This is a genomic window from Myroides odoratimimus (assembly GCF_038039805.1).
In the GTDB taxonomy this organism is placed as follows: domain Bacteria; phylum Bacteroidota; class Bacteroidia; order Flavobacteriales; family Flavobacteriaceae; genus Flavobacterium; species Flavobacterium odoratimimum_B.
In genome coordinates this window covers 1-115,343 of record NZ_JBBPHK010000013.1, presented here as the reverse complement: position 1 = coordinate 115,343, position 115,343 = coordinate 1, and the positions used below count along the sequence as shown (strand labels likewise).

The 115,343-nt window shown below is 33.7% G+C and carries 95 protein-coding genes; 51 read left to right on the top strand and 44 right to left on the bottom strand.

What is annotated here, in order from left to right:
- Positions 1-389: 389 nt before the first annotated feature.
- Genes AABL85_RS11160 through purH form a run of 7 tightly spaced genes read right to left on the bottom strand, consistent with a single transcriptional unit; the run spans position 390 to position 8,095 of the window.
- Positions 390-932, bottom strand: a complete 543-nt coding sequence (locus AABL85_RS11160) for a hypothetical protein (protein WP_341310128.1) — start codon at positions 930-932, stop codon at positions 390-392.
- 48 nt (positions 933-980) lie between these two features.
- Positions 981-2,234, bottom strand: coding sequence for a rod shape-determining protein RodA (gene rodA / locus AABL85_RS11155; protein WP_286415512.1), 1,254 nt, complete (start codon positions 2,232-2,234; stop codon positions 981-983).
- 18 nt (positions 2,235-2,252) lie between these two features.
- Positions 2,253-4,133 carry a penicillin-binding protein 2 gene (mrdA, locus tag AABL85_RS11150; protein WP_286436707.1) on the bottom strand — a complete coding sequence of 627 codons (1,881 nt, stop codon included), beginning with the start codon at positions 4,131-4,133 and terminating at the stop codon, positions 2,253-2,255.
- Complete coding sequence (locus AABL85_RS11145; RefSeq protein ID WP_286415514.1) at positions 4,130-4,654, bottom strand: rod shape-determining protein MreD; 525 nt, start codon at positions 4,652-4,654, stop codon at positions 4,130-4,132. Before AABL85_RS11145 ends, mrdA begins: the two co-directional genes overlap by 4 nt.
- A complete protein-coding gene (gene mreC / locus AABL85_RS11140; RefSeq protein WP_286415515.1) occupies positions 4,647-5,477 on the bottom strand; it encodes a rod shape-determining protein MreC in 831 nt (276 codons plus the stop codon). Before mreC ends, AABL85_RS11145 begins: the two co-directional genes overlap by 8 nt.
- 9 nt (positions 5,478-5,486) lie before the next feature.
- Positions 5,487-6,515: a rod shape-determining protein gene (locus AABL85_RS11135; protein ID WP_006257267.1), complete on the bottom strand. Its 1,029-nt coding sequence runs from the start codon at positions 6,513-6,515 to the stop codon at positions 5,487-5,489.
- Positions 6,516-6,568: 53 nt separating this feature from the next.
- On the bottom strand, positions 6,569-8,095 hold the full coding sequence (gene purH / locus AABL85_RS11130) for a bifunctional phosphoribosylaminoimidazolecarboxamide formyltransferase/IMP cyclohydrolase (RefSeq protein WP_341310127.1): 1,527 nt from the start codon (positions 8,093-8,095) through the stop codon (positions 6,569-6,571).
- A gap of 192 nt (positions 8,096-8,287) precedes the next feature.
- Between purH and AABL85_RS11125 the strand changes: the two genes are divergently transcribed.
- Complete coding sequence (locus AABL85_RS11125; RefSeq protein WP_286436705.1) at positions 8,288-9,535, top strand: ABC transporter permease; 1,248 nt, start codon at positions 8,288-8,290, stop codon at positions 9,533-9,535.
- 77 nt (positions 9,536-9,612) lie between these two features.
- On the opposite strand, the gene accD is transcribed toward AABL85_RS11125, so the two are convergent.
- The 3 genes from accD to AABL85_RS11110 are packed head-to-tail and all read right to left on the bottom strand — an operon-like array spanning position 9,613 to position 14,154.
- On the bottom strand, positions 9,613-10,467 hold the full coding sequence (gene accD / locus AABL85_RS11120) for an acetyl-CoA carboxylase, carboxyltransferase subunit beta (protein ID WP_286415518.1): 855 nt from the start codon (positions 10,465-10,467) through the stop codon (positions 9,613-9,615).
- Between the two features lie 44 nt (positions 10,468-10,511).
- A complete protein-coding gene (fbaA, locus tag AABL85_RS11115; RefSeq protein WP_286415519.1) occupies positions 10,512-11,579 on the bottom strand; it encodes a class II fructose-bisphosphate aldolase in 1,068 nt (355 codons plus the stop codon).
- Positions 11,580-11,625: 46 nt separating this feature from the next.
- A complete protein-coding gene (locus tag AABL85_RS11110; protein ID WP_341310126.1) occupies positions 11,626-14,154 on the bottom strand; it encodes a BamA/TamA family outer membrane protein in 2,529 nt (842 codons plus the stop codon).
- A 78-nt stretch (positions 14,155-14,232) separates the two neighbouring features.
- Between AABL85_RS11110 and AABL85_RS11105 the strand changes: the two genes are divergently transcribed.
- The gene (locus AABL85_RS11105; RefSeq protein WP_341310125.1) at positions 14,233-14,967 is read left to right on the top strand and encodes an RNA methyltransferase; all 735 of its coding nucleotides are present in this window, start codon (positions 14,233-14,235) and stop codon (positions 14,965-14,967) included.
- Positions 14,968-15,017: 50 nt separating this feature from the next.
- On the opposite strand, the gene AABL85_RS11100 is transcribed toward AABL85_RS11105, so the two are convergent.
- From AABL85_RS11100 to AABL85_RS11085, 4 genes are all read right to left on the bottom strand, one after another.
- Complete coding sequence (locus AABL85_RS11100; protein WP_341310124.1) at positions 15,018-15,815, bottom strand: porin family protein; 798 nt, start codon at positions 15,813-15,815, stop codon at positions 15,018-15,020.
- Position 15,816: 1 nt separating this feature from the next.
- Positions 15,817-16,545 (bottom strand): bifunctional demethylmenaquinone methyltransferase/2-methoxy-6-polyprenyl-1,4-benzoquinol methylase UbiE, encoded by a 729-nt coding sequence (gene ubiE, locus AABL85_RS11095; protein WP_286415523.1) that lies wholly within the window; start codon positions 16,543-16,545, stop codon positions 15,817-15,819.
- A gap of 165 nt (positions 16,546-16,710) precedes the next feature.
- Positions 16,711-17,271 (bottom strand): GNAT family N-acetyltransferase, encoded by a 561-nt coding sequence (locus AABL85_RS11090; RefSeq protein ID WP_286415524.1) that lies wholly within the window; start codon positions 17,269-17,271, stop codon positions 16,711-16,713.
- A gap of 55 nt (positions 17,272-17,326) precedes the next feature.
- Positions 17,327-18,775, bottom strand: coding sequence for an alanine/glycine:cation symporter family protein (locus tag AABL85_RS11085; protein WP_286415525.1), 1,449 nt, complete (start codon positions 18,773-18,775; stop codon positions 17,327-17,329).
- Between the two features lie 287 nt (positions 18,776-19,062).
- Here AABL85_RS11085 and AABL85_RS11080 point away from each other — a divergent pair, with 287 nt between their 5' ends.
- Positions 19,063-19,554 (top strand): DinB family protein, encoded by a 492-nt coding sequence (locus AABL85_RS11080; RefSeq protein WP_341310123.1) that lies wholly within the window; start codon positions 19,063-19,065, stop codon positions 19,552-19,554.
- A gap of 64 nt (positions 19,555-19,618) precedes the next feature.
- Here AABL85_RS11080 and AABL85_RS11075 read toward each other — a convergent pair whose 3' ends face one another.
- The 4 genes from AABL85_RS11075 to AABL85_RS11060 form a co-directional block, all read right to left on the bottom strand.
- On the bottom strand, positions 19,619-20,146 hold the full coding sequence (locus AABL85_RS11075) for an inorganic diphosphatase (protein ID WP_006257253.1): 528 nt from the start codon (positions 20,144-20,146) through the stop codon (positions 19,619-19,621).
- A gap of 83 nt (positions 20,147-20,229) precedes the next feature.
- Positions 20,230-22,719 carry a DUF5686 and carboxypeptidase-like regulatory domain-containing protein gene (locus AABL85_RS11070; protein WP_286415527.1) on the bottom strand — a complete coding sequence of 830 codons (2,490 nt, stop codon included), beginning with the start codon at positions 22,717-22,719 and terminating at the stop codon, positions 20,230-20,232.
- 72 nt (positions 22,720-22,791) lie between these two features.
- The gene (locus AABL85_RS11065; RefSeq protein WP_006257250.1) at positions 22,792-23,769 is read right to left on the bottom strand and encodes a pyruvate dehydrogenase complex E1 component subunit beta; all 978 of its coding nucleotides are present in this window, start codon (positions 23,767-23,769) and stop codon (positions 22,792-22,794) included.
- Positions 23,770-24,060: 291 nt separating this feature from the next.
- Positions 24,061-24,606, bottom strand: a complete 546-nt coding sequence (locus AABL85_RS11060) for a GNAT family N-acetyltransferase (protein WP_341310122.1) — start codon at positions 24,604-24,606, stop codon at positions 24,061-24,063.
- Between the two features lie 173 nt (positions 24,607-24,779).
- Between AABL85_RS11060 and AABL85_RS11055 the strand changes: the two genes are divergently transcribed.
- The 9 genes from AABL85_RS11055 to AABL85_RS11015 all read left to right on the top strand — a co-directional run bounded on the left by AABL85_RS11055 (position 24,780) and on the right by AABL85_RS11015 (position 32,337).
- Entirely contained in the window at positions 24,780-25,616 is an 837-nt protein-coding gene (locus AABL85_RS11055) for a helix-turn-helix domain-containing protein (protein ID WP_341310121.1), read from the top strand.
- A 979-nt stretch (positions 25,617-26,595) separates the two neighbouring features.
- Positions 26,596-27,342 (top strand): electron transfer flavoprotein subunit beta/FixA family protein, encoded by a 747-nt coding sequence (locus AABL85_RS11050; protein WP_041889054.1) that lies wholly within the window; start codon positions 26,596-26,598, stop codon positions 27,340-27,342.
- Positions 27,343-27,378: 36 nt separating this feature from the next.
- Complete coding sequence (locus AABL85_RS11045) at positions 27,379-28,347, top strand: electron transfer flavoprotein subunit alpha/FixB family protein (protein ID WP_341310120.1); 969 nt, start codon at positions 27,379-27,381, stop codon at positions 28,345-28,347.
- A 90-nt stretch (positions 28,348-28,437) separates the two neighbouring features.
- The gene (locus tag AABL85_RS11040) at positions 28,438-29,070 is read left to right on the top strand and encodes a bifunctional nuclease family protein (RefSeq protein ID WP_286415532.1); all 633 of its coding nucleotides are present in this window, start codon (positions 28,438-28,440) and stop codon (positions 29,068-29,070) included.
- 26 nt (positions 29,071-29,096) lie between these two features.
- Complete coding sequence (locus AABL85_RS11035; protein WP_341310119.1) at positions 29,097-29,921, top strand: thymidylate synthase; 825 nt, start codon at positions 29,097-29,099, stop codon at positions 29,919-29,921.
- Between the two features lie 23 nt (positions 29,922-29,944).
- Positions 29,945-30,355 (top strand): 2TM domain-containing protein, encoded by a 411-nt coding sequence (locus AABL85_RS11030; protein ID WP_041889059.1) that lies wholly within the window; start codon positions 29,945-29,947, stop codon positions 30,353-30,355.
- Between the two features lie 4 nt (positions 30,356-30,359).
- Positions 30,360-30,845, top strand: coding sequence for a dihydrofolate reductase (locus AABL85_RS11025; RefSeq protein ID WP_341310118.1), 486 nt, complete (start codon positions 30,360-30,362; stop codon positions 30,843-30,845).
- Positions 30,846-30,856: 11 nt separating this feature from the next.
- Positions 30,857-31,723, top strand: coding sequence for a hypothetical protein (locus tag AABL85_RS11020; RefSeq protein ID WP_341310117.1), 867 nt, complete (start codon positions 30,857-30,859; stop codon positions 31,721-31,723).
- Positions 31,723-32,337, top strand: coding sequence for a deoxynucleoside kinase (locus AABL85_RS11015; RefSeq protein ID WP_041889066.1), 615 nt, complete (start codon positions 31,723-31,725; stop codon positions 32,335-32,337). Before AABL85_RS11020 ends, AABL85_RS11015 begins: the two co-directional genes overlap by 1 nt.
- Before the next feature lie 52 nt (positions 32,338-32,389).
- On the opposite strand, the gene AABL85_RS11010 is transcribed toward AABL85_RS11015, so the two are convergent.
- Complete coding sequence (locus AABL85_RS11010) at positions 32,390-32,851, bottom strand: Lrp/AsnC family transcriptional regulator (protein ID WP_006260563.1); 462 nt, start codon at positions 32,849-32,851, stop codon at positions 32,390-32,392.
- Positions 32,852-33,265: 414 nt separating this feature from the next.
- Here AABL85_RS11010 and AABL85_RS11005 point away from each other — a divergent pair, with 414 nt between their 5' ends.
- Positions 33,266-36,382: a TonB-dependent receptor gene (locus AABL85_RS11005; protein WP_341310116.1), complete on the top strand. Its 3,117-nt coding sequence runs from the start codon at positions 33,266-33,268 to the stop codon at positions 36,380-36,382.
- Positions 36,383-36,394: 12 nt separating this feature from the next.
- Positions 36,395-37,786, top strand: a complete 1,392-nt coding sequence (locus tag AABL85_RS11000; RefSeq protein WP_341310115.1) for a RagB/SusD family nutrient uptake outer membrane protein — start codon at positions 36,395-36,397, stop codon at positions 37,784-37,786.
- Between the two features lie 151 nt (positions 37,787-37,937).
- Here the strand turns inward: AABL85_RS11000 and gldA are convergent, their stop codons facing one another.
- Genes gldA through AABL85_RS10985 form a run of 3 tightly spaced genes read right to left on the bottom strand, consistent with a single transcriptional unit; the run spans position 37,938 to position 40,107 of the window.
- Positions 37,938-38,834, bottom strand: a complete 897-nt coding sequence (gene gldA / locus AABL85_RS10995; protein ID WP_341310114.1) for a gliding motility-associated ABC transporter ATP-binding subunit GldA — start codon at positions 38,832-38,834, stop codon at positions 37,938-37,940.
- A 36-nt stretch (positions 38,835-38,870) separates the two neighbouring features.
- Entirely contained in the window at positions 38,871-39,260 is a 390-nt protein-coding gene (locus AABL85_RS10990) for a DUF1634 domain-containing protein (protein WP_041889082.1), read from the bottom strand.
- Between the two features lie 4 nt (positions 39,261-39,264).
- The gene (locus AABL85_RS10985; protein WP_286415540.1) at positions 39,265-40,107 is read right to left on the bottom strand and encodes a sulfite exporter TauE/SafE family protein; all 843 of its coding nucleotides are present in this window, start codon (positions 40,105-40,107) and stop codon (positions 39,265-39,267) included.
- Positions 40,108-40,288: 181 nt separating this feature from the next.
- Between AABL85_RS10985 and AABL85_RS10980 the strand changes: the two genes are divergently transcribed.
- The 3 genes from AABL85_RS10980 to AABL85_RS10970 all read left to right on the top strand — a co-directional run bounded on the left by AABL85_RS10980 (position 40,289) and on the right by AABL85_RS10970 (position 44,578).
- Positions 40,289-41,368 carry a chorismate mutase gene (locus tag AABL85_RS10980; protein ID WP_286415541.1) on the top strand — a complete coding sequence of 360 codons (1,080 nt, stop codon included), beginning with the start codon at positions 40,289-40,291 and terminating at the stop codon, positions 41,366-41,368.
- A gap of 146 nt (positions 41,369-41,514) precedes the next feature.
- A complete protein-coding gene (rsgA, locus tag AABL85_RS10975; protein ID WP_341310113.1) occupies positions 41,515-42,480 on the top strand; it encodes a ribosome small subunit-dependent GTPase A in 966 nt (321 codons plus the stop codon).
- 130 nt (positions 42,481-42,610) lie between these two features.
- Positions 42,611-44,578 (top strand): DUF3857 domain-containing protein, encoded by a 1,968-nt coding sequence (locus AABL85_RS10970; RefSeq protein ID WP_341310112.1) that lies wholly within the window; start codon positions 42,611-42,613, stop codon positions 44,576-44,578.
- Between the two features lie 84 nt (positions 44,579-44,662).
- On the opposite strand, the gene AABL85_RS10965 is transcribed toward AABL85_RS10970, so the two are convergent.
- From AABL85_RS10965 to AABL85_RS10950, 4 genes are read right to left on the bottom strand one after another with little or no spacing between them, the layout of a single operon-like run.
- Positions 44,663-47,473, bottom strand: a complete 2,811-nt coding sequence (locus AABL85_RS10965) for a M16 family metallopeptidase (RefSeq protein ID WP_341310111.1) — start codon at positions 47,471-47,473, stop codon at positions 44,663-44,665.
- On the bottom strand, positions 47,473-48,660 hold the full coding sequence (locus tag AABL85_RS10960) for a DUF4929 family protein (protein ID WP_286415545.1): 1,188 nt from the start codon (positions 48,658-48,660) through the stop codon (positions 47,473-47,475). Before AABL85_RS10960 ends, AABL85_RS10965 begins: the two co-directional genes overlap by 1 nt.
- A gap of 10 nt (positions 48,661-48,670) precedes the next feature.
- Positions 48,671-50,050, bottom strand: coding sequence for a RagB/SusD family nutrient uptake outer membrane protein (locus AABL85_RS10955; protein WP_341310110.1), 1,380 nt, complete (start codon positions 50,048-50,050; stop codon positions 48,671-48,673).
- Entirely contained in the window at positions 50,050-53,070 is a 3,021-nt protein-coding gene (locus tag AABL85_RS10950) for a SusC/RagA family TonB-linked outer membrane protein (protein WP_341310109.1), read from the bottom strand. Before AABL85_RS10950 ends, AABL85_RS10955 begins: the two co-directional genes overlap by 1 nt.
- A gap of 733 nt (positions 53,071-53,803) precedes the next feature.
- On the opposite strand from AABL85_RS10950, the gene AABL85_RS10945 reads away from it, so the two are divergent.
- Positions 53,804-54,106 carry a hypothetical protein gene (locus tag AABL85_RS10945; protein WP_341310108.1) on the top strand — a complete coding sequence of 101 codons (303 nt, stop codon included), beginning with the start codon at positions 53,804-53,806 and terminating at the stop codon, positions 54,104-54,106.
- A 250-nt stretch (positions 54,107-54,356) separates the two neighbouring features.
- Here the strand turns inward: AABL85_RS10945 and AABL85_RS10940 are convergent, their stop codons facing one another.
- Together AABL85_RS10940 and AABL85_RS10935 are read right to left on the bottom strand one after the other, a co-directional pair.
- Positions 54,357-54,857, bottom strand: coding sequence for a hypothetical protein (locus AABL85_RS10940; protein ID WP_286436686.1), 501 nt, complete (start codon positions 54,855-54,857; stop codon positions 54,357-54,359).
- A 383-nt stretch (positions 54,858-55,240) separates the two neighbouring features.
- Positions 55,241-56,572, bottom strand: a complete 1,332-nt coding sequence (locus tag AABL85_RS10935) for an amidohydrolase family protein (RefSeq protein ID WP_341310107.1) — start codon at positions 56,570-56,572, stop codon at positions 55,241-55,243.
- A 197-nt stretch (positions 56,573-56,769) separates the two neighbouring features.
- Between AABL85_RS10935 and dtd the strand changes: the two genes are divergently transcribed.
- From dtd to AABL85_RS10895, 8 genes are all read left to right on the top strand, one after another.
- On the top strand, positions 56,770-57,222 hold the full coding sequence (gene dtd / locus AABL85_RS10930; protein ID WP_286436684.1) for a D-aminoacyl-tRNA deacylase: 453 nt from the start codon (positions 56,770-56,772) through the stop codon (positions 57,220-57,222).
- On the top strand, positions 57,222-57,425 hold the full coding sequence (locus AABL85_RS10925) for a hypothetical protein (RefSeq protein WP_006257220.1): 204 nt from the start codon (positions 57,222-57,224) through the stop codon (positions 57,423-57,425). The genes dtd and AABL85_RS10925 overlap by 1 nt, the downstream gene beginning before the upstream one ends.
- A 2-nt stretch (positions 57,426-57,427) precedes the next feature.
- A complete protein-coding gene (locus tag AABL85_RS10920) occupies positions 57,428-57,754 on the top strand; it encodes a nucleotide pyrophosphohydrolase (protein WP_006257219.1) in 327 nt (108 codons plus the stop codon).
- A gap of 7 nt (positions 57,755-57,761) precedes the next feature.
- Positions 57,762-58,988: a 3-phosphoshikimate 1-carboxyvinyltransferase gene (locus AABL85_RS10915; protein ID WP_341310106.1), complete on the top strand. Its 1,227-nt coding sequence runs from the start codon at positions 57,762-57,764 to the stop codon at positions 58,986-58,988.
- Positions 58,989-59,122: 134 nt separating this feature from the next.
- A complete protein-coding gene (gene queA, locus AABL85_RS10910) occupies positions 59,123-60,172 on the top strand; it encodes a tRNA preQ1(34) S-adenosylmethionine ribosyltransferase-isomerase QueA (RefSeq protein WP_006257217.1) in 1,050 nt (349 codons plus the stop codon).
- A 154-nt stretch (positions 60,173-60,326) separates the two neighbouring features.
- Positions 60,327-61,604, top strand: a complete 1,278-nt coding sequence (kynU, locus tag AABL85_RS10905; protein ID WP_341310105.1) for a kynureninase — start codon at positions 60,327-60,329, stop codon at positions 61,602-61,604.
- Positions 61,605-61,733: 129 nt separating this feature from the next.
- On the top strand, positions 61,734-62,819 hold the full coding sequence (locus AABL85_RS10900) for an agmatinase family protein (protein WP_341310104.1): 1,086 nt from the start codon (positions 61,734-61,736) through the stop codon (positions 62,817-62,819).
- Positions 62,820-63,124: 305 nt separating this feature from the next.
- Positions 63,125-64,459 (top strand): NAD(P)/FAD-dependent oxidoreductase, encoded by a 1,335-nt coding sequence (locus AABL85_RS10895; RefSeq protein WP_341310103.1) that lies wholly within the window; start codon positions 63,125-63,127, stop codon positions 64,457-64,459.
- Between the two features lie 44 nt (positions 64,460-64,503).
- On the opposite strand, the gene AABL85_RS10890 is transcribed toward AABL85_RS10895, so the two are convergent.
- Positions 64,504-66,042, bottom strand: coding sequence for a helicase HerA-like domain-containing protein (locus tag AABL85_RS10890; RefSeq protein ID WP_341310102.1), 1,539 nt, complete (start codon positions 66,040-66,042; stop codon positions 64,504-64,506).
- A gap of 339 nt (positions 66,043-66,381) precedes the next feature.
- On the opposite strand from AABL85_RS10890, the gene AABL85_RS10885 reads away from it, so the two are divergent.
- From AABL85_RS10885 to AABL85_RS10850, 8 genes are all read left to right on the top strand, one after another.
- The gene (locus tag AABL85_RS10885; RefSeq protein WP_006257212.1) at positions 66,382-67,221 is read left to right on the top strand and encodes a MotA/TolQ/ExbB proton channel family protein; all 840 of its coding nucleotides are present in this window, start codon (positions 66,382-66,384) and stop codon (positions 67,219-67,221) included.
- Positions 67,222-67,303: 82 nt separating this feature from the next.
- Positions 67,304-67,933 (top strand): ExbD/TolR family protein, encoded by a 630-nt coding sequence (locus AABL85_RS10880; RefSeq protein ID WP_286415558.1) that lies wholly within the window; start codon positions 67,304-67,306, stop codon positions 67,931-67,933.
- Between the two features lie 18 nt (positions 67,934-67,951).
- The gene (locus AABL85_RS10875) at positions 67,952-68,491 is read left to right on the top strand and encodes an ExbD/TolR family protein (protein WP_006257210.1); all 540 of its coding nucleotides are present in this window, start codon (positions 67,952-67,954) and stop codon (positions 68,489-68,491) included.
- 24 nt (positions 68,492-68,515) lie between these two features.
- Positions 68,516-69,370, top strand: coding sequence for an energy transducer TonB (locus AABL85_RS10870; protein WP_286415559.1), 855 nt, complete (start codon positions 68,516-68,518; stop codon positions 69,368-69,370).
- Positions 69,371-69,704: 334 nt separating this feature from the next.
- Entirely contained in the window at positions 69,705-70,661 is a 957-nt protein-coding gene (locus AABL85_RS10865) for a substrate-binding domain-containing protein (protein WP_341310101.1), read from the top strand.
- A gap of 32 nt (positions 70,662-70,693) precedes the next feature.
- Positions 70,694-72,349: a tetratricopeptide repeat protein gene (locus AABL85_RS10860; RefSeq protein WP_341310100.1), complete on the top strand. Its 1,656-nt coding sequence runs from the start codon at positions 70,694-70,696 to the stop codon at positions 72,347-72,349.
- A gap of 116 nt (positions 72,350-72,465) precedes the next feature.
- The gene (locus AABL85_RS10855) at positions 72,466-73,098 is read left to right on the top strand and encodes a 7-carboxy-7-deazaguanine synthase QueE (protein ID WP_341310099.1); all 633 of its coding nucleotides are present in this window, start codon (positions 72,466-72,468) and stop codon (positions 73,096-73,098) included.
- A 39-nt stretch (positions 73,099-73,137) separates the two neighbouring features.
- Positions 73,138-73,542: a DUF2059 domain-containing protein gene (locus tag AABL85_RS10850; protein ID WP_006257205.1), complete on the top strand. Its 405-nt coding sequence runs from the start codon at positions 73,138-73,140 to the stop codon at positions 73,540-73,542.
- Between the two features lie 50 nt (positions 73,543-73,592).
- Here AABL85_RS10850 and AABL85_RS10845 read toward each other — a convergent pair whose 3' ends face one another.
- Positions 73,593-74,303, bottom strand: a complete 711-nt coding sequence (locus AABL85_RS10845; RefSeq protein ID WP_341310098.1) for a class I SAM-dependent methyltransferase — start codon at positions 74,301-74,303, stop codon at positions 73,593-73,595.
- Positions 74,304-74,366: 63 nt separating this feature from the next.
- On the opposite strand from AABL85_RS10845, the gene AABL85_RS10840 reads away from it, so the two are divergent.
- The gene (locus AABL85_RS10840) at positions 74,367-74,864 is read left to right on the top strand and encodes a YkgJ family cysteine cluster protein (RefSeq protein ID WP_341310097.1); all 498 of its coding nucleotides are present in this window, start codon (positions 74,367-74,369) and stop codon (positions 74,862-74,864) included.
- A gap of 3 nt (positions 74,865-74,867) precedes the next feature.
- Here the strand turns inward: AABL85_RS10840 and AABL85_RS10835 are convergent, their stop codons facing one another.
- The 7 genes from AABL85_RS10835 to AABL85_RS10805 form a co-directional block, all read right to left on the bottom strand.
- The gene (locus AABL85_RS10835; protein WP_041889138.1) at positions 74,868-75,074 is read right to left on the bottom strand and encodes a hypothetical protein; all 207 of its coding nucleotides are present in this window, start codon (positions 75,072-75,074) and stop codon (positions 74,868-74,870) included.
- Between the two features lie 110 nt (positions 75,075-75,184).
- Positions 75,185-75,946, bottom strand: a complete 762-nt coding sequence (locus tag AABL85_RS10830; protein ID WP_341310096.1) for a LytTR family DNA-binding domain-containing protein — start codon at positions 75,944-75,946, stop codon at positions 75,185-75,187.
- Between the two features lie 137 nt (positions 75,947-76,083).
- The gene (locus tag AABL85_RS10825; protein ID WP_341310095.1) at positions 76,084-77,412 is read right to left on the bottom strand and encodes a RagB/SusD family nutrient uptake outer membrane protein; all 1,329 of its coding nucleotides are present in this window, start codon (positions 77,410-77,412) and stop codon (positions 76,084-76,086) included.
- Positions 77,413-77,424: 12 nt separating this feature from the next.
- The gene (locus tag AABL85_RS10820) at positions 77,425-80,787 is read right to left on the bottom strand and encodes a SusC/RagA family TonB-linked outer membrane protein (protein WP_041889145.1); all 3,363 of its coding nucleotides are present in this window, start codon (positions 80,785-80,787) and stop codon (positions 77,425-77,427) included.
- A 33-nt stretch (positions 80,788-80,820) separates the two neighbouring features.
- Positions 80,821-83,412 (bottom strand): zinc-dependent metalloprotease, encoded by a 2,592-nt coding sequence (locus AABL85_RS10815; protein ID WP_341310094.1) that lies wholly within the window; start codon positions 83,410-83,412, stop codon positions 80,821-80,823.
- 105 nt (positions 83,413-83,517) lie between these two features.
- Entirely contained in the window at positions 83,518-85,029 is a 1,512-nt protein-coding gene (locus AABL85_RS10810; RefSeq protein WP_341310093.1) for a histidine kinase, read from the bottom strand.
- 58 nt (positions 85,030-85,087) lie between these two features.
- Positions 85,088-86,305 (bottom strand): DUF1343 domain-containing protein, encoded by a 1,218-nt coding sequence (locus tag AABL85_RS10805; protein ID WP_341310092.1) that lies wholly within the window; start codon positions 86,303-86,305, stop codon positions 85,088-85,090.
- 7 nt (positions 86,306-86,312) lie between these two features.
- Here AABL85_RS10805 and AABL85_RS10800 point away from each other — a divergent pair, with 7 nt between their 5' ends.
- Positions 86,313-87,548 carry an ABC transporter permease gene (locus AABL85_RS10800; protein ID WP_341310091.1) on the top strand — a complete coding sequence of 412 codons (1,236 nt, stop codon included), beginning with the start codon at positions 86,313-86,315 and terminating at the stop codon, positions 87,546-87,548.
- A 236-nt stretch (positions 87,549-87,784) separates the two neighbouring features.
- Here AABL85_RS10800 and AABL85_RS10795 read toward each other — a convergent pair whose 3' ends face one another.
- Positions 87,785-88,144 carry a winged helix-turn-helix transcriptional regulator gene (locus tag AABL85_RS10795; protein ID WP_286415573.1) on the bottom strand — a complete coding sequence of 120 codons (360 nt, stop codon included), beginning with the start codon at positions 88,142-88,144 and terminating at the stop codon, positions 87,785-87,787.
- An 86-nt stretch (positions 88,145-88,230) separates the two neighbouring features.
- On the opposite strand from AABL85_RS10795, the gene AABL85_RS10790 reads away from it, so the two are divergent.
- Complete coding sequence (locus tag AABL85_RS10790) at positions 88,231-89,610, top strand: MFS transporter (RefSeq protein ID WP_341310090.1); 1,380 nt, start codon at positions 88,231-88,233, stop codon at positions 89,608-89,610.
- A 14-nt stretch (positions 89,611-89,624) separates the two neighbouring features.
- Here the strand turns inward: AABL85_RS10790 and AABL85_RS10785 are convergent, their stop codons facing one another.
- Positions 89,625-90,236: a DJ-1/PfpI family protein gene (locus AABL85_RS10785; protein WP_341310089.1), complete on the bottom strand. Its 612-nt coding sequence runs from the start codon at positions 90,234-90,236 to the stop codon at positions 89,625-89,627.
- Positions 90,237-90,337: 101 nt separating this feature from the next.
- The gene (locus AABL85_RS10780; protein WP_341310088.1) at positions 90,338-91,342 is read right to left on the bottom strand and encodes a GlxA family transcriptional regulator; all 1,005 of its coding nucleotides are present in this window, start codon (positions 91,340-91,342) and stop codon (positions 90,338-90,340) included.
- 270 nt (positions 91,343-91,612) lie between these two features.
- On the opposite strand from AABL85_RS10780, the gene AABL85_RS10775 reads away from it, so the two are divergent.
- The 10 genes from AABL85_RS10775 to AABL85_RS10730 all read left to right on the top strand — a co-directional run bounded on the left by AABL85_RS10775 (position 91,613) and on the right by AABL85_RS10730 (position 107,977).
- Positions 91,613-94,441, top strand: coding sequence for a TonB-dependent receptor (locus AABL85_RS10775; RefSeq protein WP_341310087.1), 2,829 nt, complete (start codon positions 91,613-91,615; stop codon positions 94,439-94,441).
- Positions 94,442-94,453: 12 nt separating this feature from the next.
- Positions 94,454-95,677 carry a DUF4876 domain-containing protein gene (locus tag AABL85_RS10770; protein ID WP_341310086.1) on the top strand — a complete coding sequence of 408 codons (1,224 nt, stop codon included), beginning with the start codon at positions 94,454-94,456 and terminating at the stop codon, positions 95,675-95,677.
- A 10-nt stretch (positions 95,678-95,687) separates the two neighbouring features.
- Positions 95,688-97,205, top strand: a complete 1,518-nt coding sequence (locus AABL85_RS10765; protein ID WP_341310085.1) for a DUF6850 family outer membrane beta-barrel protein — start codon at positions 95,688-95,690, stop codon at positions 97,203-97,205.
- 16 nt (positions 97,206-97,221) lie between these two features.
- On the top strand, positions 97,222-98,352 hold the full coding sequence (locus AABL85_RS10760; RefSeq protein WP_341310084.1) for a cytochrome-c peroxidase: 1,131 nt from the start codon (positions 97,222-97,224) through the stop codon (positions 98,350-98,352).
- Between the two features lie 305 nt (positions 98,353-98,657).
- Positions 98,658-101,399: a TonB-dependent receptor plug domain-containing protein gene (locus AABL85_RS10755; RefSeq protein WP_341310083.1), complete on the top strand. Its 2,742-nt coding sequence runs from the start codon at positions 98,658-98,660 to the stop codon at positions 101,397-101,399.
- Positions 101,400-101,403: 4 nt separating this feature from the next.
- Complete coding sequence (locus tag AABL85_RS10750) at positions 101,404-102,636, top strand: DUF4876 domain-containing protein (RefSeq protein ID WP_341310082.1); 1,233 nt, start codon at positions 101,404-101,406, stop codon at positions 102,634-102,636.
- Between the two features lie 12 nt (positions 102,637-102,648).
- Entirely contained in the window at positions 102,649-104,178 is a 1,530-nt protein-coding gene (locus tag AABL85_RS10745) for a DUF6850 family outer membrane beta-barrel protein (protein WP_341310081.1), read from the top strand.
- 28 nt (positions 104,179-104,206) lie between these two features.
- Positions 104,207-105,352, top strand: coding sequence for a cytochrome-c peroxidase (locus AABL85_RS10740; RefSeq protein WP_341310080.1), 1,146 nt, complete (start codon positions 104,207-104,209; stop codon positions 105,350-105,352).
- Between the two features lie 243 nt (positions 105,353-105,595).
- Positions 105,596-107,341 (top strand): nuclease-related domain-containing DEAD/DEAH box helicase, encoded by a 1,746-nt coding sequence (locus AABL85_RS10735; protein WP_341310079.1) that lies wholly within the window; start codon positions 105,596-105,598, stop codon positions 107,339-107,341.
- Positions 107,342-107,542: 201 nt separating this feature from the next.
- A complete protein-coding gene (locus AABL85_RS10730) occupies positions 107,543-107,977 on the top strand; it encodes an FKBP-type peptidyl-prolyl cis-trans isomerase (protein ID WP_341310078.1) in 435 nt (144 codons plus the stop codon).
- Positions 107,978-108,201: 224 nt separating this feature from the next.
- On the opposite strand, the gene AABL85_RS10725 is transcribed toward AABL85_RS10730, so the two are convergent.
- Positions 108,202-109,077 (bottom strand): helix-turn-helix domain-containing protein, encoded by an 876-nt coding sequence (locus AABL85_RS10725; protein ID WP_341310077.1) that lies wholly within the window; start codon positions 109,075-109,077, stop codon positions 108,202-108,204.
- Between the two features lie 525 nt (positions 109,078-109,602).
- Between AABL85_RS10725 and AABL85_RS10720 the strand changes: the two genes are divergently transcribed.
- Complete coding sequence (locus tag AABL85_RS10720) at positions 109,603-109,917, top strand: winged helix-turn-helix transcriptional regulator (RefSeq protein WP_286436654.1); 315 nt, start codon at positions 109,603-109,605, stop codon at positions 109,915-109,917.
- On the opposite strand, the gene AABL85_RS10715 is transcribed toward AABL85_RS10720, so the two are convergent.
- Positions 109,903-110,430 carry a GNAT family N-acetyltransferase gene (locus tag AABL85_RS10715; protein ID WP_341310076.1) on the bottom strand — a complete coding sequence of 176 codons (528 nt, stop codon included), beginning with the start codon at positions 110,428-110,430 and terminating at the stop codon, positions 109,903-109,905. The two genes, AABL85_RS10720 and AABL85_RS10715, sit on opposite strands and share 15 nt — an antisense overlap.
- A gap of 263 nt (positions 110,431-110,693) precedes the next feature.
- Between AABL85_RS10715 and brnQ the strand changes: the two genes are divergently transcribed.
- A complete protein-coding gene (gene brnQ, locus AABL85_RS10710; RefSeq protein ID WP_286415591.1) occupies positions 110,694-112,019 on the top strand; it encodes a branched-chain amino acid transport system II carrier protein in 1,326 nt (441 codons plus the stop codon).
- 55 nt (positions 112,020-112,074) lie between these two features.
- Here the strand turns inward: brnQ and AABL85_RS10705 are convergent, their stop codons facing one another.
- Positions 112,075-113,016: a 3',5'-cyclic-nucleotide phosphodiesterase gene (locus tag AABL85_RS10705; protein WP_341310075.1), complete on the bottom strand. Its 942-nt coding sequence runs from the start codon at positions 113,014-113,016 to the stop codon at positions 112,075-112,077.
- Positions 113,017-113,127: 111 nt separating this feature from the next.
- Complete coding sequence (locus AABL85_RS10700) at positions 113,128-113,469, bottom strand: cupin domain-containing protein (RefSeq protein WP_286415595.1); 342 nt, start codon at positions 113,467-113,469, stop codon at positions 113,128-113,130.
- 177 nt (positions 113,470-113,646) lie between these two features.
- On the opposite strand from AABL85_RS10700, the gene AABL85_RS10695 reads away from it, so the two are divergent.
- Both AABL85_RS10695 and AABL85_RS10690 read left to right on the top strand, forming a co-directional pair.
- Positions 113,647-114,642 (top strand): LLM class flavin-dependent oxidoreductase, encoded by a 996-nt coding sequence (locus tag AABL85_RS10695; RefSeq protein ID WP_341310074.1) that lies wholly within the window; start codon positions 113,647-113,649, stop codon positions 114,640-114,642.
- Between the two features lie 49 nt (positions 114,643-114,691).
- Positions 114,692-115,234 carry a hypothetical protein gene (locus tag AABL85_RS10690; protein WP_341310073.1) on the top strand — a complete coding sequence of 181 codons (543 nt, stop codon included), beginning with the start codon at positions 114,692-114,694 and terminating at the stop codon, positions 115,232-115,234.
- The last annotated feature ends 109 nt before the right edge of the window (positions 115,235-115,343 follow it).

Below are 115,343 nucleotides of genomic sequence, written 5' to 3'. Positions count from 1 at the left end.
TCGAGAAATACATCTTCTGGGCAAGAAAAGCCCTAGAAATCTACTAATAATCACCTAAGAAGTGGAAGTCGAATATTCTTGTCTTATTTACTAAGAGTTATCGAAATCAAAATGTATATAGTTTCTTAATATTTTAATCTATTTAAACAACATATTGATACAACATTTCAGTAATATGTGATTTTTTGAATAGAGTAGAAGTCTTCAAATAAAAAAACTGAACAACTATTATGGAAATTAAGTGTTTAATGAGCTTTAAGAAAGGATTTATTGGTAAGGGTTGTTAGGGGATGGTTATGAGAAGAAGTTTCGTCAGAATGTTTGTATAGGAGTATATAGGTTAGGTGTGAGAAAAGAAAAGCCCACTTCGTAGAAGTGAGCTTTATTAATTATTTGTTGATTGCTTCAAACTCCATTGTTAGTTTTTTTAGTTCTAATTCATGGGTTTTGATATTTGTTTGTAAGTCAAGTAATTCTTTTTTGAACTTTAGATCTTCAATAGGAGTAAGTTTACCAGAAGCTTTTTTTTGTACATATTTGCTATTTTTTGCATTGTATTTATCTTCAGCTTTTTGAAGTTTTAAGGTTTGTTTGCTAACTCTTTTTTGGCTTTTTATTATTTCTTTTTGTTTTTTTAATTCAGCTTTATGTTCCTTTTCTAGTTGTTTCTGTGCTCTTAATTCTTCTTTTTGTTGCTCTTTAGCTATTTTTCTTTCTTGTTCTAATCTTTTAGAAGCATCTTTCTCGTTTTGAAGTTTAATTTCTTCAAGTCTTAAGTTTTCTTCTACTACTTTTTGTTGGTCAATTAGAGACTCTAGTGTAGCTTGTTCTGTAGTGATTTCTTTTACATCAGTTGTTTTAATTTCTTGAGCATTTACCACAGATGTTGTTGCTACAAATAATGCAGCAGCACATAGCATTTTGTTTTTCATTGTTTTGTTTGTGTGAATTGTATTAAAAATTTGTTTCGTGAGTATCTTTTACCATTCATTAATTCTGTTAGCATCAAGCTTAAGAAAGATAAATAATAGAACGGTAAATGCCATTAAACTAGAACCTCCATACGAAAAGAATGGCAGGGGTACACCTATGGTAGGAAATAGTCCAATAAGCATTGTAATATTAAAGGCAAAGTGGATGAATAGAAAGCAGATAACGCAATAACCATAAACACGGTTAAATATTTTCTTCTGTCTTTCTGCTAAATGAATTAATCTGAAAAATAGGCAGACAAATAGAATGATTACAAAAGAGGCACCAGCAAACCCCCATTCTTCTCCTACTGTAGTGAAGATGTAGTCTGTATGTTGTTCTGGTACGAAACCTCCTTTAGTTTGTGTCCCTTCTAAGAACCCAGTTCCTGTCCAACCTCCCGATCCAATGGCTATTTTGGATTGATTTAAGTTATATCCTTCAGCTTGTAGGTTAACGTCTTCTCCTATTAATACATTGATCCTATCTTTTTGGTGCGGTTCTAATACTTCGTCATAAACATAATCTACAGAGAATACAAAGGTAGACATGATCACAACTAATATTATGTATATTAAAGGATTACGAGTTATCTTCTTATTTAAATAGAAGTGTAATGCTGTTATAGCAACAATAGTGGCTATGATAATACCTGGCTTTACTACTAAGGCAGATACGAATAGAACAATAGTAATAAACCCAGTCCATAAGTACCAACTAGGTAATCCTTCTCTATATAGAACGAATACAAGAGAAACGAATAGCATGGCACTACCCGTATCATGCTTCAAAATAAACAAAGTAGGTACGCCAATAATAACTAAAGCAATAATTTGTTCTTTAAATGAACTAAGGTGTGATTGACTATCTGATAAGAATTTAGCAAGTAGCAATGCTGTTGTTGTTTTTACAAATTCAGAAGGCTGTATACCAAAACCGGCTATTTGGTACCAGTTTGTTTGTCCTTTTACAGATTTACCAAATACAAATAAACCCAGTATGGATAGTAGTCCGATGATATAAAATACCATAGCGTACTTCTCATAAAATTTAGTATCTATAGATACAATCAATATAATAAGTGGAATACAAAAAATAATAAACATTAGTTGTCTACCATAGATTTGGCTTAAATCAAAAATAGATGTGGTTTCTGCAGGTAGAGAAGCCGAATAGATATTAATCCATCCTGCTATGACTAGAAGCATGTACAGAAGTATCGATATCCAATCTATATTTTTTTGAACACTAACGTTTTTCATTTTTGTTGTAGTCTAAAGCTATATATTAATTCTGTGTGTTTTTTTAGGTTTATCTGACTTGTCATAAAGATGAAGTACCTTGTCGTATTCACTTTTTAGGCTTCCTTCAAGCATTCTTTTTTCTAAGTCTGTTCTTACTATTTCAGGCAGAAGATACTTCTGTATCATTAAGCTGGTAATAGGAGCAGCCCATCTAGTCCCCCAATATCCATTTTCTATAAATACAGCAATAGCTATTTTGGGATCATCTTTTGGAGCGAAAGCAACAAAGACAGAGTGATCTGTTAGTTGGTAACGCTTACCATTTATTCTTGTGAAATTTTCTACTGTTCCTGTTTTTCCTGCCATCTCTAAGCCTTCCACGCGAACAGAACGTCCTGTACCAATATTGAAAACATCATTCATTCCTTTTATCACTTGATCAAAGTGATGTGAATCTATCGTGGTAACGTGTTTAGTTGTAAACTTTTTATCGATATCGTGGTGTTCTATATTTTTAATGATATGAGGAGTATAGTAGTATCCTTTATTTGCTACAGCTGCCATTACGTTAGCTAGTTGCATAGGAGTCATAATAACTTCTCCTTGACCAATAGAGTTAGAAATAGTTGTTGTGCTTTTCCAGCCTCCGTTTGGATACCATCTGTTGTAATAATCTGCATCAGGAATATGCCCTTTTCTTCCTTCAGGTAGATCGTATCCTAAGAATTGACCTAATCCAAAAGAATGTAGGTGCTCACTCCATTTATTGATTCCTTCAGCAGGAGTCTTATATTTCTCAATTACTCTTTTATAGGTATTAGCAAAGTAAGTATTACACGATTTTGCAATAGCAATGTTTAAGTTCCAATGACCAGAATCGTGACATCCCATCCATGCACCCTTACCATAATAGAATCCTCTGTTACAAGCAAAAGTAGTATGTTCATTAATTACTCCTTCTTGTAAACCTATTAATCCAGTAAGTATTTTGAATGGTGATCCTGGAGAGTATTCTCCAGATAGTACACGATTATATAATGGTTTGGCAAGTGAATCATTGTATAGTGAAGTGTAGTTCTTAGATCGCTCTCTTCCAACTAATAAAGCAGGATCATAACTAGGTGCATTAACTAATGCTAATATTTCACCTGTTTTAGGTTCGATCGCAACGATGCCCCCTCTTTTATTCTGCATTAATAGCTCTCCATAGGCTTGTAACTCACTGTCTATTGTAAGTATGATATCATCACCTTTTACAGCTAAAGTGTCGTATATACCATTTTTAAATGAACCAATTTCTCTATTAAAACGGTCTCTTTGGATATATTTAACCCCTTTAGTCCCTCTAAGTGTTTCTTCATATTCTTGTTCAATACCTTGTATACCGATTAAATCTCCAGATTTATAATAAGAATTAGCCTTTATATTTTGCTCATTTACTTGACGTATATATCCAAAAATGTTTGCTCCTGCCGAAACTTGATAATCTCTTAGGGATCTTTTTTGAATATAAAATCCATTGAAATGTCTAATTTTTTCTTGAAAAGCAGCATATTCTGCTTTGCTTAATTGAGGTAAGAAAATAGAAGGTAGTCTAGGGCTATATACTTTTGCTTTTTCTAATTTAGAAACGAATTGGTCATAGGTAACATCCAATAAACTACATAGAGCTAATGTGTCAATATTTTTGACTTCTCTAGGAACAACCATAATATCATAAGAAGGTTGATTCGCTATAAGTAATTTATTATTTCTGTCAAAGACATATCCTCTCTCAGGATACTCATAGACAATTTTTAACGCATTATTCTCTGACTTCTTAATATAAGTGTCATCTACTATTTGTAAAAAAAATAATCTAGCTAGTACTACAATAGTAACTACTATAATAATTAAAGGTAATAAAAGCTTTCTCATTTTTTCGACGGTTTAATCAGAAATAATATCAAAATACACGCTAGTAGCGTTGTTATAGTTGTCAGTACAGTCCTTAGAAGTATCTCCCAAATAAAATTAAATCTAAAGAATTCTAATCCAAAGAGAATAATGTGATGTATAACAACAGATATAGAAATATAACCAAAAACTTCTAGAGATTTAAAAATATCTTTAGTGATTTTTTTGATGATATTTAAATTGTGATATTGATAGCTGATCCCGAAGGAGAACTTTAGTACGGATGGTCTAGCAAAAGCTAGAATTAGACTAGCAGCTGCGTGCATTCCACCAGAGTTTTCAAACATATCTACGATAAGACCAAGAAAAAAGCTTGTTAAGTAAAAAACAGCTTTATTGTTGTCTGTAGGGTATAGAATGATAAAAAGGATATATGGAAATGGGTTTATAAAACCAAAAAGATCTATATTATTGAAAATAAGAATCTGTGCGATTAATAACGCAATAAAACGAGCAATATTTGAAAATGCAACACTATTCATTTTTTGTTTCAGCTTCTAGTTGGTTAATTTCTTCAATATCTTTATTCTTAATTACATATATATATCCTAGGTTTGTCATGTCATTAAACAAACGAACAGAAATAGTAAAATAATTTGAAGTTTCATTAGTATATGCTTTCTCGATTACACCAATAGGAATATTCTCAGGGAAGATCGTAGATATACCTCCTGTGACAATAGTATCTCCTTTGTAAATCTCAGCTAGCCTTGGTATATCAGATAAGTTAACATATCCAGTGTTTTTACCATCCCATTCTAGAGGGCCGAAGTGATTAGTACCCTTAATCTTAGCATTGATCTTAGACTTAACGTTTAAGATGCTTTGTACAGTAGAGTAGTTTTTAGATGTTTTTTCTATTACTCCAATCACTCCATTACTATTAATCACTCCCATATCTTTTTCGATACCTTGTTTAGAACCGCCTTTTATGGTAAGGTAGTTTTCTTTAGTATTGAAGGTGTTACGGATTACTTTAGCGACTATAATAGAATACTCTTGTCTTTCTTCAGGCATTAAATTTCTAATTTCTATAGAATCTTGTGCCGTAGTATTGTTAAAAGCGATGGACTTTAGGTGTGCATTTTCTAAAACTAGAGCGTCATTCTCTGTTTTTAGATGCATATACTCCTTAAAATTGTTTACATTTTCATAGACATAACCAGTCACACCATTCGCAGAGCTAATAAACGAACTTTGGTGAAAAGTATGCGTTTGTATTATTAGCCCGAATGATATGACTAAAAGCAGCAAAAACAGTAGCTTAGTACTGTTTTTTATAAAGAAATTGATTATCTGCTGCATAAGTTATTTTTATTTGATCAATACACTTTTGTATTTGTCAATGTTCTTGATTGCTAGGCCAGTACCTCTTACAACTGCTCTTAAAGGATCTTCTGCAATATAAACAGGAAGGTCAGTTTTTTGAGAAATACGCTTGTCTAAACCTCTAAGCATAGAACCTCCACCTGCTAAATAAATACCAGTGTTATAGATATCAGCAGCAAGTTCTGGTGGAGTTTGAGATAATGTTTCCATTACAGCATCCTCTACGCGTTGGATAGATTTGTCTAGTGCTTTAGCAATCTCTCTGTAAGATACAGTTACTTGTTTTGGTTTTCCAGTTAATAGGTCACGTCCTTGAACTAGCATATCTTCTGGAGGAGTCTCTAAATCTTCTGTAGCTGCTCCAATTTGAATTTTAATTTTTTCTGCAGTACTTTCTCCAACGAATAAGTTGTGTTGAGTACGCATGTAATAGATAATATCATTAGTGAATACATCACCTGCAATTTTTACAGATTTATCACATACAATACCACCTAATGCTATTACAGCAATCTCAGTAGTACCACCTCCGATATCTACAATCATATTACCTTTAGGTTGCATAATATCTACTCCAATACCGATTGCAGCAGACATAGGCTCATGTATAAGGTAAACCTCTTTACCATTCACACGCTCACAAGATTCTTTTACAGCACGCATTTCTACTTCTGTGATTCCAGAAGGGATACATACAATCATGCGTAATGCAGGTGTAAACATTTTTTTTCTTAAAGCAGGAATGCTCTTGATAAAGAGGCTTATCATTTTTTCTGAAGCATCGAAATCAGCAATAACTCCGTCTTTTAATGGGCGAATTGTTTTGATATTACCATGCGTTTTTCCCTGCATCAAGCTTGCTTCTTTTCCAACAGCAATAATTTTACCCGTGGTCCTATCTCGGGCAACAATAGAAGGGTTGTCTACCACAACTTTTCCTCCATGGATGATTAGGGTATTCGCTGTTCCAAGGTCGATAGCGATATCCTCAGTCATAAAATCAAAAAATCCCATATAATTAAAAGGCTTTTATAGTTAATATTTTAATGCTTTACAAAAGTAGTAAATTAATGTTTAAAATGACGAATTCCTGTACAAACCATCGCGATATTATTTTCATCACAATAATTGATACTCAAATCGTCTTTTATAGACCCTCCTGGTTGGATTACAGCTGTAATTCCAGCGTTGTGAGCTATTTCTACACAGTCTGGGAATGGGAAGAATGCATCGCTTGCCATAACAGCACCTTTTAGCTCTATATTAAATGAATTAGCTTTTTCGATTGCTTGACGTAAAGCATCTACACGAGAGGTTTGTCCTGTACCAGAAGAGCACAGCTGACCATCTTTTACTAATACAATTGTATTTGACTTGGTGTGTTTACAGATTTTAGAAGCAAATAACAAATCTTCTATTTCCTTGTCAGAAGGAGATAATTTTGTAACGTTAGTTAATAGTTCTTTATTGTCTGTAATATTGTCTTTATCTTGAACTAAAATTCCGTTTAAACATGTACGTACTTGTTTTTTAGGTAATTCAGTTTCTTTTATTACTAAAATAATTCTGTTTTTCTTTTCTTTTAAAATCTCAATAGCAGCTTCGTCGTATGCAGGTGCGATTACAACCTCACAGAATAATTTGTTGATTTCTTCAGCAGTCGCTACATCAATAGTGTTATTTGCAATAAGAACCCCACCAAATGCAGAAGTAGGATCGCCAGCTAGCGCATCTAAGTAAGCAGCTTTCATTGTGCTTCTTTGTGCTACACCACATGCATTATTGTGTTTTAAAATTGCAAATGTAGGAGCTTCATTTTTAAACTCATTGATCAAGTTTACAGCAGCATCTACATCCAGTAAGTTGTTGTAAGATAATTCTTTACCATTTAATTTGTCAAAAAGGGCATCAAAGTTTCCAAAGAAGTGACCTTTTTGATGAGGGTTTTCACCATATCTAAGTTCGTTGCCATCAGCTTGGCTAATTTTAAGAACTGTTTCGTCTGTATTGAAATAGTTAAAAATAGCTCCATCATAATGAGAAGAAACATGGAATGCTTTAGTAGCTAATAGTCTTCTGTTTTCTAAAGTAGTTGATCCATTATTTTCTTGAATCATCTTTAAGAATAACTCATATTCATTTACAGAAGGAACGATTACTGTGTCTTTAAAGTTTTTTGCAGCAGCTCTGATCAATGAAATACCACCGATGTCTATCTTTTCAATAATATCAGCTTCAGGAGCTCCAGAAGCTACTGTGTTTTCAAAAGGGTATAAATCCACAATCACTAGGTCGATTTGTGGGATTTCGTATTCTTTCATTTGAGCAATATCTCCTTCGTGATCTTGTCTATTAAGAATTCCTCCGAAAATCTTAGGGTGTAATGTTTTTACTCTTCCACCTAGAATAGATGGGTAAGAAGTAACGTCTTCTACCGGTACTACAGGTATATTTAACTCTTTGATGAAAGTTTCTGTACCACCAGTTGAATAGATAGTTACATTGTGCTTGTGTAACTCTTTTACGATTGGCTCTAATCCATTTTTATCAAAAACAGAAATCAGTGCTGATTGAATTTTTTTAGTTGTGCTCATGTTGTGTTTTTTGTCAATGCGCAAAAGTAACTATTGTCAATGTATTAATAAAGTTTAATGTAGAAGTTTTTTAGCTTTCTTTTTATTTTATTTCTAATAATGATTAATTTAGAAAAATATATCTCTGTTTTTTGTGTTGTTGACAAGATTCGGTGAAGGATGTTTTATCTATAAAGAAAAGTGATTAGCCTTATGAGAGTGTATTTAAGACTTTTATCCACGAGTTTTGGTTTTGCGATTAATGCGTTGCGTATTAATAAGCTTCGTACTGCGCTTTCTTTTTTAGGTGTTACTATTGGTATTTTTTCTATTATAGCTGTTTTAGCAGCGGTAGATTCGATGGATAGAAATATTAAAAGTGAGTTGAGTGGTTTTGATCGAAATATGATTTATGTTTTTGATCGTTCTTTCGGACCAACAGATGTTCCTAAATGGAAGTATGAGCAATTTCCAAAGATGAAGTATGATGAATATGACTACCTTAAACGAAATCTAACTAATGTAGAGTATGCATCTTTTAACTATTTTACTAAATCTGAGCAAATGAAGTTCGGTGCGAATTATGCAGAAGTCATTATGAGACCTAGTTCATCTGATATGCAGTTTCTTGATAATGTTAAAGTGGTTAATGGACGTTTTTTTAATGAATCAGAAGCGACCAATGGTGTGCCGGTGGTGGTGATAGGGCATGAAGTAGCTAATACATTATTCCAAGACTTTGATCCTATAGGGCAAGAAGTACGTTTGTATGGAAAGCGTTTTGTAGTTATTGGAGTTATTGAAAAACAAGGATCTATTAGCGTAGGAGGAAGTCAAGATGAGAGCGTATATATGCCAGTGAATATAATGAGGCAGATGTTTGGTGATAATAGTCTAGCTTCTACAACCGTAATTATTCTCAAACCAAGTAAAGATATTAGCATTAATCAATTTGAAGATGAAATAGTGGCTAAGTTAAGACTATATAGGGGGCTAAAAGAAAGTGATGATAATAATTTCTTTGTTAATGTGTTTGGAGGGATGCTAGACATGATAGAAAAAATTATAGGGCAAATGAATGTTGTTGGGTGGATAATTAGTGGATTTTCTTTATTGGTAGGGGGTTTTGGTATAGCTAATATTATGTTTGTGTCTGTTAAAGAACGTACGCATCTTATTGGTATTCAAAAAGCTATTGGTGCGAAGAAAAATTTCATCTTATTTCAATTTTTATTTGAAGCAGTTATATTATCACTTATTGGAGGGCTAGTAGGTATTGTTATGGTGTGGGGTATTGGTTTATTAGTCACTGTCTTATTAGATTTTACTTTTGTATTGAGTTTATCTAATATCTTTATCGGGTTAGTTCTATCTGGTTTTATTGGAGTATTGTCAGGATATTTACCTGCAAGGTCAGCTGCTAAGTTAGACCCTGTAGAAGCCATTAGGATGGGAGGGTAGCAGTTAATAAAAGTAAAAAAAGGATACTAGTTATAATAAACACTAGTATCCTTTTTTATATAAGACCTGAGGTATTACTATCTCATAGGTCTATTTAAGATTAAATCTAAGTATTGATTTACATTCTTTTTCAGATCTTTTCTGTGTGTAATGAAATCAAGGAATCCATGTTCTAGTAAGAACTCAGAAGTTTGGAAACCTTCAGGTAAGTCTTTACCTGTTGTATCTTTTACAATACGTGGACCTGCGAAACCAATTAATGCACCTGGTTCAGCTATATTGATATCACCTAACATAGCGAAAGAAGCTGATATACCACCTGTTGTAGGATCTGTACATAGTGAAATGTATGGAATTTTAGCATCACTTAATTGAGCTAATTTAGCAGATGTTTTTGCCATTTGCATTAATGAAAAACCTGCCTCCATCATACGAGCTCCACCTGATTTTGAAATCATTAAGAACGGTATGTTGTTTTTTAATGAATAGTCTATTCCACGAGCGATTTTTTCTCCTACTACCGATCCCATAGAACCTCCAATAAAAGCAAAATCCATCGCAGCAACTACTAATTTTTCTCCTTTTGATTGACCAACAGCGACTTTAACAGCATCTTTTAATTGTGTTTTAGTCATTGCTTCTTTTAAACGATCTACATACTTTTTAGTATCTTCAAATTTCAAAATATCTTTTGAAGAAAGGCTTTTGGCTATTTCTTTGTAGTCGTTGTTGTCAAAAAGAATTTCAAAATATTCTTTACTACCAATACGAACGTGATATCCATCTTCTGGACTCACCCATAAATTTTGTTCTAACTGATCTTGATCAATTATCTTTCCAGTTGGGGATTTATACCACAATCCTTTTGGAATATCTTTTTTGTCTTCTGTTGGCGTCTGAATACCTTTTTCTTTCCTTTTAAACCAAGCCATAAAATGTTTCTTTTGTTTATACTAATTTGAAAGCAAGGGGGGAATTATAACGTATTTACGTTATTTAAATCTTCAAAAGCTTGTTCTAGTCTAGCGATTAAAGTTAATTCTCCTTGTCTAACCCATGCTCTTGGATCATAATACTTCTTATTAGGAATATCTGAACCTTCTGGGTTACCTATTTGAGTTTTTAAATAGTCTATTTTTGAAGACATATAGTCTCTAATTCCTTCTGTGTAGGCAAACTGAGTATCTGTATCGATATTCATTTTGATTACACCGTAGCTAATAGCTTCTCTGATTTCTTCTACAGAAGAACCTGATCCACCATGGAAAACGAAGTCTACAGGATTGTGTCCTAAGTTATGTTTCTTAGCCACATATTCTTGAGAATTTTTAAGAATGATAGGAGTAAGCTTTACGTTACCTGGTTTGTAAACACCGTGTACGTTTCCAAAAGAAGCAGCGATAGTAAATCTAGGACTTACTTTAGATAATTCTTCATAAGCGTAATCTACTTCATCAGGTTGAGTGTATAATCTAGACGAATCTACATCTGTATTATCTACCCCATCTTCTTCTCCACCAGTTATTCCTAATTCTATTTCTAATGTCATACCTAGTTTGTCCATGCGTTCTAAGTATTTTTTAGAAATCTCGATATTTTCTTTAATTGGTTCCTCTGATAAGTCAATCATATGTGAACTAAATAGAGGTTTACCATATTGTTTCATATGTTCTTCACCAGCTTCTAATAAACCATCTATCCAAGGTAATAGTTTTTTTGCACAGTGGTCTGTATGTAGAATAACAGCTACTCCATAAGCTTCTGCTAATGCATGTACGTGTTTTGCTCCTGCAACAGCTCCTATGATAGCTGATTTTTGATTATCATTTGACAACCCTTTACCTGCCATAAAAGATGCTCCTCCATTTGAAAACTGAATAATCACTGGAGAGTTTAATTTAGCAGCCGTCTCTAATACAGCATTGATAGTACTTGAACTAGTTACATTTACTGCTGGTAGTGCAAAACCTTTCTCTTTTGCATATCTAAAAATCTCTTGAACTTGGTCGCCAAAAGCAACTCCTGGTTTAATATTATGAGCCATAGTTGTGTGTTTAAATTTTGTACAAAAATACTAATTATTATTTGAATTAGAATGGATAATTAATTCCAACGTTTAAGACTGATTCTTTTAAGCTAAACTCCTTGAACCATTTTCGACCTTTATCTTGTGCAGGATTATATGTTTTGAATCCCATATCTAATCTGAATACAAAGAAACTAAAATCATACCTTAATCCTAGTCCCGATGCTACTGCCATATCTTTTAATGAAGAAATGCCGTTAAAGGTATAGGTATTATCTTTAATATCATCAAATACATTCCAAATATTTGAAGCATCTACGAAAAGGGCTCCATACCATTTTCCTCCAATATTAAAACGATATTCAGTACTGAAGAACAATTTCATATTTGCTTCGTTAAAATCATTGATTCCACCACTTCGTCCAGGACCTAAACGATATGACTGCCATCCTCTATTGTCATTTGATCCTCCTGAATAGTAACTTCTTGTGAATGGAATAGAGTTAGAGTTGCCATAAGGGATTGCTAGACCAGCAAAAGCTCGCATTGCGACAACACGTTTTTTACCTAAATCAAAGTACTTAACGAAGTCTACCTCGGTTTTTACATATTGAGAGAACTCCACATCCATTATTGTCTTTTTTCCTGTCGGACCAACTTTAGAACTAGTGTTCTGCATTAAAAGATTCATAAGGCCACCTGCAGACTCTACTTTTGCTTTTAGTGTATAAAAACTATTGTCTAACAGGTTAGTTCTAGTTGTATTTGTAAAGGTAATATTGCTCGCTATAATTAAGTTGTTTTCAGATAAGCGTACTCGTCTTTCTTCTATACTTCTAATCTCTTGATGATCTTGAGCAGAGATACCTAGAGGATTATTTGTATCTAAAGCATCTTTTATAAATAGGTTACTTCCTCCCTCAGCTATTGTTAGATTACCATTTTGATCATAATAGTCTGGGTTAATGTTACTATAGTTTTTAGATAAATCATTTAATCTGGTATAAGATGATTTATAGACACTAAAGTAGTTACTAGGGTTTGTGTTTCTAATGTATTGAATGTTAGCTAAGTCTACACTGAAGCTATTTCTTCTAGACGGTAACCACGTATAGTTTATAATGGCGGTTAAACTGTTTTTATCTAGTCCAATATTTTTTTGTTTAGTATGGCCAAAACTCATAGAAGTAGTCGGTAGCATACTTTTAGGAATAAACCTTTCTGTTTTTATAGGAAATAATAATCGAGGAAAAGTTAATTTAATATCCCCTCCATATTCTGTTACATTGAAGAACACATCATTTGGATTACTCATTTGGCGAGAAGACCCTAATGATCCTTTTAAATTTATTTCTAATATTTCAGCTCCTTTAAAAACATTTCTAAATAATAAACCCATACTACCACCGATTCCGAAATCTTGAATATTAGAGTGAGTAACATCAAAGGAAGGGTTAAAAGTCATTTTTTTACGAGATGTCAAGTAGATATTACTGATCAATGATTGACCAGTAGTATCTCTTTTATCTTCTACATACTCAATAACTGGGTAGTTAAAAGTACGCAGATTACTAATAGAGCGAGATGTCAATACCCTTCTGAAATCACTAAAAGTACTACCTTTCGTAATAAAAATAGCATCTGTAAGTGCCTTCGGCTTATACTGAAGTTTTGTAGAGCTATAAATATTAAAATTGTTATAGTGGATACTATCTAAGACGTATTCTTTGTTTTTAGAACTATTATCTGTGAAGATATTTACATCACTAATAGTATATATTTTAAAAGGAACTTCTTTTAATGTATCACCAGATTTTATTGTTCTTGGGTCAATGATTAGTTCTATATTAGCTCTGTTTTTTTTATTGATGATAGTATCTACTTCATAGCGAATATTTAATTCTTGAAAGTAATATGCTCCATTATCTCTAAACTCTGTCGCTAATCTTTTTCGTTCTTCTTCGAAATTTTTAACGTCAAATACTGTATTGTTCTTGATTTTAGATTTTGAAAGAGACTTCAGATATAAATCTTCTAAGGCTTTCGTACTAATATTAGAGTTAATACTATCTATAATATAAGGTTCACCTGTAGTAATACTATAGGTGTTTTTTACTTTTTTTACTCCAGTAGTATCTAACTGAGTTGTGATTTTTGTGTCAAAAAAACCTTTGTTGAAGTAATAGTTTTTTAAACGAACTTTAGATTTATTTGTTCTCAGACTATCATATAAAGCAGGCGCTTCTCCTGTTTTTAATAGGAAGTTATTGATTCCAGATATAACAAAAGATTCTCCTAAACGGTCAACTTGTTTTTTAGAAAGAATCCCCTCCATTAGCTTTTCTTTACCAGGATGTTCTTTTAGCCATACTTGGTATAATGAATCAGCATTTGGTTTTGCAAGATTGTATAAGTACAGTCTTAACCTCATATTAGTCATAGGAAAAGTACTGTTCGGATGTTGGTATAGCTGAGCTATAACCTCTTCTTTAGATATTTTTTTACCATTTTCAAGAATGGTGTTCTCCATTAATAGAGCTCGATCATTTGGAACCTGCTCAGTGATAGAGCATGCAAAAAAACTTATGCTCATTAATAGAAATAGTAGTATTTTTGGTAAAAATCTGCTCAAAGTAGTATAGTCAATTTTTAGTCAAAAATACAGTTTTTTATGGTTACGAAAAACCAAATCAAATTAATTAAGAGTTTACATCAGAAAAAATATAGAAAAGAACACCAACTTTTTATTGCAGAAGGTGTTAAGGTGATTGGAGAATTAGTTAAATCTTCTCTGGTTTTAGAACATATATATTGCACAGAGGAGCTTCACTTTAATGTTCCACAGTCTAAGGTTTCTATTATTAGCAAAGAGGATTTAAAAAAAATGTCTGCTCTGAGTACTACTTCTAATTGTTTGGCTGTATTTCATTGTACGGAACAAGAACCTGTAGATTATAGTGATCTCATCGTTGCTTTAGATGATATTAGAGATCCCGGAAACTTAGGTACTATTATACGATTATGTGATTGGTTTGGTATTAAACATATTGTTTGTACTAACGAAACAGTAGATGTATATAACCCTAAGGTTGTACAAGCTACTATGGGGTCTATTGCACGTGTTAATCTTGTTTATGGAGATTTAGCTGAATTAATTAGAGAGGGAGGAGAGCTCCCGATTTATGGAACGTTTATGGATGGTGATAATATCTATCAGAAAACAGTAGAGAATAAAGGAATTATCATTATGGGAAATGAAGCTAATGGCATTAGCGCTACTATAGAAGGTTTAGTGACAGAGAGAATAGCTATTCCGCGTTATGGAAATTTACAACAGACAGAAAGTTTAAATGTTGCCATGGCAGCCTCTATTGTATTAAGTGAATTTAGAAGACATAATTTTTAATAGCATAAAAAAAGGGAACTTAAACAAGTTCCCTTTTTTTATATCTGTTTTTAATGAAAGGTAAAGTTGACAAATATTCCTCTAGATTTCATCGATTCGATATTTCCAGTCCACGGACTTTGTGCATTTTTATCTCTGATTAATTCATCATTAATTCCGAATACCCCTCTAATAGAAGGTGAGAATTTAAAGTATTCAAAATAAAGATCCACTCCAACTCCGATTTCATAGTTAGCTGTAAGTTTCTCTACTCTCCAGACTCCTTCATAGTTATCACTATCTACTTTATTATTACTTCCTAAGTTTAAGTCTAAAGAAAAACCTCCTAAGACATAAGGACGTATATTTCCAGTTCTCAAAGCAGAAAATTTTAATAATAAAGGGAAGTGCAGGTATGTAGCACTAGTTGATTTTACAGAGGAGTTGTTTAGTTCATATTCTGAAGGCTCTAGATTATTGTGCTGTGTGGCATAATAATCATAGATAAGTGCTCTAGGAAATGATAGTTCTCTTTTAGCATACGTTAACCCTGGTTCAAAACGCAAGTCTAAATGTTCCATGATACGCAAATTCCCTACAAGACCTACATTGAAGCCCATAGATGACTTAACTTGAATTTCAGTATAGTCATTAGGATACTTTTCTTTTAGTGCTTGTAGTTTGTGATAATAGTCTGCGTTATAATCAAACTTGTAATTGTATGAATTAACTCCTAAGTAATAACCCCAATGTACACGTTGTTTGTCCCACTCTCTTTTGTTAAGCATGGGGTTTCTACCGAATATCCATTGCCCATAAGATTGTGAGCTAACGAATAGGATTAAAAAAAATACAATTAGTCTTTTCATATTATTTAGAAGATGAATATATCGTAGCAATTCCCATCGTTTGTGGAAGATGCTTTACATCTTTAAACCCAACTTTTCTTAAAATATTGTTTAAAGCTTCTCCAAAAGGGAAATTTTTTGCAGAGTCCGATAAATACTTATAGGCTTTTTGGTCCTTAGAGAACAATTTACCCATGAATGGCATCACATTCTGTGTATAGAAGAAATATCCTTGCTTAAATGGAAATTTAGTAGGAACAGAAGTTTCTAGAATAACGAAGATTCCTCCTGGTTTTAATACGCGAAGTATTTCTGATAATCCCTTTTCTAAGTCTTCGAAGTTTCGAATACCAAAACCTACTGTGATAGCATCAAAAGTGTTATCTTCAAATGGTAAATTTTCAGAGTCTCCCTGTACCATTTCTATTCTGTTATCTAGGTTTAGTGCTTTGATCTTTTGTTTACCTACTTCTAGCATTCCAGCTGATAAATCTAATCCAGTGATTTTAGCTGCCTCTGTTTTTGAAAGTAAAATAGCTAAATCTCCCGTACCAGTAGCAATGTCTAATATTGTATTTGGTTTTTGTTCAGATACTAATTTTAATACTTTGCGTCTCCATCCTTGATCAGTACCAAGAGAAATCATTCTATTTAAGTTATCATAATTGCCAGAAATAGTGTCAAACATTTGTTCGACTTGTTGTTTCTTGCCTAATTCAGATCCTTCGTATGGAGTAATATTTTTTGACATTGTATTTTATTTTTGACAAATATAATTATTAAAAGCTAAATGAGAAGTTTCGTTTTGTGTCAAAATGAAGAATAAATATTTTTTAAATAAGGAAGTAGATAAAGTCACGTTCAATTGTTTAAAAAAAGAAAACCTGAGCGTATGCTCAGGTTTGTCTGTATGAGATTAAATATACATGTGGTAGTATTCTCCACCTGCAAACTCTAATTGGTTTCCTTGTTTAAATCCTAATCGAGAATAAAGTTTCATCGCATTAGGGTTTTCTAAATCTACAATTAGTCCTACCTGTTTATGACCTTGTGACTTAGCATAGTCTACTGCATGTTTAAGTAAGTGACTTCCTACTCCTTTACCTTGTACTTTTGGAGATACAGCTACAGTATCTAAGTAGTATTCTCCACCAGCAGTTTCTGGTTCAGGTATCATGTCATTATTATATTGTTGCTTCATTAGCTCTAGTACAGGCTCTCTTAACGTGATGAAATCATCTCCGTTATATCCAGTAATAGAACCTACGATATCTCCCTCTTCATCTATCGCTACGAAAGTGTTTTCATAACTATATAAGTTACCTGGTTTACGGAACATAATAGTTAGAAAGTTAATAGCTTCTTCTATGTCTTCTTTTTGAATAAATGTGAAGACAATATCTTCCATTGCTTGTAGCATTAATTCTGGAACTACGTCGTAATCTTCTCTTTTTGCAGGTCTAATTGTATAATGCATTTTTCTTAATTTGAATTAGTACAAAGGTAAGAAAGTTTAAGAGAACTCTAGATTATTACTGATGTGCTCTTCGTTCATTTATTTTATCCCATTCTTCAGATGCATTCTCTATACCTATTTTATTAGGTTCGAATATAGGATCTTTTCCCTCTTTGCGTTGTGTTACATAATCTTTTAATGCTTTTAGAGCAGGCTTTCTTAAAATAAATATAGCAATGATATTAATCCACGCCATAGCTCCCACACCGATGTCACCGATTCCCCATGCTATGCTTGGTTCACTAGTAGAGGCAAAGAATACAATGCTTAATATGATGATACGCATTCCCCATCTAAGAACTATGTTTTTCTTTTTACTTAAGTACTCAAAGTTGGATTCAGCGATGAATACGTAAGACATAGCAGTGGTAATAGCAAAGAATGTTAGTGCTATAGCGATGAATTGAGAAGCGAATACAGGAAAATGTGTAGCTACAGCTTTTACCGTATACGCAGCTCCTGCTTCTACACCTGGCATATTTTCTACTATATAAGTTCCTGACTCATCTATCACATTATACGAATTCGTAAATAAGATCATTAAAGCTGTAGCTGTACATACGAATAGCGTATCTACATAAACAGAGAAAGCTTGTACTAATCCTTGTTTTACAGGGTGAGATGTCTCTGAGGCAGCAGCAGCATGTGGTGCTGTACCTTGCCCTGCTTCATTAGAGTATATCCCTCTTTTTACTCCCCATGCGATAGCAGCACCGAAGACTCCACTAAATGCTGATTCTAGATTGAAGGCTGATTTGAATATTAGAGCAAAGATGTGTGGCACTTCTTGTATATTTAATCCTATAATAAATATAGCCATTATGATATATGCACTTGCCATAAAGGGTACAATAACCTGAGCGATTAATCCCATTTTTTTGGCTCCACCAAATACTGCAAATCCTAAGAATAAACAAATACCAATCCCACTAACCCAAGTAGGGATAGAGAATGCAGAATGCATACTTACAGCGATACTATTACTTTGGATACTCGGTAAGAATAGACCACAGCTGATTAAGGTTACGATAGAAAAGAAGAGAGCAAATGCTTTGCTTTTCATTCCTTTTTCTATGTAGAAAGCCGGGCCTCCTACATATTGACCATTTTTATCTACTTTGTAAATCTGTGCTAATGTAGATTCTATAAAAGCAGATGCACTTCCTAAAAAAGCAATAGCCCACATCCAGAAGATAGCTCCAGGACCTCCTGCCGCGATAGCTGTAGCTACTCCTACAATATTTCCTACTCCTACACGCCCCGCGATAGCCATACTAAATGCTTGGAAGGGACTCACGCCTTTGTCAGAGGAACTTTCTGTAAAAAGTAATTTCACCATATGGCGAAAATATCTAATTTGTACAAAGCCTGTTGTGATTGTAAAATAAAGTCCTGCTAACAGACAGAGCGCGATAAAAATGTTAGACCAAATTAAGTCATTTAGTAATTTAATAGTTTCTTCCATTGTGTTGTGTGTGCTTATTGTTGTGTGTGTTTGTAGTACATCTTTTATTGTTAAGTAGAAATGTACTTGTTTTATATTTGTGGAAATTAAGAAAATTTTAAGTATTGAGTAGTGTTAAAATTGTCTTTTTTTAAATTTAAAATCATTCTTTGTAAAACTTACTATATTTATCAGCTTGTTTTGATGAAGTATTACTTTTTTGTATGTGAAAAATAGCGATAATTAAAGAAGGCATTTTTTAACTTTGAACAGACAAATAATTAGACGTAACATTAACTACAAATTGTATGGCACACACAGATTATATTCGTCGTTCAGATGGATTACCTTTAGAAGAGATTTTGTTGGCTCGTATCTCTATTGTCTTAGAGGTAATGGATAAAGTAACCTTACAGCATAAATGGGATTATGCTTATGCAGAAGGGAAGTGGACAGTAAAAGAATTGGTACAACACTTAATAGATTGTGAGCGTATATTTAGTTATCGTGCTTTACATATTGCTCGTCAAGATACTACTACTTTAAGTGGATTTGATGAGAACCTCTATGTAGATAATGCAAAAGGAGAGAATAAAAAGCCTCAAGACTTAATAGAAGAATATGTAACACTGATGAAAAGTGTGTACTACCAGTTCAAAGGTTTTACAACAGATGCGTTAGCTTTTAAAAATCAGATGGCTAATTATGTACTCTCTGTAGAAGAGATAGGAAGGCTTAACTATGGACATACCTTACATCATCTAGAGATTTTATCAGATAGATATTTAGATAAAGAGTAGTTAAGGAGAGAGTAGATATAAAATAAAATAGCCACTCTTATGAGTGGCTATTTTATATATGTTATTAGTAACGGATGCTGAATAAACCTTCAGCTTTGTTTTCTAATTTTTCAAAACGCTCAGTACATTCTTTGATTAATTGAACAGCAGCTGCTTTATCTCCAAAACCATCAGTAGTAACTGTTTTGTTTTCTAAGTCTTTGTATACTTTGAAGAAGTGTTCTACTTCTTTTTTGAAGTGTTCGTTTACATCTTGAATATCGTTTAATTTATTCATGATTGGGTCAGATACAGGTACACATAAGATTTTTTCATCTTGTCCTTTATCATCAGCCATATAGAAAACACCTACAGGTTTTACCTCTACTACCATTCCTGGAAGAGATGGCTCAGTGAACATTACAAGTACGTCTAGAGGGTCTCCATCTAAAGCTAATGTTTCAGGAATAAATCCGTAATCAGCTGGATATCTCATGTTAGAATATAAAAGACGGTCAAAACGCAATCTTTTTAAATCAAAATCATACTCATATTTGTTTCTGCTGCCTGCTGGAATCTCAACAAATGCATCAAAAGTTTCGAATGTATTCATATTTTTTTATTTAAATCTTATTTCTAAAAATCGTGTGCAAAAGTACTCTAATTACTTGTTTATAACAAGTTTTAGATTAATTATTAGAAATAAATTCCGAAAGATCCTCTAATGGCAAACTTTCTAGCATCTGGCATATCTAGGTAATTCCCTCTCCAACTTAGATCCAGTCTAAAGATTTTAAATATATTACCTACACCGATATAATATTCATAATACACATCACTAGGAGCCTTGTATTGAAGTCCTGATGCATTTAAGTCTATATTCTCTTGTGACACCTTTCCGTATATTCCTCTAACTCCTACGATTTCACGTAAATTGAAATCTCTTAACCATGGAATACGTGAGAATAGACGACCACCAAAATTGTGCTCTAAATGCAATGATGCATATTGATCTGTAACAAATTCATAATAGTTTAAGTTAGCAAACGTATTTTCTATATTAAACCACGATTGGTTACCTGGTACAACACTTAATAGTCCTAAAGGTACTTCTCCGAATGTCTTTCCTGCTTCGAATGTAGGTGTCAGTGTACCAAAGCCTCCTAATAATAAAGGTTTTCTAGCATAGAATTGAACTTTTTTATACTCGAAGTCACTATCTATTACACCTTTGAACCCTTGTGTATATTTTAAGAACATACGTAGATATTTTTTATCTACATCCGTTCTATCTACACCGTATCCTATTGTTTTTCGTTTAGGTGTATACTCAGCAGTTAGGTTAAATTCAGACTGTTTTGTTTCGTTGGCGATGATATTATTCTCTTTATCCTCATAGTAGTCTAGGTTAAATAAGTCTGATGCTGCTCTTAGTGTTCTATAATTAAATGAAGTACTAAACTTTAAGTTCTTGACAGGTTCTATCTCTAGACCTACTGTAGAAAGATTAATTTTAGTCAACTTAGTATTATCTCCACTCGCAAATAAGGAGTTTGAAGCAAAGCTTCTTCCTAACACATCATTGGTCTCTGTAAGACTTACACCTATCTGTTCTATATCTCTACGGTTTCCTCCGAATAAGATTAATCTACTATCGTTGTGCAATAGTACTTTAGCACTGATACCGTATTTAAACTGGTTGTCTTTAAATCCGTATGCTCCATATCCTTCTAATCTCCATTTGTCATTTGGACCAAAGTAAGTTCTCCCTCCAGCGCGCAAACGAAGCCCTTCTATGTCGTTATAACCAAATGTAGAGAAGATAGGCCCGTAGTCAAATTTGTACTTATCGATATTGTAATAGTTACTCGCTATAGTAGACGATAGGTCAAATAGGAATTTAAACTTAGGTACTGTTTTTAACGTATCTAGCATCTTATAGATTCCTAGTTCGTCTTTACTTAATGATTCAAAGCGATAGCTTTTCCAGAAGTCTTCATCTCTTTTATAGATTCCTTCATCATATACATTCACATTCTTTTGATAGAATTCATCAGGATGCTCTATGTCAAATTTGTGATGTTTATAGATAGAAGTACGTTTACCATATACTCCTTTTGACTTTTCTCTTTTAGAAAGGGCAAAGTCAGACATAAAGTGATCTTTGGTCAATAAGAATACAGAGTCGTTTAGTACATCGAACTCTTGCTCTATATAGATTTCTTTTACCCAGTTAATATTCGCATCTCTACTCGCTTCCATATTGATCTTCTTGATCGCGAATGTAGAGTCGTTTACCCAGAAGTCTCCTTTGAATGTTAGTTCTCCTTTACGTCTAGGGTAGTACACGATATTAAAGCACCACTTATCATCTATATAAGCACTATCGGCTAGTACATAGTTATATACATTAATACCTGTACGAGATAATGGACTGACAAAGTCTTTATCGAATATCTTGATATAGTTGTTATAGATATTATACTCAGCGTATAGATCTTTAACGAACTCGATGATATGTTGATTCGTATCAAAACCTGAGTTTTTGTTCCCTAAGGTTTTTTCTATTTTCTTACCATTTCTATTATCACCATATACCTGACCTATATTTTCATTGATAAAAATAGGTAGGTAAGTCTTACCAGTAATGCGGTTAGTATCTATCTGTTCGAAGATAAACTCCATACCTCTGAATAATTTTTTCTTTTGGTATGCGCTATCTATACTGTTCAAATCAAATTCTACTTTTTCGTATTTATCATACTCATACTGAGAGAACATGTATAAACCATTTTTGCGTTTACGCTCCCATATTTTACGTAGAATATCTAAGGCAGGGTTATTCTTCTTAGAAGTTTTACCAGCATAGATTTTAACTTCATCTAAGGTGTTGTCATCTTGTAGAATGACTTTTAGATCTAGATTCGTTTTTCCCTCTAGCGGAATTTCAAGTGTTTTATAACCAACGAAAGATACGACTAGGGTAGTATAGGTCTTAGCAGACTCTAAATAGAACTTACCAGATTCATTAGCAATAACCCCGTCAGTAGAGTTTTTAAAGTAAACGCTAGCAAATGGTACCTCTAAGTTGTTTTCGTCAATTATTTTCCCACTTACTTTGGTTTGTCCCCAACTAAATACCGAAACGAGTAGAAATAGTAATAAAAACTTAACTTTATTTTTCATAGCAGAGTAGTATTCATAAAAAAAGACTCCATCTTAGCATAAGATGGAGCCTTTCAAATATACGTTAATTTTTTATTTATAAAGTACTTTTTTTACAGCTTTCACTACATCGTTAGCGTTAGGTAGCCACTCTTGTAGTAATACTGGAGAATATGGAGCTGGTGTATCAGCAGTCGTGATTCTTTGGATAGGAGCATCTAAATGATCAAATGCTTGCTCTTGTACCATATAAGTAATTTCTGAAGAAATACTTCCGAATGGCCAAGCCTCCTCTAGAATTACTAGACGGTTTGTTTTCTTAACAGACTTAAGAATAGCCTCTTGATCTAATGGACGTACAGTACGTAAGTCAATAATCTCACAAGAGATACCTTCTTGAGCTAATTCGTCAGCAGCTTTATAAGCTTCTTTGATGATTTTACCAAAAGAAACGATAGTTACATCAGTACCTTCTCTCTTAATATCAGCTACTCCTAATGGGATAGTGTATTCTCCTTCTGGCACTTCACCTTTATCACCATACATTTGCTCAGACTCCATGAAGATAACAGGGTCATTATCACGGATAGCCGCTTTTAATAATCCTTTACAGTCATATACGTTAGATGGTACTACTACTTTTAATCCAGGTACGTTAGCATACCAGTTTTCAAAAGCTTGTGAGTGAGTTGCACCTAATTGTCCTGCAGATGCAGTAGGTCCACGGAATACGATAGGAATATTAAATTGACCACCAGACATCTGACGCATCTTAGCAGCGTTATTTATAATTTGGTCGATTCCTACTAAAGAGAAGTTGAAAGTCATAAACTCAACGATAGGACGGTTACCATTCATTGCAGATCCAACTGCAATACCAGCAAATCCTAACTCAGCAATCGGAGCATCGATAACACGTTTTGGACCGAATTCGTCCAACATACCTTTAGAAGCTTTATAAGCACCGTTATATTCAGCTACTTCTTCACCTATTAAATATATTGATTCGTCGCGACGCATTTCTTCGCTCATCGCTTCACACACGGCCTCTCTAAATTGAATCGTTCTCATAATTTTCTATTTTGTGTAATTAATTTACGAAAGCAAAAATAGGAAAAAATATCTTTATCTTGAGTATCTGTTTTATTGTTTTATAGGTTTTAATCTTATGTAACCTCTTTTATTATATTTTTTATACCCTACTTTATTTCTGATTTACAATTCTTTAATATTATAGACCTTTAGCTGAAGGTGTTGTAGTATTTTAGCTTTTATAGTCTATAGCCGTATCGTAGAGATATTCTAATAATGATACTAATCGGTTTAATAACAATTAGCTCTCTTATATAAGAGAGCTAATTGTTATTTTTGAGTCTGTAACCAGTCTTCGTATTTTAACCTAGTGATTATCTCGATGCGATCGTCTTTAAAGTATTTGTCATATCTGTTTTCTGATTTATAAGCAAAGGTAAATCCACACTTAGATTGTGCACGTAGTGATTTTGTGTTTTCTTCATAGAATCCGCACCACAGGTCTATCATTTTGAGATCTACGAATGCGTGTTTGATTAATCTATTAAGCGCTTCTGGGATATAGCCTTTGCCCCAATGTGGTACACCTACCCAATAGGCTACTTCTGCTTCGTTTTCTGAAATATCGAAGTTGCTATTCTCACCGATTAATAAACCGATACACCCTATCGCTTCATTGGTGTCTTTTAGAGCTACGGCGTATATCTCAGGGTGTGCAAATTCGTTTTGGATAACCGCTTTACTTTCTTCTATACTTTTGTGCGCAGGCCAACCTGCTGGTGGACCGACCTGTTCGTCTTTTGCATATAAATATAAACTCTCTGCATCTGACTCTTCCCAAGGGCGCAAAATCAATCTTTCTGTTTCTAGTCTCATCTTCTTTTCATTTTGTGTACTCCTGTTTTTTGTTTGTAAGAGTACTTATTATTATTCTGATGCAAAAGTAGGTGGATGACTAGAATCTGAGTGTATGATTATTTTAGAAGAAAATGTATTTTTAGAAACTAAATTTGTTTATTTGTATTGTATTATAGTTTTAATGTGTGTTTATGAAAAGTGTTTTGATGGATCTAAAAGACCGTATTACTTTTAGCTTTGGGGTTGATTATGGTGTTAGTGATCAGGATACGTTGAATCCTTATCCTGTGACTATACCTTATTTGACTTTCTTTTTTGTAGAAATAGGTAATGCAGTGATAAGTGTAGATTTTAAAGATTATGTACTGAGTCGAGGGAGCCTTATCATCGTAGGGGAAGATAATATAATTACTTTCAGAGAGGTGTCAGTAGATTTTAGAATGCACTGTTTTTTGATTCAACGTGATTTTGCTAGTGAGATTGCTTATGTACTACCAAACGAATTGTTTAGTTATTTACATTATTTTCCAGTACAGTACTTTACAGAAGAGAACGTAGTGATCTATAATCACTGGCATTCATCATCTCTTTATATTATGGAGTGTACCTCTCTTCATACCAGAAGAATGTTGTGTAATCAATTCCAAACTTTGTTTTTGAGCTTATCAGAGCAGGTTAACTATGATGAATTAATTATTGAGAAACACTACAGTAGACAAGAAGAACTGTGTTGGAAGTTTTGGGATCTTATCACTCATCATGCTAAGGTACATAGAGATGTGGCGTTCTATGCAAATGAGTTGTTTATCACTCCTTATTACTTATCACAAATTACGCAGCAGTTTTTGAACTATAGTCCTAAAGAGCTTATTAATAGACAAGTAGTCTTAGAGATTAAACATTACCTCCGCAATACGGATTTGAACATTAGCCAAATAGCCGAGCAATTAAACTTTCAAGACCCTTCTTATATGGGGCGTTTCTTTAAGCGTGAGACAGGGATGAATCCTTTAGAGTTTAGGAGATAGACTTACTGTTTTTTAGTTTATATCTATATTATAGGATTGTAGTTAGATTATATAGTGCTGTCTTAGCCAAATACTGTAATTAGAAATGTCTATGTTCTCTCTGATTATTATTAGATTTTTCAAGAGGGATAGTTGCTAGTCTTTATATTATTAATTTTTTTTGTCTACATTTTTTTCTCTTAATCTTATCCTTTTAGAGCTTGTAGTGAAGCTGTTTTGTACTGTAGTAGTTGATTTTTTTATTTATGATAGCCTTATACCCTCTTTAAAATCAATTTATAGTAAAAAAGAGAGGACATTTTTTTTCTTTATTTTTACTATATTTAATACCTAATTTGTTGATATTTAATTGTTTTTGATTGTAAAGATTTTTAATGAGGTAGATATACATTAGTTTTAAAGCCAGTATATATAAGGCTTTGTGCCTTCTTCTTCAACAGTTCGTCAAGACTTCTCCATGATTGCTCTAGTTTGAAGGTTGTTTGTTGAAGAAATCTTGAAGAAGTGTTGTAGCGGTGTTGAAGAAGCGGATTGAGCTATTAAATTGTTTAAAAGGGAGAATGTTCTTCTTAGATAACTATTATAAGGAAAACGATAATAGTATTATAAGCGTAGAATTAAATTTGAATATGCCTGTATTAATGGTAGAATTCTGTTTGAGGGTCAAGAGAGGACGCCAAGAGATAAAAATATTATTTAACCAAATTCGTGTTAATTCTTTTGCTAAAAGAGTTGTTGTTTAAAGAGAAATAATAGGATAAGTACAGGGGTATATCTACCATAAATAAGAAAGAAAAAGTTTGTAATTCAATAGAATTAGAGGTTCTGAGGTATTAAAAAAGGGTTGGTGTAGAAGTTTGTTAATTAGAATCTATTTAAATAAGGTTAATAATTTTATATGCATGCATAGTAAAATATCAAAAATAAATTCTTATTTTCGTTCGGTAAGTAAATGTGAAACACAAAAAACGATATAAAAATGAAAATATTAGTTTGCATCAGTCATGTGCCTGATACTACTTCAAAAATCAACTTCACGAATGGAGATACAACATTTGATACAAACGGAGTACAGTTTGTAATCAATCCTAATGACGAGTATTCTTTAACTAGAGCTATCTGGTTCAAAGAGAAGCAAGGAGCTACAGTTACTGTAGTGAATGTAGGTGGACCTGATACTGAAGCTACATTGCGTAAAGCATTAGCTATCGGAGCAGATGAGGCTATTCGTGTGAATGCTAATCCTACTGACGGAATGTTCGTAGCAAAACAATTAGCAGAAGTAGTAAAAAATGGAGGTTTTGACTTAGTATTAGCAGGTAAAGAATCTTTAGATTATAATGGTGGAATGGTACCAGGAATGCTAGCAGCATTCTTAGGATATGATTTCGTAAACTCATGTGAAGGGTTAGAGGTAGAAGGTACTTCAGTGAAAGCGATTCGTCAGATAGATGGTGGTAAAGAAACTATCTCTGGAAAATTACCACTTGTAATCGGTGGACAAAAAGGAATAGTAGATGAAAAAGACTTGCGCATACCTAATATGCGTGGTATTATGTCAGCTAGAACAAAAGCATTAGCTGTAGTAGAACCAGTAGGAGCAGAAGCAACTACTAAAGATGTGAAATTCGAAAAACCAGCTCCAAAATCAGCTTGTAAAATGATTTCACCTGATAACATTGATGAGTTAATCAACTTGTTACACAACGAGGCAAAAGTTATCTAATTTCATTTATTTGTAAACCTTTAAAAAAGAAGAATTATGTCAGTTTTAATATATGCTGAATCAGCAGAAGGAAAATTTAAAAAAGTAGCATTAGAGTTAGCTTCTTATGCTAAGAAAGTAGCAGAGTCATTAGGAACAACTGTGACGGCTGTAACGATCAATGCTTCAGACGTAAGCGAATTAGGAAAATACGGTGTAGATAAAGTATTAAAAGTATCTAACGATAAGTTAGCTAACTTTAATGCTAAAGCTTATGCAGATGTAATCAAACAAGCAGCTGCTAAAGAAGGAGCTAAAGTAGTAGTATTATCTTCTACAACAGATAGTTTATACGCTGCTCCATATGTAGCAGTAGCTCTAAACGCTGGATATGCTTCTAACGTGGTAGCTTTGCCAGAGAGTACTTCTCCTTTTGTAGTAAAAAGAAACTCTTTCTCTACTAAAGCATTTACGCATACAGAATTAACTACAGATGTAAAAGTATTAGCATTAGCTAAGAATTCTTACGGATTAGTAGAGGCTTCTGGAGCTGCAGCAGCTGAGGATTTTGCACCATCGTTAAACGATGCTGACTTCAGCCTAAAAGTAGAAGGAGTAGAAAAAGTATCAGGAAAAGTAACTATCGCTGATGCTGATGTAGTAGTATCAGGAGGTCGTGGATTAAAAGGACCAGAGAACTGGAAGATGATCGAAGACTTAGCAGACGTATTAGGTGGAGCATTAGCTTGTTCTAAGCCTGTATCTGACTTAGGATGGAGAAGTCATGAAGAGCACGTAGGACAAACAGGTAAGCCTGTAGCTGCGAACTTATATATCGCTGTAGGTATCTCTGGAGCTATCCAACATATCGCAGGGGTGAACTCTTCTAAAGTAAAAGTAGCTATTAATACAGATGCAGAAGCGCCTTTCTTTAAAGTAGCTGACTATGGTATCATAGGGGATGCATTCCAAGTAGTACCTCAATTAGTAGAGAAATTAAAAGAATTTAAAGCAAAGAATGCATAAGCATTTTATAAGCTTTTAAATATATAAGGCAACTAAGACGAAGAATATTTATATCTTTGTTTTAGTTGCTTTTTTTGTATAAAAATAATTATGAGTTTAATAAAATTAACGGTAAGCGGAATCTCTTATAGTCATACACAGAATGGTGCGTATGCACTTATATTAGAAGAAGAGGTAGGAAGTAGAAAATTGCCTATCGTAATAGGAGCTTTTGAGGCTCAGTCTATTGCGATAGCGATAGAGGATGATATTAAACCACCTAGACCTCTGACTCATGATCTGTTTAAGACTCTAGCAGATCGATACAGTATCATAGTCAAAGAAGTTATTATTAACAGACTATTAGATGGAGTTTTTTACTCAAGCTTAGTTTGTGTAAGAGATGGTGTAGAGGAGACGATAGATGCGCGTACTTCAGATGCGATAGCATTAGCGATACGCTTTTATGCACCTATTTATACTTATAAAGATATCTTAGATAGAGCAGGTATTATTCTTAATGCTGAGGAGATAGAAGAGGAAGAGGAGACAGAAGACCAGAAAGTTCCTTATTCTGGAGAAGATATTGCTTCTCAGGTAGAACAGTTTTTAGAAGAGGAAGCGAAGGCTAATGATTACTCTAGCTATACTAAATCTGATTTAGAGAAAATGCTAGATGATGCTCTATCAAGTGAGGACTATGAAAGAGCTGCCTTGCTAAGAGATGAATTAAATAAAAGATAATAAACCTATATATAGACAACACAACAATGAAACAATACTTAGACTTAGTACAGCAAGTACTAGATAACGGAACACAAAAAGGAGATCGTACGGGGACAGGAACGAAGAGTATATTCGGTCATCAGATGCGATTTGATTTATCAGAAGGATTTCCTTTGGTTACAACTAAGAAAGTACATTTAAAGTCTATTGTATATGAGTTGTTATGGTTTTTAAACGGAGATACGAATATTAAGTATCTCAGCGAGAATGGCGTGCGTATATGGGATGAGTGGGCTGATGATAACGGTGATCTAGGTCCTGTGTATGGATATCAATGGAGAAACTGGAATGGAGAAGGGATAGACCAGATAAAAGAGGTGATAGATACACTGAAGAATAATCCTAATAGTAGACGTATAATGGTGTCTGCATGGAATCCTAGTGTGATGCCTGATACTTCTGTTTCTTTTGCAGAGAACGTTGCTAATGGTAAGGCGGCATTACCTCCATGTCATTCATTCTTTCAGTTCTATGTAGCAGATGGTAAACTGTCTTGTCAGTTATATCAGCGCAGTGCAGATGTATTCTTAGGGGTGCCTTTTAATATTGCTTCTTATGCATTATTAACGATGATGGTGGCTCAGGTATGTGATCTAGAAGTGGGTGATTTTATCCATACATTCGGGGATGTACATATCTATAACAACCATATAGAGCAGGTAACACTACAGTTAAGTAGAGAGCCAAAACCATTGCCTCGCATGATAATAAATAAAGAAGTAAAAGATATATTTAATTTTAAATACGAAGATTTTACACTTGAAGGATATGATCCTCATCCTGCTATAAAAGGACAAGTGTCTGTATAAACAGAATAATAAAAATATTGCTTATGAAAAGAGATGAATCTTACGAAATGTATGAATATGCACGCAAGCGATTAAAACAAAGAAAGATGTTATTCTTTCACTTTGTAGTATTTGTTTTAGGAAGTATTGCCATGTTTTGTTTTAACGGCTTAGTTCAAGACCAGACTACAGTTACGATTTGGTGGCCGTATGCTATCGGGATATGGGCATTGTTAGTATTCTTACACGCTGTGAATGTGTTAATCGTAGATCGCTTTATGGGGAAGCGATGGGAGGATAAGCAAGTAAGACGTTTAGTAGAACTACAAGAACAACGTATCAAAGAATTAAGAGCAAAAGTAGAGAAGGATTTTCCATTAGTGGATACACAGAGAGATTTAGCACAAATCCAACAACCTACTCCTACTAGCTCACCAGAATTAGATAAAAAATAAATATATGCTGACACTGATCGCTGCAGCTGCAGAGAATAATGCTTTAGGTAAAGACAATGATTTGTTATGGCATTTGCCAGATGACTTTAAACACTTTAAGGATTTAACGTCTCACCATTTTATTATTATGGGAAGAAAGACGTTTGAATCTTTTCCAAAACCTTTGCCTAACCGTACGCATATTATCATTACCCGTCAAGAAGATTATGATGCGCCTGCGGCATGTATCGTAGTGAATAGTTTAGAAAAGGCTTTAGATTTAGTTACAGAGCAAGAGGAGACTTTTGTTATAGGAGGAGGAGAAATTTATAATTTAGCACTTCCTTTTGCGGATAAGATAGAGTTAACTCGTGTACATACAGTATTAGAGGCAGATGCTTTTTTTCCTGTTCTAGATCCTAAAGAGTGGAAATTAGTCAGAGAGGAATTTCATGATAAAGATGCGAGACATCAGTATCCTTTTACCTTTTTGACATATATCAAAAGTTAAAAAAGTAAGTTATGAAAAAGATGTTTTCTTGTTTAATTATCGCTTTAGTAGGAGTTTTGGGCTATGCTCAGGAATCTTCTAAAACAATATCTCAAAAAAAAGAGAGTGTTGTGAATGATGAGCCAATCGCCATTAAGGATACTTTACGTCTAAAGTTTCAGAATAATGAAAATGTAGGTAAGGATATGCAGTTTTTAGGTAAAGATATCTATGACAGTACTTATCTAAAAGATGGAGATGTTTTTCGAAAAAACACTAAATATAGCGGTACTTCTTATAAGAGTAAGAACTTCGATTCTCTTACGCTAATCGATATTACTAACCCACTAGAGTTGATGCTTTTTTATAAAGAAAAGAAAGCCTTTGTATTAGTCAATAGAGAATTAGCAGAACGCAATGTTATCGATTTAGGGGTTAAGTTTCCGACTATGGAGACAAGCTTTGCAGGGGTGAGTACTAAGCGTAATTATTGGTTAGTGAATGAGCGCAACAGATCAGTGAATTTGTACAACAGTGTTACTTATGAGCTACACCGCGTGTTTACTTTTCCAGAAGAAGCTAAGATTAAACAATATTTGACTCTGCCTCATCTGTTCTTTTGGGTAGATGAAGAGAACGTATTACATGGGAATGACCTAGTCGGTAAAGAGGTTGTTACGTATAATCTAGAGGATGGATATGATTTAATACAAATATTAGAGATAGATAAATTACTTTATTCTTATAAAGATAAATTATACTTTGTTGATTTAAAAGCAAATAAGACTTCTGTTCTAGATACAAAAGAAAAAAGCATTTCAGGCTTCTTTTATGGCAATCAAAAATTGAGTATTTTTGACGGACAGAAATTAAATAATTACTTTATAAAATTACCGTAATGCATATAGCTATTGCTGGAAATATAGGCGCAGGAAAGACTACGCTTACGAATTTATTAGCCAAACACTATGGGTGGGAACCTCACTATGAGGATGTAGTAGATAATCCTTATCTAGATGACTTCTACCACCAGATGGACAGATGGTCTTTTAACTTACAAGTGTATTTTTTAAATAGCCGTTTTCGTCAAGTTTTACAAATTAGACAAAGTGGTAAGACGATTATCCAGGATCGTACAATCTATGAAGACGCACATATCTTCGCGCCAAACTTACACGCAATGGGCTTAATGTCTAATCGTGATTTTCAGAACTACTCTTCTTTATTCGAATTGATGCAAGAGTTGGTAGGGGCTCCAGATTTGTTAATCTATTTGAGAAGCTCTGTACCTAACCTTGTAGGACAAATCCAAAAGAGAGGAAGAGATTATGAAAACTCTATTTCTATTGAGTATTTAAATAAATTAAATGAACGATATGAAGAGTGGATTAGAGGGTATGACAAAGGGAAGTTATTGATTATCGATGTAGATAATTTGGATTTCGTGGAAAACCCAGAAGATTTAGGAAACGTAATTAATAAAATAGATGCTGAGATAAACGGTCTGTTTTAGAGTTAATATAGAATAAAGGAAAGCCCTGATATCATTTGATATCAGGGCTTTTTTATAAAGGAATATTAGAAGTCTTTTTGATCGTCTGAATTACAAAAGAGCTTTTGATATTAGAGATAATCTCCAGTTTAGAGATCTTGTGTACTACGAATTGTTGATAGGCTTGTACGTCGTCAACTAATAACTTTAAAAAGAAGTCATAGTCCCCTGCTATATAAGAAGCTTCTAATACTTCGTCTAAACCCTTTACATACTTTTCAAATTCTTCGAATAGACTTTCTTGATGTCTGATCAGTATGACTTGACAGTATACGATTAGTTTTTTTCCTAATAGATCTGGGTTAAGTTGAGCAGTGTACCCTTGAATAATACCTGTTGCTTCAAGCTTTTTTATTCGTTCGTGTACTGGTGTGAGTGATAAGTTTACTTTCTCTGCTAGCTGTTTTGTCGATTGTTTTCCGTCTAATTGAAGTTCGATTAGTAATCTTTTATCAATTTCGTCTATATGTTGCATAGTTAATTTTTCTGTTTAATGAAGTTTAGGTTATATAAAAGTAATGCTTTTTTCTTTTAAGTGTGTCTATTGTAGATGTTTTTTCCTTAATTATAGATCTATTGTAGAAAAAATATTTATGTGTATATCTTTGCACTGTTATATCAGATAAAAAATAAGTAAATGAAGATTATACAAAAGATAGTAAAACCTATTTCTAAATTATGTAGTACGCCTGTTCTTGCTAAAAACTTCTCTATGTGTATGGGGGAGATGTGTGTGCTCTTATGTGAAGAAAAGCTTTATTAATTTTTTGTTTTAATAACAGAAAAGGAGGCTTTGGTAGAGCCTCCTTTTTTTGTATCGTTTTTTTAAGCAGCAAAAAAACGATAGGTAATGTGTGTGCTGCTAAAAATAATAAAATTTTTAGTATAAATGAAAAGTATTAAACTTCGGCTACTAATAAGTAGCTTGCTACTGCTGTGTAATCTGGCTTTAGCACAACAAGTAACTGTGACAGGTGTGGTAAGTGAGCAGGGGGGATTCTCTCTACCTGGAGTCTCAGTTATCGTTAAAAATTCTACTAAAGGAGTACAAACAGATTTAGATGGTAAGTATGCTATCGATGTAAATGAAGGTGATGTGCTTCAGTTCGAATATGTAGGATTTAAACCTCAGTCTATCACTGTGACGAAGCAGCGTGTAGTGAATATTAGCTTAGCAGAGGACGTGATAGGTTTAGACGATATCGTAATCGTGGCTTATGGTGCTCAAAAACAAAAAGCTGTAGTAGGTGCGATTAGTCAGATCAAGAGTGATGCTCTAGATAAGCAAGTGTCTACTTCTGTAGTATCTGCACTACAAGGTACAGTAGCAGGAGTGAATATCATAAACTCTAACTCTCAACCTGGAGAGAGCCCTACAATACGCATTCGTGGTATCGGTTCTATCAATGCATCAGCAGATCCATTAATTATATTAGATGGGGCTCCGTATTCAGGATACATCAGCTCAATAAGTGCAGACCAGATAGAAAGTATCAACGTGCTGAAAGATGCGTCTTCTACAGCCTTATATGGTTCTCGTGGAGCTAATGGAGTAATCTTGATTAAAACAAAAATGGGGAAGCTAAATAGCCAACCTGACGTGAATATCAAGTTGAGTTCAGGAGTAGCATTCGACGCTGTGAAAACACATAAGGTATTAGATACTCGTGGGTATACACAGTATCTGTGGGAAGCTAGAAAGAATAACTATCAGTATGTGTTAGGGCAAGATGAAGATACAGCGCGTAGAACGGCTTCAGATGGGTTAGTGAGTTACTTTGGTTATAACCCATTTGGAACAGATCAACCTGTGGATTATAATGGTAATTGGACAGTTAAAAACCCGTTGTTATGGGAGACAGACTGGAAAAAAGAGTTACAGAGAAACCAAGCGTTTAGAAATGAATACAATTTTAATGTAGCAGGTGGAGGTGATCGTACGACATATTTCCTTTCTGGTAATTATTTAAATCAAGATGGAATGATCAAGACTTCTAACTTTGAACGTACGACAGTTCGTCTTAATATAGAAAGTCAAGTGACGGATTGGTTACAATTAGGAGCTAATACAGCATACTCAGCTTCTAATCAAAACTTCCCTACACAAAGCGGAACTAATCTTTATAGTCCAATGAATTGGATATATGCTATGCCTAGTGTCTATCCTGTTTACAAAAGAGATTTAAATGGGCAAAGAGTATATGATGCTGAAGGAAGTCTAATCTATGACTATGGTAATGCATCTAGTAAAGATATTAATAGTGTTCGTCCTATCATGAGTGGTGAGAATGCAGTAGGGATATTACAAAATAATAGTACTGTAAATAGACGATCTACAACGAGCTGGAATGGTTTTGCTAAGTTAGATTTGGCAGAGGGATTATATTTTAGAACCAATCTGTCTTATGAAAAATATGACTATGATAATAAAGAGTACAACAACTCACAATACGGTCAGGCTTCTAGTGTGAATGGGCGTGTACTTAGATACAAGGATACGTCAGAAACATTGAATTTTATTAATGCATTACACTACGATAAGACATTAGGAGAGCACCATATAGCAGTAGATGGTATCTATGAGGCTTATAAGTTTAAGAAAGACTTTTTTAATGCTTCTACTACAGGATTCTTACCTGGTAATACAGAGATAGGGAGTGGTACATCATTAGAGGGGATTAATGGATATGATGTAGAGGATAGATTGACTAGTTATTTAGGACGATTAAGTTATGACTATGCAAACAAGTACTTTATAGAAGGATCGTTTAGACGTGATGCAAGTACTCGTTTTGATAAATCTGTTCGAAAAGGGAACTTCTATTCGGTAGGAGGGTCTTGGATAGTGTCATCTGAGGATTTTTTAATAGACAATAATACTATTGATTTATTAAAACTACGAGTTTCTTATGGTGAGCTAGGGAATAATAATATCACAGGTAAGTACTTTCCTTACTTAAGATTATTTGATACAGGCTATAATCAGTTAGATAATCCGGGAGTTATATTAGGTGATTTAGCAGATCCATATTTGACATGGGAAAAAACAGCTTCGTTCAATGCGGGTATTGATTTTAGTTTGTTTAATAATAGAATAGAAGGATCTGTAGATTATTATAAAAAGCGTTCTATTGATTTATTGTTTGCTATTCCACAAGCTCCTTCTACAGGTAATTTAGAGATATTATCTAATGCTGGAACAATAGAAAACTATGGATTAGAGGTAAGTTTGACTTCTCATAATATACGTTCTGGAGATTGGAAATGGGATACTTCACTTAACTTCTCTATTGATAGAAATAAGATTAAATCATTGACACAAGACAGTTTTATTAGTGGATTAAATAGATGGGCAGAAGGTCGTTCTCTCTATGATTTCTATTTAAGAGATTGGGCAGGTGTAGATCCTAATGATGGATATGGAATGTGGTATAAGGATGTAGTAGATACAGATGGTCAAGTGACAGGAAGAGAAACTACAAAGGACTATAATGAGGCAACGCGTTACTATAATAAATCTGCTCTACCAAAACTAGTAGGGGGATTTAATACAGCTTTATCTTATAAAAACTTTGATTTTAGTGCATTCTTTAATTTTAGTTTAGGAGGTTATATTTATGACAATGATTATTCAGGGTTAATGAATGGTATGTCTACAGGATATCAAAGTTCACCTGATATAGGTAATCGTTGGCAAAAACCTGGTGATATTACGGACACCCCTATACTTATTAATTCTACAAATAATTTTGCAGCCACATCTACTAGATTCTTATATAAGAATGATTATTTAAGATTAAAGGCTGTGACACTAGGATATACATTACCTATCGAGAGTTTGGGTAAGTTTAAATTAAAACAAGCAAGAGTGTATGTACAAGGAGAGAACTTATTGACTTTCCAGTCACATAAAGGTATCGATCCGGAACAAGCAATAAACGGTGTGACTAACTATCGTGTGCCTTTATCAGCTACCTTATCAGTAGGTTTAAATATTAATTTTTAAAAGAGTAAATACGTGATAAAATCAATAATAAAGAGTATTGTAGTAATGTTATTCATTAGTGCAGTTACAGGTTGTTCATCAGATTTTTTAGATGATCCACAGCCAAAAGATAGTATATCTCCAGAAGTAGTATTTGGGAGTAAGGAGGGAGCTACTTCATTTTTGTCAGGAATATTGAGGTTACAAAGAATGTCATTAATTAATGATGAAGCATCAGGTCTACATAGTATTTTATTTGCTCGTAGTGTAAAAGGGGCAGATCTAATACAAAAACAGATTTGGTTTGGAGCTGATTATGACTATCAAGTGTATTTAAGTACAGGGACTAGATCTAAGTTCTCATGGCGATTGCCTTATAAGATCATAGACCAAGTAAATAATTTTATTCAAGGCGTAGAGGAGAGTACAAAGATTAGTAAAGAAGACAAAGATGAGTTATTAGGTCAGGCTCTAGCTCTTAGAGGTTATTATTATTTTCAATTAGCAATAGAGTTTGGAGAAGCTTATTTGGCAAATCAGCAAGGTGAGTTTCCTCCTATTTATGTAAAATCGAGTACTACACCTAGTCCTTTTTCTACTAAGGAAGAGTTTTTTGGAAGAATAGTAAAAGACTTGGAAGAAGCTTCATCTAGACTAGGAGACACTAGATTAAATAAATCATATATCAATAAATCAGTAGCTCAAGCTTTTTTGGCACAAGTATATCAATACATGGGTAAATGGGATTTAGCGAAAAAAAATGCAAATGAAGCATATGGAGGAAATATACATAAAGTATTAAATGCAGAAGAATATAGTAAAGGCTTTGATAGCATGAGTGCAGCTGAATGGTTGTGGGCATTGCCTCAGAGTGCTGATCAAACAGTGTATTACCGCTCTCATCCTCATGCGATGATGGATCACGTAGCGGTAGCTTATCACGGGACATTCATAAACGATCAGTTCGTAAAAAATTTTAGTTCTACAGATGTGCGAAACTTGTTTAGTAATTTTTATGAGAAGCCTAAAGGAGATTGGCAAGAGTATGTGACTTCTAAGTTTAAATTCACATTCGAAGCAGATTTACCCGTTATTAGATATCCTGAATTGGTATTAATAGAAGCTGAAGCAGAATATCATTTAGGAAACGAAGGAAAGTCAAAAGAGATCTTAGATGTAATTCGTTTAAATAGGGATACACAAGCTAAAGTTACAAGTGCTACAGGAACAGCGTTACTTGATGTAATTTTATTAGAAAGAAGAAAAGAATTATATGGAGAGTGCGGAGTAGAGTGGTTCGATGCTAAGCGATTATTAAGAGGGATCACTCGTACAGGTAATCACAGAACTGTAATATCTCTTCCTGCACAGGATAAACGCTTTCAGTTAGTCATTCCTCAAGAAGAGTTAGATGCTCGTAATTAATTGAACATTTATTTTTAAAAAAAGTATCCATTTTAGAATGGTATTTGGTTGTTGTTTTTAGTTAGCGTAAGAGGTTGTCATTCGTGACAACCTCTTTTTTTGTGTGGGTTGAGGTATAAAAAAAAACACCTCTACTAAGAGGTGTTTTTGCTTATTGTGTAATCTCTCTAAAGAGACTTTCTAGATTTTTGTTTTTTACTTGCATGGATAGTGTTTTAAGTCCATTCTCTTGAGCGAAGTCATATACAGTAGGTCTATAATCATTATCTATAGGGAATACTAATTCCCACTGTGTGTCATGAATGTGATTAGCACGGATAAGGTTAGGGATTCTATCTATAAACTGAACCTCTATTTTAAAGTCAAACTCAACAGCTATTATCTGTTCATTTTGATTTTCTAACATAGCAGAAAGCATTTGATCTGATACTATTTGTCCTTTTTTGATAATAATCACACGGTCACAAATAGCTTCTACTTCTTGCATAATATGTGTCGAAAGAAATACTGTCTTATCCTTACCTATGTTTTTAATTAGCTCTCTAATTTCTACTAATTGATTAGGATCTAATCCTGTGGTAGGTTCATCTAAGATAAGTACCTCTGGATCGTGAAGAAGAGCAGTGGCTAATCCTACACGCTGTCTATATCCTTTCGATAATTCACCTATTCGCTTATGCGCTTCAGGTGTTAGACCTGTTAAGTTAATTACTTCGTCAATTCTACTTTTAGCTACTTTATAAATATCAGCATTGAACTGTAAATACTCTCGCACATACATCTCTAAATACAGTGGATTGTGTTCTGGTAAATAACCTATAGAGCGCTGTACATTTCGCTGTTCTGTCTCTACGTTAAAGTCATTGACATAAGCTTGACCTTCATCACTGTGAATGTATGTCGTTAGAATCTTCATTAGTGTAGACTTACCTGCCCCATTAGGGCCTAAAAAGCCAGCTATTTGACCTTTTGGGATAGAGAAACTAATACTGTCTAAGGCTTTTTGTTCGCCATAAAACTTGCTTATATTTTTAACCTGTAGTGACATTATCTTGATTTATATGATAGTAACAAAAGTATATATTTAATGTGAAAATCCGAAAGAAACACTGAATACAATAATACCTATTACAATCAATGTGATAAATACATATAACCAATCTTTCTCTAAGAAAAACGATAAAAGTGATAGAAATATTCTAAGCACAGGTGTTAAAAATAAAAGTAATATCCCCAAGAAGATAATAGACTCCCCATCTACCTGGGCTACACCTGATAAAATATTGTTTATAACGTTGATTATATTATCGTCTTTCTCTATAAAATTAGTGAAGTTTACTTGTTCACTTCCTTTACTAGAAAAAAGAATAATGCCTCCTATACCAGCAACAGATAGTGCAGTCCATACTCCATATCGCAGTACATTACCAATTATAGATTGTAAGTCTGTATCTGAAAATTTAGTTGTTCCCATAATCTTATATATTACCCATTACACCATTGTAAATCATATTAATCGCTAAAGCTAAAATTAGAAAAGCAAAGAATACTTTTAGTTTTTTAGGGTTAGCTTTTAGAAGTACTTTGGCTCCTACCATTGCCCCAACTAATACACCTATTATTACAGGCATACATATAGAGGGTTCTATATATCCTTTTTGGATATAGATAACAGAACTAGCAATAGCTGTTACTCCCATCATAAAATTGCTTGTTGTAGTAGATACTTTAAAAGGAATCTTCATAATAGAGTCCATAGCAATTACTTTAAAAGCACCTGAGCCAATACCTAAAAGCCCAGACATCATTCCTGCAATCCCCATCATACTAAAACCTCCAATGATATTCTTCATACCATATTTTACAGTGGTACCACTAGGGGTGGGATATGTACTTACTAGTTTTAAGTTATGAGCAAGTTTACTTGAGTTCTCAGGAGTAACCAAGTGATCTTCTTTTTTTCGAAGAGAATTGATAGAAGAAAAAGTAAGGGTTAATCCAAAAATAACTGCTAGGACAGAAGTATTCGCATTGGTAGAGATGATAGCTCCTATAACTGCTCCTGCAGTAGTAGCTATTTCTAGAAACATTCCTAATCTCATATTGGTAATTCCTTCTTTGACATAGGCTGAAGCTGATCCTGAAGAAGTTGCTATTACAGCAACTAAGGCAGTTCCAATAGCATAATGCATATCAACACCTAAGAATACAGATAACAAAGGAATGATTATTATACCGCCTCCTAGTCCTGATAAAGAGCCTATGAAGCCTGCTGCAAATGCTCCTAAGAACATGATCAGCGTGAAAGTTAATAAGGTCATTTTTTATATTATTTTGTTCTTAAGTGGTTAAAAGTAATTATTTATCAAATAAATATCGAATAAAAGGTCAACTTTATAAATTAAAATAATATATTAGAGTCTTTTTTTGACAGTTTTGGTGAGTACAAAACCGGAGCTGTAAAAACGTCATTATATGTAAATACAAATTAATAATTAACCAATGGAAAAACTAAACATTAACAAGGATTGGTTGTCTTTATTCCAAGGACAAAATCCTGCAATAATTGCAGGTCCTTGTAGTGCGGAAACGCCAGAGCAAGTCATGAGAATCGCTAAGTCACTGCCAAAAGAGGTTAAAGTCTATCGCGCTGGGATTTGGAAACCTCGTACTCGTCCAGGTGGATTTGAAGGAGTAGGTGCCATTGGATTGAAATGGTTACAACAAGTGAAAGCTGAGACAGGAATGTTATTAGCTACTGAGGTTGCAACCGCAGAACACGTACAATTGTGCTTAGAGCACGATATTGACATCTTATGGATTGGGGCACGTACTGCTGTTAATCCTTTTGCTGTTCAAGAAATTGCAGATGTACTTAGAGGTACAGACAAAGTTGTTTTGTTAAAGAATCCAGTGAATCCGGACTTGTCTTTATGGATGGGGGGAGTAGAGAGACTTGCAGAAGCAGGTATTACTAAATTAGGAGTTATTCACAGAGGCTTTAGTACTTATGAAAAAACAAAGTATCGCAATATCCCTGAGTGGCAAATTCCAATTGATCTAAAGTTACATTTACCTAATATTCCTATTTTCTGTGATCCATCACATATCACAGGAAACAGAGACAAAATATTAGGTGTATCTCAACAAGCATTAGACCTTAACTATGAAGGGTTAATGATAGAGACACATTGTGATCCTGATAATGCATGGAGTGATGCTGCTCAGCAGGTAACACCTGATCAATTAAGTGATATCATCTCTAAATTACAAGTGAGAAACGTAACGGATGAGACAGAAGAATTTTTACAGCAGATACAAGCTCACCGTATCCAAATCGATGACATGGATAGTAAGCTTCTTGATTTATTGAGAAAGCGTATGGCTATCTCTGATGCAATTGGAACATTGAAGAAGGAGAAAAATGTAGCTGTATTCCAACAAGATCGCTGGTTAAAAATTCTTGAGAAAATGCAGGAAGAAGGGAAACACATCGGATTTACTGAAGAGTTTATCACTGCTATCTATACTGCTATTCACCAAGAGAGTATTCATAGACAAGATAAAATTATCAACAAATAGTAGTTGGTAATGTGAATTATAGAAGGGTTTTTACAGATGTAAAGGCCCTTTCTTTGTTTAAAACATGTTATAGTAGTGAATCAGGTTAACTAAGAATTGTCTTTAAACCTGTTTAAGGAACATTTTTTTTGAAGTATATTTGCCATATGAATGGTATAGTTTACAAATCAACAGGTAGTTGGTACTCAGTGAAAGGTGAAGACGGTGTGTTTTATGACTGTCGTATTAAAGGTAAGTTTAGGATTAAAGGCATTAAAAGTACTAATCCAATTGCTGTAGGTGACCTTGTTCGCTTTGAACTAGAAACTACAAACGATGTTACTACGGGGGTTATTAATGATATAAAACCTCGTAAGAATTATATTGTTCGTAAGTCTGTAAACTTATCTAAGCAAGTACATATTCTTGCATCTAACATTGATACTCTATTCTTAATTGTAACCATAAATAATCCTGTTACAACTACAAGTTTTATTGACAGATTCTTAGTTACTGCAGAAGCTTATGGAATTAGGACAGTATTAGTGTTTAATAAAATAGATACTTATTCTGAGGATGCTTTAGACGAGCAGTTGTATATGCAGTATATTTATTCTCAGATTGGCTATGAGTGCTTAAGAGTATCTGCTGTCACAGGTAAGGGAATAGAAGCTATTAAAGAAAGAATGATAGGTAAAGTATCTACATTTACAGGGCATTCAGGAGTAGGAAAGTCTACTTTAATTAATGCTATAGAACCAGGACTACACTTAAAGACTGCTCAAATCTCAGAACAACATCAACAAGGACAGCATACTACTACATTTGCAGAGATGTTTGACTTATCATTCGATGCTAAGATTATTGATACTCCTGGTATCAGAGGATTTGGTGTGGTAGATATGGAACCTCAAGAGGTAGGTGACTATTTTCCTGAGTTTTTTGCTTTAAAGGAACAGTGTAAGTTTAATAATTGTTTGCATAGAGAAGAACCTTACTGTGCTGTAAAGGACGCATTGGATAGAGATGAATTAGCCTGGTCTAGATATAAGACATATATTCAGATTCTAGACGGAGAAGAAGAACATTATCGAACAGATATATATAAAGATGGAAAGAACCAAGACGAATAGTCTTGGTTTTTTTATGTATTTAAAGTAGCAGTTAGATTAATTAAGAATCTTTTTGGTGTAAGTCCTCTTGCTATGTTGTATAATTGTGGTAAATTTTGACTTTATAATTACTACCACAAAAAATAAGATAATGAATAAAATAGCCTGTTTTTTATTTGTATTAATATGTTGTCTACAGTCACCTTCTTATGGACAAGATTTCTTAGGAAAAGTAAAGCCAGCTGAGTTAGCAGAGCTTAGTAATACTTCTTTTGCTAAGGATAAAGCAGTCATACTACAAGAAGAAGTTAGAGTAGACTTTGAATATTCTGATGAATATGGTTTTAGAGTGAATGAGACTGTATCACGTAAAATAAAATTATATGATGAGGTGGTTAAGGAAAAGTTGAAATTCCTTGTTCCTTATGCACCTAAAGGGTATGCAAGAGAAGATGTGACTATAACAGTGTCTAATATTTATCGAATAACTGATGGGAAGATAGTAAAACAGAAGTCTCCAAAACAAAACCTAATTGATGAAGATAAAGGTAATTGGAGAGAGAAAGGTGTATCTTATAATGAAGCTAAAAGTGGAGATATTATAGAGTATTCTTATATTAAATCTACGAACTATATAGATGAATTACCTGAGTGGTATATACAGAGTGATATGCCTAAAGAAAGTACAAGTTATACAGTAGTAGTACCAGAGTACTTTTTATATAGCATCGTAAAAAAGGGAGATATAAAGCTAACAGAACAAGAGTATAATAGAAGAGTCTCTTTTCGTGGGGTGAATGGCTTTATGATTAAGTCTGAAATCAATGCTATAGAAAAAACATATAAAGCACAATTAGTACCTTCTTTTATTGTAGAGCCTTATCTTGATAATCCTGCAAACTATATTTCAACAGTGCGCTTTGATTTACAGCAAGTACAGTTCCCTGGTAATTCTGCGGAAAAAGTAATGCAAACAGAGAAAGAGTTTTATGCTGACCTACTTAAAAATAGAGGGTTTGGTAAAGAATTAAAACAAGATAAGTTTCTTAAAAAAGAAATTAACCTAGAGGATTATAAGGGGCTAAGTACAGAAGCTCAGATTTCAAAACTATTAAATATAGTACAGAGTCGAGTAACGTGGAATCAAGAATATGGACTTTACGCACAGAACGGTATTAAAACTACTTTCTATAAAGGGACTGGAAATAGTGCTGATGTGAACTTACTATTGACAGCCATGCTAAGATATGTTGGTATAAAAGCTAATCCAGTATTATTGAGTACTAGAAGTAATGGTGTGAAGACCGTTTGGCAACGCAACTATTATAACCATATTATTACTGCTATAGAATCTGATAATAGTATTTATTTAGTAGATGCTACGAATAAGTATACGACTCTTAATATCTTATCATTAGAAGACTTAAATGGTTCAGGTACTATACTATACGATACAGGAGCTATTCTTAAAGTGAATCTAATGCCTCAGTTTATTTCTAGTAAAGAAGTGAAGTATCAGATCACTCCTAACTCGAATGGAAGTATTTCAGGTCAGATTATAGAGAACTATAAAAACTATCGTGCTCTAGAGTTTAGAAATATGTATGATGGTAGTGAATGGAGATTTGGGAAGTGGTACGAGAGCCAATATGTAGGGATGAATGTAAGTAGTACACGTGTGTATAATGGTGATAATAATGAGAAGGATGTAAGAGCAGTATTCTCGTTCAGTAAGCAGAATGGTGTATTATTTTTTAATGATAAGTATATTATTAATCCATTTCAGTTCTATCCATTGTATTCTAATCCATTTAAAAGTGAATATAGAAATAACCCTATTTACATAGGGTATCCAGAGTTAGACAATTATCTAATGGGGATAGTCATTCCAGAAGGGTATAAAGTAGGTACTCTACCTCAAAACTTTACTTTAAAAAGTGAACAGACAGGATTAGAAGTACAAACTAAGTTTGAGGTAAAAGACAATCAAGTACTGTGTAGTTTGATTTTTATTAAAGCTAAAGGAGTGATTGCTTCAAAAGACTATGACAGCGTGAGAGATGTGTATATTCAATTATTAGAACAGTTAAAAACACAAGTTACATTAGAGAAGAAATAAAAATAAGGCTACCTAAATCAGGTAGCCTTATTCAATTATGATTAGTAAAGAGAAAATAAAGTGGAGCAATAACCACTTGTTATTTTATTGAGGTGTGAGTATAAATACTCCGTAGTTAGAGGTATTAAATATAGATTTAGAAATCTCTTTAATGTCCTCAGGAGTGATACTATTTAGTATTGCATCATAATTATTAAAGTCCTCAAGAGAACCAAAGTTTAATAGAGTTTCTCTAAGCTTTTCTACCCATTGGAATGTACTTGTATCTGTTAGATGTAAGCGTTTATTATTCAGAATCGTTAATTTCATCTGTTCTAATTCTGTCTTTGAGATACTTTTTGTCTGTAGAGAGTGAATCACTTCTTTAGCTAAGTTCTCTAGTTTGTCTATATCAGTTAGAGAAGTAGAGAAGAATAAACTAACAGATGTTCTAGGCTCAGGGTAAACTTCTACGTCTAGAGCAGAATAAGGAGAATATACTAATCCTTCTTTTTCTCTCGATATTGTTAAGAACTGGTTGTTGAACATCTCTCTTACGATATGAGCCATCATGCTCTCTTTTAGAGTAGGTTTAATTGTTCCATTGAATACTATTGTCACATCAGGTCTTTCGATATCACTACTCGTTAGTGTAGCTCGTGTGATTTCTTCTTTAGCGAATGCCTTAGATGAATTAGCCCTGTTTTTATCTACTTGCTTTGGAGCATTATTTAAAGCACCGAAGTAAGCGATCGCCTTCTTCTTGATATCATCTGTATCAAAATTCCCTGCGATAAGTACATACACTTCTTCTAAATTAGCAAATGATTGATTGTATAAAGTAAAGAAACTATTTAGATTAACTTTCTTCCAGTCTTCTATCGTTGTGAGCTCTTCAGAGAATAAACTACCTCCTTTTTTATATTCTTCTATTTGATGTCCTATTTTTATAGCAGGATTATCTAGTAAAGCAGAAGGCTTAGAAGTAGTATCTATAGAAGAGATACTTTCCTCTATATATTCTTTAAAATCCTGTTGAGGTGTGATATAGTCATATAACTTTCTATAGGTCCATTCAAAAAGGTCTTTGCTATTTCCTTTTCGCGAAGAAGTATTGATAATGCTAGCATCCTTATTTATACTCACGAGTGTAGATATTTCTCTATCTGATCCCGCTTGCATATACCCGTCATTAGTAAAGCCATGTATCCAAGAAGAGTCTATAAAATATCCAGCATCTTGATAATATTTTTGTTCAGATGTAGGTATTTGATTTAGCCCATTTCTTGTGAACAAAGTCATGATATAATTATCATCTGTTGCCTTTGTTGGTTTAATACCTATGCGTAGTCCATTCGCTAATGTTAGTTCTGTAAGGTTGATGTCCGCATATAGCTGTTCTTTTACTGCTATATCAGTTGTTGCCTTTTGTATTGGAGGCATTGTTTTCCAATGGAAAGTACCACGTGGTCTTTCGTGAGTTTTCTTCTGTTTAGCAGATTTGAATACTAATGTTTTTGTACTTCCTTCATTCCAATACTTGTTTAGTTCGTCAACAGAGTCTAAAGAGAACAAACTATCATTATAGGTAAGTAGATATAGGTTCTCTTGATCAGTAGACCATGTATTACTGTGTTTACTTTCTATATCCTTTGTGGTGATAGTAGGGAGTAATTCAGTTAGTAAAGCATGTCTATCTATAGAAGATAAGTAGTGGCTATTCACTACGACCTGATCAACATAAGCATTGGTGATATAAGCAATGTCTTCGTCTTCAGAAGGAACAGAGTGGTTCAGTAGATGTTGCTTATAATGTTCAAGCTCTTTTTTGTGAATACCTTTTACAGACATAGTGTTTACTGTACTCGCTACTAAACTTATGCGGTTCTGTAATTCTTCTACTGTCCTAGCCTGTATTTCTATGGCATTTTCATTTTTATTAGGTAGATACCATAGACTGTGAGCAGTAGCAGTGCTTTTGCTCATAGCCAGTTTCTTATTGATCCACTGTTTATAGATTTGTTCTATCAGCTGTTGTCTGTAATCTTCTTTAGAAGCTAAGAAAGGTGCTTCTGTAAAGCGTACTATTTCTAATTTATTAGAATTTATAGTCGTATTGCTCTGCTTTTCTAATAAGTCAGTATAGACAGGGCTAAAAGTGTTTTCGCTCTGTTTTCTATCTAGATTCGACTGCCCTTTAAAAGATCCAAAGTATTTGTTTATTTGCTCTACAGCATCTTTAGTATTCACATTACCGACAATGATTACAGTAGCTAGAGAAGGATTATACCATCGTTTATAGAATGCTCTAAGCTTTATAGGATCTAGATTTAGAATCTCTTTTTCAGTAGCGATAGGCAATCTATCTAAATGAGGAGTACCTTCTAGTTTTTTGCGGTTAAATAAAGGCTCTGTACCAAAGTCTTTAATCTCCTGAATGACAATTCTTTTTTCTTTTTCAATATCCTCATCATTGAGATGTGACTTTCCTAAGAAGTTAGCAAGTATATTTATAGCTAAATCCTGTTGTTTGATATCTAAGAGAGACAGATCATATACGGTGCGCTCATAAGTAGTATAAGCATTGATATCTCTCCCAAACTGATAGCCTAAACGCTGTAATGTATCAATGGCTTGTCTACTTGGAAAGTCATCACTACCGTTAAAGATCATGTGTTCTAAGAAGTGTGCATATCCTCGTTCATCATTGCGTTCTTGTAGTGATCCTACATTTAAGACCAGACGATATTCCGTCTTCTGTTGAGGTATAGGGTGGACGATATAGTTTAACCCATTGTCTAATGTACCATAAATTGCTTTTTCTGCTTTAGGCAATGGAGATAAAGTACCTTGCCCTACTACAAGCAGAGGGCAAAGTACTAAAGCAAAGAAATATAGTGTTTGAGTACGTTTCATTATTTTAGTTTGTATTCAACAGTGAATAAGATGTAGTCATTTGCATGTTCATGCCCTATGATGAACTGAAAGTTAAGATGCGTATCTGTTAATGTAGCCGATGTCGTTCTGTAGTTACCTCCTTCTCCCATATCGTAATAATCTTCTTGTATATCCTGATTATTGAGATAGTATGACGGGTTTACAGTACCTCCCATTTCTGTGTTTTCTATAGCAAGGGGATTTCCTTCGTCTAAGAGTTTCTTAAGTCTATCCCATGCACTGTATTTAAACTGAAATGGTACAATCGTATAATCATCTCCCCATATATCTTGGAAGGTTTTAGTATATGATAGCTTTCTAGTCTTTAAATCTATGTATATATCGTCTAATTCTACTTCAAAAGTTTCCTTGCTGGTAGCACTTAGGTTGATCAAATTCATGATGTGTTGAGAGGCAGGTACTTGAGTCCAAAACTCGTTGTCATCTATCGTAAGCAACCGCTGTAGTTTATATAAATACCCTTCTATCCCCATAGGATTAGACACCATTTTTAATACTGGTTGTTCAGGTGTAGATTTATCGCTTAATGTGATAGTGGTAATTCCATTTATTTGGGAAGTTTCTGCTTGATACATAGTTTCGAGATTAGCACCTCCAGGAAAGTTGATTGTAGTATTTACTTTAATCTCTCCCATTAATGGATAAAGATCTAATCCCTTTCGTTTATAACCATCGAGTAATTCAATTTGTTTATCTGTTAGTGCTTCTACCTTTTTGATAGGGGTGACTAATAGTTGTACCTCTTTATCTAAGGGGAGTTTGCTTGTATTGTTGATTAGTTTTATAGTGATTGTGGTTTCATCACTTAAAAGTTGTCTTGATGAACTCTTTATTTTTAGTTGTGCTTTTTTCTCTTTTGGAGCAAACTGTATAATAGGATTTTCAATGGTAAGAATATCTTTACCATCTATCGTATTGTTTTCTAATGCGAATTCCAGTGTAACGGCTTCTGTGATTGAATTAACCAAGAAGACATTGACAGTTACTTCATCTGTACTGTTATCTTGTAAGATGTGAGTCCCGTTTGGCTGTAAGACAATTCTGTTCTCTCCCGTATAGCCTTGTAGCTGATTGTCGTCTTGTGTACAGCTCAAGGTAAATAAACTCAAGAGTAGTCCCGTAAATATCGTTAAGTAGTGTTTCATTTTAGTAATCTTAAAGTTCTATTGACTGCCATCCATCATTTTGTACCAGGTTGTTATTAAGGCGAATTTCAGCAGTTGGTATAGGCCATGTCCAGCGAAAATCTGTAGCTTCTATGGTATTGGATTTTTTATTAGAATCAGATTCATATCTCGCGATACTGGTATTCCACCTTTTTAGGTCAAAGTAATTAGTTTTTTCACCTATGAATTCCTTTTGTTTTTCTGCTCTAAAGAGTAGTCTTAGTACTTGTTGAGAAGGAGAGTCTGTGATTGTTTCACTGTGTACAGAGGTTTTAAAATCATTGTAGAGTGTTATTGCTTGTGCTATTTTATTTTGCTCGATTAAGCTTTCTAACAATAGAAAGTAAGTTTCTGTATTTCTCGATAAGATGATGCGTTGTTCTTCTTTGTCATTATAGTCAGATTTGTATTTGCCCAATAGAGCTCTTGTACTTGAGGCTGTACCTTGTGCTTTCATGTCATAAAAGAACTGAGATATTGTATATCTCATGTCACTTTCTTCAAACTTATTTAAGAAATGTATTTGCATAATATCACCATCGGTTGTTGTAGTTAGGTAATGATTGGGATTTTCTCTGAAATCGTAAGCCCAATACACTTGCCTTGTAGGCGAGTTATCTTTGTATTTCCAAAGCGAAGCATATGTCTCAGCAGTATTCGGAAGTGGAGCGGATTCGCTTAATAGCGCAGTGGCTAAAGCTTCTGCCTTGTCGTATTGTCCTTGGTATAACGCAATTTTGATCTCTAATTGTTTAGCGGCTTGAGTAGTGATAAAGTATATTTTTTGCGCTGCATAACTATCCATTAAAGAGATACCTTCTTGTAACATCCTCTCTATATATTGAATAGATTCACTTTGTGTTAACCTTTTGTTGGATTCTATTTTTAGCTCATCCTTTCTCAACACTCCTGGAGCTTCTGGATTATATCGCGTGCTGTATAGCTGTAGTAGATCAAAGTAGATATACGCTTTAAGTACTAAGGCATTTCCTTTGATGTAATCCCAGTCAGCACCTTTGTCTCTAATGTGTGCTTCTGTATTTAAAAGTGCATTTAAGTGAACCATTGCGCTATAATAACTATCCCATTGACTATTGGCTAAGGTCTTTAGGGCTATCTCATTCCAAGTATAGTGTTGCTTAGCATTGCTATTATACTCTATGAGGTAAGTTGGCTGTAGGTCTTCGCTTAATAGTGTAAATGTACTTCCATTTACAGGTAGTTCCTTGTAAGCTTGAGCCAATACAGAGGTTGCTTTTTGGGTTGTATTGATGATGTCATCACCTGATATTTCTTGTTCATTTTTTACATCTAAGGAACAAGAGCTGATTGACAGAACCGTCAAGGCTGATAGTATATATTTTATCATTAGAATGTGGCGTTAAGTGAAAAGGTTAAAATGGGTTGAACGACGTCTTTTAAGTTTCCTCTATCTTTTTCAAAGCGATAAGTGTATATGTTATCTGCCTGAATATTTATTTGTAGTGTTTTAAAATATTTATTGACAAAACTGTTGTTTCGAATACTATACCCTAATTGGATATAATTAAGTTTGATATAATCTGTCTTGTATATTTTTCTTGAACTTGGTTGTTTGTATAAGTTAAAGACACTGCTGGGCATATCTTTCATTGGATAAGTTTTGTTTTCATCTCCTATTTCAAACCACATATTGTCTAATTGACCAGCTAAAGCATTTTGATTTGAACTAGATAGATCGCGTACATATTGTTGGCTTTGTACTGCTTTTCCTCCTAATCCATAGTTAATATTTACAGCAAGAGACCAGTTTTTATATGACCAATAGTTATTAAAGAATCCTTGGTAAGGAGCAATGCTATTTCCATAGTCTCTATAATAAGCCTTTTGTAAAGGGGCATTGTAAATGATGATATTGTTATTGCTGTCTACATATTCTGGCAGCCCTGTGATAGGGTGTATTCCATTGTCGTGAATACCGTAGATTATACCTAAAGGTTTGCCTACTTCGTACTCAGGCATTACTGCGGTAGGTGAATTATAGATTTTATCTGTTCCATATAGTCTTTTGACAGTATTCTTGTTGTAAGATATGGAAGCAGCTGTGTTCCATTTGAAGTCTGACAGGCTTACAATATCTCCACTTAGCAAGAACTCAACTCCCGCATTTTCTATTTCTCCTATATTTTTGGTATACGTCTGAAATCCATTACTTGAAGCTATAGGCGTAGCGAATATGGCCTCTTTAGTTAGGTTGCTATAAAAGGATGTTAATAAATTAAATCTTCCTACAAAACCTAAATCCATACTTATATTGGTACTGTATGTCTGTTGAGGTTTTAGACTCCTATTGGGTAACCCCATTAGTTGTAGAACGCGGTATTCTCCATAAAAGCTATTGGTATTTGAATACGTTGTGTTTATCGCACTTGGGACGATTCCTGTCATACTTGCTGTATAACCTAATGAGGCCTTAAATTTAAGAGAAGTTAATAGACCTTGTTTTTTAAAAAAGTCATATTCACTTGGTGTCCAACCTATACCTGTAGACCAGGCATCATTCCATCGCTTATTACTTGGGAGAATAGAAGATCCATCTCTTTTAATACTGGCATAAAAATCATATGTATTCTGGTAGTTATATCCTAAGGCTAACCCGAAACCGAGTTGAGTATTTTTAATTTTATTACCGCTGGCTTTTGGTGCATAAGTACCAGTCAAGCCATTGTTAATACCAGAGAGACTATTGACGTCGTCTGATATTCCATATCCACTTGCTTGTAGATCTTTAATTTGTGTTGTGTAATAATCCATGTTTACTCCAACAAATAAGTTGTGATCTCCAAATTGCTTTTGATAGTTGGCGCGGATATTAGAAGAGAAGTCAAATATCTTGTTATCACTTTCACTGATATACCCTTGTGCGTTTAGAGGTATTTGTTTTTGACTATAGGCCGTAGATAGAATGCGTTGGTTTTTTTCTGCGATGCTGTAATCACCACCTAATACACCCGATATATTCAGCTCTGGCAAGATATCCCAGTGCATGACCACAGAGGAACTAAAGCGTTTAGTCGTTGTCTTCTGTTTGTATTGGTTGATCAAATCTTGATAGCTGAGATTAGAATTTTGACTAAATAATTTTTTTGAATCTTTAGATTCGTATGGGTTGAGTGTAAATGCTAATGAGGTGGGGTCATTACTCATACCGTTTTCTGTATTCGCCGTAGACAGACCAAAACTATTGTTTAAAGACAACCTAAAGTTATGTGCTAACATATAATCTAAATTGGCACGTGCAGTTAGTTGATTGATATCATTACCTGGAATTCGACCTCCTTGTTTACTGTAGTTCAGGGAGTAGAAATACGTACTTTTTTCTGTTCCTCCGCGTACTCCTAAGTTATAAGCTTGAAAGATATTGGGTTTGATTAACTCTTTAAACCAGTCTGTGTTGATTTGTTTTAAGGAATCCAATGTTTTAGCTCCACGTGCTAATTCTTGTTGCAGATTTGGGCTATTAGCATATAGACTGTTGATGTATTTAGCAGAATTGATATAACCAGGAGAACCAGCTTTTTGGATGCGTTCTTCGAAAGCGAGTTTTTCTTCTGTTCCCATCATACGCGCAGGGCGTTCACCTCTAAAAGTAATTCCTTGTTTCATCGAGAAGCTCACTACTGGTTTGCCTTCGAAGCCTCTCTTCGAAGTTAATTCTATGACTCCATTAGCCGCTTTGATTCCATATAGAGCAGTAGCAGGTGCGTCTTTTAGTACCTTGATTGTACTAAAGTCGTTAGGGTTAAGCGTCATAAAGGTTTCTGTTGAGATAATAATACCATCCATAACAAATAGTGGTTCATTAGCACTACCTGTATAAGAAAAGGAAGAATTACCTCTAAGGCGTATCTCTGGCTTTTGACCTAATTCTCCCGAAAAATTGACTGTCAAGCCTGGTACTTGACCTTGTAATAGCTTCGCCATGTCTAACTCTGAGCGTTGGCTTAGTTGTGTCATGTCTACTGTGATGACAGAACCTGTGCTATTTCGAATATCGATATCGTTGATATTCGTGGATTTGTGTATGATTAATTCATCTAGTTGTTTGATGTTGGGAAGTAAACGGATGGTTTGTTCTCCTTTTTTCAGTTTCGTTTCTAAGTTTTCGTAGCCGTAACGACTGATGATGACTGAGGAGTGATATAGTTCAGGAATTGCGAACTCTCCTTTTTCATTGGTAAAGAAAGTATCTCCTGAGGCTAATACGGTGATTATAGCCGTATCAATTCCTTTTCGGGTTTCTAAATCAATAATCTTACCTGTGAAGACAGGTTGTTGTGCATAGACCCCTATAGCACAGAGTAAACTGATTACAACTAAGGTAATCGTCCGTTTAGATGTAAGTAACATAATAGTTAAATATAATTAAGACTAATTCTAAATTAAAGCGCAAAAGTAAAGAGATTTTTTGCTTTTCAAAACAGATAATGACTTTATTTAGATTAGTTATGTTTTAAAAAACTACAATACGTGAGTTTTTTACAAAGTAAGCTTAGTTGTATTATAGGTTTTTTGTTTGTTTATTTTATTGGTTATTAGGCGTTTGTTTTGTTTTTGTGTTTGGCTTTATTGCTTTTTATGTGTTGTTTGTTATTTAGAATTACTTCTTATAATATAAAAATAGTTGAGCAGAGGATGAAGTCTAAATATGCTTTGATTATTTAGAATACAGCTCTTGAGTAGCTCAAGAATTCGTAGTGGTATGTTAGGTATATGTGAATGATAGAAGCTATTAGAGTATATAGTGAGTCCGTTATTTTAGCTAAAAAACGGATTCACTACGGACTCATAACGGATTCACTACGGACTTAGGTAGAATGAGTTCTGTCTCGTCCTACTATAACTGTACAGCTATAGTTAATAATCCTACTTAATACTGTACAGATTTTTATTAATCCTTTTATTACTGTACAGGTTGTTTTTTGTATTTTTAATTTTGTTAAAATATGATTTTATTTGTTTTAATTTTGCTCTTTTTGATTTAAAGATGCCTATTGTGTTTAGGTAGTGTATTGTGTTTAAAATTAGAATATATGGGAATGATTAGCTGCTCTAAACATGGATTAAGTGTATCATATCTTGTATGGGGCAAGACTTAGTAGATAAAATACAATTAGGGGAAGAGGTGCTATCTACAAGTCTGTACAAGATAAAAGTAGTGATGCATATCGATATAGAGGATAAACTAGAATTTAGTTATGTCTTAAGTCTAGAGATAAAGGATAGATTAAAATTAGCAGATAGATATGAGATTAGTAAAGACGAAGATTTAACTTCTTTAGATCTTCTTTATAAGTCATTAGGAGTTATCTGTGTAAGCTGCTTTGCGGAGTATCAGTATAAAGACGCTTTTAAAGGTTTTTTAATAGGAGCAGAGGTGTTATAATATATGAATGTGTTTAAAGTAGAGACACAATACCTTGTGTGTCACCCAAACTATGTCACCTCATACATATTATGGACAGTTGAGACAACACTAGTATAGAGGTTATTGTATGTGTTTTCATACAGCGGGAAGAGATGTAATATCTTGTGTGTTTCCTCTAATAGATGTCACGGATTACGGCATCCGCGACAACGTGAAGTGAGGCTGTAGGTGAACTGTACAGATGTATTTGTTTGATTTAGAGAATATCTTATTTTTTTAGTTTTTTGTATTCTCTAATTAAACCTTTAAGTTCTCGATTAGATGTTACATCAACGTCTTTATCAGATAAGAAATGTCTGAATGTGAAATGGCTTCTATAGTTCTTTGATACTATTTCTTGATCAAGAATAAATAAGTCATTTCTCAATTGTTGCTTTTCAGTTTCGATATTTTCTAAGTCAATAAACTTTTCTTTATAATCTCTTCTAAAAGTAGATGTACTAAAAGGAATAGAATTAAGAATCTGCATTTGTTTTTTAGACTTTAAGTCTAAAGTAGAGATAATCTTGATAGCGAGTGCATCTATTTCTATTTTAGTTAAAGAGTCTATTTTCTCAGGTAAGTAAGATTTTATTTTTTTAATCGGCTTTACTTTGCTTGACTGTTTAGCTACAGTTTTTTTTGAAGTTGATAAAGGAGCATGACCAGTTCCAAAGCATTTATCACAAAAAGGATCTAAACCTTCACAAGAGCAAATTTCTGTTCTCATATTTTTGAATTACATTTTAATTTAAGTAGGCTTGATAGTAGCCTTGTTATTTTATACTACTGATTTATTATAACGAAGTAAGTCATGTAGGTCGTAAAATAACTGCGCAAAGATAATTGAATTTTTATAGCCTTAGTGAGGTTAAACCTAAAATCGCATTAGCCACATACTACAGAGTCACTCTACATCATAGCTCCTTCATTATTTCTAAAACCATACTATTGCATGTTTGTATCACTAAGTAAGATATATTCTGTATAATTACTTTTTGTTTATATGTCTATCGCATATTTTGGATTAAAACTAGAATGACTAGCAATAGGCTATAACTAAAACAAAAAAGACTGCTTATTAGGCAGTCTTTTGATATTATAATGATATTCTTATTTCTTCGTATTGATGGTGTTTTTATAGATTTTACCACCTTTCATGATTAAGATAAAGTTCTTCTCAGGATTAGCAATAAGAGATAAATCTTTTAGAGGATCTCCATCTACAAGTAGTAAGTCTGCATAAGCATTTTCTTCTACTACCCCTAGTTTACCAGGGTATGGACTACGCAATCCTGACAGCTGAAGTAACTCTCCGTTATCTTGAGTGACCATTTTTAGGATTTCAGCATTAGTAAACCATTTTTGTAAACGCAGTATGTATTCGTTTTGTTCTTTATTAAGTTCAGGCTCAAATAAGAAGTCAGTACCCCAAGCCAGTTTGACACCTAATTGTTTAGCTAATGGCCATACTCTGTCTTGACCTTCTAATACAGGTTTGCGTTTTTCTTTGCGTTGGGCATCCATATTATCATTGTTGTCCATTAGGTTCTGTAAGCTTAGCCATATACCTTTGTCTTTAATGATTTTCAAAGTTTCTTCATCTAGCATTTGTCCATGTTCGATAGACTTCACACCAGCTTCGATAGCGCGCTGTACTGCTCTAGGAGTATAAGCGTGTACCATAACATAAGTACCCCAATCTTCAGCAGCATCTACAGCTGCCTTGATTTCGTCAAAAGTGTATTGTGTCACATCGATAGGGTCATAAGCAGAAGAAGTACCTCCACCTGCCATTACTTTGATCTGACTTGCTCCGAAGCGTAGGTTTTCTCTAGTAGCAGTAAGTACTTCATCACGTCCATCTGCTATAAAAGTAGCTCCCATTTCTTCTGCACGAGAAGGCTTTCCAAAGAAGCGTCTCGAGCGCTCATTAGGAGTTCTAAAGTCTCCATGTCCTGCAGTTTGACTGATCGTAGCCCCTGAAGGCCAAATACGAGGACCTGCAGTCTTGTCTGCATCAATAGCTGCTTTTAATGGGAATATAGGGCCACCTGCATCTCTCACACTTGTAAAACCACGCATTAGCATACTGTGTGCTCCAGTAGCCACCTCTTTCATTAAGCTTTCAGGAGTTGCATTAGGAGACATCATTTGTTCCATAGTCAAAGCTCCGAATACCATGTGTACGTGTACATCAATTAATCCAGGCATAAGTGTTTTTCCATTGCCATTGATTTTAGTTACATCTTTGCCTTTAACAGAAATAGAAGAAGGGCTGATTTTCTCTATTTTTTGATCAGAGACTAAGACATTCATTGGCGCAGTAAGGGCTGCAGTCTTGTGGTCTAAGATTCTTACATTCTCAATAAGAACTTGTTTGGTCTGCGCAAATGTGATAGTTGTACTAACAACAAAAAGTGCTATTATGGATTTTAATTTCATAAAATAAGGAAAATTAGAAGATTGTTCTGTATAAAATTATATAGCATCTAAGTTATTATAAAAGTAGCTTTCTGCCTAATAAAATTTAAAAGAGTAATTGATTCTACTCTATTGTTAGAAATTAATCTAATGAAATGAAGGTAGAACTTTAGAAAGTTTTTAAGTTTGTAAGTAATAGGATAAAAAAGAATAAAGAGATGAAAGTAGTAATCCAGCGTGTGACAAAGGCTTCTGTGACTGTAGAGGGTAGTGTGATTGGTAATATAGGACAAGGGCTTTTAGTTTTAGTAGGAGTAGAGGATATTGATACAAAACTAGATATAGAATGGCTATCAGGTAAGATAGTGAATTTGCGTATTTTCGAAGATGAGAATGGAGTGATGAATAAGTCCGTAAAAGAAGTAGATGGTGAGATATTATTAGTAAGTCAGTTTACACTGCACGCTTCTACTAAAAAAGGAAATAGACCTTCCTATATTAGGGCGTCTAAGCCAGACTTCGCTATACCTATGTATGAGAAGTTTATAGATAAGTTAGAAAATGATTTAGGTAAGCGTATACAAACAGGTAGATTCGGAGCGGATATGAAAGTGGAATTGCTAAATGATGGACCTGTAACCATCGTAATAGATAGTCAAAATAAAGAATAATGAATAGTTTAGTAAAGTTTAGTTTATTCACGGTTATCTATGTGATGATGACGTGGTTCTTAACAGATGAGGTAGGTTGTGCTTTTTCTGGTGATGAGCAGTGTTTAATTAGTTTTGTGGTAAAGTATATTATCTTTATCGCACTGATGTTCGTTTATGACAAATGGGTAAAAGGAAGAATTTTTAAAACAAAAAATAAGTAATTATGAATATTCAAGATGCACAGTTAGCAGTTGATAATTGGATTAAGGAACACGGTGTTCGTTATTTTAACGAATTAACAAATATGGCTCAGCTTACGGAAGAAGTAGGAGAGGTAGCTCGTATCATCGCTAGAAGATATGGAGAGCAATCTGAAAAAGAGAGTGATAAAAATAAAGATTTGGGCGAGGAGCTAGCGGATGTAGTATTCGTAGTGATGTGTTTAGCAAATCAGACTGGTGTGAATCTACAAGAGGCATTTGATAAAAAAATGGACTTGAAAACAAAGAGAGATCACGACCGTCACCACAATAATGAGAAATTAAAATAGAGAATACGTGAATATTAAGCTGTTAAAAAGTAAAGTAGAGCATGACAAGACACTTGTTATCTCTGGTAGTAAATCCGAAAGCAATAGACTGTTAATATTGCAGGAGTTGTTTCCATCTTTAACGATAGGGAATGTATCTGATTCTGATGATGTATGTGCCATGCAGGGTGCGTTAGTATCTACGGGCGATGTAGTAGATATACATCACGCAGGGACTACTATGCGATTTTTGACAGCTTATTATTCGTTGTGTAGTACTCGCGAGCTTACTCTGACAGGGAGTAGTCGCATGCAAGAAAGACCTATCGGTGTATTAGTGGAAGCACTAAGACAGTTAGGGGCTGATATCACATATAGTAAGAAAGAGGGGTATCCTCCACTTAATATAAAAGGACAAATCTCAGTAGGAGGTAAGGTAGAATTACCTGCGGATGTGAGTAGTCAATATATAACAGCACTACTATTAGTAGGAACTAGGTTAGAGAAGGGAATAGAACTACACCTGGTGGGTAATATTACTTCTCGTCCTTATATAGAGATGACTCTACAGTTGTTAAGCCAATTAGGGGTAGAGAGTACTTTTAATGGGAATATCATTAGTGTAAAACCTTTAGTCAAGGCTATTACAGAACAGTTTACAGTAGAATCAGATTGGTCATCTGCCTCTTACTTCTATTCTTTTGTAGCACTGTCACCTATAGGAATCACTATGCAACTGAAGAGTTATAAAGAGGATAGCTTACAAGGGGATAGTCAAGTAAGTCAACTGTATAGTATATTAGGTGTAGAGACTACATACTTAGAAGATTATACTATAAAATTAGAAAAAGTAAGGGAGACAGACTCTGCGTTTAAAGCAGACTTGATAGAGACTCCTGACTTGGCACAGACTATAGCTGTGACTTGTTTTGGTTTAGGCATTCGTTGTGAAATGACGGGGCTACATACTTTAAAAATAAAAGAGACAGATCGCTTAGTAGCTTTATATAATGAGCTAACTAAATTAGGTGGTGAGGTTGATATTACAGAAGAATCTATTGTTATTCATCCTTCTGGAGGGATGAGAGAAGGAATAGAGATTGAGACTTATCAAGACCATAGAATGGCTATGGCTTTTGCTCCATTAGCTCTGAAAGGAGAGATAACTATTTTAGAAGCAGAGGTTGTAACTAAGTCATTTATAAATTACTGGGATTGTTTGGCTGAAATCGGTGTAAATATTGTTAAAAAATAGAACTGTAAAATTAAATATGGCTAAATACTTGACAACCCCTACTCTGAGGTTGTATATTTGTACTCAATTTGGACATCTATACTCTTAGATTTCCAAATTAGTTTAGTATTATTTTCTAACAAAACACATATTCAATGAAGTTATCAAACTTTAATTTTGATTTGCCTGAAGAATTATTGGCAGAGTTTCCAGCAGAGAACAGAGATGAGGCACGCCTAATGGTAGTAGATCGTAAAACTGGAACGATAGAGCACAAATTATTCAAGGATTTAATTGACTATTTTGACGAGGGAGATGTGATGGTGTTAAATAACACGAAAGTATTTCCTGCACGTTTATACGGTAATAAAGAAAAAACAGGTGCGAGAATTGAAGTATTCTTGTTGCGTGAGTTAAATGCTGAACAACGTTTATGGGATGTATTAGTAGACCCAGCTCGTAAAATACGTATCGGTAATAAATTATACTTCGGAGATGATGATTCATTAGTAGCTGAAGTAATTGATAATACAACTTCTAGAGGAAGAACTTTACGTTTCTTATACGATGGTTCTTACGAAGAGTTTAGATTTAAATTACAAGAATTAGGAGAAACTCCGATTCCTAAGTACATTAATCGTGAGGTAGTGCCAGAAGATGCTGAGCGTTACCAAACTATCTATGCTACTGAAGAAGGAGCTGTAGCTGCACCAACAGCAGGATTACACTTCTCTAAACACTTATTAAAACGTTTAGAGATAAAAGGTGTTGAATTTGCTAATGTAACATTGCATATCGGTTTAGGTACTTTTAATCCAGTAGAGGTAGAAGATTTGTCTAAACACAAGATGGATTCAGAAGAGATGTTTGTGAATCAAGAAGCTTGTGATATTGTAAACGCAGCTAAAGAGAGAAAGAATAGAGTATGTGCTATCGGTACGACAAGTATGCGTGCATTAGAGAGTTCTGTTTCTTCTAGTCAAACGTTAAACCCATTCGTGGGATGGACGAATAAATTTATCTTCCCTCCTTATGATTTCAGTATCGCTGATTGTATGGTGACTAACTTCCACATGCCTAAATCAACATTATTAATGATGATCTCTGCATTCTGTGGACATGACTTAATGATGAAAGCTTATAAAGAAGCGGTAGAAGAGAAGTATAAATTCTACTCTTACGGAGACGCAATGTTGATTCTGTAATAGATCAATCAAAATAAATTAGAAAGCCTTTGAGATTCTCAAAGGCTTTTTTTATGAATAGGATGGATTGGACTTTTATCTTATGTTTAGGAATTTATTTGTTTAAAAAGAAGTAAATTTACAGTTAATACTTAATAAGAAATACTCCTATATAATGACTTTTGAAAATACACTTGCTTATGCAAGGAGCTTAGATGAAAAAGATCCTTTAGCTAAGTACAGAGATGAGTTTAACTTTCCAGAGGTAAATGGAAAACAGGTTATCTATTTTACAGGTAATTCACTTGGACTACAACCTAAGAGAGCTGTAGAGTATGTCAATGAAGTAATGCAGGATTGGGGAGCGTTAGCTGTAGAAGGACACTTCTATGCAGAGAAACCATGGTGGGATTATCACGAACGTTTAAGTGAACCATTGAGTAGAATAGTAGGAGCTAAGTCGTCAGAAATTACTGTGATGAATACCTTGACAGTTAACCTTCACTTATTGATGACTACTTTTTATCGTCCTACGGCTAGTAAGTATAAGATTATATGTGAGGAGAAAGCATTTCCGAGTGATCAATATCTGATACAGTCTCAAGTAAGGTTACATGGACTAGATCCTAAAGAGGCTATTATAGAGTTAAAGAAAAGACCTGGAGAACATAACTTTAGATTAGAGGATATATTAGAAAAGATAGATGAAGTAGGAGAAGAGATCGCTTTAGTGTTAATAGGAGGGCTTAACTATTATACAGGTCAAGTGTTCGATATCAAAACTATTACAGCTCATGCTCATCAATATGGAGCTAAGGTAGGATGGGATTTAGCTCATGCTGCTGGTAATATAGCGTTGAAGTTGCACGAGTGGAATGTGGATTTCGCTGCATGGTGTAGTTATAAGTATATGAATGCTGGGCCGGGTAGTGCATCAGGCTGTTTCATTCATGAACGCTATCATACAGATAAAGATTTGATTCGATTAGCAGGATGGTGGGGACATAATAAAGAACGTCGTTTTTTGATGGAGAAAAAATTTGATGCAGTAGAGAGTGCTCATGGATGGCAGATTAGTAATCCATCTATTCTTAGCTTAGCTCCCTATTTAGCATCCATAGAGATGTTTGACGAAGTGGGAATGGAGGCTTTGATTACAAAACAGAGAGAGATTACTGCTTACCTTGAGTTTATAATGGAGGATGTGGCTAAAGCTGTTAATGCTAATTATGAATTAATCACGCCTAAAAAAGAAACCGAAAGAGGAAGTCAACTTTCTGTTTTTCTTCATGGAAAGGGGAAAGATCTGTTTTCGTATTTAATGAATGAAGGAGTAATTGTAGATTGGAGAGAGCCTAATGTGGTTAGGCTAGCACCAGTTCCTTTCTATACTTCTTATGAAGATATATATCGTTTTGGAGAAATTCTAAAAAAGGCAGATAGTCTTTTTTAGACTATTAGTATGATATGTTTACAAGTATAGAAAAGAAGATAAGGAGAGAATAGTTATTTAATAGAATTTAATTTGCCTGATTTGTCTATCATTTAAATTAAATTACATTTGCAAAAAAAATAAAATACGATGTCAACTAAACAAAATAAGATAGATAATTTTGATCCATCTCAGCCAGGATTAGCAGATGCGACGATATATGGATTGCCTTTTACAGCAGAGGAAAGTGAGATTATAGTGGTACCAGCACCATGGGAAGTAACAGTAAGTTATGGAGCAGGGGCGTCAGAAGGACCAGAAGCTATATTAGAAGCTTCTTATCAAGTAGATTTGTTACACCAACAATATCCTGATTTATGGAAATTGGGAATTTATATAGATGAAGCTCCAGAACATTGGGCAACAGATAGTGCGAAGTATAAAGAAATGGCTCAGCCAATCATTGAAGCACTTGAGAATGGTGAGAATATTGCAGACTTACCAGAGTTACAAAAAGATTTAGATACAATCAATGCAGTATGTGATAAATTTCACAAAGAAGTAGAAGAGAAAGTATCTTATTGGATGGCAAAAGGAAAACGCGTAGTATTATTAGGAGGAGATCACAGTACTCCATTTGGATATTACAATGCATTAGCAAAACATCACGATGCTTTTGGTATTTTACACTTTGATGCGCATATGGATTTAAGAGATGCTTATGAAGGGTTTACTTATTCTCATGCGTCTATTATGTTCAATACTTTAAAATTACCTCAAGTAAAAACAATAGTACAAGTAGGTATTCGTGATTTCTGTGAGCAAGAAGTAGCAACAGTAGTAGAAGCTAATGGAAGAGTATTAGTACATACTGATGCAGATTTGAAGAAAGACGAATTTGAAGGGATGAGTTGGAAAGATAAATGTGATCAAATTATCGCTTCATTACCAGAGAAAGTAGCAATCAGTTTTGACATTGATGCTTTATTAGCTTGGTATTGTCCAAATACAGGAACACCTGTACCAGGAGGATTAACTTATGAGCAAGCAACTTATATGATTACACATTTATCGGAATCTAATAAGTTAATTATAGGAATGGATTTAGTAGAGGTAGCGCCAGGAGAGGATGATTGGGATGGTAATGTTGGAGCTAGATTATTGTTCCATATGTGTGGAGCATTTGCAAAATCACAAGGCTTAGCAGTAGGACAAAAGATAGAGTTTAAGAAATAAACAAAAATAAAGAGTCTCGCGAGACTCTTTATTTTTTTATAGGTTTGTCACAAAAGAATATATTATACAAAGAAAGTATAGTGGCAGCAAATAGCAATATAGAGACTAAAATATGATCTATATTGAAGACGATGTAAAAGAGATACCACCCTGTTAAAAGAAGTATCACTAGGATCCATATTAAATCTTTCATAGGGAATCTGTTAGTTGTGTTGTTGCTTAAATATACTTAGAATATTAGAGTTAAAATATAAGTAATCAAAGAATTTGTATTTTAATTTGTTAAAAATAAATTAGTTAGCGTCATGGTAAAAGATGTCTCAATAGTTGGTAGTGGATTAGTAGGTGTGGTGTTGGCAATCAGCTTAAAAAAGAAAGGCTATACAGTAACAGTATATGATAAGAGTGAGGATATTCGAAATATAGATTTTAGAGGGAGGTCTATTAATTTAGCTTTATCAGATCGAGGGTGGCGTATATTAAAAGAATTAGGAATAGAAGATGAGGTAAGGGAACTAGGTATTCCAATGTCTGAAAGAGCAATCCATACTGAGGATGGTAATGTCAAATATCAACCTTATAGTATAAAAGGAGACTCAATATGGGCAATCTCGAGAGGAGGGTTAAATAAAGATTTGATTTCTATTGCAGAAAGAGAAGGAGTGGTATTTAAGTTTGATACTCCTATATGGGATGTTAATCTAAAAGAAGGGATCTTATATACAGCAGAGAAAGAGAGTGATCAGTGGAATGAGATTAAAACTGATTTGATCTTTGGGGCTGATGGTGCGTATTCTAGAGTCAGAGCTAAAATGCAGAAGCAAAGTCGATTTGAATATCAACAATCCTATCTACATTTAGGATATAAAGAACTTCGTATAGAGGCAATGCCTAATGGGGAACATCAGTTATCTAAGAACGCATTTCATATTTGGCCAAGAAAAGACTTTATGTTTATTGCGTTAGCGAATGTTGACGGTTCTTTTACTTGTACATTGTTTATGCCATATGAAGGGGAAGTCTCTTTTAATACTGTTCAAACGGATGAGGAGATTAGAAAGTTCTTTGGTGCTTACTTTAAAGATGTAGGTTCTTTGATACCAAATTATTTAGAGCAATTTAAAGAGAACCCAGTGAATTCATTGGTAACCATGAAGTGTTTTCCTTGGGTGTCTGAAGATAAGGTTGCTCTTATCGGTGATGCCGCACATGCAGTAGTTCCTTTTTATGGGCAAGGATTAAATGCGGGATTGGAAGATGTATATGTGCTAAATCAAATAATAAATCAGGTAGGAAATAATAGTTGGTTTGATGTACTAAAAAAATACCAAGAAGAAAGAAAGCCTAATGGAGATGCTATAGCAGAACTGTCCTATCGCAACTTTAGAGAGATGAGTGAAGACACGGCCGATGATATGTTTTTGTTAAGAAAAAAGATTGAGGCAAAATTTGCAGCTGAATATCCTAGTCTATGGTTGCCTTTATACGATAGAGTTACATTTAGTACAGAAAGTTACGTATCAGCTTTAGCTGAGGGGGAAAGACAAGCGGGTATTATGGATGAGGTAATGAAGATGGATGGAATCATACACAAATGGGATAGTGAAGAAGTGATGAATAAGATAAAGTCTCTTTTATAATATAATGAAGAAGGGTATATGTGATCACATATACCCTTTTGAATTTATTTACGTTTACCTTTAGAATTCCCTCCTGATAATATTTTATTTAAGATACCAAAAGCACCTCTTATAAAAGTAGCGCTAGTTACAACTTTAATAATTCCTTTTGTAACATCGCTATTTCCTTGTTGTGTTTTAGTAGTGCTTGTTTTTGTAGTCGTTTCTTTTACCTTTTGTTCTTCTTGTTTTAGAGCTTCTAGTTTTGCATTTAATATTTCATAAGCACTTTCTCTGTCAAAATACTCATTGTATTTTTTAGCAAGAGAAGATTTGGTTATAAGGTCATTTATTTCTTGATCAGATAAGATATCCATTCTACTCATAGGTGCACGCATAGTACATACTGCAAGTGGGGTAGGGATACCTTTTTCGTTTAGAGCAGTGACTAAAGCTTCTCCTGTTCCCATAGAAGTAATAATCTCATCAGTCTTATAATACTCAGTAGAAGGGAAGTTTTCGGAAGCAGTTTTGATTGCTTTGCGATCTTTTTCTGTGAATGCGCGTAGAGCATGTTGTATTTTTAGACCTAGTTGTGCTAGTACACCATTAGGAATATCTGTAGGATTCTGTGTGATAAAGTAGATTCCGATTCCTTTAGAGCGTATTAATTTTACAATTGTTTCTATTTGATTTAATAGCGTTTTACTAGCTTCATTAAATATTAAGTGTGCCTCATCTATGAAGATTACTAGTTCTGGCTGTCCACTATCCCCTTGTTCTGGCATCTGAGAATAAACTTGTGCCAGTAGGTTTAGCATAAAAGTAGAGAAAAGTTTAGGCTTGTCTTGTATATCTGTCAGACGTAGAATGTTTACATATCCATAACCGTTCTCATCAATACGCATCAAATCCTGTATGTCAAAAGAAGGTTCTGCAAAGAATATATCTGCACCTTGCTGTTCTAATTCTATTATCTTTCGAATAATAGCTCCAGTTGAAGCTGCAGAGATACGGCCATATTCTGCTTCTATTTCTTCTTTTCCTTCGTTGGTTAAGTACTGAAGAGTCTTTTTAAAGTCTTTTAAATCTAGTAAAGGAAGTTGCTTATCATCACAATATTTAAACACAAGAGAGACGATACCTGACTGAGTTTCATTTAAATCTAGTATTCTACTGAATAAGATTGGACCAAATTCAGTTATGGTAGCTCTAAGTCTTACGCCATTTTGTTGCGAAATTGATAATAGCTCCACAGGAAATCCAGAAGGGGTAAAAGGCAAGTTCATCCTAGAATGTCTGTCTTTTATAAAGTCATTTTCTACACCACTCATCGCTATACCACTAAAGTCACCTTTAATGTCCATCATTAAAACAGGTATGCCTTTAGCTGAAAGTTGCTCAGATAATACTTGTATTGTTTTGGTTTTACCAGTACCAGTTGCCCCTGCTATAAGTCCATGTCTATTAATGGTTTTGAGCGGAATATTGATAAAGTGATCGGCTAGAATCTCACCTTCTAATTTTGCTGCACCTATAGTAATATAATCTCCTTTAAAAGAATAGCCTTGTTGGAGATTAGTGCTGAAGTTTTCTTTATTCATAGTTGTCATTTTGTAAAAAACATCTTTAAACTTTAACAAAGATAATGTATTCGCAAAATAAATTATATATAAATTTGAAATGTTAAATTTGAAGGTAATGTAAAAAATGCTTTAGTTTATTTCATTTAGAGTTGTTATCTTTACCTTAGCTTAACATTTCCTTTTAATACGGGGTGTTAAATTTCCTCTGTGTTAAATCAAGAAAGAAAGAGTTGAAAAAAATCATTATAAATTTTTTTATTTGATCTAAAAACATAAATTTGCGACTCTCATTAGTTTTAAAAGAGAAAATAAGTAATAAGTAATAATTGAAAAAAAAAGAATTAAATTTTTAAAAAGATGACAAAAGTATCAAACGAATCAGTTGAGAAAAAAGGATCTAGTTCAGGAGCAAGCAGAGTAATTGCATCACTAGCAGTAGTATTTTGTATTGTATTTGGTTACATTATCTGGAAATTTGTAATGGGTAACCCAGCTAACTTTGAAAACGGTGATCCAGAAAACGGACATCCACTACCAGGAAACTTCATGGGAATGGTTTATAAAGGAGGAATTGTAGTAGCGGCGTTAATTGGATTATTAACAATGACTGTAGTTTTCTCAATCGAGAGATTCTTTGTAATTTCTAAAGCATCAGGAAAAGGTAACGTAGGTAAATTCGTACAAGACTTACAAGGAAACATCAATGCTGGAAGAATCAGCGAGGCTATGGATGCATGTGACGCTCAACAAGGGTCAGTAGCTAACGTAGTAAAAGCTGGATTAATCAAGTATGAAGAAATGAAAAAAGAAGGATTCAATAGCGAAGAAGCTACTGAAGCAATTCAAAAAGAAATCGAAGAGGCTACTACATTAGAGATGCCAATGTTAGAAAGAAACATGATCGTATTAGCTACATTAGTATCTATTGGTACGTTAGTAGGATTATTAGGTACAGTAACAGGGATGATTAAAGCGTTCTCAGCTTTAGCAACTTCTGGTACTCCTGACTCAGCTGCATTAGCAACAGGTATTTCTGAGGCGTTAGTATGTACTGCAACAGGTATTGGTACTTCTACATTAGCTATTGTTATGTATAACTCATTTACAACTAAAATTGATAGATTAACTTATTCAATTGACGAAGCAGGATTTGCTATTACTCAATCTTACAGAAGATTCAAAGGTTTAGTAAAGTAATTAGAATAAGTAAATAATAATAATACTAAGCCTGTGTAGACTTAGAATCAATACAGGTTTAGTTTATAAAAAAACACTATCAATGGCAAAAGGTAAAATGAAAAAGAAAAGTATGAGAGTGGATATGACCGCAATGTGTGACGTGTCGTTCCTACTTTTGACTTTCTTCGTATTGACTTCTACTGCTAAAATGCCAGAACCATTACCTGTGGATACTCCATCTTCAACAGTACAAACTAAATTACCTGAGGTAAATTTAGCTACGGTTACTATCGGAGGTGAAGAAGGATCAGAAAAGGTTTTCTTTGGGGTTTTAGGTAGAGAGGATCGTATCGCAACCCTTGAAAAAATGGGAGAGCGTTACAATATAGAATTTAATGATGAAGAGAAAAAGACTTTTTCATTCTTAGAAGGTGTGGGTACACCAATGCAAGATTTGAAAAGTTTCTTAAATCTTCCGCCAGATGTTAGAAATAAAGTTACTTCAAACCAACCTGGGATTCCTACAGATTCTGTAAATAACCAATTAAAGGATTGGGTTCAGACAGCTCGTATCGTAGCTAAAGACTTGAACAATAAAGTTCTTGAAGTAGCAATTAAAGCTGATGCAACTGTAAACTATCCAAAAGTGAAAAGTGTTATGGATGTTATGCAAGAGCAACGTCTAAACAAGTTCTACTTGGTAACAGGTCTAAGAAATGAGGATTTTTAATCATTAAACAAACTGTAAATGGCTGAATTAAATACAGGTGGAGGCGACAAGGATAAAAAAGTAAGAAGTAAAAAGCAGAATGCTGGGGTGGATTTAACTGCGATGGTGGATCTTGCTTTCTTATTGATTACTTTCTTTATGTTGACTACATCAATGAATAAACCGCAGTCGATGAACTTAGCTATGCCAGACAAGTCTGAAGAAGCAAAGAAAGAAGATAAAACGAAGGTAGATGAGAATCGTACGATGACTGTCTTAATCGGTGCGGATAATAAAATTAAATGGTATATGGGGATGCCTCATGAACCATTAGTGGGACCTACAGATAGTTCATACGGTCAAAACGGGATAAGAAAAGTAATAATGGAGAATACCAAAAAAGCTTTGGCTTATTCTCAAAATCCTGAAGATGGCTTAATTGTAATTATCAAAGCTAGTGAGAAATCAAATTATCGTAATCTAGTAGATATCTTAGACGAAATGGCAATTACAGGTACTAAAACTTATGCTATCGTTGATATCTCTGATAAGGATTTAGAGTTCTTAGGTGAGAAATAGTTAACGTCTAAATAATAAAAAGAAATGTCAAAATTAAATATCTTTAAAAAAGATTGGATTGATATTGTTTTCGAAGGACGTAACAAATCTTACGGAGCTTATCAATTAAGATCAGAAAACCCAAAGGTTACTACAGTAGCTTTGTTTGCTGGTATGGCTCTTTTTGGATTAGCAATTGCTTCTCCAATGTTGATAGACATGGCAAAAGGTACTTTTGGAGTTAAAAATGTGGAGAAATATGATGTGCCTTTAGAAATTAAGGAGATCGATCTTCCACCACCAGTAGAGGAATTACCTCCACCACCAGAAGATGTTCCACCACCACCTCCACCACCAGTAGAGGAAGTGAAGAACGTGAATGATACTAAAAAATTCGTTGAACCTGAAGTAGCGAAAAAAGAGGAAGTAACTGAGAAGTTAACTACTCAAGAAGACCTTAAGGACGCAGATCCTGGAGTGAAAGACGCTAAAGGGGATAAGGAAAAAGGTGAAATCAAAACTGGAGAAGGTACAGGAGAAGCTGATAAAGATAAAAAACAAGAAGTGTCTGGAGATGGAGACCCTAATAAGGTATTCGTAGCAGTACAAGTTAGAGCAGAGTACCCAGGTGGTATGGCAGCTTTTAACAAGCAATTTATCAGTAGATTCAGAACACCAGATATTGATTCAGGAGTGAAAAGAATCCAAGTTATCGTTCAGTTTATTGTTGAGATAGATGGTTCATTAACTGATATTAAAGTTGCTCGTGACCCAGGTTACGGTGCTGGTAAAGAAGCTGTACGTGTACTGAAATCTATGCCTAAATGGAAACCTGCTATTCAAAACAATAGAAGTGTTAGATCACAATTTACATTACCAATTACTATCCAAGTACAATAGGTATGTTTAAAAATAAATTTCAACAGAAATCGCTAGTTCAGCGATTTCTGTTTGTTTTCGGACTATGCTTCTTTTTACTTTATTTAGGATTAGGTTGCATGTTTTTGTTTTGGGATAATATGCCTATAGCCCTTGAATACACACATAGAATGCTTTTTGGTGGACTATTAATTGTGTATGGAGTATTTAGATTTATAAGACTTTGGAATCAGGACTGATTCTTAAAATATGAAGCCGCTTTTAGCGGCTTTCTTTTTTTGTTCAAATCTTAACAATGGAAGTTATTTGTTTTTTCTATCTTTATAAAATAAGATTTTTAGATACTACTTATTAAATGATAAAAAGAGGTTTTAGAGTTTTAAGCTATGTTTTGGCTTTGACTGCATTTTCAGTTATTTTCATTCAATGTAAAAAGAAAGAAGTAAAATCTACCCAAAATAATGTTGAGATAGATTATAAAGCATTAGATGAAACACCAGTTTCTGGTTATACACGTATTCTTGTTGATGAATCAGTTTATCCAATAGCGAATGAAGTGAATGAAATATTTATGTATGAGTATAACAGAGTGAAAGTCGATTTGGTTAAGAAAGCAGAAGGAGAAGTGTTGAATATGCTAATGAATGATTCTATTCGTGTAGCTGTGTTACCTCGTAAACTTACAGAGAAAGAGGTAGTGCATTTTAAAGGTAGAGTAAAACCTAAGATGACTCATTTTGCAACAGATGCAATAGTTTTTGTGACAAGTAAGGTTTTTAATGACAGTGTTATTGATTATGGACAGGTGTTAAGTAATTTGCAAAAACCTAATTCTGAACCAAGAGATAATCATATACTTGTATTTGATAATGTTAACTCTAGTATAGTTTCAGCTTTCAAAGAAAAAGCCAATGTAAAAGAGTTCGTGAAGGACTATGCATATTTTGGTGGTGATACAGAAGGAGTGATTGATTATGTAGTGAAAAATCCAAATGCTATTGGGGTTATTGGTTTGAATTGGCTAACACAACCAACTTTGGAATTGGAAGAGAAATTATCCCAACTAAAAGTACTATCAGTTAAGAATACTAAGGATGGTAAGTATTATAAACCATCACAAAATAATATTGCGGAAGGTACCTATCCATTAACTAGAGATCTTTACGTGGTGGATATTCAAGGGAAGTCTGGTTTAGGTGTAGGATATGCTTCTTATATCGCCGGATATAAAGGACAGCGTATTGTTTTAAAATCTAAGCTTGTTCCATTTAAAGTTCCACCTAGAGAATTGAATGTGAGAAAAGAAATTTAGGAAAAATCGTTAAATCAAATTATATCTAGATTATGAATAAAAGAAATCTAAAATCATTACTAGCAATAGCTCTAATTAGTGTTTCAAGCTTTGCTCAAGACTTAGAAACTGCGAAGAAAGCTATTCAGGATGAACAATATGATAAAGCAAAGGCTATTTTAAAGTCTTTAGTTGAAAGTAAACCTAATGATGGTAAAAACTATTATTATCTTGGGGATGTGTTCTTACTAGAAGATGAAGTAGAGTCTGCTCGCTCTTATTTTGAGAAGGGTATAGCAATTAAGAGTAAAGGTTTTCTTAATTATATTGGATTAGGACAATTAGCCTTGGAAGAAAATAATATCCCTTTAGCTAAAGAAAATTTAGATAAGGCTTTAAATGGTATTCGAAAAAAAGACTATGATGAAAAGTTATTAGTTGCTTCAGCTTATATTTCTTCAGAGAATAAATTACCGAAAGAAGCAATTGCAATAGCTCAGGATGTTATTAACGCAGATTATACTAATGCAAACGCATATAATATTTTAGGTAAGGCTTATTTGGCTGAGAATAACTTTAATGAGGCTTTCTCTGCATTTAGAAATGCAATATCATACGATGAGTCATTGTTAGATGCTAAATTACAATTGGCTATTATTACTAAGAGAGGACGTGGTTTTGCTGAGGCTATAAAAGCATGTGAAGAAATTTTAGCTGTTAATCCACAGTATGCTCCTGCATTAAGAGAAATTGCTGATAGTTACTATTTATGGTCAGTTCAGGATAGTTCTAAGAAAGAGCAAAATATGGCTAAAGCTGAAGAATATTTTCAAAAGTATATTAGTGCATCAGATAACTCTCTCGAGGCTAGAATGAAGTATGCTGATTTTCTTTTGGTAACAGGAGAGTATACTAAGCTAGAAAGCTTAGCTAATTCTCTTAAAAATGAAGAAGGAGTAAATAATCGTATTTTTAGATATCTAGGTTACGCTGGTTATCATAATGCTAATTACACTGTAGCTGTAGAAGGTTTAGAGACATATATTTCTAAAGCAAAAAAAACTATTGGTAGAGATCATTTGTATTTAGGTATTAGTTATTTGAATGTAGCTAAAGATAATAATGGGTATTATGCTAAGGGTGTAGAAAGCCTGAAACAAGCTGTCAAAGTTGATCCTGAAGTAGCAGAAGAGTTCCATGCATTAGGCTTAGAATTATTCAGAAAGAATAATCTAAAAGAAGCTATTGATGTATTTGTGATTTCAGGTGCTATTAAAGGACAAAGTAATTACGTGTATGATAATTATTACGCAGGATATTGTTATTATGTATTAGGAAGAGATGATGAAAGTGGTAATAATGAGCAAGCTTTAAAAGAAGCTGATAAATATTTTGCAATTGCAATTGATGGTGATGCTAAGTTAGCTGAAGCTTATTTCTTTAAAGCTAGAGCTAATCGTCTTCTGAAAGGTGATGAGGCTTATAAAAAAGTATATGAAGCGTATTCTGGTTTTATTAAACAGCTTACAGAAGCAGGTGTTTTAGATAAAGCTGATAATAAAGACAGAGTAATTGAAGCTTATACTTCTTTAGCTACTTATCATGCTAATCAAGAGGAAAATGCTGAATCTATTAAGTTCTTTAATAAAGTATTAGAGTTGGATCCCCAAAATGAGTTTGCGAAGAATACTATTAAAGCATTACAATAATAAGAATATTAAATATCAAGAAAACTCAATTGTGATTTTACAGTTGAGTTTTTTTTGTTATTGTTTATTAGAATGTTATTATCGTTTATCTTTGTTGTCTTAATGTAAAAAATAAAATGACGAAAGATTACGATAAAGAAGCATTAGATGAAGGGAGAGTATTACCTCTAATGGAAGAGTTTTATACTATTCAAGGTGAAGGATTTTATTCTGGTCATGCAGCGTATTTTATTAGATTAGGTGGATGTGATGTTGGATGTCATTGGTGTGATGTAAAAGAGAGTTGGGACGCTGAATTACATCCTTTAACTGATGTTCAGCTGATAGTGTCACGTGCACGTGAAGTAGCTAATTTAGCTGTCATAACAGGAGGAGAGCCCTTGATGTATAACTTAGATGTGATTACAGCAGAGCTTAAGAAAGCAGGGCTACAAACGAATATAGAGACATCTGGTGCTTATGAATTAACAGGGAATTTTGATTGGATATGTTTATCTCCTAAAAAAAATAAATTACCTACTCAAAGTGTGTATGACGCAGCTAATGAGTTAAAGGTAGTGATATATAATAAGCATGATTTTATTTTTGCAGAGGAACAAGCCGCAAGAGTGAATGAAAATGCGTTATTGTTGTTACAAGTAGAATGGAGTAAACGCGCTGAGATGAACTCTCTTATTGTTGAGTATGTAAAGAGAAATCCTAAATGGAAAATCTCTGTTCAAACACATAAATATTTGGATATTCCTTAAATAGCTTTAAATTTACAAGAAGGTTTAAAAATAAAAACTATGAGAAAAATAATACTTGCTTTTGCAATGGTATTAGTAGCTCAGTTTTCTTTTGCACAAGATGCATTTAAAGCTGATACTAAAAAGTATATGGATTTGAGCGGACAATTAAAGACGTTTGAATTGTTAACTAAAGAATTGTCATTAAATGTAGAGGAAACTAAACGAGCAGATTTTGAAAAAGAATTAAAAGCAAGTATGGTTGTTTTAGTTGATAAGATGGCAGAGATGTATATGACAGAATTTAGTCATGAAGATGTTAAACAACTTATTCAGTTTTATGAGTCTCCTGTAGGTAAAAAACTTAGTGATAAGAGTGAAGTGCTTTTTGAAAAAGGTCAAAAAGTAGGTGAGGAGTGGGCAGTAGGACTACAAGGTATTATGATGAAATATATGCAAGAATAATAATAGAAAAAGCTCTATGTGATAACATAGAGCTTTTTTTATTGTTCGATTTATTGAATACTCAGTCTCGCTAGATAGTCACAGTTATCACCTTCTGTAATAAGTTCACATTCTAATCCGTTGCTATGCGCAGCATTTTGAAGTGTATTGTAATCAAGATAAAGCCATTCAAGGGGATCATCAATTTCTCCTTTATATTCAACAGTAAAGGTTAATTCTCCATAATAATCTTTATTTTCCATAGGTATCCATTTACCTCCATCTTCGTCTTCATCAAACATATAGATTAGATCAGAACTATCAATTAGTATTTGCCCACCAGGGTTTAATAAAGATTTTAAGTGCTGTAGATACTTAGTTGTATTTATTAATCTTCCGAAGATACCTGTACCGTTCATTAATAGTAGAATAGTATCGAATTTTTCGTTTGTTAAATCTAGTAAGTTTTGAACTGATGCATTTTTAATTCCTCTTAGTTTACAGGCTTCTATAGAGTTAGGAGAAATATCTATAGCTTTTACATCAGCTCCTTTTTCTTGTAGATAAAAAGAGTGAGTACCAGCTCCACATCCTACATCAAGTATTCTTCCTTTAACCATATTAAGAGCTTTCTGTTCGATCTTTGGCATCTCTTTATAACTTCTAAATAGATAAGCAATATCCATTTCTTCTGCTTCAGATATATCTGTTTCGGTGATTACATTCTGTGGATGATTATTTGTCTGAAAATCTAAAATAGCTTTTCCTAAAAGGTCTTTCATTATTTAATCTTTCTTTTAAAATTAAAGTAGAGTTGTTGTAATTTTGTATCCAAAATAATATAAATGGATAAAACACTTTCACAACTTCCCAAGTTGGCCAAAGATAAGCATAATGAAAATAAAAAGTATTTTGATAAACTAAAAAAGAAGGCACCTAAAGATTTAGATTATCAAATGCAAGAAATCCACGACAATGTGTTTAAGAAAACAGATTGCTTGAGTTGTGCTAATTGTTGTAAAACAACTGGGCCTCTTTTTACGAATGCGGATATAGAACGTATCGCAAAGCATTTAAAAATGAAACCCCAGCAATTTATAGATAAGTACCTATATATTGATGAGGATCGTGATTATGTCTTACAGAGTCTCCCTTGTACATTTTTAGATAATGAAAATTACTGTATTATATATGAAGTTCGACCTAAAGCTTGTCGTGAATATCCTCATACTGACAGAAAGAAGTTTAATCAGATATCTAATCTTACACTTAAAAATGTAGCAATATGTCCTGCTGCTTATGAAGTAGTAGAGGAGATGAAGAGACGAATTATATTAAAATAAGTATTAGATGAAGAAGTGCTCTTCTTCTAATGCTTTCAAATTCTCTTCTGTGATATCTTCTACCTGTTCAGTAAAATACTCAAGTAGTTCTATGATTTTGTTTTTTAGTTTTTCAAAAAAAGCTACAGCATTTTCTAAATAGCCTTTTATAGCATTAAACATATCTAATATCGTATCAACAAAGTTGATTAAGCGCTCACCTAAATCCATGTTTTTTTAGTTTATGTTATTGTATTATCTCAAATATAACAATTATAAGTACTGAATTATCTTAAAATAATTAGAAAATTTAGCCTTTATAATAATGAGTGTAACAATAATTAACTCAACCAAGTTTTAAGCTCTAGTATTTGGTTTTTACTTACTAAAATAGGTGCTTCGTCTTCAGGCTTAGGAGTAATCTTAAGTTCTATTTTTTGACTATTATGTTTAATAATATCAGCTACTGATTTTATATTAATGATATACTTTCTATTTATTTTGAAGAAGGTTTTACTATCTAGTTTACTAATGATATCTTTTATCGTATCATCGTAGATGTATGAATTGTTGTCAAAAGTATATAGGAATAAATGTTTACCAGAAGCAACAAAGTATGCTATTTGATCTTTTTCTATAGATTTTAATTTATGCCCATTATTTACTAGAAAACGTTCTTTGATTGAAGAATCATTCCCATTTTCTATTTTAGCTAAACTATCTAAGGTAGGAGTAATCTCAAATTGTTTACTAATCTCTTTAAACTTAATCAGAGCATCATCTAATTCATCACTAGTAAACGGTTTAAGTATGTAGTCAATCGTGAATTGCTTAAACACTTGTATAGCATAAGAATCATAAGCAGTAATAAAGATAATAGGTGTTTTTATCTCTATATGTTCAAATATTTCTAAACTCTTTCCATCACCTAAATGGATATCCATGAAAATCAAATCAACTTTATTTGCTAAAAAGAAGGCGGTAGCTTCCTTTACAGATGATAGGATAACTATATCATTTATAGAAAGGTGTTCTTGTCTTAAAAGCAAAGAATTTAAGTAATTTGAAGCTAAGCTTTCGTCTTCTACTATAGCAATTTTCATGTGGTGATAAATTTGTACAAAAGTATAAAATATAATTTATACTTAGCACGTAGAGCTCTAGGCTATAATTAAGGGAAAGGATATTAAAAAAGCCACTCGATATCGAGTGGCTTTTTTGTTTATGAGTCTGGCGAAGACTATAGATTTGGGTTGTTTTCTCTTGCTTCTTTTGGGAATGGCAACGTATATCTCAAATCATTCTCTGTTAGAATAGACGTGTCATTACCAAATTTGTGTACTATTTTCTTTTGGTTTAAACGTCTTAAGTCAAACCATCTGTGACCTTCTAAAGCGAACTCTTTATTTCTTTCGTCAAGTATAAAAGAGATAAATCCTTTTTGATCTAAACCAGAAAGTTGCTGTATTACTTTTGCAGCAGCTTCTGGCTTATATCTGCTAACTATCAATTTTTCTATTGTACTTTTAGCTTCTGCTAATCTGTTTAAGTGACCTAATGCTTCCGCTTTAATCATGTATAACTCAGAAGTACGGAATGATGCTTTCATCTCTCCATTTCCTGTTTTCTTACTAATGTATTCTCCTTTTACTAGTTGAAATGAAGTATTAAAACGCAAATCATTTTCTCTATCATAAATATTATATAATTCATCAGAGACTAAAGCAATTTCTTGTAAACCTTCAGTTAAACCTTCTTCTAAAGCTAAGATTGATTCGACAGATTTAAAGCTTGCTACAGATGTATTAATATCTTTATTTAGATTTTGTAATTCACTTTTGTATTGTAAAGCTTTATCTACACTTATTAAAGCAGCTTCATATTCTTTTTCATAAAGATTTACTTTTGCTTCTAAAGCGTATATTGCAGCTAATGTGAAGCGATGATTTTCTCCTATTTCAAAAGAAGTTACTTTTAGGTGTTTTTTTGCATTGTTTATATCAGAATGTATTTGAGTATAAACTTCAGCTATTGTTGATTTCTTCTTTTTATTTTCTATTTCGTGTGTTAATTGTAAGACAATACCAGGTTCTGTTGCAGCAGTTGCTTTGTCATAAGGTTTAGCATATAGATTAGTCAAGTCAAAGTATGCTAAAGCTCTTAACCCATACGCTTCTCCTAATAATTGTTCTTTTTGATCTCCTACTTGCATGGTATTTACTCCATTATTAATCAAATCATTTGTATAGAAAATGGTTTTGTAAAATTGAGTATATCCAAAACTAAGAGTTTGTTTAGATGGATTTACATCTTGATAAGTGTAAACATCTTTTACAGACAAAATTTTTGAAGATTCTTCATCTATTGTAATCTTTACTTCATCTGTACGGAAATTACTTAAAGATTTATGATTTGGGTAGTTTACATAAGCAGTGAACATTAACTTGTGATAATCTTCAACTGTTTCAGGAATAATTTTTCCACTTGGCTGTATATCTAAGAAGTCATCACAACTAACAAAGGATAGACTTAAGAATAAACTACTTAATATTAATATTGTTTTTTTCATTATGATACAATGTTAGAAAGTTACATTTAATCCTAGAGTGAATGACTTTTGGATTGGTTGTGTATAGATATTACCATACGTTTCTGGATCGAAATAACCATCATAATTTGTTCCAAATACAAATAAATTACGACCTTCAACTGTAAATCTGATATTATCAACATTTAATTTTCTTAATAGGTCTTTGGGTAGTGAGTATCCTAAACGAATACTGCTAATACGAACATAACTAATTTCTTTAGTCCAGATATCTAAGTATTTATAAGAGTTTCCACTATCTCCACCATCAAACCATTTTGCTAACATCCAATTGTCATTATCTGTATTATAATTTCCTTGATTATCATTAGCAAGTAAACCAGGCAATGATCCGTTAGGGTTATTAGGAGACCATATATCTAATAAATCAGTTGTATAATTTCTTCCTGGGTCAACTTTAGCTGCATTGTAAGAAGGTGTTTTTTGTACCGTTTGCTTTATGTTAAAAGCAGCAGATACTGTTAGATCAAAGTTCTTAACTCTTACTGTATTAATAAGACCTCCAGTGAATTTAGGATCTTTATCACCTGCATAAGAATATAAGTTACGGTACTCTTCAGGTGTCAGATTGGTATCAACCATATAACCAGGCATGAAATCAGCCATAGGATCATATAATTTAAAGAATTCTTTTCCTGTTACTTTTTCACCTTCTTTCCAGAATAATAAGTTCCCTTTTTCATCAAAACCAGCTGTTTTAATATGGAATACTGAATTTACAGGTAATCCTTCTCTTGATGGTAAAGTCTCGTTATCGAATATTTGAATTTTATCTACCTTACTTTTATTGCGAGCGAAGTTGAACGTTGTAGTCCAAGAGAAATCAGGTGTAGAGATATTTCTAGTTGTAATAGCAATCTCATACCCTTTATTCGTTACTTGGGCCCAGTTCATATTTGTAAATTCAAACCCTGTCTCAAGAGGTAATGCTTTAAGACCTATTAGGTCTGTGCTTTTTCTGTTGTAGGCATCAAATCCAATAGAAATTCTATTGTTGAACAAACCTAAATCAAAACCTAGGTTAGTATTTGTTGTTTTCTCCCAACGCAAAGTACCATTAGGTGCAGCAGTTACCTGTATTGTTTGCCCTGGATATCCTGGTAATATTGTTGATGTATTGTATTCTCCAATCAAGAATGGAGAAGTTGTTTTGTCTATATTTCCTTGTAATCCATAAGAAGCACGTAAACGTAGATTACTTACGAAATCTAAGTTTTCCATAAAACTTTCTCTTGTTACATCCCAAGATCCAGAGACAGCCCATAGTGGTACGTATCTGTATTTAGGGTCAACACCGAATAAGTTAGAACCATCGGCTCTTACACTTCCAAAGACAGTATATTTTCTGTTGTATGTATATGAAGCAGTTGCAAAGAATGATGCATAAGCATTTTCGTTTACAGTCTTTTTATAAGTCTCATATTTTTTTTCTTTTGATTCTGTACTTCCCTCTGGGAATATAATAGGTTTAGTAGTTAAGGTATTAGCATCATAACCAAAACCTTTTGACTTAATGATTGTTTGATCAGATTTTCTAATCTCCATACCTGCCATTACATCTACTTCATGCATATCGTTGAAGATTGCGTTATAAGTAGCCTGTGTTTTCCAGTTGTATTGGAACATATCATCATTAAAGTTTTCTATAATTCCTCCATCAGGTAAGAAATACTTATATGTTTTAGTAGCTCTATCATAATATCTAGTAGCTTCTTTAAACTTACGTGTAGAGTATGTCTCTTTTCCTAAATACTTTTCTGTATCACTTTTGTCAAGTTGTAAACCTAATTGAGAGGTTAATTTTAAATCATTCAAGATTTGGTATTCTAAATCAAATACAGCTTTAAAAGATTTATTAACTAACTCATAACTTGTATTCGTTCTTTCTTCTGCAAAGTTAAAAGGTACGTATCTATCTTCATATCCTGAGATATCTTTATCGTACATATAACTACCATCTGTATTGTAAGGAGCTAAGTATGGATTTGCATTTCTAGAGTAGTTAATAGGGTTAATAGCAGCATCAGCATCTGTTACGAAATTATTCTTTTTAGAATGTGTTCCAAATAAAGATATTCCTACTTTAAGCTTATCACTTACTTGATAGTTATCTTTTAAGGTAATGTTAAAACGTTCAAATCCTGTACCGATAGTTGTTCCTTCTTCATTGAAGTATCCTAAGGAGAAGTAGTAATCATTCACATCAGAACCACCTGAGAGACTTAGTCCATATTGTTTATTGAATGTAGGTCGGAAGATTTCTTTACCCCAGTCTGTGTTTGTTTTTCTAAGGTTGTTAATAGAAGCTTGAGTAGCAGATGATAATGCATCAAAGCCACCGTTTCTATACATATCTAATTCATTACTTCCATTCAAGATACGCATTACCTCACCTTGATTAGATCGATCATTAAATATATCAGATCTGCCTGCTAACATTAACTCAAAATCAACTTTCTGATCCGAGTTCATTAAGTTTAATTTCTTGAAGTCAGGTCTCTGGTTTACAAAAGTATTAGCTGTAAAGTTTACTTTCATATCACCTTTTTTCCCTTTCTTAGTTGTGATTAAGATTACTCCATTAGCCGCTCTAGCTCCATAGATAGCTGTAGCAGAAGCATCTTTTAGAATCGTAATGTCTTGTATATCGTCTGGATTTAATCCTGCGATAGAGAAATTTTGAAGTTGATCGATATTATCTTTATCATTAAAGTTAGGTACATCGTTACCTTCTAGTGGCATACCATCTAGTACCCATAATGGATCTTGAGCTCCAGATAAAGAAGCCGTTCCACGTATTCTAATCTTAGCAGGAGCACCAGGAGCACCAGTTTGGTTCACTACTGCCATACCTGCTACTTGTCCAGCTAACATCTGATCCACACTAGCTACACCAGTTTGGTTGATTTCAGCCATACTCACTTGAGCCACTGATGATGTAAGCTTTCTTTTTTCGATTGTTTGGTATCCAGTGATAACCACTTCGTTTAAAATATCAGGGTCAGCACCTAAAGTTACTACATAATGACCTTTAGTGTTCAAAGTGATTAATTTAGATTCATATCCGATAAAACTGATACGAATGCTTTTAGTATCCTGTGGTACTTCTAAGGTAAAGTTACCATCAAAATCGGTCATAGTACCAATACTAGTACTTTCTACGATACCTGCTTGCGATGTAGCATTAGACACTGTCTGTGTCTCTACAATTACTGAGGCACCAGGCAATCCTAGCTTATCCACGCTATCTTGGACAAGACCAGTGATCACTCTTTTCTCTTGCGCGAAGGCAAGAGAAATAGTAAGGAGTGAGAAAAGGAGAAAAAGTTTTTTCATGTTTCCTTTAATAAAATTGGGGTTAGTTTATTTCTATAGATTTAAAGCTTCGTTTATTCTATTGATTAGATCAGCATAGTGTGTACGAGTAGCTTTATCTCCGCTATTTTTCTTTTTAGTAAGTGTATTTTTAATGTTCATTAACTCACCTTTTTTGTAAGAAGTAACTTCTGATACTCGCTTCATTACAGTGTAATTAATGTTTCTCAACTTGTTATCCTCTTCTACATGATTACATAGAGTAGGGAACTGAAGAGAGTGCGCAGTTAGTAAACCTTTTTTACTAGTCTTTTCGAATAGCTTGTTTACATCTATGATTAGAGCATCTACATAGTTCTTTTGAGTCATACGCTCTAGGATAGATAAACTCTTTCCTTTTTTTGTGGGTGCAAAAATCTCACTATTAAGCATTGAAAACAAATCATTTATCGTAAAGTTTTTCTCTTTACCTAATTCTACTTGTTGTACTTCATTTTCTAATAGACGTAATAAACGTTCATCCATTAGGGTGTAGTACAGTGTAGAATATTGTAGTTCTCTAGCTAACGAATATGGTGAGTATTCGAATGGACCTACAGGAGAGTCTTTTAAGCTATATGTGTTTTCAACTACTTCATTAAAGAACAACCATGTTGGAATATGTAAAGCATTTTTCGCCAAATACTCTACTGCTCTTTTTTGTTTCTCGTAAGGGACAGGCTCGTATGCTTTTTTGTTGTTTCCGTATACTGCATGGTTTAGATAAACCCCTCCGATATTGTTTAACACATGTTGATTATACATTTGCCATTGTCCTATAGCTCCCATGTATAATTTACCAGCTTCATAGTAATCCTCTCCTTCTTCGTATGTCCAAGGAATAATATTATCTACTACTATTTTTAAGTTCTTTAATCCGTATTCACTAGCTTTCATAGCATCATTTCCTAGATCTTCTGATTGAGAACGAGGATCTACGATGTTTAGTGAACTTTGTTGCTCTCCATAGAAGTACATTGGATCATCCTGATGATCTTCTATCATTTTGCGAAGTGCAGTTTTTTCTTCTTCTTGATTTGGATACCAACGGTAACCCCACTCGATAGCATATTTGTCATATAGACCGATCTGCGGAGTGATAGCAGTTACACCATCTTCTGGTTGTGCTACATAGTTATAACGAGCATAATCCATAATAGATGGAGCAGTACCTCCCATTTTATCAGTGAATTCTTTTGAACGTAGCGAATCTACTGGGAATGCATAAGAAGAACCCATATTGTGTTTTAGACCAAAAGTGTGTCCTACCTCATGAGATGATACGAAGCGTATAGCTTCTCCCATATGCTCATCAGTGAACTTATTTGCTCTAGCCTTAGGGTCAATAGGACCTGTCTGTATACGCATCCAGCTATGTACAGAAGTCATTACATTATGCCACCAGATGATATCAGATTCGATAATCTCTCCACTACGAGGATCTATTACAGATGGCCCCATAGCATTAGATTTAGGAGATGCAGCATACGTTATTACAGAATAGCGTACATCATCGATATCAAAATCTTTATCTTCTTCAGTAGGTTCTTTAGCAATAATTGCATTCTTAAAACCAGCTTTTTCGAATGCTACTTGCCAATCGTGTACCCCTGCTATAATTTTAGCTCTCCATTGGGGTGGAGTAGCAGGGTCTATATAGTATACGATTGGTTTTTTAGGTTCTACTAGTTCACCTCTTAAATATTTTTCTACATCTTCTTCTTTTGGTTCCATACGCCACTTCGTGATGAACTCTTGTTCTTTCATTTTGTGTTGCGCATCACTGAAGAACCAATGTTTCTCTGTGAAGTAACCTACTCTTTTATCAGCTATACGCGGTTGCATAGGTTTCTCTGATAGTAATACGATATTACTCGTTACTCCTAAAGATACAGGTAAGTCTCCAGAACCTTCATTAACACTAGTTGTTAATAAAGATTTAACTACGATATTCTCAGGGAATGTCTTTACTCCCTCTATATAAGATAAGTTTGTTTTAATAGACGTAGGAAGACCTAGTCCATTTAATACATCATTAAAACTCTTTTGATTTCCGTCAAAAACTTTATTTACTTTAATTACAGTAGCTGTAGAGTCTGGACTTTGAGCTTCAATGTCGAATACTTCTAGTACTGATTCTATAAAGTTTGTTTTTACTGATTTAGTAATTGCATCATCAGCAGGAGAAGAAACTCTTGGGGTAATTGTTTTAACCCATACTTTTTTTGCAATAGTATCTTTGTGAAATGTAATCAGTTTATTCTCATAGTTCATACCAGTATTTGCACCAGCATCATTCACTTCTAAAGGAACTTGAGATAATTTATTAACAATTAAAAATTGACGGTTTAGTAAGCTGTCTGGGATTTCAAAATAGATATCAGTTTTTACCTGAATCGTATTAAACATCCCTTTAGTATAGACTCCCTTTTTGATTAGGTCAGCATAGTCATCTTTTTTACTATCTGTTGAGTCTTTTTCTGTGGTTACTGTTTTTTCAGTTTTTGGGGTGTTCTTTTTCTTAGCAGCATAGGCTGGTGGTACCTGTGCCAGGCAGTAAGAAAATATTAAAGCACTGATACTTAGTTTAACCGTGTTTTTATCCATTGTTATGTTAAGTTATTATTAAGTCACTATAAAACTAACTGACTTACCTCTATGCTTAAAATTTTTGGGAGTGAATGGATGGAATAGGGGAGTGAGTGGATAACTTTAACATTTGATCAAAGGCAAAATGCAAATAAATTTACCTTCTTCACATTTGGTCTCGTACCCTAGAACGTTATAATAGTTATAGATTGAATCTAAGTATTTTAGACCAAAAAGCTCACTCTCTGAAGTAGTCTTTTTAGGTTGATAATTATTTGTGATAATTACTTCATCATCATGGATTAATATCTCTATAAATAAAGGATGTTCTGTAGTAGCTATATTGTGTTTAAGCGCATTTTCTACACAGATTTGCAAGCCTAAAAACGGAATTTTTTGATGTAATTTCTCTGTTCTTTGATCGACTAAATCAAAGTGTAATTCTTTCGTAAATCTAGTTTTCTGTAGGGTGATGTACTTTTCTATAAACTCTACTTCATTCTCTATGTCTACAATGTTCTCTGCAGGAGGTGTTATTAAGTAACGGTAAGTTTTACTTAAATTTAATGTAAACTTCTGTGCTGTTTTAGGCTCTAGCTCTATAAGCATATAGAGAGAGTTCAACGAGTTAAATAAGAAATGAGGGTTGATCTGATTCTTTAATTGTTGCAATTGAATTAAAGCTTTCTCTTTGCTAATCTTCTCATTTTCTACAGCTAATAACTCTTTCTCTAGATAGGCTTTTTTATTCGCCATACTGAAGATATAAAACAGAGAGAATAGAATAGTTACGGTTGTCAGAAAGATAAGAATCGTATTGCGTCTGATCGGTTTGATATTATCATCTACGTTAAATTTTGGAAAGTTTACCGTAATATAACCAGAGAAGTTTTCAGATCTAAAAGGACTGATAAATCGGAATACCTCTAAGTTTAAGTACTCAGAGTTAACGATAGGAGGATTAGCAGGATCTGTTTTGCGAACTGTATCTTGAGCAGAGAAGTTACTAAGCTCAAATACATTTTTACCCATCAGACTATCTTCTGGATGGTAAATGCACAACCCGTCTTTAGTGAATATATAAGCGTAGTTTGGTGTCGTCACATCTATATTCGTTAGGTATTTATGGTATAGTGCCATATCTACCACGATACCGTAGATGAGTCGTTCGTTATTAGCGATAGGCGTACTGTGATACATCAGCCAGTATTGGAACCCATTTTGTTCTACAAAAGTGTTTTTATGAGAGTGATCAGGGTTCGCTAAGATAATCTTATTGAATATATTATCCTTATCTATCTCTCTATCTCTACCTATATGAGCTTCTATAATCTCATTATTCTGATTTACTCTGAAGTACCAGTTTAGAGAGACTACACCATCTAGGTTATACATCTGATTAAGCGTCTCATACTTTAGAGAAAGTTGACCTATCGGAGTGTTTTTAGTGATATGGTCTAGAGAGTTTAGATGACGATCTATTTTATTAAACTCTAGTTCTAACGAACGTAGCTTTTGATAAAAGTTTTTAGAAGTGATATACTTATAAGTGTCCTCATTGCTCTGGTTAATAGAAGAACTCAACATATATATAGCACCTATCGTAATCATTAGAATAACGATTCCGATAGCCATAAAGGTTTTGCGCGATATAAATATTTTGTTCTTCAATGTCTTTGTTGAAGTTTATAAGTTAGTTGTGATATAGTAAATACGGCTGACGTGTAATCTTAAATTTGTCTAACCCACTTTGCCATGATTGACGAATTTCTTTCTCTGTCTTACCAGCTGTGATTTGCGCTTTTAAGTCAGCAGTCCCCGCTAGTTTTATAAAGAAGTTAGTAAAGAATTTATCTTTGTTCGTAGAACTATTATATGCTTTTAGCAACCATTTTAGTTCTATTTTAGACACCTTATTCTCTTTAGATAGGTTTTCTCCATAGCACAGTTTACCATTGTTCATAGGGTCTTTAGCACCAGCGTTAGGCTTAGGAGTGAACTGATAAGGCATTTTCGTTAAGAAAGGTGAGCCATATATCTGAAACTGTAAGTCTGTCCCTCTACCAGAGCTAACATTAGTTCCCTCGAAGAAGCATAAACTAGCATATAGATTTATAGCCTGATCATTAGGTAGATTAGGTGATGGTGCTACAGGTAGTGAGTAGCTCATCTGTCTAGTATAGTTATCTACAGGGATTACAGTCAGGTCACACTGTATTCCATTCGCTAACCATTTCTCCCCATTGATCATTTTAGCATATTCACCTATTGTCATTCCATGCATCGCAGGAATAGGGTGCATCCCTACGAAGCTTTTATTCTTCATATCTAGTGTAGGACCATCTATAATCGCGATATTAGGATTAGGTCTGTCTAATACGATAACTGGGATATTCTGTTCTGCACACGCTTCCATTAGATAGTGTAGAGAGGAAATATAAGTATAAAATCTCGCTCCTACATCCTGTAAATCAAATAACATAATGTCAATGTTTTTTAATTGATCAACAGAAGGTTTTTTATTATTTCCATATAGAGAAATGATAGGTAAGCCTGTCTTCGTATCCTTGCCATCTTTTACAAGTTCACCAGCATCAGCTGTACCTCTAAAGCCGTGCTCAGGAGCATAGATTTTCTTTACATTTACTTTGTTTTCTAACAAGAAGTCCACTGTAGAGGTATAAGAGCCATCAGCATTTTTAATCACTCCTGTCTGGTTAGTCAGTACTCCTACATTTTTGCCTTTTACTAATTCAAAGTAAGCAGATAATCGTTCGGCTCCTACTGAGATCGTATTGTTATTATCATGTGTATTAGAGGTGTTTTTTGCATAAGTATTAAAATTAACACTTAGTGCTAATAGACAGACTAAGAATAATAATGTATTTTTGAAACTTGAATTCGATATCATATTTATTTTGAAATTAGAATATTTTATAACTAAACGACTTGTCACTACTAAGAACTATAAAAGTAGTGTATCCGCACCAATTATTAAAATTGCAATTACAGCTATTGCATTAGGCATGATCATGATGCTTATCTCTGTTGCAACAGGTTTAGGATTGAAATACAAAATTAGAGATAAAATTTCAGCTTTTAGCGGTCATATCGTAATAACTAATTATGATAGTAATGTTACAGATATTACACTTAAGCCGATAGATATAAGTGTAGTACAGTCTGATGATATCAAGAATATAAAAGGAGTAAAGAAAATACAGTCTTATGCTTCTAAGGCTGGTATTATACGTACAGAGGATTCTTTTGAGGGAATTATTTATAAAGGAGTAGACTCTCTTTATGATTTAAATGAGATTAAGGATTACCTAATAGAAGGAAGATTGCCGAAATCGGCTGATGGAATGAGTAATGAAGTACTGCTGTCTCAATATATAGCAGATAGAATGCACTTTAAAGTAGGCGATAAAATCACGACTTACTTTATGAAAGAATGGGGGAATAAGATTCCAAATGTTCGTCAGTTTGAGATAGTAGGGATTTATAATTCGGCATTACAGCAGTTCGATGCGAATATTGTGATAGGAGATATAAAGCATGTACAACGTCTGAATAGATGGAAACCAAATGAGGTAGGAGGGTTTGAGGTAGTACTAAATAGCTTTGATCAGATCGAACAAAAAGGTCAAGAGTTCTATATGAATTTGCCTTCTACAGTAGACAGTAAGACTATTGTAGACAAGTATAGCAATGTATTTGGTTGGATAGATATGTTTGACTTTAATATAAAGATTATCATTATTATTATGATTGCGGTAGCGTCTATTAATATGATAGTAGCTTTATTAGTACTAATATTAGAGCGTACACAGATGATCGGAATATTAAAAGCTATGGGTGCTGATAACTGGACGATTAGAAAAGTGTTTTTATACAATGCGACTTACTTGATAGTAAAAGGGTTGTTTTATGGTAATCTTATAGGATTAGGGTTATTGTATATACAACAGTATTTTGGTTTGATTAAGTTAGATTCTACAGCATATTATGTACGAGAAGCTCCTGTATTGATTCGATTTAGTGATGTATTTTTATTAAATTTAGGAGTAGTAGTCATCGCATTTTTAGTATTGCTTATTCCATCTTATATGATTACTAAGATTAGTCCTATAAAAGCGATTCGTTACGACTAATAATAAGGATTTTAAAAATATATAAATAGCTTCTAGTGCTTCTATTTAAGAAGTATTAGAGGCTATTTTACTTTTGGAGTGAGTGCGTTTTTTTTCGAGGTAAGTCCGTAGTGAGTCCGTTATGAGTCTGTATTGAGTCCGTTCTTTTGACTTAAATAACGGACAGATGATGGATATATAGGAGGAGTATACTATTTTTATCTCAAAGAAAACTGTATACTAATCCAAGCAAAGTATCATTCAGTGGTATGCCATTTTTCTAATTGATCAAGTATAGGTAATACTCTTTTTCCTTTTTCTGTTAGCATATACTCTACTCTGGGTGGTACTTCGGCGTAGACCTCTCTATGTAATAGACCATCTTGTTCTAATTCTCTTAGTACAGTAGTCAGTGTGCCTTGAGCTACATTGTCTAACTCTTTTTTTAGTATTCCGAATCTCTTAGGGCATTGAGCAGCTATAGTTTTGAGGATTGATGTTTTCCATTTACCAGAGATCGTTTTAAGAGCTTGTTGTACAACACAATTATTTTCAAAATAGTTTAAATTATTTTCTAATGTATTGGGCTCATTTTCAGTATTAGTATTGTTTTTCATACTTAGTCTTTAATTTTTACCTACTTGACTGTAAGTAATATATCTGTCACTTTTGCAAAGGTAATTATAAAAACAGGAAGTAATCAATGCAAAATATTTCAACAGTCAAAAAGAGAATTAGCTTACTCTTAATCTCGATGTCTATTTTTCTAAGTGTGTTAGATTTGTTTATTGTCAATGTAGCTATTCCTAAGATAAAAGTAGCTATGGAAGCAAGTGTAGCTGATATACAATTTATCAGAGTCTACTATGTGATAGGTTATGGAGCATTTCTGATTACATCAGGCAAAGTAGGTGTAAGATATGGGCATAAAAGGATATTTGTCCTCTCGATGTTTAGTTTTGGTTTGTTTTCATTATTATGTGGCTTAGCTTGGGATATGCCTTCGTTGAACATGTTTAGGTTGTTTCAGGGAATAAGCGGAGCATTTATGATACCTCAGGGAGTGACTTTACTGTCTAGTATCTTTGTAATAGAGGAAGAGAGACGTAGAGCGTATTCTATCTATGGTGCGATAGCAGGGATATCTTCAGTATTAGGACAAGTACTAGGAGGGTTGCTCCCCGATCTTGATTTAGCTTTTGGGGCTTGGAGATTAATATTTCTAATTAATGTACCGATAGCATTTGTGGTAGGTGTATTAGCATGGATAGTTTTAATAGAAATAGAGCGCAAACGAGATTTGAAAATACAACCCTTAGCTCAGTTATTGCTGGTTTGTTTATTAGTGATGTTAATGTATAGTTTAGTGACTGGAGCAGATTATGGTTGGACGACTACTTTATTGTTAGTATTAGTGAGTGCTATCATAGGCATTGTGTTATTTTTAGTAATTCAGTTTAAAAATTATAAGACATCTATCAATGTACTTATAGATTTTAAACCTTTTACCTATAGGACATTTACAGTAGCTTTAGTTGCCTTAGTATTTTTCTCTTTAGTACAGGATTCTTATTTCTTTATTTATGCCAATCATTTTCAGTTAGAATTAGATTATACAGCTACGCAGACGGGATTTTTATTTGCATCTCAAGGAGTTGGGTATGTTATTGCCTCTTTTTTATCCCTAAAGTTTTTGTCTAAATATCAAGAGCGATTTATGCTTTTAGGTTTATTGTTGATGATAGTAGGGTTGGCAGGACACTACTGGTTATTGAACAGGGAGTATATTCCCTTTTATGAAATAGCGATATTGCTGTTTGAGTATGGGATAGGATGTGGAGTCGTTCTTCCTTCTCTATTTACTTATGCACTGAGCAGCCTACCTACCGACATAACTTCTATTGGCTCAAGTTTATACCTTACTTTACAACAAATAAGTATCGCTTTAGGGGTAAGCATTGTAGGTCAGTCATACTTTGGGAGTATAGACGGTCATTTTAATTCGACCGTGATCATGATTGTATTATTGCTTGTGACCTGCTTTGTATTATTTATGAGTTATAAAAGGCGACTTAAGAACTAAATCGCCTTTGTCTTTTATCCTTTGTATTCAAATAATTGTTTAATAGTCTGACCTATATCTTCACCAAGTTGTTTACTGACTAAATATAGAGCACCATCTATACCTGCTGTGATACCTGCTGTCGTCAGTACTCTTTCTTGGTCTATGTAGCGCACACCTGTGCGAACTATAGCCTTTGGCAGCGCTTGTGCTAATGCTTCTATTCCCATAAAGTGTGTGGTTATTTCTAAACCATTAAAAAGTTCTGTATTGCTCAGAAGTAAACTACCTGTACATACTGTAAATAATAGAGCACCTTGCTGATGTTGATTTACTATCCAAGAAGTATAAGTGTTTTGGAAATATTCGTCTTGTAGATAGTTCATGACGATGTCAGGGTTAGCTCCTGGTAATACGATGACATCCGGTGTAGGACAGTCTTCAAAATTGTACTGAGGTAAGATTTGAGTTGTATTGGCTTCTGTTTTGACTACTTCTTTCGTAGCAGAGACTAAGTAGTGATTATAGCTGTTGGGTTTAAGCACATTTGCTTTAACGAATACGTCTAATGGGCCATTAAGGTCTAATACTTCCACTTGATCAAAAATGATAAAGGCTACATTAAGGGGGCGGTTTGTTGTTGTCATATTTTATTGTTGATAGAAGACAATAGAGGATCTGTCGAAGGCTGGCTTCGATATCGGTATTGTCTTGGGTTATTTGTGATTACTTAGTTGGTAATTAAATGCTAAAGGTTAATTCTCGTAGATTGGAACACACTTCTATAATGAGTAGGAGTGACTTTGACAAGTTTGACAAATGCCTTTCTAAATACATGATCAGAAGTATATCCTACTTGACTAGCTATTTTTACTATAGAGTATGTCGTAGATTCTAATAGACGCTTAGCATATTCTATCCTCACACAGTCATTAAAAGCACCTGGAGTCATTCCTGTTTCTTTCTTAAATACCCTAGAAAAGTTGCGTTCACTCATATAGACATGATCTGCAAGTTCTGCAATAGTCACCGCTTGTTGGGTTAGATGATCTGTGATATACTGTTTTACTTTTCTAACTAATGGAGTGAGGTCTATATCGGCAGGGATTAATGTACTATAGAGCTCTTGTGTGTTTGTTCTTTTTAGATTCACTACTAGATATCTTGATACATCAGAGGCTAGTGTATATCCATTGTCCTCTTCTATTAAGGCTAGAGCTAAGTCTATACCAGAAGTAATTCCTCCAGAAGTATAGATATTGTCATCTTTGATATAGAAGTGATCATAGGTTAACCGAATAGAAGGGTAGGTATCTTGAAGCACTTTAGCATACTGCCAGTGTGTAGTTGCTTTTTTATTGGTTAGTAATCCTGTCTTGGCTAGTAAAAAAGCTCCTATACAGATAGAACCTATACGCTTTACAGTAGGTTGTATACCCTTTATCCAATGTAACATAGCTGGATCATAGTCATGCGTTAGGTCTGCCTTAGACCCAGCGATGAGTAACGTATCTAAAGGAATATGATGGTCATAAATGGTATAATCACACTGTACACTAATGCCTGCACTAGTAAGTACACTTTTGTGTACTGTTCCGGAGATTAAGTGGATTTGATATTGAGTAAGTGCAGATGTAGCTGTGCGGATCATGAGTTGATTAGCAGTATTGAATACATCACTCGGCCCTGCGAAGTCCAGTAATTGTACTTGAGGTAATAATAGAAATCCGATATGATGTAGTGGGGTATTCATACTGCTATCTCGTTTTATGATAAGACAAAGGTAAGAAGGCTTTATGATGTATAAATGACATATAACGTACTTTTTCTGCCAAAACAGAAGATGTCTTAATAAATGAATCGTTGTTTTATTTAGAGTGATTTGAATTAAAATGTTAATTTTTGTCAGTTAAAAGCTTGTTTGACTGTGTTTTATGGTTGGTTATTTAAATTACTTCTAAATAATATTGTTTAGAATGATTTTAGATTATACATTTGCCCCATAAAACATAATACAGTCGTGATGCTCAAACACTTTACTATTATCACACGACCAACCCAACTAACTATTATTATCTTATCGTTATTCATTCACTTTCTCAGTTATGGGCAGAATACACGTTCTCCTATCTCGATCAAAGTGCAGAATGAGTATGGTGTAGCTATCCCTACAGCTGTGGTGATGATAAAAAGTGATAAGGAGTCTGTCTTAGAACTTACAGATGAGGCAGGTGAGGTGGCTTTTAAATTAGTGCCTGATAACTACCTTTTAGAAGTACAGCACATCAGTTATTCTTTTTACAGTCAAAAGCTAAATACCTTAACGCACAATAATTTTACAGTTGTCTTAAAGGCTGAAACGAATCAATTAGAAGAAGTCGTGATTACAGCTAAAGAAGGAACGGGACTTACGAGTACTTCTGTGATTAATAGAAGAGCTATGCAACATCTACAGCCTTCTAGTTTTGCTGACTTAATGGAATTAGTACCAGGGGGTAGAGCACAAGATCCATATCTAGGTGGTGTCAATAAAATACAACTGAGAGAAGTAGGTAGAGTAAGCTCTAATATAGGGGGTGTTGGAAATAAACAATATGACACTTCTTCTCTTGGGACTTTATTTGTAGTAGATGGAGCCCAACTGAACTCGGGTGCAAACCTTCAGTATACTTATGGCTATATGGATAATGTTTCATCAGGTGTTAATAAGAATATCAATATTAGCTCAGGTGTTGATATGCGTACAATCTCAACAGACCAAATAGAGAAAGTAGAAATCATAAGAGGAATCCCTTCTGTAGAATACGGAAACCTTACTTCTGGTGTAGTAAAGATCACGAAAAAGAGTGGATATTCTAAATGGCAAGCACGTTTTAAAGCAGATGGATATAGTAAACTATTTGCGGTTAATAAAGGTTTTGAATCTAAGGATAGTAGCTTTAAGGTAAATGTAGGGTTAGATTATCTAAATGCTAAACCAGAACCTCGTAATGATTTAGAGAGTTATAAGCGTGTGACAGGTACTGTACGCGTGAGTAAGGATAAGAATTTAAACAATGGAGGATTGTTCTCTTGGGTGTCTAATCTAAGTTATACAGGGTCTATAGATGATGCTAAGTCCGATCCAGATATTGATTTGACAGGTGCGAATAAATATAAAGTGGATAATCAGTTCTATAGTCTGAGTAATATAGTGACTTATGAGAGTAGAAATGAATCTTTCTTTAGAAGTATAGAATTACAAACTACGTTTAATCAACGTTTTGATAAGATTAATCAGACAAAGTTTGTACAGCTAGAGGCTGCTACAGCATTGCCACTTTCTACTGTGGATGGTGAGTACGATGGTTTTTTTCCTACGGCTAATTATATTGCAGAGAGTGTAGTAGATGGTAAGCCACTAGATATCTTCGCTAAGGTAGTAAGTGCATTTCGTTATAAGATGTCTGCTATTTCTACAGATATACGCGCTGGTATTGATTGGCAGTATAGTAAGAATAACGGTAGAGGTCAGGTCTATGATATCTATAAGCCTTTAGACCCTAAATCTACTTATAGAAATAGAGCATATAAAGATATTCCTGCTTATGTAACGACGGCTTTGTTTGCAGAGCATATTTCTTCTGCTAAATTTGGACAACACGGTCTAACATTAGCATTAGGGGCAAGAGGATCTATTATGCAAAACTTGTCTAATGATTTCACTATGAGTGGAAAGATGTATATCGATCCACGTGTGAATGTACAATGGACACTACCCTCGTTTATGGTAGCGAATAAGGAAGCAAAAGTAGACTTAACGTTAGGATGGGGACAGCAGAGGCTATTCCCTGACCTAAATCTTCTTTATCCTGAGAAATATTATAGAGACGTTCAGCAGTTAAACTATTTTCACAGTAATCCTGATTATCGTACAGTTAATTATAAAACGACCGTTTTTGACCCACAGAACAAAGCATTGACACCTGCTTTAAACAATAAGCTAGAGGCTAGGTTAGATTTGAATTGGGGTTTTCATCAGCTGACTTTTACGGTGTTTAAAGAAAGGATGAGCAACGGGTTTAGAACAATGAATCAGTATGGAATCTTTGATTATAAGAGATATGATACTTCTAGTATAGAGCATGATCATATCACGAATGCACCGAATAAAGAAGATCTTCCTTATGAGCAGTTTAATGAAAACTTCTTATACAATGTCTCTCGTAATGGTAGTAGAACAGATAAGGAAGGAATAGAGTTTCAGTATAGTTCTAATAGAATTCCTGTTATTAATACTCGTATTACAATTAATGGGGCATGGTTTAGAACTAAACAGGGCAATAGCTTACCATCCTATAGACGTGGTAATTCTAATGCAAATGTGAATGGTAAGCCTTATCCATACTTAGGACTATACGATGAAATGGAACCTAAGAGCAAATACGAACAGCTAAATAGTAATCTATTATTAGATACATATATCCCTAAACTAGATCTACAATTCTCTACTTCATTTCAGTTTAACTGGTACTACTTAGCAAAGAATGAACCGATGAATGGAATGCCTAGCTACTATGTAGGAGTAGATGGAGAATTACGACCTTATGATGCAGAAGAGGCAAAGGGAACATTGTTAGAACAATTAGTAATCCCACAACATAGCAATGCAGATAAATCTAGAAGAACACCTATGCTGATGGATGTGAACTTAAAGCTATCTAAGAGTTTTAGAAACAAGCAGATCACAGTGTCTATGTTTGCTAATAAGCTATTTACCTATTATGCTCCATATTTTGTGAATGGGACTAAGGTAAACAGAAAGGGGCTAAGAGACCCTTACTTCGGAATGGAAATAAATTTTAATCTATAAATACTTATAAAAATGATAAAACGACTTTTACAATCATTATGCTTACTACTATTAGTATTAGGTTTTAATGCTTGTTCTTCTGATGACAATAGCAATATGGCAGGAGATGAGCAGACTTTCGTAACATTCTGGATTAATGATCCTCAAGATGCGAAGATAGAAGAGATAAAACAGATGACTATTAAGTTGACAGAACTAAACTCTAATAAGAAAACGGAGTTAGTATATGAAGGAGATAAGAAAATACAGAAAGCACTTCCTACGGGTACTTATGATATCACAGTAGAAGGTGTAATCACACATAAAGTAAACGGTGTAGTAGAGGAGAGTAAAGTAGGTAACTTTATTAAAGGTGTAGTGATCTCGGGTAGAGAAATGACTAAGGCTATCGATATAGTATTTAAAACGAGTAGTACAGGTTTTGTAATAGAAGAGATATTCTTCGCAGGGACTAAGACACCACAAGGACTTCAGTATACAGATGACCAATACTTCAAAATAACAAATAACTCTGATGAGGTATTGTATTTAGACGGAATGTTATTTGTACAATCTAAGTTTATGACAAATGATAAGCAAGATTATACACCTAATATTATGAGTGAGGCATTGTCTGCTGGAGCTATTTTACAGTTCCCAGGTAAAGGAAAAGACCACCCAGTAGAGCCAGGCAAATCAGTAATCTTTGCAGAGAATGCTATTAACCATAGAGAATTTAACAGTAATTCAATTGATTTGACTAACGCAGAGTTTCAGAATTTTAGAGATGGTGTACATGATGTAGTAGGATTAAAAGCAGCTAAAATGATTACGATTCACGATGAATTAGTGGTTAATATTCAAGGAAGTTATGCTTATGCTTTAGTGAAAATGCCTGAGGGAATGACAACGGAGAAGCTAGTAGTAGATAATATATATGATTATGAGTACGAAATGATATTCGGAGGGGAAGCATATCCTAGTGTAGACTCTGCTATTAAAATTCCAAACTCATGGATAGTAGATGCTGTAAACTTAGGTATCGCTGATGAGTATATGTGGAATGTAACATCTCCATCAGTAGATATGGGGTATACTTATATCACACAACATGTAGGGGATGAAGGAAGATATGGTAAGGCTGTAAGAAGACATGTATTAGGTAAGAATGCAGCAGGGAACAATGTTCTAAAAGATACTAATAATTCGACAGTTGACTTTGCACCTGCAGTAAGACCGTCATTATTTAAATATTAATTAGTGTAGTATGAAGCACTTTCATTTTGGGTTATGTCTGTTGTTATTGTTGAGTACTGTATGGGGATATGGTCAACAGTCAGATTCATTGGCAATAAAAGTAAAGGAGAATCAAGATGTAATACATCATTTTGAAGAACCTATTTATGTCAATCCATCTCACTATTTAGACTATAGAAAGTACAGTTTAACTTCTTTCGAAATCGCAAAACAAAATAGTAAGAATGAAACAACCTTAGCTCAAGAGGGCAAAAACAGAGATGATTTGTCTTTTCAAGCGAATGCTTACCATAAATTAGATAAGCACAGTGCTGTGTGGGGCAGTGCTACTTATCAACAAGGTAAGCGAAGAGATGTAATGTGGAATGAGAGTGCGGATTACGATTTAATATTTCCGTATGTGGTAGCGGATAGTGTAGGTGGAGATATTAAGTATGAAGATTATCATATCGCTGGTGGTTATGCCCAACGATTAGGAAAGTATAATATCGGTATCTCTGGTTTTTATAAAGCGAAGATGGAATACCGTAATATAGACCCTAGACCTAAGAACCTCTCTGCTCGATTAGGAGGGAATATAGGTGTGAGTAGAGTATTTAAGGAGTTCTTTACTATAGGGGTAAATACTTCAATAGAGAAATATACACAGAAACACAAGATGGACTTTTATAGTCCTACTGGATTTCCTGTGATATATGAGATGAGTGGAATGGGAAACTTCAATAATCTATTGAAAGGAAAAAGAAGAGAGGCTTATTATGATGGTTGGAGGTATGGCACTTCTCTACAAGTATATGACACTTATCAGAAGAAGTGGTTTGCCACAGTGGGAATGAATATTTTTAGTTTTGAGAAGTTACTGCCTGATTTCTATGATTTGCAAGTTTCTAAAGTTAAGGAGGTAGAGCATTTCTTTTCTGTAGGAAAGCTATTTGATGTACAGGCTACTCAGTTAGGTGTTCGTTTAGATGGGAACATGAAGACGAGAAAGGGGATAGAGAATTTGTTTGTCAATGTGAGCGCTACGAACTATTTAAAGATAGGACAAGAAGAACAATATAAATACGAGAATAAGAGTCTTAGATTAAGTGGAGTATTTAAGTATGAAACTTTAAATAGTGTGTATAGTATCTTACCGTATATAGGAATAACTCAAGAGGTAGAACGTTATAAAAAGCCTTATTCTAAAACAGATATTCAGTATACCTATATGGGAGCAGATTTACAATGGATGTACACATTTAAGGATAGAAGTCTATTGACAGTAGCTTCTAATTGGAAGGTAAGACAAACTGCTAAAGAAAAGGCTACTTTTAATTATGGAAATAGTAATGCTATAAATCAAATGCTACTTGATAACTATGCTGTTCAGATAGCAGAGTATTGGGAAGGAAGCTTTAAGGTTCGATATGATTTTGCTTTGCCGAAAGTAATAGATGTATTTGTAGGTGGAGAGTATTATTTCCAAAACTATAAGCAGTTTCAAAACAACAGTAGTGTGATGATGAGTTTAGGGATTACGTTTTAAAAGAGAGAGAAGATAGATGAAAAAAAAGGTAGGTGTTATTATTGGGGCGGTATTACTATTTATAGGATACACTAATTTTGAGGTAAGATCAGTTTCAGAATACACAGAGATTACAGATCAATATAAAAGACCTATAAGCTATTGGCCTAGTCCGATAATAGATAAAAGTGTAGAATGGAAAGAGTTTGGGGCAATAGAGGTAGATACATTATACTATGAGACACAAGATTTGCCAGAAGTGGTATTAGGTAAAGCACTGTTCTTTGACCCTAAGTTATCAAAGTCTAATCAGATATCTTGTAGCTCTTGTCACGATCCTGAAATGGGATGGACAGACCATAGACAGGTATCACTAGGGAATGATCATTTATTAGGAGCTAGGAATACTCCTTCTTTATACAATATTGCTGAGCGTAGTTCTTTCTTTTGGGATGGTAGAGCATTAACGTTAGAAGAGCAAGCGATGGGACCTTTATCTGCTCATCATGAAATGGATATGGATGTCAAATCACTACCAGCGAAGTTAAGCAAGTATAAAGAGTACAAGCCCTTGTTTAAAGAAACTTACGGAGATGACAAAGTGACTTATGAAAGAATAGTGGGGGCAATAGCTACTTTTCAAAAGACAATTAAAAGTCAGCCTAGTCGTTTCGACAAATTTATGCAAGGAAAGTATCAGTACCTAACAGAACAGGAGATATATGGAATGCACTTATTTAGAACTAAGGCAGGATGTATGAATTGTCATCATGGTAAATATCTTACAGATGAGTCTTTTCACAATATAGGATTGACATATTACAAGAGAGAGTACGAAGATTTAGGACTGTACTTACATACCAAAAAGGAAGATGATGTGGGTAAATTTAAAACTCCTTCTTTAAGAGACCTATTAGTAACTAAGCCATGGATGCATAATGGGTTAATGGATGACTTAGAAGGAATAGTAAATCTGTATAATAGTGGGATGCACATGATAGATCCTACAGAGGAAGAGAAAGCATTAGATCCGCTCTTTCCTCTAACAGATCCACTGATGAAACCATTAAAATTAAACGAGAAAGAAATAAAAGCTATTGTAGCATTTTTAGAATCAATGTCAGGAAGTTACTATAAAATGGAACGTCCTATATTTCCAACGAAGTAACGCTTATTTACTTTAATTAAATGTAAAAGGCTTCTTTAGAGTTAGTTCTAAAGAAGCCTTTTTATATTATCAGTAGTATAAAGTATACTATTTATATCGAAGTAACTTATAATGTGCTGATGAATTGTATGTAATATTGTGTTTTATTTGATGATTGTGTTTAATTATTGTATAAAATAAAGATTTAAACTTATTTACATTCATTCTTAAATAGATATATAGAATTAATTTGAATCAAGTCTAAATAACTTGGAAGATATAGGTTTTGTTGACTACTTTTGGCATCCGATTAATTAAGTTATTCAATGACACGCTTATATCAAGTTATTCAAGTTCTACTTATTACTTTCACAGTATTATGCTGTTCTTCTGTATTTGCACAATCTTCTAAGTTACAACTGAAGATCGTATTGCAAGATGCTCAAAATAAAAATATTACTAATGCTAGTATTCAGGTAACTGGAACGAAAGAGTCACAGTTAAAGGTTAGTGATGATCATGGTATTGCTGTTTTTGATTTGAAAGCTGATATTTATACTGTTGAGGTATTTCATATTAGTTATGGAAGTTCTTCTACTGTAGTTAATTTACTTCAAAGTCAGACATTACCTATTACGTTGACAGCAACTTCTAATATATTAGAAGAAATGGTCATTACTGCTACGGAGAGTAAAGGACTTACAAGTACTTCTGTGATTAATCGTCAAGCGATGGAACATTTGCAACCATCGAGCTTTGCTGATTTAATGGAATTATTACCAGGAGGACAAGCAAAGGATCCTAAACTTACGATAGCGAATGCTGCTTTAATTAGAGAGAATAATCCTGGTGAGAAATATGCTACTGGAGCTCTAGGGGTACAGTTTATGGTAGATGATAATATTATCAATACAAATGCTGATATGCAGGTATCTGTAGGAGGTGCTAAGACTTCTCATATAGGAGTAGATATGCGTAGTTTGGCAACTAATGATATCGAAAGTGTTGAGGTTATTCGTGGTATACCTACGGCTGCCTATGGGGATTTGAGTTCAGGTCTGATTAAGATAAATAGAAAAATAGGGTATACTCCTTTACAAGCTCGTTTTAAAGTAGATGGTTTTAGCAAACTTTATTATGTAGGCAAAGGAATAGACACAAAGACAGGATGGAAGCTGAATGCGAGTATAGATTTCTTAGATGCTAAGAACGATCCTACAGATGTTCTTCAGAACTATAAGAGAATATCATCATCACTGAGATCAGATAGAACATTAGTAGTAGGAGGATATGACCTGAGTTGGAAAGCAAATTTTGATTATAGTGGTACTGTTGATAACGATAAGTTTGACCCAGATACAGGTTATGATAGAACAGATAGTTATAAAAATAAAAAGCAGTACTTTTCATTAGGTAACAATCTAAAACTTGACTTTGGCAAAGAGACTTTATTCAAGAATATAACTTTGAATGCTTATGTGTCTCAAGGAATAGAAGATATTAAGGAGACTATCTTTATACAGCAGAATGGACGTGTAGCTATTCCAGTAGGAAATGAGACAGGGGAGAATGAGGGTGTGTTTTTACCAACTTCATATATAGCAAATTCTAAGGTAGAAGGACGTCCTTTAAATATCAATACAAAGTTACAGTCAGAATTAGGTTTTTCAACTTTTGGGATTAAACATCATGGAGAAGTAGGGATAGACTTTAGATACTCAAAGAATAACGGTAGAGGAGAGTTATTTGATCCTTTGTTACCTCCTTCTGTAGGTACTATGAAACGTCCTCGTCCTTTTAACGAAGTACCAGCTTCTCAGATATTAGCTGCTTATGTAGGTGATCGTATGGAATATGATTTAGGCCTACATCATCTACAATTATATGCAGGAGTTAGAATGTCTAAATTATTAGGTGTTGGAAAAGAGTTTAGCATTAGCGATAGGGTATTTGCAGAACCACGTGTTAACTTCCAATGGGGACTTCCTAAACTGAAAATAGGACAGGAATACCTAAAAACGGATATTACAGTAGGATATGGAGAGCTGTATAAACAACCTACATTAGCATTACTATATCCACAAGATCGATACTTCGATATGGTACAAGTAAGTTACTTAGATCCTAAGACAGATAACGCATACGCACAGTTCTATACTTACAGAATGCCTTTAGCTAACCACAGTCTGATAGGGGCGAAGAATACGAAGAAAGAGATTCGTTTAGATTTAGAATATAAAAAACACAAGTTTTATATCACCTACTTCGATGAGAAGATGACAACAGGCTTTAGAGATATGACTCAGTTTATGGGGTTTGAGTATAAGCGATACGAGTCTAAAGATATAGTGTGGAGTGATGAGTTAGGCAAGCCGGATTTAGATCAATCCCCATATTCATACAGACAGGACATGATGCAGTATACACATACTGAAAATGGAAGCTCGACATTAAAAGAAGGAATAGAGTTTGGGTATTCTTCACCTCGTTTTGAAGGAATTAATACTCGTATTACTTTAAATGGAGCATGGTTTAAAACGACGTATTCTAATAGTGCTTCTATTCTTTGGAGACCTGGTATCTCTGTAAATGGACAACAGTATTTATACACTGGTATTTATGCAGATGACAATGGGAATAGAAGATCATCTCTAGTGTACAATGTAGTTGTAGATACTTATTTGCCTAGCTTGGATATGAATATATCTGCCTCTTTACAAGGAGATGTATTTAGAAGAAACCTAAACCTAAATAGAGTTGCTGCTCCTTATGCATATATGGGAATAGATAATGTAATTCATCCTTATACAGAAGAAAGTGCAAATGATCCATTACTACAACATCTAGTTAGACCTGTTTCTAAAACAGATGGTATGGAGGAGAGAAGACCATTTACATTTAATGCTAATTTTAAAATATCAAAGAGAATATATAAATCAGTAAAGGCATCGATGTTTGTTAATCGATTATTCACACACTATTCTTCATATACATATAATGGAGTGAATGTAAATAGAAAAGATGATAGCGGACCTTACTTTGGAATGGAAATAAACTTCAATATTTAAGACAATGAGATTAAAGCATATATTTTTATACGGATTGATGATGACAATGAGCTTATTAATGAGCTCGTGTTTGACAGATGATAATGCGCTTGGGAGTAATCAGAATTCGACTGTGTCTATGGTATTTAAAGTAGATGGCATTAAAGAAATAAAAGAATTAGAAGTAGAGTTTGTTGAAGTTAATACTGGTTTGCGAATAATGGAGAAGGCAGTAGGCTCTCCTTATTTCTCTGTAGCTCTACCTGTGGGATCTTATAGAATGTCAGCAGAAGGGATAGGTGTACTAGAAGATAAAGAAGAAGTGGGATTAGGAAGTAAAAGCGAAATGCTAGACGTGACCGATCAGATAGTAAATATGACAATTAATTTATTTGTCAAACAACTTAACGATGACTTTATCTTTGAAGAAATATTCTTCAGTGGATTACAAACTACTGAATTAAAAGCATACCAAACAGGGAAATACTTTAAACTAGTCAATAATACGGATAGAGTACTCTATGCTGATGGATTATTAATTGCTCAATCTGAGTTTTTGACAACTAGAGATAATAAAGAAACACCAGATGTATTAAACGAAGCTTTCGTTTTACAATCTGTAATGATGTTACCAGGTAACGGTACACAGTACCCTGTAGAGCCAGGAGATTTTATTGTAATAGCAGATAATGCTCAGAATCATAACTTAGCCAATGTACCAGGGGCTGATTTATCTAATGCAGATTTTGAATTTCCGATTACTGAAAATCCTAAGAATGTACAACCAGATAATCCTAATGTACCTAATGTGATGATGATCTATACGAAGTTAAACTTTAGTATGTTCGCGATGCATGACCGTGGACAGACAGGATATATTGTAGCTCGTTTTCCTGAAGGTGAGAGTGCGGATACTTGGTTAGCCAATTATAAGTTTGATTATAGTTATTTGACCGCTGCGGGGAAAGAACAAAAGTTCAGCAGATATAGAATGCCAAATACTTGGGTTATTGATGCTGTTAATGGAAGCATTCCTTATAAGTTTGAACGTTTAGTGACTGCTCCTTCTTTAGATAGCGGGTACTCATACTGCGCAACATCAGAATCTGATAAAGCGCGTTATGGAAAGACTATCAGAAGAAAAGTCTTAGGGCCTAATGAGCAAGGTCGTAATGTGTATAAGGATACTAATAATTCTTCAGTTGATTTTATTCCTCAGTCAGAGATGTCTCTAAAAGACGGAATACATCATAAATAAAATAGGAGTACATTGAGAAATAGATATATAAATATAGTTGCATTAATTAGTGTGTTTTTTTGTGCTGAGATTCAAGCTCAAGATAAAACAGATGCTAATTTATACGAGAGTAGACTAGCTCAACGGGATATGAATATCGTATTCGGACAAGACTTTTTTGCTAATCGTGCTTTTATGACATCGTATAGTCCTTTGTCTTTTTCTGAGTTAAGTCTGAATTATCTATCAGACCGTAAGGATGCTTACATGCTACAAGATGGAGATGGTTTAGATGCCTTTAAGGTTAACACTTCTTCTTATCAACGCTTAAAGAATAATGCTGTTCTATGGGGAAGTGCGTCTTATGCTACTCAGAAGCAAAAGAATATGAAATGGAATGAGAATCTGGACAGACATATCTTAGGGCCTTATGTGTTAGGTGATTCTATAGGTGGTACCATGAGACAAGAGATTTATCAGTTTGCAGGAGGGATGGCTAGACAATTCGATAAGTGGACAGTAGGAGGAGAAGTTAGTTATCAGGCCAAAAGCGGTTATAGAGAAGTAGATCCAAGACCTAAGAATACCTCTTCAGATTTAAATTTGCGCATTGGAGTAAACTATAATGGTTATAAGGACTACGAATTAGGTGTATATGCAAATTGGAATAAATATACTCAGAATAGTACGATTAAGTTTGTTAGCCTATTAGGAAAACCCATAGCCTACCATCTGACAGGTTTAGGAGCTTATAATTATTACTTTAGTTCTGCTGTAGATATGAAGATGATCTATGAAGGAACAGGATATGAAGTAGGAGGGACTATAGCTAAGAATAAAGGTAAAGACTTTTTGATACAAGGTTCATATGGGCAGTTTGATATCGAGAAGAACTTTGGTAGTAGTCCTTCAAAAGAAATGTCTGTACTTAAGACTAAAAAATATACACTAGGAGGAATTAAATATATTGATCTAGATGAACATCGTTTAGGAGCAAAAGTTAATTACTTACTAAGTGAATCAAGAGGAATAGAATCTTTTTATTCTAAAACAGAAAAGTTAGAGAGAAAGATAGGAGAGCAAGACCTGTATAAATTCATAAGAAGTGATGTGTATACATCGTTATTTTATCAATATAGTACAGATATAAGTAGAGTAGTAGTTTCACCTTCTTTCACAGTAGAACAGACAGAAGAAAAAAGAAGAGATACTCAAGCTAGACAGCGATTTACATATTTACATTATGGATTAGAAGTTGATTATATGCGACAATTGAATCAATCTAATATCATAACAGTAAGTCCTTATTTTAGAGTGCGTAATCTTAAAGAGGATACTGTCAATCTAATAGCATCTTATAAGAGTCCAGCGATGACTGAATGGGTACAACATGATTTAGCGATTCAGACTGCTAATTATCAGACTTATGGTATTACAGCTAGATATGATGTGAAGATTGATAATATACCAGCCATGTTTGCTCAGATTCAATATGAACAGACGAAGTACAATATAAACAAAACAAATAACTATATAGGAATTTCTTTAGGAGTTACTTTCTAAGTAGTTATTAACTAACAACAAATAAACAATGAAAAAGGTAGTTATTTTATTATCAGGACTCTTAGCTTTTGGCTTATTTAGTTTTAGCCCGAAGTTTGTAGGATTCTTAGGAAGCGACAATCCTGAGTATCAAAAAATAATAGAAAGCTATAAACAACCTATCTCACAATGGCCTGTACCTACTATAGATGAAGGAGTGGAATGGAGTGAAATGGCAAGCATTAAACGTGATAACGATTATTTTACAGAACAAGCGAAACCTGAAGTAATTTTAGGACGTATGTTATTCTTTGATCCTAAGCTTTCTAAGTCTAATCAGATATCGTGTAGTTCTTGTCATGATCCTGAGTTAGGATGGACAGATAGGCGTATGGTCGGCTTAGGTCATGATCACTTAAAAGGAGCACGTAATACTCCTTCATTATATAATACTGCCGAGCGTACTTCTTACTTTTGGGACGGTAGAGCTAATAGTTTAGAAGAACAGGCTAATGGACCATTATCTGCTCATAACGAAATGGCAATGGATGTAATAGATTTACCTGCCAAATTGAGTAAAGTGCAAGGATATAAACCTTATTTTATTGACGCTTTTGGTGATGAGAAGATTACCTACGATCGTATTGTAGGTGCAATAGCTACGTTTCAAAAAACAATTAAGAGTCAGCCAAGTAGGTTTGATGCTTTTATAGATGGAAAGTATAAAGCGCTAAATGATCAAGAGATTTACGGTATGCATTTGTTTAGAACGAAAGGTAGGTGTATGAATTGTCATCATGGGCAGTACTTGACAGATGAATCTTTTCACAATATTGGATTGACATATTATAAACGTAAGTTTGAAGACCTAGGTAGATATGAAGTAACCAAAGATCCTAACGATGTAGGAAAGTTTAAAACTCCTGGTTTAAGAGATCTTTTAAACACTAGGCCTTGGATGCATAATGGACTATTTGACGATCTAGAAGGTATCGTTAATATGTATAATAGTGGAATGCACATGATAGATCCTACTGCTGAACAAAAAGCTAAAGACCCGTTATATCCTGTGACAGATTCTTTAATGAAACCATTAGAATTAACTAAAGAAGAAACGAAAGCTATTGTAGCTTTCTTAGAATCTCTATCAGGAAGTAGATTTAAGATGAGAAGACCTGAGTTTCCTACAGAATAATATATTTATAAACGCCTATTTATTTCTAAATAGGCGTTTGTTTTTTGACTGATACCTTATGACATTTTCTAGGTTTATTTTTGCAGTAGAATAATGAAGATGAAGAGGGAGTTTTTCATAATTTAAATGTAAATGTTATTGAAGGATAAGCTATTTTTAGTTTATCCTTTTTTAATTGTAGAATATAGAGTAGAGTTGAGGTAAAAGGCGTAATTTAGATGTTCATCAAAAAAATGTAGAGTCATGGCTTTAAAGATTTATCCGGAGTACCCTCTAGATGAGCTCGAGCAACTTTTTATAAATGGGAACAAGGTTCCTTATGGAGAGTTTTTAATATATGGAGATATTGTAGAATCTCTGTCTAAAAGCCCTCATGATTGGTATGTATGGTATAGTATGAAACTTCCTTTTCATGATAACTCTAAGATAAAAAGGGCTAAAGCGGATGCTGAGCTTGACTTTATCATTGTTTCTAAATTTGGAATTATAGCGCTAGAAGTTAAAGGGGGAAATATTTTTGTTGACCAAGGACGTTTCTGTTTTAAGGATGGTAAGCGTAAAAAGTGGTTAAACCAAAATCCTTTTGAACAGGTAAAAGGCTATAAATACACTTTGATGAATAAAGTGTTCCCTAGCTTTAAGCATGTATTATTCTGCGAAGCAGTAGCTTTTCCAACTACTAAAATTGCCATAGAGAATACTATTTATGATAAGAATCTTATATTTAGTGACTATACAAGACGCAATAGATATAAGAATATTGAGAAATTTCTATTACATATATATGATTATTCTAGGCAGAAATTAGAGAATACACATCCTATTAGATTTAATCATTTATCGAAAGCAGAATTGGATAATATTGTGAACACATTTAGTCCAATGATTCAAGACACTAATGTATTCCAATCTAGAAATTCTTTAGAATGGTTGAAAGAACGTAACTTAGAGATACTGTACTCTCTAGCTGAAAACCCTCGCCTAATGATAGAGGGTGCACCAGGTACAGGTAAGACTACTATGGCGATGGCTTATAGTGAGATGCAGGTAGGAAGACAAGGTATCTATCTGTGTTGGAACTCACTCTTATGTGCTTATAATGAACAGAGATTTAAGGCGAGTAATGTTCGTATAGATTGTATTACATTCACACAGTTTGTGATGAAGTATTTACCAGATGTTACTGAGCGTGACCTATTATACATCGAGCCAGAGAAATTTGCAGATTATATTAGAAAGACGATTTCTTATTTAGAAGAAATAGATAAGCTTCCTAACTATGATTATATGATTGTAGACGAAGCACAAGATTTGTTTGATCGTAACCTTCATTTAATGATGCATAAGTTATGTGGTAATCACAATGGAATGAAACAAGGAAATATTATGCTTCTTTATGATTTAGATCAAAGTTTCTCTCTTTTTGGACGTGATGTATCAGATTATGCTTATTTCTTAAAAGAATATTTTACGCATTTTAAGTTGCATAAAGTGAGACGTAGTGCTCAGAAATCTCAGATTCGTCTGATAGCAGAACATATTCAGACACATCCAGAAGATTGGGATGAGATTAGTGTTCATCAGCAAGAATATGACGAAATCGAATTGCGTTCATTTCACGATCAAGTGACTATTAAAGAGGCAATGGAAGAAGTAATACATAGTATCAATGATTCTAGCTCTTCATTAAATGCTGAGGATGTAATTGTATTAGTACAAAGTAAAGTATGGCAGAGAAGGAATAACGTAGCTGATTTAATTCTAGAATTGGGGATGGAAGAGCTTACAGTAGATAATCTAACATTAAAACCTAAGAAACTCCAGTATACTACAGCCGTTAAGTTTAAAGGATTAGAACGTAAGAATGTTATTCTTTTAGTAGATAAGCCTAATAAACTAACTCCTTATGAATGGTATGTGGGATGTACACGTGCTATGGATAATCTTAGTATTTGGCAACTACATACTTATAAAGAACATGAGGGCTAGTAAATATCTATTATTTTTGTAACTAAATTTAACCCAGAATATGAAATAGATGTATAAACAAGTAGTAATCATGTAAAATAACTTTGAATTAATGGCTTCAGTGTGCTATAGCATAGTTTTGTTACGATTATAAATACATGAAATTAGGATTCATTGTGTATTGTATTATTGCTAGTTTAGGTTTAGAATAGAGAAATATTTATGAGTGTAGCAGAATTATTAAGGAAAAGAAAAGAACAGTTAGAAAAAAAGAATAGAGAAGAGGGGACTAAATATTTACAAGAATATGTGAATAAGGATGGAGTGATCTTATTACCTTCAGGTGTAGCTTATGAGATTATAGTATTAGGTAAAGGTGATAAAGTTGACCTTTCTGATCGTATAGAGTGTCATTATCATGGTACTAATATAAATGGAGAAGTTTTTGATAGTTCTATTAATAGAGGGAAGCCTGCTTCTTTCGATTTGAATAAACTAATTTTAGCTTATCAGCAGGTTGTCCCACTATTACCAATAGGAACTAAATTTAGAATGGTTACACCTCCTGAATGCGCTTATCGTGACCAACATATTAGTAAAGAGATAGGTCCATATAGTACTCTTATATTTGAAGTAGAATTATTAAATAAACTTTAATAGTAAATAAATCAAAAGCCACCCTTAAAAAAGGTGGCTTTTTAACAATAAAAAAGATTTAGGGCTACTATTCTTCATTTTTTTAGCTTGAAGATGAGCAATGTGTTTTTGCAGATATCTGCAATTGTAACTTTTTAGTAAAGTTGTTTTTTATGTTCTTGTACAAAGTTAATATGAGTTATTTGATTGATTATAAAACAATTCAAACATCTTTGTATGATTATTTAATTTTTTCGATATTGATTAGGAGTTAGTAATGTATATTTCTTAAAAAAGCTAGAAAAGTACGTTGGGTATTCAAATCCTAAACAATAACCTATCTCAGCTACACTCCATGGTTTAGATTTTAATAATTTTTGTGACTCTATTAATATCCTTTCTTGAATACAATCACCAGTACATTTTCCTATTGTCTTCTTTAAAGTATGATTGAGATGATTTACATGCACATTAAGCACTTTTGCAAAGTCATTAGGTGTTTTCAATTTGATTACTGTATTTGTTTTTTCAATAGGAAATTGTTTTTCTAACAATTCTAAGAATTTTGAGCATAATCTCTGTGGAGCATTTACACCTTGGTCTACTGTATAAGTAGCATTTAGTTTATTACTCTGATGTATTATGATCTCAATGTAATTACGCATTAATTCATATTTCTGCGCATACTTCTGATTGCTTTCTTCTTCAATTCTTTTAAATACGTAAGAGATAAACTCATCTTGTTGTGGTGTCAAAAGGTAAATAGGATTCTCGTGTAAGTGAGCGAGAATACTTTTTAATAAATGACTTTTATACCCTAAGAAACTACTATTAAATAAACAGTAATATCCTTCTGGTTTCTCAGATACAGGCTCGAATGTATAGTGCGATACTGGGTTAGAGAAGAATAATGATGGTCCTTCTAACTCGATTACCTTTGTTCCATCAAAGAATTTACTCTTTGATTTAAGATAAGAAAGCTTGTAATAACTCCTTTTGTTGTAAGGAGAGATTTTCTTTGTTTGATCCCCTTGTTTAAAAATGATGAAATCATCTTTAGCTGGATTCTTAAACTCCACTATTTTAGAGGGAACAATGATTTTTGATGCTGTGCTTGTCATAATGTAGGTGATTTTTAATACGCAAACTCGGTAGGGGAATATGAGCTTTGTGTATTGTGTTTATACTAAGTTGTGTTTTTTAAAAGGCTAATCATACTTGAATTTTATGTTAATAATTTGTTGATGTTTTGTTATTGTAAAATTAAGAATATGAAATATATCAATGTTGTGTAAAAAGTGTTTTTTATTGTCTTTTTTACTTAAAATGAATTGATTGTTATATTTATTGTGTTTTAAAATTGATTTTTATTCATTTGATTTGCTTATTTGCGTATTTTATTTTTAGGATTTATTACATAGGATTGATTATAATTTAATATTTGAAACATATTATTTTGTAATTTATATCATAAAAATTTAATGTAAAAAATGAGAGTTTTTTGTAATTTGATTGGTTTGAAATGAGAATTTGTAATGAAATGATGCTATGTTTCAATGCTCAGTTTATTTATTTGAATATCAATTGCACTAGTTTTTTCATTATAAAGGGATTTGTGTAGCTTTGTAAGCAAATAAATATGGATTATGGCTAAAAGCGATGAGAAAACTACTAAGTGCCCAGCAGAAGAATTACTAAAGACTCTCGGGGGTAAATGGAAAGTTCATATCATTCATATTACGGAAGAGGAACCTAAAAGGTTTAGAGACTATATGCGCTTATTAGAAGGTGCTAATAAGCAATCAGTGTCTGTAGCCTTAAAAGAACTAGAAGAAGACGGATTCTTAATTAAGAGTGTAATTAAGGAAAGACCATTACATATCGAGTACTCACTCACTGAGAGAGCTAAACTCGTTATTCCTGTATTGGATAATTTATATAATGCATTACAGGTTACGTAAGGTTTCTTTTTGGTAGATTAATTTATAGGTGTTGTTTTTTAATACTTGCCTATCGTATAATGTATATCCCATTTTTTCTAATAGTCTACGTGAGGCTATGTTACATTCATATAGTTGTGCTATAAGTATTTTGGAAGGATGTTTGTGTTGTATAAAGAGCTCTAGGCCTTGTAGTAATTCTGACCCATAACCTTTTTTCCAATAATCTTTATACAGAATGTACCCTATTTCTATTTTTTCTTCTTTTTCTTCATATTTAAAAAATAGTACTTCTCCTATTATGTTAGTCTGAGAATTATAGTCTAACGAAATTTTATAGATACCTAAATTTTCTGTGTACAGTAAGTTGTTTTTGGCATATTTATCTATTAAAGTATCAGATTTCCAGTTGTTTGTGTTAGAAGGGATCCATTTCATCGTATCAGGACAATTATGAATCTTTAATAGCTCATCTAGATCTTCTGTTAATTGAATTGTTTCTATTTTTAAGTTTTTGGTAGTAAAAAGAATCATTTTTTAGTTTTTTTTGTTTCTAATTTGGGTATTGGGGTTAATTATTTTAACATATTCTAGATGATGTTAAATTATCATTGAATCTAAAAAAATATGATGTAAAATATTGGTATGTATATATCTAAGCCGATTATTATTTTATATATTGTGCACCTCTTAAGTGAAAGTAAAGATCTTAAATGTTATTTTTAGATACAAATTTTAAGAAATTTTGCGGATCTACTATAGAATAAAACAAATGTTAACTACCTAAAATATAATGAATGAGTAAAAAATCCATCTTTGATGCAGTAACAATTGGTTTTGCATTGTTTGCCATGTTTTTTGGTGCTGGAAATATAATTTTGCCTCCTATTATCGGATTGTTTACAGAAGGTTCTTGGACTTCTGCTGTTACAGGCTTTTCTATCACAGCTATATTAGCACCCTTTCTAGGAATAGTAGCTGTATTGATTTCTGGAGACGAATTTACAGATTTAGGTAAACGTATCAATAGTACATTAGGATGGGTATTAGCCACAGCTATTATTCTTAGTATAGGACCATTAGTTGCTATTCCTCGTACAGCTGCAACTACTTTTGAGATAGGGGTATTGTCTGTCTTTCCTGAATTTAGTGCTGTATGGTCTTCTGTTATATTCTTCGGTATTACATTATTACTGTCTATATCGCCTTCTAAGGTAGTGAATATTATAGGTAAGTATCTGACACCTCTATTATTAGTTCTTTTAGTGACCATGGTAGTTATTGGTATTGTGAACCCGTTAGATACTTCCAAATTAGTAAATGTATCTTATCCAGATCCTTTTAGATTAGGATTTGCTGAGGGATATCAGACGATGGATGTATTAGCATCAGTTATTTATGCTGGTATCATTATTTCTGCTGTAAAAGCAGCTGGATATGTAAGTTTAAAAGAGAAAACAAAGGTTACTTATATGTCTGGTGCTGTTGCTATCTCTTGTCTATTATTTATATATGGTGGATTAGTCTATTTAGGGGCAACTGCGGGTTATCCTATTACAGATGATTTAAAGAGAACAGAGTTGCTATTACATATTTCGAACGGTTTGTTAGGTAGTCAGGGAACTTTAGCATTATCACTATGTATAGCATTAGCTTGTTTAACTACAGCGATTGCGCTAGTATGTGCCACAGGTACATTCTTTAGTCAATTAACAAAAGGAAAACTTAGTTATCAACTTGTAGTAGTCGTTACTTGTATATCTTCTGCCATATTAGCAGTGAAGGGAGTAGATAGTATTATCGATTATGCAGCGCCATTTTTAGGAATTATATATCCTATTACATTGACATTGATTATTTATATGGTAGCTTTTGGTAAATCTGTAACTAGAAAGGCTCCTTTTGTAGGAGCAATCTTAACCACTACAGTTGTTGCATTAATTCAATTTAGCTCTTTTATTGCTTTTAAATATGATTTTATAGAATATTCAAAGTCATCAGAAGAATTTATAAAGTCATTGCCTTTGAGTAGTTATGACGTACCTTGGCTATTACCATCTTTAGCAGCATTCGTTTTAGTATTTGTTGTTGATAAGATGTTCTTTAAACAAAAGTCAAATTAACAAGTGAAGTATAGAATATAAAAAAGAAGCCGTCTAATCAGACGGCTTCTTTTGTTTAATTTAAATTAATTTTTTGTCCTTGTATAGGAAAGATATAGTTAACTTTAAATTCGTTTTGATTAGCTAATTCTTGTTTAATAGTATTTATAGCTGTTCCGCTAGGTTTTAGATGGGTAATGATAATATTCAAATCTTTTAAGTTTTCTTTACCTACATGATTTGCTAGATTACCCAATTCTTCATTTAGTAGCTTCGGAGTTAAGTGACCGAATAATTTATCTTCTGGTTGACTATTCGGGAAAGACACTTCGATTAATATTGTCTTAAGGTTTTTATTAATAATAAGTGGTGCAATGTATTCCCATATATAATTAAGCTTAGTAGTCTTTTCTACTCTATCCGCTCCGGTATCTCCGAAGTAGAGTACATATTCATCATTGTTTTTAATTAATATCGCTGAACTCAATTGCGGGTTGACATGACTCAATTCAAAAACTTCTGCAGATAAAGTTGTATTCTCTATATTAAAGGATTGGGACGGTTTTACTCTTGTATATTTATATTTGCCTAGAATAGGTTTTTCTCCTTCATTCCCGAAGTTTGCCCATGATGCATTTGTGAAGTAATTATTCTTGAAGATATCAATGACGAAGGGTAATCCATAGATAGGCTTAGACGAGTCCTCAGGAGAGTTTATGATTAACCCTGATAAATGGTCTAAATGGCCATGCGATATAAAATACCCTTTGATATAATCACGTAGTACTGTACCATTATCTACTGAAAATGTTTTTGCTTCAATTGCTTTATTGATACCACTATGTATAGTACCAGCATCTAGAGAGAGATAGCTATTTGTGTTTTCTACACCTATAAGATAAGAAGACAAATTGCTTTCGTCTCCTCCACCATATACCCCTAGAGGGATGATTTCTAAATTTTGCGATAGACAGAGTGCGCTTGACAGTAACAGTATGCTAGTTATGATTTTTTTCATTTTTTTCTGATTTATGCAAATTTACTGTACTTATAAGGATTCTATGTTATTCAGGTGATAATATATTTTAGCTTATATGTGAAGTTACATAGATGTATATCATGATTATATTTAGTCCTTGATGACATTCATTACTCTAGTGACCTGATCAGACTTATGTAAGGTTAAACGTACTATACTATCTTCTAGCGCAGTCAGATCATGTGGGATACCTGGGTCTAATGCGATTAAGTGACCTTCTTTTAGATCGTAAGGCTTTCCTTCTACGCCAAAAGTGATAGCTCCTTTTACGATTTCTACTACTATAGGAAAAGAAGTTTTATGCTCTTTCATTTCTTGTCCTTTTTTGAACACAATTCTGATTTCTTTAGAAAAGTCGTTGTCCACAAGTATTTTGATAGCAGGTTTTTTCTCACCGTATTCTATCTGTTCTAAGAGGTTTTCTATATGTATCATATTATTGAAGTAATAAATTGTCCTATAAATTTACTGATTTTTATTGAGATAAATTACTGTTTATAAGTTTATTAATAAGTTAAGGTATACTAGGTTGTTAATTTTTTATAACAGCGAATTGCATTCTATTTATTAATGTTATCTTGTGTCATATCATTTTAATTGAATATCTATATGAATCATAATATACCATACTCATTCTTAGATCTTGCGATTATAGGAGAAGAGACAACAACTACAGAGACCTTACAGAATGTTTTAAAAGTAGCACAACATATTGAAAAAGTAGGTTTTAATAGACTATGGTTAGCAGAACATCATAATATGCCACATATAGCATCTTCTGCTACATCTGTTTTAATAGGATATTTGGCAGGCGGGACATCTACATTGAGAGTAGGATCTGGTGGAGTGATGTTGCCCAACCATCCTTCTTTAGTTATCGCTGAGCAGTTCGGAACTTTAGAGGCTTTATATCCTGGTAGAATTGATCTTGGATTAGGTAGAGCACCAGGTACAGATCAGGCTACAGCTCTTGCTTTAAGGCGTAATGATGTGCATGCCGCTAACTTTTTTCCTCAACAAATAGAGGAATTAAAGCGCTTTTTTAAAGTGAATGAAGGAGCTAAGGTAAGAGCATTTCCAGGAGAAGGTTGTGATATACCGATGTGGATATTAGGTTCTAGTACAGATAGTGCCTATTTAGCAGCAGAATTGGGATTGCCCTATGCATTCGCTAGTCATTTTGCACCAGATCATTTACTCCAAGCGGCTAATATTTATAGAAAGAATTTTGTACCATCTGCACAATTAGACAAGCCTTATTTTATGCCTTGTGTGAATGCAATAGTTGCAGATACAAATGGAGAGGCTGAACAACTAGCTACATCATTTTATAAAATGTTTTTAGGAATCATCAGAAATGACAGAAAACCTCTTCAGAGACCTTGTGAATCTATGGAAGGCAATTGGACGGACTATGAAGAGTTCATTGTAAAGCAAAAAACATTCTTCTCTTTTATAGGAGACAAAGAAAAAGTAAAAAGTGATTTATCGGACTTCTTTAACACGGTCGAGGTTGAAGAGATTATGATCACTACTCCGATCTATGGAGTTGAGGAACGCTTAAGAAGTGTTGAATTGTTTTCAGAGATTATGAAAAATAAATAATTTTTTTGTTTCTTTATAGTTGAATAATATTAAAAATAACAGAATAGCGATGATAAGAAGCATTGTCATAATGATGAGCTTATTTACTTTCTTTTTGATTTCTTGTAGTGAATCTACAACATTTAAAGAAGTTAGTATTAATGACTTGGGAACGATTGAGGTGCCTAATGAACTCTCTCTTGCCAAAAACCTGAATAAAGATGCCATCCTTCAAATGGAAAATAAAAAGGATGATTTCTATGTGGTGATAGTAGAAGATGATAAAGTAGAGTTTAAAGAAATTGTAGAAGAAGTTTATGGCAATCCAGCTCCTAACTTTAAAGTATATGCTGAATTAGCGAATTCTTCTATCGCATCTAGTTTAAATTTAAAACAAGATACGGAGTTAGAACAGACTAGCGTGAATGGACTACCTGCTTATTTGACTAGTTATGATGGAGATTTAAATGGAACACTTGTTCATTATAAGTTAGCATGTATCGAAGGAAAAGAAAGATATTATCAAATAGTGACTTGGACTACGATGCTAAAAAAGCAGAAATATGAGAATGTGATGGAGTCAATGTTAGCATCCTTTAAAGAGAAGAAATAAATAGAGGCTTGACCTCTTGTCACGAGACAAGAGATTTATTTATAAAAAAACATTATCTACAGCCCTGGCTTATACAGTCTAGGGCTTTTTTGTTGCTGTACTTTAATTA

Coding starts and splice junctions, on each gene's coding strand:
- AABL85_RS10715 (WP_341310076.1), bottom strand. CDS start 110,430: ATGATTCTTTTTACTACCAAAAACTTAAAAATAGAAACAATTCAATTA.
- AABL85_RS11015 (WP_041889066.1), top strand. CDS start 31,723: ATGCATATAGCTATTGCTGGAAATATAGGCGCAGGAAAGACTACGCTT.
- AABL85_RS11010 (WP_006260563.1), bottom strand. CDS start 32,851: ATGCAACATATAGACGAAATTGATAAAAGATTACTAATCGAACTTCAA.
- AABL85_RS11040 (WP_286415532.1), top strand. CDS start 28,438: ATGAGTTTAATAAAATTAACGGTAAGCGGAATCTCTTATAGTCATACA.
- AABL85_RS11060 (WP_341310122.1), bottom strand. CDS start 24,606: ATGAGACTAGAAACAGAAAGATTGATTTTGCGCCCTTGGGAAGAGTCA.
- AABL85_RS10795 (WP_286415573.1), bottom strand. CDS start 88,144: ATGAAAAACAATACTAATACTGAAAATGAGCCCAATACATTAGAAAAT.
- AABL85_RS10940 (WP_286436686.1), bottom strand. CDS start 54,857: ATGAGAACAGAAATTTGCTCTTGTGAAGGTTTAGATCCTTTTTGTGAT.
- mrdA (WP_286436707.1), bottom strand. CDS start 4,133: ATGAGAAAGCTTTTATTACCTTTAATTATTATAGTAGTTACTATTGTA.
- AABL85_RS11125 (WP_286436705.1), top strand. CDS start 8,288: ATGAGAGTGTATTTAAGACTTTTATCCACGAGTTTTGGTTTTGCGATT.
- AABL85_RS10980 (WP_286415541.1), top strand. CDS start 40,289: ATGGAAAAACTAAACATTAACAAGGATTGGTTGTCTTTATTCCAAGGA.
- AABL85_RS10775 (WP_341310087.1), top strand. CDS start 91,613: ATGCTCAAACACTTTACTATTATCACACGACCAACCCAACTAACTATT.
- AABL85_RS11025 (WP_341310118.1), top strand. CDS start 30,360: ATGCTGACACTGATCGCTGCAGCTGCAGAGAATAATGCTTTAGGTAAA.
- AABL85_RS10880 (WP_286415558.1), top strand. CDS start 67,304: ATGGCAAAAGGTAAAATGAAAAAGAAAAGTATGAGAGTGGATATGACC.
- AABL85_RS10970 (WP_341310112.1), top strand. CDS start 42,611: ATGAATAAAATAGCCTGTTTTTTATTTGTATTAATATGTTGTCTACAG.
- AABL85_RS10790 (WP_341310090.1), top strand. CDS start 88,231: ATGCAAAATATTTCAACAGTCAAAAAGAGAATTAGCTTACTCTTAATC.
- AABL85_RS10725 (WP_341310077.1), bottom strand. CDS start 109,077: ATGACAAGCACAGCATCAAAAATCATTGTTCCCTCTAAAATAGTGGAG.
- AABL85_RS10900 (WP_341310104.1), top strand. CDS start 61,734: ATGTCAACTAAACAAAATAAGATAGATAATTTTGATCCATCTCAGCCA.
- AABL85_RS10925 (WP_006257220.1), top strand. CDS start 57,222: ATGAATAGTTTAGTAAAGTTTAGTTTATTCACGGTTATCTATGTGATG.
- mreC (WP_286415515.1), bottom strand. CDS start 5,477: ATGCAGCAGATAATCAATTTCTTTATAAAAAACAGTACTAAGCTACTG.
- AABL85_RS11100 (WP_341310124.1), bottom strand. CDS start 15,815: ATGAAAAGACTAATTGTATTTTTTTTAATCCTATTCGTTAGCTCACAA.
- fbaA (WP_286415519.1), bottom strand. CDS start 11,579: ATGGCTCATAATATTAAACCAGGAGTTGCTTTTGGCGACCAAGTTCAA.
- purH (WP_341310127.1), bottom strand. CDS start 8,095: ATGAGCACAACTAAAAAAATTCAATCAGCACTGATTTCTGTTTTTGAT.
- AABL85_RS10750 (WP_341310082.1), top strand. CDS start 101,404: ATGAGATTAAAGCATATATTTTTATACGGATTGATGATGACAATGAGC.
- AABL85_RS10735 (WP_341310079.1), top strand. CDS start 105,596: ATGGCTTTAAAGATTTATCCGGAGTACCCTCTAGATGAGCTCGAGCAA.
- AABL85_RS11030 (WP_041889059.1), top strand. CDS start 29,945: ATGAAAAGAGATGAATCTTACGAAATGTATGAATATGCACGCAAGCGA.
- AABL85_RS10720 (WP_286436654.1), top strand. CDS start 109,603: ATGGCTAAAAGCGATGAGAAAACTACTAAGTGCCCAGCAGAAGAATTA.
- AABL85_RS10990 (WP_041889082.1), bottom strand. CDS start 39,260: ATGGGAACAACTAAATTTTCAGATACAGACTTACAATCTATAATTGGT.
- AABL85_RS10985 (WP_286415540.1), bottom strand. CDS start 40,107: ATGACCTTATTAACTTTCACGCTGATCATGTTCTTAGGAGCATTTGCA.
- AABL85_RS10840 (WP_341310097.1), top strand. CDS start 74,367: ATGGATAAAACACTTTCACAACTTCCCAAGTTGGCCAAAGATAAGCAT.
- AABL85_RS10855 (WP_341310099.1), top strand. CDS start 72,466: ATGACGAAAGATTACGATAAAGAAGCATTAGATGAAGGGAGAGTATTA.
- kynU (WP_341310105.1), top strand. CDS start 60,327: ATGACTTTTGAAAATACACTTGCTTATGCAAGGAGCTTAGATGAAAAA.
- AABL85_RS10920 (WP_006257219.1), top strand. CDS start 57,428: ATGAATATTCAAGATGCACAGTTAGCAGTTGATAATTGGATTAAGGAA.
- AABL85_RS11055 (WP_341310121.1), top strand. CDS start 24,780: ATGAAAAGTGTTTTGATGGATCTAAAAGACCGTATTACTTTTAGCTTT.
- AABL85_RS10780 (WP_341310088.1), bottom strand. CDS start 91,342: ATGAATACCCCACTACATCATATCGGATTTCTATTATTACCTCAAGTA.
- AABL85_RS10885 (WP_006257212.1), top strand. CDS start 66,382: ATGACAAAAGTATCAAACGAATCAGTTGAGAAAAAAGGATCTAGTTCA.
- AABL85_RS10730 (WP_341310078.1), top strand. CDS start 107,543: ATGAGTGTAGCAGAATTATTAAGGAAAAGAAAAGAACAGTTAGAAAAA.
- AABL85_RS10760 (WP_341310084.1), top strand. CDS start 97,222: ATGAAAAAAAAGGTAGGTGTTATTATTGGGGCGGTATTACTATTTATA.
- AABL85_RS10860 (WP_341310100.1), top strand. CDS start 70,694: ATGAATAAAAGAAATCTAAAATCATTACTAGCAATAGCTCTAATTAGT.
- AABL85_RS10875 (WP_006257210.1), top strand. CDS start 67,952: ATGGCTGAATTAAATACAGGTGGAGGCGACAAGGATAAAAAAGTAAGA.
- AABL85_RS10895 (WP_341310103.1), top strand. CDS start 63,125: ATGGTAAAAGATGTCTCAATAGTTGGTAGTGGATTAGTAGGTGTGGTG.
- AABL85_RS10740 (WP_341310080.1), top strand. CDS start 104,207: ATGAAAAAGGTAGTTATTTTATTATCAGGACTCTTAGCTTTTGGCTTA.
- AABL85_RS10810 (WP_341310093.1), bottom strand. CDS start 85,029: ATGGCTATCGGAATCGTTATTCTAATGATTACGATAGGTGCTATATAT.
- AABL85_RS10870 (WP_286415559.1), top strand. CDS start 68,516: ATGTCAAAATTAAATATCTTTAAAAAAGATTGGATTGATATTGTTTTC.
- AABL85_RS11065 (WP_006257250.1), bottom strand. CDS start 23,769: ATGAGAACGATTCAATTTAGAGAGGCCGTGTGTGAAGCGATGAGCGAA.
- AABL85_RS10695 (WP_341310074.1), top strand. CDS start 113,647: ATGAATCATAATATACCATACTCATTCTTAGATCTTGCGATTATAGGA.
- AABL85_RS10850 (WP_006257205.1), top strand. CDS start 73,138: ATGAGAAAAATAATACTTGCTTTTGCAATGGTATTAGTAGCTCAGTTT.
- AABL85_RS11135 (WP_006257267.1), bottom strand. CDS start 6,515: ATGGGATTTTTTGATTTTATGACTGAGGATATCGCTATCGACCTTGGA.
- AABL85_RS10960 (WP_286415545.1), bottom strand. CDS start 48,660: ATGAAACACTACTTAACGATATTTACGGGACTACTCTTGAGTTTATTT.
- AABL85_RS10705 (WP_341310075.1), bottom strand. CDS start 113,016: ATGAAAAAAATCATAACTAGCATACTGTTACTGTCAAGCGCACTCTGT.
- AABL85_RS10865 (WP_341310101.1), top strand. CDS start 69,705: ATGATAAAAAGAGGTTTTAGAGTTTTAAGCTATGTTTTGGCTTTGACT.
- AABL85_RS10830 (WP_341310096.1), bottom strand. CDS start 75,946: ATGAAAATTGCTATAGTAGAAGACGAAAGCTTAGCTTCAAATTACTTA.
- queA (WP_006257217.1), top strand. CDS start 59,123: ATGAAGTTATCAAACTTTAATTTTGATTTGCCTGAAGAATTATTGGCA.
- AABL85_RS10835 (WP_041889138.1), bottom strand. CDS start 75,074: ATGGATTTAGGTGAGCGCTTAATCAACTTTGTTGATACGATATTAGAT.
- AABL85_RS11035 (WP_341310119.1), top strand. CDS start 29,097: ATGAAACAATACTTAGACTTAGTACAGCAAGTACTAGATAACGGAACA.
- rsgA (WP_341310113.1), top strand. CDS start 41,515: ATGAATGGTATAGTTTACAAATCAACAGGTAGTTGGTACTCAGTGAAA.
- AABL85_RS10770 (WP_341310086.1), top strand. CDS start 94,454: ATGATAAAACGACTTTTACAATCATTATGCTTACTACTATTAGTATTA.
- dtd (WP_286436684.1), top strand. CDS start 56,770: ATGAAAGTAGTAATCCAGCGTGTGACAAAGGCTTCTGTGACTGTAGAG.
- AABL85_RS10890 (WP_341310102.1), bottom strand. CDS start 66,042: ATGAATAAAGAAAACTTCAGCACTAATCTCCAACAAGGCTATTCTTTT.
- AABL85_RS10825 (WP_341310095.1), bottom strand. CDS start 77,412: ATGAAAAAAACAATATTAATATTAAGTAGTTTATTCTTAAGTCTATCC.
- AABL85_RS10845 (WP_341310098.1), bottom strand. CDS start 74,303: ATGAAAGACCTTTTAGGAAAAGCTATTTTAGATTTTCAGACAAATAAT.
- AABL85_RS10755 (WP_341310083.1), top strand. CDS start 98,658: ATGACACGCTTATATCAAGTTATTCAAGTTCTACTTATTACTTTCACA.
- gldA (WP_341310114.1), bottom strand. CDS start 38,834: ATGTCACTACAGGTTAAAAATATAAGCAAGTTTTATGGCGAACAAAAA.
- AABL85_RS11085 (WP_286415525.1), bottom strand. CDS start 18,775: ATGGAAGAAACTATTAAATTACTAAATGACTTAATTTGGTCTAACATT.
- AABL85_RS11145 (WP_286415514.1), bottom strand. CDS start 4,654: ATGAATAGTGTTGCATTTTCAAATATTGCTCGTTTTATTGCGTTATTA.
- AABL85_RS11005 (WP_341310116.1), top strand. CDS start 33,266: ATGAAAAGTATTAAACTTCGGCTACTAATAAGTAGCTTGCTACTGCTG.
- AABL85_RS11050 (WP_041889054.1), top strand. CDS start 26,596: ATGAAAATATTAGTTTGCATCAGTCATGTGCCTGATACTACTTCAAAA.
- AABL85_RS11070 (WP_286415527.1), bottom strand. CDS start 22,719: ATGAAAAATAAAGTTAAGTTTTTATTACTATTTCTACTCGTTTCGGTA.
- AABL85_RS10950 (WP_341310109.1), bottom strand. CDS start 53,070: ATGTTACTTACATCTAAACGGACGATTACCTTAGTTGTAATCAGTTTA.
- AABL85_RS10820 (WP_041889145.1), bottom strand. CDS start 80,787: ATGAAAAAACTTTTTCTCCTTTTCTCACTCCTTACTATTTCTCTTGCC.
- AABL85_RS10815 (WP_341310094.1), bottom strand. CDS start 83,412: ATGGATAAAAACACGGTTAAACTAAGTATCAGTGCTTTAATATTTTCT.
- AABL85_RS11045 (WP_341310120.1), top strand. CDS start 27,379: ATGTCAGTTTTAATATATGCTGAATCAGCAGAAGGAAAATTTAAAAAA.
- brnQ (WP_286415591.1), top strand. CDS start 110,694: ATGAGTAAAAAATCCATCTTTGATGCAGTAACAATTGGTTTTGCATTG.
- AABL85_RS10785 (WP_341310089.1), bottom strand. CDS start 90,236: ATGACAACAACAAACCGCCCCCTTAATGTAGCCTTTATCATTTTTGAT.
- AABL85_RS10765 (WP_341310085.1), top strand. CDS start 95,688: ATGAAGCACTTTCATTTTGGGTTATGTCTGTTGTTATTGTTGAGTACT.
- AABL85_RS10805 (WP_341310092.1), bottom strand. CDS start 86,305: ATGATATCGAATTCAAGTTTCAAAAATACATTATTATTCTTAGTCTGT.
- AABL85_RS10935 (WP_341310107.1), bottom strand. CDS start 56,572: ATGAAATTAAAATCCATAATAGCACTTTTTGTTGTTAGTACAACTATC.
- ubiE (WP_286415523.1), bottom strand. CDS start 16,545: ATGTCAAAAAATATTACTCCATACGAAGGATCTGAATTAGGCAAGAAA.
- AABL85_RS11105 (WP_341310125.1), top strand. CDS start 14,233: ATGGTTACGAAAAACCAAATCAAATTAATTAAGAGTTTACATCAGAAA.
- AABL85_RS10945 (WP_341310108.1), top strand. CDS start 53,804: ATGGGGCAAGACTTAGTAGATAAAATACAATTAGGGGAAGAGGTGCTA.
- AABL85_RS11080 (WP_341310123.1), top strand. CDS start 19,063: ATGGCACACACAGATTATATTCGTCGTTCAGATGGATTACCTTTAGAA.
- AABL85_RS11160 (WP_341310128.1), bottom strand. CDS start 932: ATGAAAAACAAAATGCTATGTGCTGCTGCATTATTTGTAGCAACAACA.
- rodA (WP_286415512.1), bottom strand. CDS start 2,234: ATGAAAAACGTTAGTGTTCAAAAAAATATAGATTGGATATCGATACTT.
- AABL85_RS10690 (WP_341310073.1), top strand. CDS start 114,692: ATGATAAGAAGCATTGTCATAATGATGAGCTTATTTACTTTCTTTTTG.
- AABL85_RS11075 (WP_006257253.1), bottom strand. CDS start 20,146: ATGAATACATTCGAAACTTTTGATGCATTTGTTGAGATTCCAGCAGGC.
- AABL85_RS10965 (WP_341310111.1), bottom strand. CDS start 47,473: ATGAAACGTACTCAAACACTATATTTCTTTGCTTTAGTACTTTGCCCT.
- accD (WP_286415518.1), bottom strand. CDS start 10,467: ATGGCTTGGTTTAAAAGGAAAGAAAAAGGTATTCAGACGCCAACAGAA.
- AABL85_RS11090 (WP_286415524.1), bottom strand. CDS start 17,271: ATGCATTATACAATTAGACCTGCAAAAAGAGAAGATTACGACGTAGTT.
- AABL85_RS11020 (WP_341310117.1), top strand. CDS start 30,857: ATGAAAAAGATGTTTTCTTGTTTAATTATCGCTTTAGTAGGAGTTTTG.
- AABL85_RS10955 (WP_341310110.1), bottom strand. CDS start 50,050: ATGATAAAATATATACTATCAGCCTTGACGGTTCTGTCAATCAGCTCT.
- AABL85_RS11110 (WP_341310126.1), bottom strand. CDS start 14,154: ATGAGCATAAGTTTTTTTGCATGCTCTATCACTGAGCAGGTTCCAAAT.